Origin of the sequence: Aeromicrobium sp. UBA7512 (genome assembly GCF_002476985.1) — a bacterium.
GTDB lineage: Bacteria > Actinomycetota > Actinomycetes > Propionibacteriales > Nocardioidaceae > Aeromicrobium > Aeromicrobium phoceense.
The window spans coordinates 1-94,725 of the sequence record NZ_DLNK01000004.1 but is presented as its reverse complement, the minus strand read 5'-3'; the positions used below and the strand labels follow the sequence as shown (position 1 = coordinate 94,725).

Genomic DNA, 94,725 nt, shown 5'->3' with positions numbered 1-94,725 from the left:
ACTCGGCGAGTGGCGGGCGAAATTGCGCCACTCGCGGTTGGGGGGGCGGGGGAGTCAGGCGACGCGCGCGCGGGGGCCGGCGTCGGCGATGCGGTAGAGGCCCCACCCGATGCCGACGAGGCCGATCGCCTGCAGCGCCAGCGTCCCCGGCGACGTGGGCAGCGACTCCTGGAACAGCACCGATCCGAGCACGATCGACAGCAGCACGGAGGTCACGTTCAGCACGGGCATGGAGTGCGAGAGGCGCGACAACTGGTAGGCCCGCTGGTTGAGCGACATCGCCAGGAACGCGCACGACAGCAGCACCCAGGGCGACCAGGTGCCGAGGAACCCCGGGACGCCGTGCGTGCTGATCGCCTCGCCCACGACCTTCATGAGGCAGGCGGTGATGCCGAAGAGCATGCCGGCGGTCATCCCGAGCACGAACGCCGCCATGCCGCGCCGGGGCAGCTCGTTGGCCAGCCGGGTCACCACCAGCGCGATCGCCACGCCGGTGCCCGCCACCGCGAGCATCCAGGAGGTCGGCGCCGTCGCGCCCTCGTGGCTGGTGTCCGCGACCGAGACCACGGCGATCAGCGAGGCGATCGTGACGGTGACTCCCACGAGCTCGTTCCGGCTCGGCCACCGGCGGTCCAGCGACGATCGCACGACGACCGCGAGGACGACGCCCAGCAGGATGATCGGCTGGACGAGCGAGAGGGTGCCGAGGTTGAGCGCGACCGCGTGCAGCAGCCACGCCATCAGGCCGATGGTGCTGCCGGCGAGCCAGCGCGGGCTGCGCAGCAGCTGCAGCAGCACGAGCAGGGGGTGCGTGACGGTGAGGTGGACGCGTCCCGCGGCCAGGTGCTGGAAGGAGGTCGAGAACGCGAAGCCGAGCGCGGAGCACAGGGCGAACAGCGCGGCCAGCGTCGGGGACGGGGTCATGGGGTCACGACGGTCGGGACCGGCCTGGAGGAACGCATCCTGACGATTCTAACGATCCGTCTCCCGGCAGCCGACGCCGTGGGTGCCGGTGTCGACCCCTAACCTTGGGGTCATGAGGTTCGACTGCGCGACCGAACTCGACCGCGGCGTCGAGGCGGCTGTCTCGGCACTGCGCGACGGGGCGCTGGTGGTCCTGCCGACCGACACGGTCTACGGGATCGCGGCCGACGCCTTCGACCCCTCGGCCGTCGCCCGCCTGCTCGAGGCCAAGGGCCGCGGGCGCGACATGCCGCCGCCGGTCCTCATCGCCGACCCGGTCACCCTCGACGCGCTGGTGGCCGAGCGTCCCGCCGCGTGGCTGCAGACGATGCTCGCGGAACTCTGGCCCGGCCCGCTCACGGTCGTCTTCCGGGCTCAGCCGTCGCTCACCTGGGACCTGGGGGAGACCCACGGGACCGTCGCGGTCCGCGTCCCCGACGACGAGCGCACGCGTGCCGTGCTCCGCCAGTCCGGACCCAGTGCCGTCAGCAGCGCCAACCTGAGCGGGCAGCCGGCGGCCACCACGGTCGACGAGGCCGAGGCGATGCTCGGCGACTCCGTGCGGGTGTACCTCGACGGCGGACCGTCGGCCGGCTCCACGCCGTCCACGATCCTCGACGTCACCGGCCCGGTGCCGCGCGTGCTGCGCGAGGGCGCGATCGACCTGGCCACCCTCCACGGCTTCAACAACACGATCGAGCCCGCCGGCGGTGGAGCCGGTGCGTGAGTACCTCGTCATCTTCGGCGTCGCGATCGGCGTGGCCTACCTGCTGTCGTCGATCGCGCGGCAGACCGCCCAGCAGCTCGGCGCCGTCGCCCAGGTGCGCGACCGCGACGTGCACGCGATCCCCACGCCGTACTTCGGCGGGCCGGCGATGCTCGGCGGCCTCGTCGCGGCCTACCTGACCGCCACCCACCTGCCCTTCCTGTCCGGCGGCGACCCGTCGCTGTTCGCCGACGTCCGCGCCGTGCTGGTGGGCGCCTGCGTCATCTGCCTGGTGGGCATCATCGACGACATCTTCGAGCTCGACGCGCTGAGCAAGTTCGCCGGGCAGGTCCTGGCGGGCGTCATCACGGTCGCCATGGGCCTGCACTTCGTCTACCTGCCGCTGCCCAACACCTACCTCGGGCTCGACCAGGCCCAGGCGATGATCCTCACGGTCTTCCTCATCGTCGCCACGGCCAACGCCATGAACTTCGTCGACGGGCTGGACGGACTGGCCGCCGGCATGGCGGCCATCGGGTCGATCGCCTTCTTCGTCTACGCCTTCGTCCTGGCAGTGGAGAACGGCGAGACCCGCGCGGTCGCGGCGGCGATCCTGACCATCGCCCTCGCGGGCGCGTGCCTGGGAATCCTCCCGCACAACTTCTTCCCGGCCCGGATGTTCATCGGTGACTCGGGCTCGATGCTGCTGGGCTTCGTCCTGGCCTGCTCCTCGATCAGCCTCACCGGCCAGTTCCCGGCCACGAGCCTGTCCGAGGGCATCGGCGGCGCCGACTCGAGCCTGCTGCCGGCGGCGATCCTGCCGCTCGTCCTGCCGTTCGCGGTCCTCATGGTGCCGTTCCTGGACATGGGCCTGGCGGTGCTGCGCCGCACCCGAGCGGGCCGGTCGCCGTTCAGCCCCGACAAGATGCACATCCACCACCGGCTGCTCGAGATCGGGCACTCGCACCGGCGCGCCGTCCTGTTGATGTACGCCGCCGCGGCCCTGGTCGCCTTCGGCGTCGTGGCCATCGGACTGTTCAGCGGCTGGCAGCTCTTCGTGGTGATCGCACTGCTCACCGCCCTGGTGACCGCGGCGATCTTCCTCCTGCCCCGACTCGAGTCGAAGGTGTGGTCGTGAGCCCGCGTCGCTGGGCCCTGCGCGCCGGCCTGGCCACCATCGCGGTGTGCACGGTCGTGGCGGGCCTCGTGGTCGGCACCGAAGGCGTGGTGGGCGCCCTGATCGGCGGGGTCATCGTGCTGGGGTTCTTCGGTGCGACCCCCACCGTGCTCGGCCCGGTCGCCAAGGCGACGCCTGCGCTGTCCTTGATGTTCGCGATGATCTTCTTCCTCACCAAGGTCGTCGCCCTGTTCGCGCTCTTCGTGGTCCTGCGGCGTTCGGCCGGCGAGTCCGGTCCGATCGACGCCGAGTCGGTGTCGGTCACCGTGATCGCCACCACGATGGTGTGGCTCGGCGCCCGGGTCCTCGACGCCACCCGGGAGCGAACCCCGATCTACGACCTGCCCGAGCAGAAGCCCGCCGAACCGGGCGAAACGCCTCGGGACTGAACGTTCCGGGCGCTCGTACGGGGCGCCCGCGCGGGGCCGCGCCGACGAAGTGAAAAGTTTCACGACCTGCCTGCAGCGGCTGCAAACGTCCCTGATAGATTCGGGGTGCAATGAACGACGCACCCCCACCGCAGGACCCGTGGGTCGCCTTCGGTCGTGTGGCCGGGGGAGTGATCTTCTACGGTGGAGCAGGGTTCCTGCTCGACCGATGGTGGGACACGTCGTTCATGGTCGCCATCGGCGTGGTGGTGGGTGCCGCACTGGGCATCTACACCGTCGCGATGGCGCAACGCGAGAGCTGATCCGCGTGAACTGCCGACCGACGTCGGGGCCGACAGGGGCTCGACGCCACAGAAGGGTGATCGATTGTCCGCCGTGACGACCACCGTGCTGAACGCCGCCTCGGACTCCGAGGGCGGCTTCGCCGCTCCGGGACCTGGCAGCTTCGAACTCCCGCCGGTCTTCCACATCGGTGACCTCGGTGTCACGAAGCCGATGCTCCTGCTGGCGCTCTCCGTGCCGCTGATCGTGGGCTTCTTCTGGGCCGCGTCCAAGCGCCAGGCCGTCGTGCCGGGCCGCCTGCAGTTCGCCGGCGAGTACGTCTACGGGTTCGTGCGCAACGGCGTCGCTCGGGACTCGATCGGCTCGCACGACTTCCTCAAGTTCGTGCCCCTGCTCTTCACGCTGTTCACCTTCGTCCTGGTGAACAACTACTTCAGCCTCATCCCGTTCCTGCAGTTCCCGTCGTTCTCCCGGTTTGGCTTCGTCGTCCCGATCGCCCTGCTGGTGTGGGTCATCTACAACGGCGTCGGCATCGCCAAGCACGGCTTCGGCGGCTACCTGCGCCACGTCTGCATCCCCGGCGGCATCACCGGCCCGATCCTGGCGCTGATCATCCCGCTGGAGTTCCTCTCCACGATCCTGGTCCGCCCGGCCACGCTGGCACTGCGTCTCTTCGCCAACATGTTCGCCGGCCACCTGCTGCTGATCCTGTTCGCCACGGGCGCTGCCTACCTCATCCTCGACTCCGGCAACCCCTGGTACGCGCCGGTCGGCGTGCTGTCCTTCCTGATGGGCGTCGCCGTGAGCTTCCTCGAGCTGCTGGTGCTGTTCCTGCAGGCCTACGTCTTCACCCTGCTGTCCGCGATGTACATCGGCGGGGCACTCGCCGACGAGCACTGATCGTCGGTCACAACTCCATAACCCTCAGTTTTCGCTAACCGACGGCGCTCGTGCGTCGTCAACGAAAGGAAAAACCCGTGGATCTCGAAACCCTCGGCTCCCTGAACATGATCGGCTACGGCCTGGCGGCCGTGGGCCCCGGCATCGGCATCGGTCTGATCTTCGCCGCGTACATCAACGGCGTGGCCCGCCAGCCCGAGGCCCAGAGCCGCCTCCAGTCGATCGCGATCCTCGGCTTCGCCCTGGCCGAGGCTCTGGCCATCATCGGCATCGCGCTCGCCTTCGTCCTCTGACAACGTCAGGAACTGACTGATGTACTCCACGATTCTCGCCACGGCTGCCGAAGGCGAGGAGCACAACCCGCTGGTGCCGATCCTCTCTGAGGTCGTGCTGTCGCTGGTCGTCTTCGCGATTCTGTACTTCCTCGTGAGGAAGTACGTCGTTCCCAACTTCGAGAAGGCCTACGCCGAGCGCACGGCCGCGATCGAGGGCGGGATCGAGGAGGCGCAGTCGGCGCAGAAGGAAGCCCAGGCCGCGCTCGAGCAGTACACCGCGCAGCTGGCCGACGCCCGGCACGAGGCCGCCGCCATCCGTGAGGAGGCGCGCGAGCAGGGTGCCCAGATCGTCGTCGAGATGCGCGAGCAGGCTCAGGCCGAGTCCGCGCGCATCGTCTCGGCGGCGCAGGCCCAGATCGCTGCCGAGCGCCAGCAGGCGATCGCGCAGCTCAAGTCCGAGGTCGGCGGCATGGCCACCGAGCTCGCGGGCCGGATCGTCGGCGAGTCCCTCGCCGACACCGACGCGCAGCGTCGTTCCGTCCAGCGCTTCATCGACGAACTCGAGGGGTCGGCCAACTGATGCGTGGATCGTCTGCCAAGTCGCTCGACGACACCCTGACCGCGGTCGCCGCGGTCCCGGGTGCGTCGGCGGCCCAGGTCGGCGCCGAGCTCTTCGGCATCGTCTCGGCGCTCGACTCGGCCGTGGCCGCCCGACGCGTTCTGACCGATCCGTCGACCGAGGCCGAGGGCAAGCGCACGCTCGCCGCCGGCATCTTCGAGGGCAAGGTCGCCGCGGACACGCTCACGGTGCTCTCCAGCGCCGTCAGCGGTCGCTGGGCCGCGGGGCGTGACCTGACCGACGGTCTCGAGATCGCCGGCGTCGCGGCCTACACCCGCGCCGCCGACGAGGCCGGCCAGGGCGACATCCTGGAGAACGAGCTGTTCGAGGCCGGACGGGTCATCCACGACTCCGACGAGCTCCGACGGGTCGTCTCCGACCGGTCGGTCCCGGCCTCGGCCCGCACCACGTTGCTCCAGGACGTGTTCCGCGGCAAGGCCTCCGACTCGACCCTGGCCCTGCTCTCGCAGGCAGCGGTGGCTCGCACCGGTTCGTTCGAGCGGGTCCTGGAGGCGTTCAGCCGCCAGGTCGCCGCACGTGAGGACCGGCTCGTCGCCGTGGCTCGCGTCGCGTACGACCTCGACGACACCGAGCGTCAGCGACTCACCGATGCGCTCTCGCGGCGCTACGGACGGGAGATCCAGCTCAACACCGTGGTCGATCCGTCCGTCATCGGCGGCATCGCCGTCTCCGTGGGCGACGAGGTCGTCGACGCCACCATGTCCACCCGCCTCGAGGCCGCACGCCGGCGCATCGCAGGCTGACCAGAACGCACCGTTCGCACAAGAAGGCAGGCACACAGCATGACTGAACTCTCGATTCGTCCGGAGGAGATCCGCGACGCGTTGCAGAAGTTCGTGTCGGACTACACCCCGACGCAGGGCGAGGCCGAAGAGGTCGGCATCGTCGCGTCGGCGGCCGACGGCATCGCGCAGGTCGAGGGTCTTCCCTCAGCGATGGCCAACGAACTGCTCGAGTTCGAGGACGGCACCCTCGGTCTGGCGCTGAACCTCGACGTCCGCCAGATCGGCGTCGTCATCCTCGGTGACTTCGCCGGCATCGAAGAGGGCCAGAAGGTCAAGCGCACGGGCGAGGTTCTCTCGGTCCCCGTGGGCGAGGGCTACCTCGGACGCGTCGTCGACCCGCTCGGCAACCCGATCGACGGCCTCGGCGAGATCACCGGCATCGAGGAGCGTCGCGCCCTGGAGCTCCAGGCGCCGAACGTGATGCAGCGCAAGAGCGTCCACGAGCCCCTGATGACCGGCCTCAAGGCGATCGACTCGCTGACCCCGGTCGGCCGCGGCCAGCGCCAGCTGATCATCGGTGACCGCCAGACCGGCAAGACCGCCATCGCGATCGACACGATCATCAACCAGAAGGAGTTCTGGGAGTCGGGCGATCCGAGCAAGCAGGTCCGCTGCATCTACGTCGGCATCGGTCAGAAGGGCTCGACCATCGCCAGCGTGCGCGGCGCCCTCGAGGCGGCCGGCGCGCTGGAGTACACGACGATCGTCGCGTCCCCCGCATCGGACTCGGCCGGCTTCAAGTACCTGGCCCCGTACACCGGCTCGGCCATCGGCCAGCACTGGATGTACCAGAGCAAGCACGTCCTGATCATCTTCGACGACCTGTCGAAGCAGGCCGAGGCCTACCGCGCCGTGTCGCTGCTGCTGCGTCGCCCGCCGGGCCGCGAGGCCTACCCCGGCGACGTGTTCTACCTGCACTCGCGGCTGCTCGAGCGTTGCGCCAAGCTCAGCGACGACCTGGGCGCGGGCTCGATGACCGGCCTGCCGATCATCGAGACCAAGGCCAACGACGTGTCGGCGTACATCCCGACCAACGTCATCTCGATCACCGACGGTCAGATCTTCCTGCAGTCGGACCTGTTCAACGCCAACCAGCGTCCCGCGGTCGATGTCGGCATCTCGGTGTCGCGCGTCGGCGGCTCGGCGATGACCAAGGCGATGAAGGCCGTCACCGGCTCGCTCAAGGTCGAGCTCGCCCAGTACCGCGCCATGGAGGCGTTCGCGATGTTCGCGTCCGACCTCGATGCCGCGTCCAAGGCCCAGCTCGCCCGCGGCCAGCGCCTCATGGAGCTGTTCAAGCAGGCGCAGTACGACCCGTTCTCGATGGAGAAGCAGGTCGTCTCACTCTGGGCCGCCACCACCGGCAAGCTCGACGCCGTGCCGGTCTCGGACATCCACCGCTTCGAGGCCGAGTTCCAGGACTACGTCAAGCGTTCGCACCCCGGGGTGCTCGACGCGATCCGCGAGAGCGGCAAGTTCGAGGACTCCAGCGCCCAGGCTCTCGACGAGGCCTACGACTCGTTCCTCGACCAGTTCGAGACCGGCGACGGTGAGTCGATCAAGGCCGGGCACGAAGAGTTCGACGCCCTCGCCGACGAGGACGTCGAGCAGGAGCAGATCGTCCGACAGAAGCGAGGCTGACGATGGCAGTCTCACTCCGCGAGTACCGCGCGAAGATCAGGTCGACCCAGTCGACCAAGAAGATCACGCGTGCGATGGAGTTGATCGCCGCGTCGCGGATCATCAAGGCCCAGCAGGCCGCGGCCGCGGCCGCACCGTACGCGCGTGAACTCACGCGTGCGGTGTCGGCCCTGGCCACGTACTCCAACGTCAACCACGTGCTGACGACCGAGAACCCCGACGCCAAGCGCGCCGCGATTCTCGTCATCGCCAGCGACCGTGGTCTGGCGGGCGCGTACGCCTCGAGCGTGCTGAAGGAGACCGAGCAGCTCGCCGAGCGTCTGCGTGCCGAGGGCAAGGAGGTCACGTACTTCCTGGCCGGCCGCAAGGCGGAGTCGTACTTCAACTTCCGCCAGCGTCCGTTCGAGACCTCGTGGACCGGCTTCTCCGACAAGCCGACCTACGACGACGCCCGCACGATGGGCGATGCGCTGATCTCGCGCGGTGCCCAGCACGAGTCCGACGAGGACGAGGCGAGCGACGCGCCCGAGATCGACGAGCTCTTCGTGGTCTACACGCGGTTCAAGTCGATGCTGGTGCAGGAGCCGACGGCGATCCGCCTGTTCCCGCTCGAGATCGTCGAGGGTGAGGAGTCCCCGGAGGAGTCCGAGGTTCTTCCGCTCTACGAGTTCGAGCCCAGTGCGGCCGAGGTGCTCGAGGCGGTCCTGCCGAAGTACCTCTACAGCCGCATCTACTCCTGCCTGCTGCAGGCGGCGGCCTCCGAGCTCGCCGCGCGACAGAAGGCCATGAAGTCCGCGACCGACAACGCGCAGGACCTGATCGAGAAGTACACCCGACTGGCGAACCAGGCTCGCCAGGCCGGCATCACCCAAGAAATCAGCGAGATCGTGGGTGGCGCTAACGCGCTCGCCGAGGCCTCCCAGTCCGATTGAGGAAGAGACCATGACTGCAACCGTCGAAGAGACCACCAAGGACTCGGCCGCCGTGACCGGCCGCGTCGCCCGGGTCATCGGCCCGGTGCTCGACATCGAGTTCCCGGCCGACCAGATGCCCGAGATCTACAACGCCCTGCTGGTCGACACCGAGGTCGCCGGCACCAAGGAGACGCTGACCCTGGAGGTCGCGCAGCACATCGGCGACGGCATGGTCCGCGCGATCAGCCTGCGACCCACCGACGGCGTCGTCCGCGGCACCCCGGTCACCGACACCGGCGAGCCCATCTCGGTGCCCGTCGGCGACCAGACGCTCGGCAAGGTCTTCAACACCACCGGTCAGGTCATGAACCTGGCCGAGGGTGAGACCTGGGACGTCCAGGAGCGTTGGGGCATCCACCGCAAGGCGCCCGCGTTCGACCAGCTCGAGCCCAAGACCGAGATGTTCCAGACCGGCATCAAGGTCATCGACCTGCTGACGCCGTACGTCCTCGGCGGCAAGATCGGCCTGTTCGGTGGTGCCGGCGTCGGCAAGACCGTGCTGATCCAGGAGATGATCGCCCGCGTCGCCAAGGACCACGACGGCGTGTCGGTGTTCGCCGGTGTCGGCGAGCGCACCCGTGAGGGCAACGACCTCATCGTCGAGATGGAGGAGTCGGGCGTCCTCGACAAGGTGGCGCTGGTCTTCGGCCAGATGGACGAGCCGCCGGGAGCGCGTCTGCGCGTCGCCCTGTCGGCCCTGACCATGGCCGAGTACTTCCGCGACGTCCAGAAGCAGGACGTGCTGCTGTTCATCGACAACATCTTCCGGTTCACCCAGGCCGGCTCGGAGGTCTCGACCCTGCTGGGTCGCGTCCCCTCGGCCGTGGGCTACCAGCCCACGCTGGCCGACGAGATGGGCGTGCTGCAGGAGCGGATCACCTCGACGCGTGGTCACTCGATCACCTCGATGCAGGCGATCTACGTGCCCGCCGACGACTACACCGACCCGGCCCCGGCCACGACGTTCGCCCACCTGGACGCCACGACCGAGCTGAGCCGCGAGATCGCGTCGCTGGGCATCTACCCGGCCGTGGACCCGCTGACGTCGACGTCGCGCATCCTGGACCCCCGCTACATCGCCGCCGATCACTACGCGACGGCGAACCGGGTCAAGGGCATCCTGCAGCGCAACCAGGAGCTCCAGGACATCATCGCGATCCTCGGTGTCGACGAGCTCAGCGAGGAGGACAAGACGATCGTGTCCCGCGCGCGTCGTATCCAGCGCTTCCTCTCCCAGAACACCTACGTGGCCAAGCAGTTCACCGGCATCGAGGGCTCGACCGTCCCGCTCGACGAGACGATCGACGCCTTCACGAAGATCTGTGACGGCGACTACGACCACGTGGCGGAGCAGGCGTTCTTCATGTGCGGCGGTCTGGACGACGTCGACAAGAAGTGGGCCGACATCCAGAAGAACCTCTGAGGTCCGCTGACATGACACTGCAGATCGAGCTCGTCGCCGCAGACCGCGTCGTGTGGTCGGGTGAGGCCCGTGAGGTCATCGCCCGTACCGCCGAGGGCGACATCGGCGTGCTCACCGGCCATGCGCCGCTGCTGTCGCTGCTGGTGCCCGGTGTCGTCGAGATCTTCCCCGTCGAGGGCGACACCGTGCGTGCCGCCGTCGCCGAGGGGTTCATCTCGGTCGCCGCCGACCGCGTGTCGATCCTGTCCGAGGACACGTTCCTCGCCGACGAGGTCGACGAGTCGGCCACCCAGGCTGAGCTGGAGAAGGCCCGGTCGTCCGAGGACGATCTCGCCGTCCGCCGTGCCGAGGCGAAGCTGCGCCTCATCGGCAAGGCGTCCTGATGGTGATCGCGAGGCAGTGATCGATGCCGCTCTGGTTGTGGCTGGTCGACTCCCTCGCGATCATCGTCGTGCTGGGCCTGCTGTTCCTCGGCGGGCTCGTCGCTCGGCGGCGCTGGATCGCCCGCAAGGGCGTGACCTTCGAACTGAGCGTGAACCGTGGCGCCGAGCACTCAGCCTCCGGCTGGGTGCTCGGCGTCGCGGTCTATCGCGACGACGCCATCGACTGGTACCGCACCTTCTCGTTCTCGGCGCGTCCCCGACACCGGTTCGTCCGTGGGGGAGTGCTCATCGAGGGCCGCCGCCAGCCCGAAGGTGCCGAGGCGTACGCGCTGCACGACGGGCACATCGTGGTGCGCACCGAGAACGCCGAGGGGATCGAGCAGTTCGCGCTGAGCCCGAACTCGCTCACCGGGCTGCTCTCGTGGCTGGAGTCCTCGCCGCCCGGGCGCGGCGTCAACAACGTCCTGTGACCTGAACTGGTGCGGCGGACCTGGCCGTTTCGGTTGCCGAGCGCTCGCTTAACCCTCACACTGATGACATGAAGAAGCTCATCGCTGCAGTCCTCCTCGCCCTCGCTGTCGCCGCCGGTACGGTCGCGTCGCCCGCCCAGGCGGACGACACCTCCAGCATCAAGATCCGTGTTCAGGCGATCGACTGGATGTGAGCCGCTGAGGCCACACCTCTAGGGTGAACCCATGGTTCACCTCACGAAGATCTACACCCGAACAGGTGACGACGGCACCACCAACCTCGTCGACTTCAGCCGCACGTCGAAGAACGACGTGCGGCTGATCGTCTATGCCGACGTCGACGAGGCGAACAGCCAGATCGGTGTCGCGCTGGCCACGGGCGAGCTCGACGCCGACGTCACGGCGGTGCTGACGCACATCCAGAACGACCTGTTCGACCTGGGCTCCGACGTCGGCAACCCGATCGTCGCGGAGCCCAAGTACGTCCCGCTGCGGGTCGAGCCCGACTACGTCGAGCGGCTCGAGCAGTGGTGCGACCGCTTCAACGAGGTCACCCCGAAGCTGGACTCGTTCATCCTTCCCGGCGGCACTCTCGCCGCCGCCCACCTCCACGTGGCGCGCACCGTGACGCGTCGCGCCGAGCGTGCCGCCTGGCGCGCGATCGAGGAGCACGGCGACACAGTGAACGTGCTCGTGGCGAAGTACCTCAACCGGCTGAGCGACCTGCTGTTCATCCTCGGCCGCTACGCGAACCGCGAGCGCGGCGACGTGCTCTGGGTCCCCGGCGGCGATCGCTCCGGCGCCTGAGCCACGCCCGGGCGCGAACGCTGGGTGGACCGTCGTTCGCACGTCCGGGGCCAGCGGTACCCTTGCCGCATGTCAGTGCAGCCTGATCGCCCGTGGGTGATGCGAACCTACGCCGGCCACAGCTCCGCAGCCGAGTCCAACGCGCTCTACCGACGCAACCTGTCGAAGGGCCAGACCGGTCTCTCGGTCGCCTTCGACCTGCCGACGCAGACCGGCTACGACCCCGACCACGTCCTGTCGCGCGGCGAGGTCGGCAAGGTCGGCGTGCCGATCCCTCACCTGGGTGCGATGCGTCGTCTCTTCGAGGACATCCCGCTCTCGGAGATGAACACGTCGATGACCATCAACGCCACGGCCATGTGGCTGCTGGCGATGTACCAGGTGGCCGCCGAGGAGCAGGGTGTCGACGCGTCGGCCCTGGCCGGCACGACGCAGAACGACATCATCAAGGAGTACCTGTCGCGCGGAACCTACGTGTTCCCGCCCGAGGCCTCGCTGCGCCTGACCACCGACATGATCGCGTACACGGTCGCGAACATCCCGAAGTGGAACCCGCTGAACATCTGCAGCTACCACCTGCAGGAGGCCGGGGCCACGCCCGTGCAGGAGCTGGCCTTCGCGATGAGCACCGCGATCGCGGTCCTCGACGCGGTCAAGGACTCCGGCCAGGTGCCCGAAGACCAGTTCGAGCAGGTCGTGGGCCGCATCTCCTTCTTCGTGAACGCCGGCGTGCGCTTCGTCGAGGAGATGTGCAAGATGCGCGCGTTCGGCCGGCTGTGGGAGGAGATCACCCGCGACCGCTACGGCGTCACCGACCCGAAGATGCGCCGCTTCCGCTACGGCGTGCAGGTCAACTCCCTCGGCCTGACCGAGGCGCAGCCCGAGAACAACGTCCAGCGCATCGTCCTGGAGATGCTGGGCGTCACGCTCAGCAAGAACGCCCGCGCGCGTGCCGTGCAGCTGCCGGCATGGAATGAGGCGCTGGGCCTGCCGCGGCCGTGGGACCAGCAGTGGTCCCTGCGCCTGCAGCAGGTGCTGGCCTACGAGTCCGACCTGCTCGAGTACGGCGACATCTTCGACGGCTCGCACGTCGTCGAGGCCAAGGTCGACGAGCTGGTCGAGGGCGCGAAGGCCGAGATGGACCGTGTCCAGGCGATGGGTGGCGCCGTCGCCGCCGTCGTCTCGGGCTACATGAAGCAGGAGCTGGTCACCTCGCACGCGGAGCGCCGCGCGCGGATCGAGTCCGGCGAGATGAAGGTCGTGGGACTCAACAGCTTCGTCGAGACCGAGCCGTCGCCGCTGACGGCCGACCTCGACGCCGCCATCATGGTCGCCGACCCGAAGGCCGAGGCGAACGCGGTCGCCGACGTCCAGCAGTGGCGCAGCCAGCGCGACCAGGCCGCCGTCGACGCGGCCCTGGAGGCCGTGCAGCAGCAGGCCAAGACCGACGAGAACCTCATGGCCGCCACGCTCGACGCCGTGCGCGCCGGTGCCACCGTGGGCGAGTGGTCCGCGGCGCTGCGCGAGGTCTTCGGCGAGTACCGGGCGCCCACGGGCGTGGCAGGAGTGAGTGGCGTGGCCGAAGCCGGATCCGAACTGACCGCCGTGCGCGAGAAGGTGCGCGTGACCGGCGAGGAGCTGGGCGGACGCCTGCGCTTCCTCGTGGGCAAGCCGGGCCTCGACGGGCACTCCAACGGTGCCGAGCAGGTCGCCGTCCGAGCCCGCGACGCCGGCTTCGAGGTCATCTACCAGGGCATCCGGCTGACGCCCGAGCAGATCGTCGCCGCCGCGGTCGCCGAGGACGTCCACGTCGTGGGCCTGTCGATCCTGTCCGGCTCGCACATGGAGCTCGTGCCCGACGTCCAGAAGGGCCTGGCCGACGCCGGCCTGACGAACGTGCCGATCATCGTGGGCGGGATCATCCCCGACTCCGACGGCCGCAAGCTCGAGGCCGCGGGCATCGCCGCGGTCTTCACGCCGAAGGACTTCGGCATGACCGACATCATGTCGCGCGTCGTCGACGAGATCCGCAAGGCCAACGACCTGCCGGTCTGATCACGAGAGGACAGGCGCGCGAAGGCTCGCCTGTCCTTCGTGGCGACGGCGGGTCCGGACCAATAGGCTCGGCGTGATCGAAGCAGTCGAAGTGATCAGGCGGCCAACGGCTTGGTCTTGGTCTTGGAGGGTTTCGAGGACTTCTTCTTGTCCTTGTCCTTCTTCTTGACCTTGACCAGCTTGCGCTTCTTGACGGTGTATCCGTCGGGGAGGGTGCCTTCGGCCATCATGCGGATCGGGCAGCGCTTGCAGCGCGGCTTGCTCACGCAACACTTCTTCTTCGGCGGCTTCGGCACACCCACCACGGTACAGCGCGAAGGTTAGGCTGACCTAGCCAGAGGAGGAAACATGGCTTCCGAGCAGTTCGTGAAGGCCCTGCAGGATCAGATCGGTCACGAGTTCAGCGCGCACCAGCAGTACGTCGGCATCGCGACGTACTACGACGCGCTCACCATGCCGCAGATGGCCGCGCTGTTCTACGCGCAGGCCCTCGAGGAGCGCGACCACGCGATGATGATGGTCCAGTACCTGCTCGACCAGGACCAGCGCGTCGTGATTCCCGCCCTGGCCGCTCCGCGGATGGACTTCGCCGACGTCGTCGAGCCGGTCGCGGCGGCCCTGGAGCAGGAGAAGCGCGTGACCGCGCAGATCAACGAGCTCACCCGCCTGGCGCGCGAGGACAACGACTTCGCCTCCGACCAGTTCATGCAGTGGTTCATCAAGGAGCAGGTCGAGGAGGTCGCGAAGATGAGCGACCTGCTGGCCGTCGTCACCCGCTCGAAGGACGACTACGAGCGCATCGAGGACTGGATCGCGCGCGAGGAGACCGGCGAGGGCTCCGACCCCACCGCGCCGCCGATCGCGGGCGCCTGACGTCGTGAGGGTCGTCCGGGCGCTGCTGACGGTCGTCGCCGTGGCGCTGCTGCTGCTGGCGGCGACACCGTGGATCGACAGGATCGAGCCGTCCTGGCTCCCCGCGGTCCAGGCGCTGGGCCGGCTGTGGATCGTGCTCGCCGTCGTGGGCATCGTCCTCAGCCTGCTCACGCGGGCGTGGCTCGCCCTGGGCGCGAACGCCGTGGTGATCGCCGTGGCGCTCGTGACGATCCTCAATGTCAGCAACCGGCCGGCCTGCGACGCGGGGGAGTCCCGCCTGTCGGTGATGACCTTCAACGCGTTCTACGGTGAGGCCGACGTGGCCCAGCTGGCGGCCGCGGTGCAGCGCCATGACGTCGACGTCCTGGTCCTGGCCGAGGCGACCGAGCCGATGATCGCGGCGCTGTCGGCCACGGAGTCCGGCAGCCGCTTCACACACCGCACCGGGCAGACCGTCGAGGGCCGCGACACCGAGGGCACCGCGATCCTGTCGCGGTACCGCGCCACCCGGGTGGAGGTGCCGGCGGGCGAGGCCGACACCTTCCAGCAGCCCGCCCTGTCGGTCGACGTGGCCGGGACGCCCGTCCTGGTGCGCGCGGTGCACCCGAAGCCGCCCATCGAGCAGTGGCTCGAGGACTGGCGTGCGGGACTTCTCGAGCTGGGGGAGTGGCAGCGCGCGAACCGCGGCCGGCCGCTCGTGATGGCGGGCGACTTCAACGCCTCCTCGGCCCACGCCGCCTTCCGCGACGCCAAGCGCGGCATGTACGACACGGCGGGCCTGTGGCCCACGGCGACGTGGCCCAAGAACCGCGCCTACCCGCCGTTCGCCGACATCGACCACGTGCTCGTGCGCGGGCTGACCGTCCAGGGCAACGGCACCGAGGACATCAAGGGCAGCGACCACCGCGCCGTGTGGGCCGACCTGCGGGTCTGCACCCGCTAGCGCGCCTGATCTCGATACGCGTCTCGCTGCGCTCGCCTGCTACTCGATCACCGGTCGAGCAGCCCGCCCCAGCTCGGTAGCCGGTGGTCGAGTAGCTCGCCCTGGCTCGATCACCGGTCAGCAGGCCGCCCCGGCTCGGTAGCCGGTGGTCGAGTAGCTCGCGAGGGACGAGCGGCGTATCGAGACCACGTCCCCCGGAGGTCAGAACAGGCGCAGGCTCGGGTCGTCGAGTCCGCGCAGCTCGTCGTAGTCGACGACGACGCAGTCGATGCCGCGGTCCTTGGCCAAGGTGCGGGCCTGGGGCTTGATCTCCTGGGCGGCGAAGATGCCGCGCACGGGGCGCAGCTTGGGGTCGCGGTTCATCAGCTCGAGGTAGCGGGTCAGCTGCTCGACGCCGTCGATCTCGCCGCGGCGCTTGATCTCCACGGCGACCGAGGCGCCGGCGGCGTCGCGGCACAGCAGGTCGACCGGACCGATCGCCGTCATGTACTCGCGGCGCACGAGCGTCATGCCCTCCTCGAGGGCGACGGTGTGCTCGGCCAGCAGCTCCTGGAGGTGCTTCTCGACGCCGTCCTTCTGCAGGCCCGGGTCGACGCCCAGCTCGTGCTCGGAGTCGTGGATGACCTCCTCGAGCCGGATGCGCAGCGTGTCGTCGGTCTTCCTCGCGGTGACGGTCCACTCGGGCACGCCGTCCTCGGCGACTCCCTCGCGCAGCGTGCACGGCGGGCTCATCCAGTTGAGGGGCTTGTAGGAGCCTCCGTCGGCGTGCACCAGCACGGAGCCGTCGGACTTGACCATGATGACGCGCAGGGCCAGCGGCAGATGGGCCGTCAGGCGTCCGGCGTAGTCGACCTGGCAGCGGGCGACGACGATCCTCACAGGCGCTCGAGCATCCCGAGCTTGAAGTTGATGGTGTCGCCCGAGAGCTCGCCCTCGGTGGTCTCGCCGTCGTCACCGTCGAGGTAGACGATGCCGTCCTCGACCCGGTAGGCGCCGCGACGGAAGTCGACGTTGCCCTCGAAGTCCTCGGTGAACGTGCCGTCGGCCGCGAAGTGCACCGTCCAGTCGGCCTCGTCGGCGCGCCAGGAGCCCACGAGATCGGCCCGCGGATCCTGCGACGGAACGGTGGCGCTGGGCGTCGCCGAGGTCGGGTCGCTGGGCGTCGCGGGCTCCTCCTTGGCACACCCGGCCAGGCCGGTGAACAGGACGAGCGCGACGGCCGTCGCGGCGAGACGTGAGGACATGGGACTCCCATCGAGACATCGGTGCTGTCACGCTACCCTTTCACGAACGCTCGGCGGGAAGCAGCACCGGCGGGCCAAGCCTCCAAGGAGAATCTGATGGCAGAGATCGTCGATAGCATCACCGCCGACGACGAGAAGGGCCGCATCGCGCGGACCCTGCTCTTCCCGTACCTGAACCACGCCGCGACGATGTACGGCGACGGCTACGCGACGGCAGCCGACATCGATGCGGGCATGCGCTTCGGCTGCGGCTACCCGATCGGTCCGCTGGCCCTGATCGACGCACTCGGCGCGAAGACGGTCGTCGACGGTCTCTCCGAGCAGTTCGCCCAGACCGGTGACCCGCTGCACCGCCCGGCCCCCGCGCTGGTCGAGATCGCCGACTCCGGCGCCTCGTTCTCCGGCGAGGGCGCCGACGGCACCCCCGTGCCCGAGGTCAAGCGCCCCGTCGCCTCGGTCGGCGTCGTCGGCACCGGCACGATGGCCTCGGGCATCGCCCAGGTCTTCGCGCAGGCGGGCTACGACGTCGTCTACGTCGGTCGCTCGCAGGAGAAGCTCGACGGCGTCGTCGCCTACGTGACGAAGAACCTCGACCGCGCCCTCGCGCGCGGCAAGCTCGACGAGGCCGGCAAGGACGCCGTGCTCGGCCGTCTCACCGGAGCCACCGAGCGCGAGGCGCTCGCCGACGTCGACCTCGTCGTCGAGGCGATCGCCGAGGAGCTCGACATCAAGCTCCAGCTGTTCCGCGACCTCGACCGCATCTGCAAGCCGGGCGCGATCCTGGCCACCACCACCTCCTCGCTGTCGATCCGGGCGTGCGCCGACGCCACGGCTCGCCCGGCCGACGTCATCGGCATGCACTTCTTCAACCCCGCTCCGGTCATGAAGCTGGTCGAGGTCGTCACCACCGAGGTCACCGACCCCGACGTCGACGAGACGGTGCGCGCCCTGTGCCTGGCCACCGGCAAGCACCCCGTCTCGTGCGGCGACCGCGCGGGCTTCATCGTCAACGCGCTGCTGTTCCCCTACCTGAACGACGCCATCCTGCTGCAGGAGTCCGGTGCGGCCTCCATGGAGCAGATCGACGCCGCCATGAAGGAGACCAAGCTGCCGATGGGCCCGTTCGAGCTGCTCGACGTGGTCGGCAACGACGTCTCGCTGGCGATCCAGCAGACGCTCGTCGACACGTTCGGCCACGAGGGCTGGCAGCCCGCCGAGTCGCTGAAGAAGGTCGTCGCCGAGGGCCGGCTGGGCCGCAAGACCAAGGCCGGCTTCCACACCTACTGAGCAGCACCCGCACGCAGCTCGCGCATGGCCCCGATCGGTACGATCGGGGCCATGTCGCGTCGCAAGGCAGCCGCCGCCCGGGCCGCCCGTCGCGAGCCCCCGGCTCGGCGTGAGGAGCTGGTCCACCGCCGCGCCGGCGACTTCTGGCAGCGCTTCATCACCGGCGCCACGTCCTCGTCGGCGTACCGTTGTCCCGGCTGCGACCAGCTGATCCCGCCGTCGACCCCGCACTTCGTGGTGTGGCCCGACGTGCCGAGCCTGCTGGAGTCCGACGGGATCAACGAGCGCCGCCACTGGCACCAGCACTGCTGGCAGCGGCAGTCCTGACGGCCGCCCGTCGCCGCGTCACCGGCTCGGGCAGGATGGACGTGTGAAGATCACGGGATCGTCGGTGCTTCCCGCCCGACGCGAGGACATCGAGCTCACGACCGCCGACGGACTGACGCTGGTGGGGGAGCTGGCGCTGCCCGCCGATCGTGATCCCGTCGCCACGATGATCTGCCTGCACCCGCTGCCCACCCACGGCGGGATGATGGACAGCCACGTCTTCCGCAAGGCGTCCTACCGCCTGCCCGCCCTGGCCGACATCGCGGTGCTGCGGTTCAACACGCGGGGCACCGAGAGCGTGCGAGGACGCAGCGAGGGCGAGTTCGACCGGGCCGAGGGCGAGCGCTTCGACGTCGCCGCGGCGATCGAGTACGCCGAGTTCACCGAGCTGCCGAACGTGTGGATGGTCGGCTGGTCCTTCGGGACCGACCTGACCCTCATGTACGGGCTCGAGCCCGACGTGGCCGGCGCCATCCTGCTGTCGCCGCCCCTGCGGTTCAGCCGGCCCGAGCACCTCGAGGCGTGGGCAGCCGACGGCCGTCCGCTCACGGCGCTGGTCCCCGAGCTGGACGACTACCTCCGGCCCGCCGAGGCGCGCGAGCGCTTCGCTGCGGTCCCGCAGGCCGAGGTGATCGCCGTGGACGGCGCCAAGCACCTCTGGGTGGGCGACACCGAGCGCGTGCTCGACGAGATCGTGAGCCGCCTCAACCCGCAGGCCCAGGTGCCGCTTCCGCGCGAGTGGGACGGTCCGATGGAGCGTGCCGACTCCTCGGCCTACGCCGATCGCACCACGGCGGTGTTCAGGGACCAGCCGCGCTGAGGCCGTCGCGCGGTCCCAGGGTGGCCCGCACGATCCGGTGCAGTGCCCACTCGAGCGGCCCCCGGGAGAAGCGCAGGAACCACAGGCTCGCTGCGACGAAGGCGACCCCGAGCGTCCACAGGGCCAGAGCGCCCGAGCCGGACTCGAGCGCGGGGTCGACCTGGATCGCGGCCCAGTAGGCCACGATGTGGCCCACGTAGAGCGTCAGCGCCATGCGCCCGACCGACTCCAGGGGATACGTCAGTCCGCGCGCCTGCGGCGTGAGGGCGATCAGCAGGGCCAGCACGGCGACGCAGATCGCCAGGACGGACGCCGCCTCCACCGGGTTCTGCGAGCGGTGGTCCGACGTCAGGGTGGTCAGGACGAGGCTCTCGCGAGCGGCGGGGTCGGCGAGCGTGCGCTGCAGGAGATCGAGCATGAGCTGGTGCAGGAGGATGCCGGCCCCGAGGCCCACGAAGCCGACGGCGAGCAGGGTGGACCGGCCGATCCGCAGGCGGCCGAGGCCCAGCCCGACCAGCAGGAAGCCGGTCCACTGGATCGCGGGATAGGGCATGCCGACGAACAGCTCGCCGATCGGACTGGTGGTCAGCTCGGGCACCCGTTCCACGAGCCACGCGATGATCACGGGGCCGGCGATGCCGAGCAGCGAGCCGACGCCGATCAGCACCGGCACGGGCGCCCGCAGGAACGGCAGCGCCGCCACGAAGAACACGGCGTACGAGGCCAGGATGACGGCCACGGGGGTGCCGAGGGCGCTGAGGAAGGCGCCGAGTGCGGCCAGCACCGCGGCGCGCACGAAGATGGCCAGCCGGTCGTCGGCGAGGCGTTCGCCGGCGTGGGGTCGCGTCCCGCCGGTGGTGAGCGCCAGCGAGAACCCGGCCACCACGACGAACAGCACGGCGGCACGCCCGTCGCCCACGTGCCGCCAGGACGCAGCGACACCCGGATCGAAGTCGATCCGGGTGTCGAGGTGGGCGACCACCATGCCCACGAGCGCGAGTCCACGAGCGGCATCCAGCCCGCGGACTCGCGTCATGTCGGCGATCAGATGCCGCGGAAGCGGTTGATCTCCGTGAGGTACTTGGCGCGCTTCTCCTCGTCGGTGACGCCCAGGCCCTCCTCGGGCGCCAGCGTCAGCACGCCGACCTTGCCCTGGTGCTTGTTGTGGTGCACGTCGAGCGCGGCCTGGCCGGTGTCCTCGAGCTTGTACACCTTCGACACGGTCGGGTGGATGAGGCCCTTGTCGATGAGGCGGTTGGCCTCGTAGGCCTCGCGGTAGTTCGCGAAGTGCGAGCTCTTGATGTTCTTCAGGTTCATCCACAGGTACCGGTTGTCGTACTGGTGCATGTAGCCCGAGGTCGACGCGCAGGTGATGATCGTGCCGCCCTTGCGCGTGACGTAGACGCTGGCGCCGAAGGTCTCGCGGCCCGGGTGCTCGAACACGATGTCCGGGTCCTCGCCGCCGGTGAGCTCACGGATCTTCTTGCCGAAGCGCTGCCACTCCTTGGGGTCCTGGTTGTGCTCGTCCTTCCAGAACTTGTAGCCCTCGGCCGAACGGTCGATGATGTGCTCGGCGCCCAGCGAGCGCACGATCTCGGCCTTGTCGGGGCTGGAGACGACGCACACCGGGATGGCTCCGCCGTTGAGGGCCATCTGCGTGGCGTAGGAGCCCAGGCCGCCCGAGGCGCCCCAGATCAGCACGACGTCGCCCTGCTTCATGTTGGCGCCGTTCTTGCTCACCAGCTGGCGGTACGCGGTGGAGTTCACCAGGCCGGGCGAGGCCGCCTCCTCCCACGTCAGGTGCGCGGGCTTGGGCATGAGCTGGTTCGACTTCACGATGGCCAGCTCGGCCAGGCCGCCGAAGTTCGTCTCAAAGCCCCAGATGCGCTGCTGCGGGTCCATCATCGTGTCGTCGTGGCCGTCGGGGCTCTCGAGCTCGACCGACAGGCAGTGAGCGACGACCTCCTGGCCAGGCTTCCAGGCGTTGACGCCCGGGCCCGTGCGCAGCACGACGCCGGCGAGGTCGGAGCCGACCACGTGGTACGGCAGGTCGTGGCGCTTCGTGTACTCCGAGAGACGGCCGTAGCGCTCGAGGAACCCGAACGTCGAGACGGGCTCGAAGATCGAGGTCCACACCGTGTTGTAGTTGATCGCGCTGGCCATGACGGCGACGAGGGCCTCGCCCGGAGCCAGCTCCGGGAGGGGGACGTCGTCGAGGTGCAGGCTCTTGCGCGGGTCCTTGTCCCGGGTGGCCACGCCCTCGAACATGTTCTGCTCGTCCTTGTGGACGGTGATGCCCCGGTAGGTCTCGGGGAGCTCGAGGTTCTGGTACGTCTCTGCGGTGCGGTCGCCGGACATGATGGCGTCGAGGATGTGCTGCACGGGGGATCCTTCGCGTCGGTATTGCAGGTGGTCTGCGGTGATGTTACTGGCGGGAAACTTGTCCCGCGAGCCGGAGTGGGGTCGGGGTCCGCGAGCCGATCAGTGCGTGGCGGCGGACTCGACGAGCTCGACGAGGACGCCTCCGGCGTCCTTCGGGTGAACGAAGTTGACGCGACTGTCGGACGTGCCCCGCTTGGGGGTGTCGTACAGGAGGCGCACGCCGCGGTCGCGCAGGGTGGTCGAGACCGCGTCGATGTCGGTGACACGGTACGCCAACTGCTGCACGCCCGGTCCGTTGCGGTCCAGGTACTTGGCGATCGTGGACTCCTCGCTCAGCGGGGCCAGCAGCTGGATGCACGAGCCGGAGTCGCCGACGGCGAGCATCGCCTCGCGGACGCCCTGCTCCTCGTTGACCTCCTCGTGGATCGACTCGAGGCCGAACACGCGCGAGTAGAACTCGATGGCGTCGTCGAGGTCGTGCACGGCGATGCCGACGTGATCGATGGCGGTGAGCAGGTGGCCCGGAACGAGCGATTCGCTGGTCATGCCGGGCAGCCTAGTACGGGCTCTGCGGGCCCTGCGCGTGGACCGCTCCCGGGGTGACAATGGGGTATGGACACCACAGCGATCACCGAGATGACCGGAAACGAGCCGTGGGACTTCGTCGCCGACCACACGTTCGGGCGGCTGGCGCTGACGGTCCTGGGACAGCCTGAGATCTTCCCCGTCAACTACGCCCTGGCCGGGCGCCGCATCGCCTTCCGCACGGCCGAGGGCACCAAGCTCATGGGCGTCGTGCTGGACGGCCACGTCGCCTTCGAGGTCGACGAGGTCACGGCGGAGGGCGCCACGAGCGTCGTCCTGAAGGGCACCGCCCGCAAGATCGAGACCGAGGCGCAGGCGCAGGAGCTCGACCTGGCCGACCTGCACTCCTGGGTACCGACGCTCAAGTACAACCTCGTCGTCATCGACGTCAGCGAGATCAGCGGGCGCCGATTCCGCTTCGGGCCCGAGCCCGAGCTCACCCCCGTGATGTGAGGTGACCCACGTCCGGTCAGGCACTCCGTACCCATGGGTACAGTGACCCCAACGCACGCACCGAAGGAGCACGTTTCATGACCACTTCCGTCATCGTCGCCGGGGCACGGACCCCGATCGGCCGCCTGCAGGGCGGCCTCAAGACCCTGTCCGGCTCCGACCTGGGCGGCGTCGCGATCAAGGGCGCCCTCGACCGGGCCGGCATCAACGGCGACCAGGTCGACTACGTGATCATGGGCCAGGTCCTCGGAGCCGGAGCCGGGCAGGTTCCCGCCCGCCAGGCCGCGTTCAAGGGCGGCATTCCGCTGGACGTCCCCGCGATCACCATCAACAAGGTGTGCCTCTCGGGCATCAACGCGATCGCCCTGGCCGACCAGCTGATCCGCGCCGGCGAGTACGACATCGTCGTCGCCGGCGGCCAGGAGTCGATGACCCAGGCGCCCCACCTGCTGACGGGCTCGCGCGACGGTCACAAGTACGGCAAGGTCACGATGCTCGACCACATGGAGTACGACGGCCTGTGGGACGCGCTCACCGACCAGGCGATGGGCTCGCTCACCGAGCAGCGCAACGCCGCGACCGACACGCTGTCGCGTGAGGCCCAGGACACCTTCGGCGCGCGCTCGCACCAGCTCGCCGCCGCGGCGCAGAAGAACGGCGTGTTCGACGACGAGATCGTCCCCGTCGAGATCCCGCAGCGCAAGGGCGACCCGGTCGTCGTCAGCGCCGACGAGGGCGTCCGCGGCGACACCACGGCCGAGTCGCTCGGCCGCCTGCGTCCCGCGTTCTCCAAGGAGGGCACGATCACCGCGGGCACGGCCAGCCAGATCTCCGACGGCGCCTGCGCCGTGGTCGTCATGAGCAAGGCCAAGGCCGAGGAGCTGGGCCTGACGTGGCTCGCCGAGATCGGCGCCCACGGCAACGTCTCGGGCCCCGACTCCACGCTGCAGGAGCAGCCCGCCAACGCCATCGCGAAGGCGGCGCAGAAGGAGGGCATCGACGTCGCTGACATCGACCTGTTCGAGCTGAACGAGGCCTTCGCCGCGGTCGGCATCGTCTCGGCCGAGAAGCTCGGCGTGAGCGAGGACAAGGTCAACGTCAACGGCGGTGCCATCGCGCTCGGCCACCCGATCGGCATGAGCGGTGCGCGCATCGTCCTGCACCTCGCGCTGGAGCTCCAGCGTCGCGGTGGCGGCACCGGTGCGGCCGCGCTGTGTGGCGGCGGTGGCCAGGGCGATGCCCTGATCATCCGGGTCCCGCAGGCCTGATCGGCCCTCACCCGAATCTGCGGAGTTGAGTCCCAGGAACGTCGACGTCACCGACCTGGTCTCGCGGGCGCAAGCCGGCGAGGCCAGGTCGGTGGCGCGTCTGATCACCCTCGTCGAGACCGAGTCCGACCACCTGCGTGAGGTCAGCGCGGCGCTGGCCCCGCTCGTCGGCGGCGCCCACGTCGTCGGCCTCACCGGCTCGCCCGGCGTGGGCAAGTCGACCACCACGTCGGCCTTGGTCACCGAGCTGCGCGCCCGCGGCCGTCGCGTCGGCGTCCTCGCGGTCGATCCCACCTCGCCCTTCAGCGGGGGAGCGCTGCTGGGCGACCGCATCCGGATGCAGGACCACGCCACCGATCCCGACGTCTACATCCGGTCGATGGCCAGCCGGGGCCATCTCGGCGGCCTGTCGTGGGCCACGCCCCACGCCATCCGCGTCCTCGACGCGGCCGGCTGCGACGTGATTCTGCTCGAGACCGTCGGCGTCGGGCAGTCCGAGGTCGAGGTCGCCGGGCTGGCCGACACCACCGTCGTGCTGCTGGCGCCCGGCATGGGCGACGGCATCCAGGCCGCCAAGGCCGGGATCCTCGAGATCGGCGACATCTTCTGCATCAACAAGGCCGACCGGGACGGAGCCTCCACCACGCGCCGTGAGCTGCGCACCATGCTGTCGATGTCCGACCGCCAGGACGGCTGGAAGCGTCCGATCGACCTCACCGTGGCCACCGAGGGCACCGGAGTCCCGGAGCTGGTCGACCACCTGCAGGAGCATGCCTCCCACCTGCGTGCTTCCGGCCAGCTGGCGCGCCGGCGCACCGATCGACTGCGTCGCGAGATCCAGGCCATCGCCCTCGACCAGGTGCGGCGCCGCTTCGTCGTCGACGGGGGCGAGGAGCTCGACGCACTCGCCGCCCGCGCCTTCGCCGGCGACATCGACCCGTTCTCGGCCGCCGACACCCTGCTGGCCGAATCCGACGCGTAGAAGTCTTCCGCGCGGCGTCCCCGGTTCGGGCCCGCGATTCCGGTAGACATGTGCGCGTGGTGAAGAAGGCAGTGATCCTTTTCGTGGTGGGCTTCGGGCTCTACTACCTGTTCAGCACGCCTGAGGACGCCGCGACGGCCGTTCGGGGGGCCTTCGACGCAGCCATCGGCGCATTCGGACAGGTCGGGGTGTTCGTGTCCGAGCTCCTGTGAGGACCTCGTCATGACCGAGAGACCAGCGATCGAGACGGCGCCCCCGCCGGTCACGGCGCGATTCTGGCGACGCCTGCGCGAGCCGTTCCCCGATCCTGAGAACCACGTCGCGCTGAACCAGCGCCTCAATCCCCGCAGCGGCGAGCGGGTCCTGCAGATCGTGCCCAAGCACGTCGCCGTCTACTGGACCCTGCCCGCCGCCGCGCTGGCCTCCTTCGGCTGCCTCGTGGTCCTGCTGTTCCACTGGAACTCCGGTCCGGCCCAGGCGCTGTGGCTCGCGTCCCTCGTCGTCACGGCCGCGGCGGCCGTGCGCGCGTTCGTGGAGTGGCGCGATGTCTTCGTCGTCACGAACTGGCGGGTCGTCCGGCTTAGCGGGGTGCTGACCGCGCGGGTGGCGACGATGCCGATCAACCGCATCCTGGACATGACGATGACGCGCACGATGTGGGGCCGCGCCCTCGGCTACGGCCACTTCGTCTTCGAGTCGGCCGCGCAGGAGCAGGGACTGCGCGAGATCAAGTTCGTGCCGGACATCCTGGCGGTCGACCGTGAGATCAACAACGCCGTCAACCGTGAGAACCGCCGGCGTGAGCGGATGATGAGCGCGAGGTACGACAGGCCGCTGGACGGCGGGCCCGACGAGGGTGAACGGACCGAGCCGATCCGCGGCCTGTGACCGGGCTTCCTAGACTGTCGCCATGAGCTTCTCGCAGCCCGGTGCGTTCGACCTTTCCTCGCTGGCCACGCCGCGTCCCACGACCCCGTCCGGCGGGGGTGCTCCCGCTCCTGAGGGAGCGGTCTACGTCATCGACGTCACCGAGGCCGACTTCCAGCAGGTGGTCGAGTCCTCGATGCAGCACCTCGTCGTGCTGAGCGTCTGGTCGCCGCGCTCCCCGCAGAGCGTCGAGTTCAACGAGGTCCTCGCGCGGGCCACGTCCGCGTACGGCGGAGCGCTGCAGCTGGCGAAGGTCGACGCGGACACCAACCCCGGCATCGCCCAGGCGCTCCAGGTGCAGGCCGTGCCGTTCGTGGTGGGACTCGTGCAGGGCCGTCCCGTGCCGCTGTTCCAGGGCACGGTGGACGACGCCGAGGTGAAGCGGTTCTTCGACGAGCTCGTGAGGCTCGCGCAGCAGAACGGCCTGAACGGCCGTGCCCAGCCGTCCGGGGGCGCTCCCGTCGAGGCCCCCGACGAGCCCGAGGACGACCCGCGCTTCGCCGCCGCCGACGAGGCCTACTCCCGCGGCGACTTCGACGCCGCGATCGCCGAGTACGAGGCGCTGCTGGCGCAGACCCCCGGCGACACCGAGGTGGCCGAGCGGCTGGCGGCCACGAGGCTCTACGCGCGCGTGGCCGGCGCCGACCTGCAGCAGGCGCGGCAGGCCGCAGCCGACGCCCCGGACGACGTCGACGCCCAGCTGCTGGTGGCCGATCTCGACGTCACCGGCGGACACGTCGAGGACGCCTTCCTGCGACTCATCGAGCTCGTCAAGCGCACGGCGGAGGATGACCGCGACCGTGTCCGCGAGCACCTGCTCGAGCTGTTCACGGTGGTCGGTCTGGCCGATCCTCGCGTGGCGCTGGCCCGTCGCTCCCTGGCCGCCGCTCTCTTCTGAGCGGTCAGCGCGCCTGGTCGCGCACGGGGTCGGGCTGGCGCGGCGCCTCGCGGTAGGCGGGCAGCGGCGCGTCGGCGAGCGACTCGAGCAGCTCCGTGGTGGCCAGCGTGGCACGCTCGCGCACCGTGTCGAGGTCGCACCAGTGCACGGCCGCGATCTCGGTGCGCTGCAGGACCATCTGCTCGACCAGGTCGGCGTCGACGACGCCGAGGTCGAACACGAACAGGCACGCGTCGTCCCAGCGGCTCCACGCCGGGAGCCAGTTCATCGTCACGAGGCCCTCGACCTCGACCGTGATGCCGAGCTCCTCCTCCAGCTCGCGCACGAGGCCGGTCGCGGGGCTCTCGCCGACCTCGACCACGCCTCCCGGCAGGTCCCACTCGCGCTTGTACGTCAGCTCGCACAGCAGGACGCGCCCGTCGCGGTCGCGCAGGATGCCCTGACCGATGACGCGCTTGCGGGGGAGTCCGGCGTTGAGGATGGCGACGAAGCCGTCGCGGCTGAAGGCGGGCGGGTCGTCGACGATCCGCCCGAGCAGCACGAGGTCGGGCTCGCCCCCGGGCGACCGCGCGATGCCCTCGCGTCGCAGCCCCGCGATCGACGCGGCCCGCAGGCCGAGGGTGTCGTCGGCCGGCACCCTGGCCTCGATCCGGGTCCATCCCAAGTGGTCGAACGCGTACTCCACGCCGATCCGCAGGGCCCGGCTGGCCACCATGGCGCCGGGCCCGGACGAGAAGTTCCAGCGCATCGACCCCAGCTGGCGGCCGGCCTTGCCCGTGGCGCTCTGCAGGGCCACGGTGCCAATGCGGTCGCCGCCGTAGATGGCGGCGAAGCCGTGCAGGTCGTCGGCGCCGGAGGTGGGCTCCAGCACGAGGTCGTCGTCGCGCAGGGTGGGGGAGGAGTCGGCAGGCTCGGTCACCTGGCCGAGGCTACCGGCCGTCGTGATGGAATCGGGCCCATGACCGATCCGCGGATCCGCCCTGCCACCCCCGACGACGTCGCCGCGATGGTGCGCCTCGTCCACGACCTCGCGGCGTACGAGCGCGCTCCCGAGCAGTGCGTGCTGACCGAGCCGATGCTCCACGAGCGCCTCTTCGGCGAGCGGCCCGCACTGTTCGCGCACGTCGCCGAGGTGGACGGCGCGGTCGTCGGCCTGGCGGTGTGGTTCCTCAACTTCTCCACGTGGGACGGGGTGCACGGGATCTACCTCGAGGATCTCTTCGTCGACCCGGCGCACCGCGGCACCGGACTCGGTCACGCGCTGCTGGCCCGACTGGCGCAGGTGTGCGTCGAACGGGGCTACAGCCGCCTGCAGTGGCAGGTGCTCGACTGGAACACCCCGTCGATCGAGTTCTACGAGGCTCTCGGCGCCGTGGACCTGGCCGACTGGCGGACGTATCGCCTCGCGGGCGAGCCGCTCCGGGCCCTCGGCTCGCCGTCCTGACGCTGTCCTATGCTCGCCCCAACCCACACAGGAGGCTCCATCATGGCCGAATTCGTCCGACTCGAGGTGACCGACGGCGTCGGCACGATCCGCCTCGACCGGCCCAAGATGAACGCGCTCGACGCGCAGGTCCAGACCGAGCTGCTGGAGGCGGCGCGCGAGGCCGATCGCCGCGACGACGTCGCCGCGGTGGTGGTGTGGGGCGGCGAGCGGGTCTTCGCCGCGGGCGCGGACGTCAAGGAGATGGCCGACATGGGCTACCCCGAGATGTTCCGCCACGGACACCTGCTGCAGGAGTTCACGCGGGCCGTCGCCGCGATCGGCAAGCCGACGGTCTCGGCCATCACGGGATTCGCCCTCGGTGGCGGACTCGAGCTCGCGCTGGCCACCGACCTGCGGTTCTGCGCCGACGACGCCAAGCTCGGCCAGCCCGAGATCCTGCTCGGCATCATCCCCGGCGCGGGCGGCACCCAGCGCCTGGCCCGCCTGATCGGTCCCTCGAAGGCCAAGGACCTCATCTACACCGGCCGGTTCGTCGGTGCCGACGAGGCGCTCGCCCTCGGCCTCGTGGACGAGGTGCTGCCGGCCGCCGAGGTCCACGACCGGGCCGTGGCGTGGGCGTCGCAGTTCGTGGGCGGGCCGTCGATCGCACTGCGCACCGCGAAGGACGTCGTCGACCGCGGCCTCGAGGTCGACCTGCAGACGGGTCTGGAGATCGAGCGCGCTGGCTTCAGCGCGCTGTTCGCGACGCAGGACCAGGCCGACGGCATGCGCTCCTTCGTCGAGAACGGGCCCGGCAAGGCCACCTTCACCGGGAGGTGACCCATCCCACTGCCGCTGGGATGTCCGCCTTCGTTACCTTTCGGTAACATCAAAGTCAGGAAGGGTCGCCTCACCCGCGAATTGCTTCGCGTGGCAAGGTGGACCCGATAACTCGCGGGTGGTCAAACCGTCTCCCGCGCCCCGAATTCACAGGAGGGTCCTCGTGACCAAGATCGTTGTCGCTGTGAAGTACGTGCCGGACGCCACGGCGGACCGCACGTTCGACGCTGATAACACTGTCGATCGTGAGAACGTCGACGGGCTTCTGTCCGAGCTCGACGAGTACGCGGTCGAGCAGGCCCTGCAGGTCGTCGAGGCCGGTGACGGTGAGGTCACCGTCCTGACCGTCGGCCCCGCCGACGCCTCGGACGCGGTCCGCAAGGCCCTGCAGATGGGCGCCGACGCCGGCGTCCACGTCGAGGACGACGCCATCGCCGGATCCGACGCGTTCGCGACGTCGCTGGTCCTGGCCAAGGCCATCGAGAAGCTCGACTACGACATGGTGTTCTTCGGCATGGGCTCCACGGACGCCGGCATGGGCGTCGTTCCCACGCTGGTCGCCGAGCGCCTGGGCCTTCCGGCCATCACCTTCGCGTCGGAGATCTCGGTCGACGGCGACACGGTCAAGATCCGTCGTGACGGCGATGCCGCCACGCACCAGATCGAGGCCACCGGCAAGCTCGTCGTGTCGGTCACCGACCAGACGGGCGAGGCCCGCTACCCCTCCTTCAAGGGCATCATGGCCGCGAAGAAGAAGCCGGTCGAGGAGTGGAGCCTGGCTGATCTGGGCATCGACGCGGCCGAGGTCGGCCTCGACAACGCCTGGACCAAGGTCGAGTCCACGACCCCCCGCCCGCCGCGCACCGCCGGCGAGATCGTCACCGACGAGGGAGACGGCGGCACCAAGCTCGTCGAGTTCCTCGCGTCCAAGAAGTTCGTGTGAGTAGGAGCCTGAATCAATGAGTGAAGTTCTCGTTCTGATCGAAGCCCCCCAGGGCAAGGTCACGAAGCCCTCGCTGGAGCTCCTGACGATCGCCCGTCGCATCGGCGAGCCGTCGGCCGTCGTGTTCGGCGACGCGGACACCAGCGTCCTGACCGAGTACGGCGCGGAGAAGATCTACACCTACGCCGACAGCGCGTTCGAGGAGTACCTCGTGGCGCCCAAGGCCGAGGCCCTGGCCGCGCTGGTCGCCGACAAGGCGCCCGCCGCGGTGCTCGTGCCGTCGTCCTCGGAGGGCAAGGAGATCGCGGCCCGCGTCGCGCTCAAGTCCGACTCCGGCCTGATCACCGACGCCGTCGACGTCACCGTCGACGGTGGCTCGATCACCACCACCCAGATGGCGTTCGCCGGCAACTTCACCGTCGCCGCGCAGGTCACCAAGGGTGCTCCGGTCATCGCGGTCAAGCCGAACTCGGCCGCCCCGGAGGCCACCGCGGGTGCCGGTGCCGTCGAGGCCGTCTCGTTCGACGTCCCCGACTCGGCCAAGCAGGTCAAGATCGTGGCCTCGGAGCCGCGCGTCTCCACCGGTCGTCCCGAGCTGACCGAGGCCGCCATCGTGGTCTCCGGCGGCCGTGGCACCGGCGGCGACTTCACCGAGGTCGAGGCCCTGGCCGACGCCCTCGGTGCGGCTGTCGGCGCCTCGCGCGCCGCGGTGGACTCGGGCTGGAAGCCGCACACGTTCCAGGTCGGCCAGACCGGCAAGACCGTGTCGCCGCAGCTGTACGTCGCCAACGGCATCTCCGGTGCGATCCAGCACCGCGCCGGCATGCAGACGTCCAAGACGATCGTCGCGGTCAACAAGGACGAGGAGGCGCCGATCTTCGAGCTCGTCGACTTCGGCGTCGTCGGTGACCTCAAGTCGGTCCTGCCGCAGGCGACCGAGGAGATCAACAAGCGCAAGGGCTGATCCAGCCCCCGCTCGGCGGCCCCGCTCCCACCCGGGAGCGGGGCCGCCGTCGTTCCCTCCGGGCCCGTCCACGGGCTCGCGACGGGCTGCGACGTTTGGTTGCAGTTCGGTGAAGTCGGCCGCGCGGAGTGGGCTGGGACACCTTGCAGGTGATACCTATGAATCACGCGCGTACATTGCACGTTTTCACCACGTACGCCCTTCACAGGAGGAAATACATGCGAACTCGGCGTTCAGCCCTCGCAGGTGTCGCCCTCGCCGCAGTTGCCAGCCTCACCCTGGCGGCCTGCTCGAGTGGCGGCGACGACGACAACGGCGGTTCGGATTCGACCGATGCGGTCATCACCGCGTACAGCACCGAGCCCCAGAACCCGCTGGTCACGACCAACACGAACGAGGTCGGTGGCGGCAACATCATCGACCTGATCTACGCGGGCCTGGTCTCGTACAAGGCTGACGGCTCCCAGGAGCTCGAGGTCGCCGAGTCGATCGAGTCCGAGGACAACAAGGTCTGGACGATCAAGCTCAAGGACTGGCAGTTCACCGACGGCACTCCGGTCACGGCCGAGTCGTTCGTCAAGGCGTGGAACTACGGTGCCGCGGCTGAGAACGCCCAGCTCTCCTCCTACTTCTACTACCCCATCGAGGGCACCGACGACGAGGGCATCATCCTCGACAAGGGCACCGAGATGTCGGGTCTGAAGGTCGTCGACGAGAAGACCTTCGAGGTCACGCTCAAGAACCCCGAGGCGCTCTTCCCGCTGCGTCTGGGCTACTCGGCCTACTTCCCGCTGCCCGAGGCCGCGTTCGCCGACATGGCGGCGTTCGGCAAGGCTCCGATCGGCAACGGCCCCTACAAGCTCGACTCGTGGGAGAACAACGTCGAGGCCGTCATGTCCGTCAACGAGGACTACGACGGCAACCGCCCCGCCAAGAACGGCGGCGTGACGTTCAAGTTCTACACGAACCCGGACTCGGCCTACTCCGACGTCCAGGCGGGCAACCTCGACGTGCTCGACCAGGCTCCGCCGAGCGCCCTCACGACGTTCAAGACCGACGACTCGGTCCAGGCGTTCGAGGCGGCCGGCACGGTCAACAGCACGATCACGATCCCCGAGTCGCTGGAGCACTTCTCCGGTGAAGAGGGCAACCTGCGTCGCCAGGCCCTGAGCCGCGCGATCAACCGCAAGGAGATCACGGACAAGATCTTCGACGGCACGCGTTCGCCGGCGAAGGAGTTCAGCTCCGAGCTGATGCCCGAGTACACCGAGGACATCGAGGGTGCCGAGGTCCTGGAGTTCGACGCCGACGAGGCCAAGAAGCTCTGGTCCGAGGCCGACGCGATCGCTCCGTGGTCCGGCAAGTTCGTCATCGCTTACAACGGTGACGGCCCGGGCAACAAGGAGTGGGTCGAGGCGCTGACCAACCAGCTCAAGAACAACCTCGGCATCGATGCCCAGCCCAAGGCCTACGCCACGTTCGCCGAGCTGCGCACCAAGGTCACCGACCGCACGATCGGCACCGCGTTCCGTACCGGTTGGCAGCCCGACTACCCGTCGGTCTACAACTACCTCGGTCCGATCTTCGGCACGGGTGCCGGCTCGAACGACGGCGACTACTCCAACAAGGAGTTCGACAAGCTGCTGTCCGACGCGCTGAGCGCCGAGGGCGACGAGCAGGCCAAGCTGCTGGCTGACGCCCAGGGGATCCTCATGAAGGAGCTCCCGGCTCTCCCGCTCTGGAACACCAACGTCGCGGCTGTCGCGGCCACGGGTGTCGAGAACGTGGAGTTCAACTGGCAGAACAAGCCGGAATACCAGAACATCACCAAGTGATGCTTCGCTGATGTGGGGCGGCACCAACCCGGTGCCGCCCCACACTCATGACCGAAGGCGACCCGGCCGCGCGCTCGACCCGCGGGCCGAAGGTACGCTTAATCGATGCACGGGTCGACCCTCGTGCTGCGGAGGTTCCTAACTATGTGGTGGTACATCGGCCGGCGGATCCTGCAGGCCATCCCAGTCCTCCTGGGTTCCACGCTGCTCATCTACGCCATGGTCTTCGCCATGCCCGGCGACCCCATCGTGGCGCTGTTCGGCGAGAAGCCCGTCTCCGACGCGGTCCGGGCCGAGATCGAGCAGCAGTACAACCTCGACAAGCCGTTCCTGGTGCAGTGGCTGCTCTTCCTGGGCAACGCGGCGCAAGGAGACCTGGGCGTCTCGTTCTCGGGCCGCCCCGTCAGCGAGCTGCTCGCGGAGACCATCCCGGTCACGTTCAAGCTCGCGTTCATGGCGCTGATCATCGAGGGCGTCCTGGGCATCGCCGCCGGCTTCTACGCCGGCCTCAAGCGCGGCAAGCTCTTCGACTCCACGATGCTGGTGACCTCGCTGCTGGTCATCGCGGTCCCGATCTTCGTCTTCGGCTTCACGATGCAGCTGATCTTCGGCGTCAAGCTCGGCTGGGCCCCGGTCACGGTCGGCGGCGACGCCAGCTGGGACCGCCTCATCATCCCGGCGTTCGTCCTGGGGCTGGTGTCCTTCGCCTACGTGCTGCGCCTCACGCGCACCTCCGTGGTGGAGAACCTCACCGCCGACCACGTGCGCACCGCGCGAGCCAAGGGCCTCAACGACGGCCAGGTCAACCGGCGCCACGTGCTGCGCAACTCGCTGATCCCCGTCGTGACCTACCTCGGTGCCGACCTGGGCACCCTGATGGCCGGCGCCATCGTGACCGAGGGCATCTTCAACATCCCCGGTCTGGGCAACCTCGCCTTCCGCGCCATCCAGCAGAAGGAGGGCCCCACGATCGTCTCGGTCGTCACGGTGATGGTCCTCATCTACATCGTCATGAGCCTGATCGTCGATCTCCTCTATGCCTGGCTCGATCCGAGGATCCGTTATGCCTGAGTTCCCCATCGACCTCCCCCCGAAGACCCTGCCCGGCCAGGAGCGCTTCGTCGCTCCCGTCGAGGTGACGCCCTTGGCGGACACCGGTGCGTTCGACGAGTCCCGCAGCCCCGAGAGCCAGTGGAAGCAGGCGTGGAAGCGCCTGCGGAAGAACTGGATCTTCTGGGTCTCGGTCGTCATCTTGTTCTTCGTCACGATCGTCGTGCTGTTCCCGCAGCTGTTCACCGACATCGACCCCACGCGCGCCGACCTGAGCCGCAGCCTCGAGGGCCCCAGCGAGGGCCACATCGCCGGCTTCGACAAACAGGGCTACGACGTGTTCGCCCGCACCATCTACGGCGCCCGCGCCTCGGTGCTGGTGGGCTTCCTGTGCACGCTCGTGGTCACCATCCCCGGTGTGCTCTTCGGGGCGATGGCCGGCTTCTACGGCGGCCTGTCCGACACGTTCATCTCCCGCGTGGCCGACATCTTCTTCGCGATCCCGTTGCTGCTCGGTGCGCTGGTCGGCCTGTCGATCATCAACAACCTGTGGCCCGACCGCGGCTACTGGGGCTTCATCCTCACGGTGGTGTTCGCCCTGGCGGCGTTCGGCTGGCCGCAGGTGCTGCGCATCTCGCGCGGTGCCGTCCTGGAGGTCAAGAACCTCGAGTTCGTCGACGCGGCGCGCGCCATCGGGAAGACCCGCCGCGCCAACCTGTGGGGCCACGTGGTGCCGAACTCCCTGGCCCCGGTGATCGTGCTGGCGACCGTGTCGCTGGGCGTCTACATCGTGGCCGAGGCCACGCTGTCGTTCCTGGGCCTGGGCCTGCCGACCAGCATCGTCTCGTGGGGCAACGACATCTCCGCCGCGCAGAACCAGGTGCGCTCGGGCGAGCGGCTCGGCGTCATGTTCTGGCCCGCCTCGGCGCTGGCCCTGACGTCGCTGGGATTCATCCTGCTGGGCGACGCCGTGAGCGACGCCCTCGATCCGAAGTCGAGGAACCGCGAATGAACGCCACCCCGCTGCTCGAGGTCACCGACCTGCACGTCGCGTTCCGTCAGAACAAGGAGGACATCCCCGCCGTCCGCGGTGCGAACCTCACGGTCTACCCCGGTCAGACCGTCGCGATCGTGGGCGAGTCCGGATCGGGCAAGTCCACCACGGCTCACGCCATCATCGACCTGCTGCCGGGCACCGGCCGGGTCACGGGCGGGTCCATCCTCTTCGAGGGCAAGGACATCGCCCAGTCCAGCAAGAAGGACATCCTGGCCGTCCGCGGCTCGCGCATCGGCCTGGTGCCCCAGGACCCGATGAGCAACCTGAACCCGCTCGTCAAGGTGGGCAAGCAGATCGCCGAGGTCCTGGTGGCCAACGACGTGGTCAAGGGCAAGGACGTCGAGCGACGGGTCGTCGAGCTGCTCGAGGAGGCCGGCCTGCCCGACGCCGAGCAGCGCGCGCGCCAGTACCCGCACGAGTTCAGTGGCGGCATGCGCCAGCGCGCGCTCATCGCGATGGGCCTGGCCGCCCGGCCGAAGCTGCTCATCGCCGACGAGCCGACCAGCGCGCTCGACGTGACGGTGCAGAAGCAGATCCTGGACCACCTCGACCAGCTGACCGCCGATCTGGGCACCGCGGTGCTGCTGATCACGCACGACCTGGGCCTGGCCGCCGAGCGCGCCGACCACCTGGTCGTCATGTACAAGGGCCAGATCGTCGAGTCGGGTCCCGCGCTGGACATCCTGCAGGATCCGCAGCACCCCTACTCCAAGCGCCTCATCTCCAGCGCCCCGTCGCTGGCCTCGCAGCGGCTGCTGTCGCAGCAACGTGCCGAGGTGCGCGAGCAGGCGCAGGAGGTCGCCGAGGAGCTGGCCGGGGAGGTCGCCCAGCTCGAGTCGGAGTTCGGCGCGGGCTCCGACATCGTGCTCGAGGCCAAGAGCCTGCGGAAGGTGTTCAGCATCCCCGGCTCGGCCCCGTGGCGCAAGAACGAGTTCGTCGCCGTCGACGACGTCTCGTTCAAGCTGCCCCGCGGCACCACCACCGCCATCGTGGGCGAGTCCGGCTCGGGCAAGTCCACGGTCGCGCGCATGGTGCTCGACCTGCTGGAGCCCACGAGCGGCACCGTCGAGTTCGACGGGGTCGACATCTCGACCCTGCGCACCAAGAAGCAGCAGCTGGCCTTCCGCCGGCAGATGCAGCCGGTGTTCCAGAACCCGTACGCCTCCCTCGACCCGCAGTACACGATCTTCCGGGCGATCGAGGAGCCGCTGGGCACGCACGGCATGGGCTCGAAGGCCGAGCGCGAGGCGCGGGTCCGCGACCTGCTCGACAAGGTCTCGCTGCCGTGGAGCGTCTCGCAGCGGTTCCCCAACGAGCTCTCCGGCGGCCAGCGCCAGCGCGTCGCGATCGCGCGTGCCCTGGCGCTGCAGCCCGAGGTCGTGATCCTCGACGAGGCCGTCAGCGCGCTCGACGTGCTGGTCCAGGCGCAGATCCTGTCGCTGCTGGCCGACCTGCAGGCCGAGCTGGGCCTGTCGTACCTGTTCATCACCCACGACCTGGCGGTCGTGCGCCAGATCGCCGACGACGTGCTGGTGATGGAGCGCGGCAAGCTGGTCGAGCACGCCTCGGTCGACGAGGTCTACAGCAACCCCAAGCAGGCGTACACGCGCCGGCTGCTCGACGCGATCCCCGGTGGATCCATCGAGCTCTCGCGCTGACCGTGCGGACACCTCACCGCGGGTGGTGGGCCTGAGGGCCTACCACCCGCGGTGTCGTCTCCGATGTGGGGGTTCGTGTTGACTCCTTCGAACAGGTGTTCGATCATGGAGGGGTGAGTCTCGCCGTCCCTCCTGCCGCCCTGGTCGATGACCTGCGGGCCAAGATCGGCCGGATGCAGGGACGTCCGTCGGTGCTGTCGATGCCCACGCATCCGGCGCTGTCGGGGCTGCTGGCGCTGCAGCCCGGCGGCAGCTACGCGGTCGACTCCACCAGCCTGGCCCTGCTGCTGATGGCGGGCCCGTCCCGCGACGGCGCCTGGTGCGCGATGGCCGGCAGCGACCGGGTCGGCTTCGAAGCCGCGGCCGAGGTGGGGGTCGACCTCGATCGCACCGTGTGGGTGCCCGACGTGGGCACCGACCCGGCCTCGGTGCTGGGTGCGCTGGTCGACGCGGTCGGCGTGGTGATGGTCGACCGGGTCACACTGCCCGAGCGCGAGGTCGCCCGGCTGAGGGCCCGGCTGCACCGGCGCCAAGGCGTCCTCGTGGCCGTGGGGGACTGGCCGCGGGCCGATGCCCGGCTGCGCCTGCGCGACACGGTCTGGGCGGGGCCCCAGGACGGGCACGGGCACCTGGTGGCGCGCCAGGCCACCGTCGAGGTCGAGCGCGGAGGCCGTGTCACGGGCTCGCGCCGGCTGTGGTTCCCCAGCCGCGAGCTGCACGTCGCCCCGGTAGCCCTCGGCCGGTCGGCGGACCGTGACTCCCGCCTCGGGTCGTCGATGGAGCAGGTGGCGGGCTGATGCGCACGATGGTGGTGTGGGTGCCCGACTGGCCGGCGCTCGTGCACCAGGGCGAGCTGGCCGAGGCGGCGCGCGGCGGTGGCGAGCCCTCGCCCGCGCTGGCGGTGTTCGACAAGGGCGTGGTGCTGGCCTGCACGCCCGCGGCGCGCGCGCTCGGCGTGCGCCGGGGGATGCGTCGCCGCGACGCCCAGTCGCGCTGCCCCGACCTGGTGGTCTGCGACCACCGCCCCGAGGTGGACGCCCGCGCCTTCGAGCAGGTCGTCACCACGCTGGAGGAGCTCAGCCCCGGCGTGGCACCCCTGCGGCCGGGCCTGTGTGCGCTGTCGGTGCCCGAGCGGTACTACGGCGGCGAGCCCGAGGCGGTCGCGGTGATGGCCGAGCACCTCGTCGGGCTCGGGGTGTGGGACGTGCGCTTCGGCATCGCCGACGGCGTCTTCGTCGCCGAGCTGGCCGCACGCCGGGCCCCGGCGCAGGACAGCGTGATCGTGGCGCCCGGTGGCAACGTCGACTTCCTGCGCGACCTGCCCGTGGAGGTGCTGGAGGTGCCGGCTCCCGCGGGCCCGGCCGCGCCCGGACTCGACCTCGTCACGGTGCTGCGCCGGCTGGGGATCCGCCGGGTGGGGGAGTTCGCGGCCCTGCCCGCTCCCGACGTGCTGGCCCGCTTTGGCGCCCACGGGGCCCTGATGCACCGCTGGTCCCGGGGCGAGGAGGTGCGCCGCATCTCGCGGCGGACCCCGCCGCCCGAGCTGGTGGCGTCGGTGGGCTTCGAGCCGGCGCTGGAGCGCGCCGATGCGGTGGTCTTCAGCGCCCGCCAGACCGTGGAGGACTTCGTCCGCCGGCTCGACGCGGCGGGCCTGGTCTGCTCCACCCTGCGGATCGAGGTGGACGCCGAGGTGGCGGGGGAGCCCCAGGTGTCCAGCCGGCTGTGGCGCCATCCCCGGTGGTTCGGGTCGGTCGACGTGCTCGACCGCGTCCGGTGGCAGCTGTCGGCCGCCCCTCCCGGCGGGCCCGTCGTGGCGGTGCGCTGCGTCCCGGTGGAGGTCGAACCCCTCGGGAAGCATGCCGAGAGCCTGTTCGGGGGCGGGCCCGACGACCAGGTGGAGCGGTCGGTGGCGCGGGTCCAGGCGCTGGTGGGCCCCGAGGGGGTCCGCTCGGTCGGGGTGCAGGGCGGCCGGGGACCGTCCGACCGCCGGCTGTCGGCCGCGTGGGGCGAGCGTCCCGTCGCCCAGCGGCCCCGCGACCGGCCGTGGCCGGGCAGCGTGCCGCCGCCGGCGCCGGCCACGGTGTTCGCCGAGCCCGCGCCCGCACAGGTGGTGGGCGCCGAGGGGATGCCGGTCAGCGTCAGCGGGCGCGGAGCGCTGTCCGGGCGTCCGGCGCGCTTCCGGGCCGGCGTCGACGCCGCCTGGCAGCCCGTGGCGGCCTGGGCCGGGCCGTGGCCGGTCGACGAGCACTGGTGGGACGAGGCCGCCGCCCGGCGCGTGGCCCGCTTCCAGGTCGTCGGCGTCGACGGCAGCGCCTGGCTCATGGTCGTCGAGAACGGCCACTGGTGGACCGAGGCCCGCTATGACTGAGCCGACCGGAGCGCTGGCAGTGACGTTGGCGGGGTCGACACGCCGTGAGGGCCCCCGCGAACGTCACTGCCAGCGGTTCGGGAGGTCCTGATGGGCTGGAACAACCCTGACATCTCGTGGCGTGAGCTGGAGGCGCGGCTGTCGGGCCGGTGGCGCGACCCCGCGCAGCCGCTGCCCGACGGGGGTGACGGTCCGGCATTCTCGCGCAAGCGTGGGGCCTACCAGGCCCCCGAGGTGCCCGCCGCGCCCGATGCGGTGGTCCCGTACGCCGAGCTGCACTGCCACAGCAACCACAGCTTCCTCGACGGGGCGAGCCACCCCGAGGAGCTCGTGCGCGAAGCGGTGCACCTGGGGCTGTCGGCCCTCGCGCTCACCGACCACGACGGCTTCAGCGGCGCGGCCCGGTTCGCCGAGGCGGCCCAGCTGCACGGCCTCCGCACGGTCTACGGCGCCGAGCTGTCCCTGGGTCTGCCCGGTCCGCAGAACGGCGTCCCCGATCCCGAGGGCGACCACCTGCTGGTGCTGGCGCGCGGCGTGCAGGGCTACCACGCGCTGGCCTCGGCGATCACCGAGGCGAACCTCGCGGGCGACGAGAAAGGCAGGCCGGTCTACGACCTGACCGAGCTCGCCGAGCGGGGCCGCGACCACTGGGTCGTGCTCACCGGGTGCCGCAAGGGCTGGGTCCGGCGCGAGGGCATCGCGGGCCTGCACCGGCTCGTCGACCTGTTCGGGGGCGAGCACGTGGTCGTCGAGCTGACCGACCACGGCGGCCCCGGCGACGGACCCGCCAACGACGCGCTGGCCGGGTGGGCCGCCGACCTCGGCCTGCCCACCGTCGCCACCGGGAACGTCCACGCGGCTCGGCCCGCCGACGCCCGGCTGGCCCAGGCCTTCGCCGCGGTCCGGGCGCGTCGCAGCCTGGCCGAGCTCGACGGCTGGCTCGCCCCGCCGGCCTTCCTGCGCTCCGGTGCCGAGATGGCCCAGCGGTTCGCGCGGTGGCCCGGGGCGGTGGCCCGCTCGGTCGAGATCGCCGACGCGTGTGCCTTCGACCTGCGCAAGGCCTCGCCGCGGCTGCCGAAGCAGCAGGTGCCCCCGGGGCACACGCCGATGACGTGGCTGCGCGAGCTCGTGCGTCGCGGCGCCGACCGCCTCTACGCCGCCGACCGCGACACCGCCGAGGCCCGGCTCCAGCGCGAGCTGGCGGTCATCGAGGAGAAGGACTTCGCCGGGTACTTCCTCATCGTCCACGACATCGTGGCGTTCGCCCGCAGCCGCGGGATCCTGTGCCAGGGCCGGGGCTCGGCGGCCAACTCCGCGGTCTGCTACGCCCTCGAGATCACGGCGGTCGACTCGATCAAGTACGGCCTGCCCTTCGAGCGCTTCCTGTCGGCCACCCGCGACGAGGAGCCCGACATCGACGTGGACTTCGACTCCGACCGGCGCGAGGAGGTGATCCAGTGGGTCTACGACAAGTACGGCCGCCGCAACGCCGCCCAGGTCTGCAACGTCATCAGCTACCGGCCCAAGTCGGCCGTGCGCGACATGGCCCGGGCCCTAGGCCACTCGGTGGGCCAGCAGGACGCCTGGAGCAAGCGGATCGACTCGTGGTCGTCCGTCCGCACCGACGCGCCCGAGCAGGAGGCCGACGCGATCCCCGAGCCGGTGGTGCGCCTGGCCGAGCAGGCGATGAAGTCCCCGCGCCACCTGGGCATCCACTCCGGCGGCATGGTGCTCACCGAGCGCCCCGTCGGCGAGGTCGTCCCGATCGAGCGCGCCCGGATGGAGGGCCGCACCGTGCTGCAGTGGGACAAGGACGACTGCGCCTACATGGGCCTGGTCAAGTTCGACCTGCTCGGGCTGGGGATGCTCGGCGCCATCCAGCACACCTTCGACATCGTCGCCGAGCGCGTCGGCGAGCGGTGGAGCCTGGCCACGATGCCCAAGGAGGAGCAGGGCGTCTACGACATGCTGTGCCGGGCCGACTCGATCGGGGTGTTCCAGGTCGAGAGCCGGGCCCAGATCGGCACCCTGCCGCGACTGCGCCCGCGCCGGTTCTACGAGCTGGTCATCGAGATCGCGCTGATCCGCCCGGGCCCGATCCAGGGCGGCGCCGTGCACCCCTACATCCGGCGCAAGCTCGGCGAGGAGCCGATCACCTACCCGCACCCGGTGCTCGAGCCCGTGCTGGAGCGCACGCTGGGGGTCCCGCTGTTCCAGGAGCAGCTCATGCAGATCGCGATGGTGCTCGGCGGCTGCACCGGCGACGAGGCCGACCTGCTGCGCCGGGCCATGGGGTCCAAGCGGGGGATCGAGAAGATCGACCGTCTCCGCGACCAGCTGTACCGGGGGATGGCCGAGAAGGGGATCACCGGCGACCTCGCCGACGACATCTACGGGCGGATCCAGGCGTTCGCGAACTTCGGGTTCGCCGAGAGCCACGCGATCAGCTTCGCGCTGCTGGTCTACGCCAGCAGCTGGCTCAAGCTGCACCACCCGGCGGCGTTCCTGGCCGGACTGCTGCGCGCCCAGCCGATGGGGTTCTACTCGCCGCAGTCGCTCGTGGCCGACGCGCGACGCCACGGGGTCGAGGTCCGCCGTCCCGACATCGTGCGGTCGGGCGTCCACGCCGACCTCGAGCCGCTCAGCGACCCGACCGGTCCCACCGGCCGCGCGTCGTGTGCGCACCCCGACCAGCCGCCGGTGGGGGAGTTCGACCCCTCCGCCGCGCCCGACTTCGCCGAGCACCGGCGCGACGGTCACCACGCGGTGCGCCTCGGGCTGACCTCGGTGCAGGGGATCGGCTCGGCCGACGCCGAGCGGATCGTGGCCGCGCGCCAGGAGCGCCCCTTCGCCGACATGGCCGACGTGGTGCGGCGGTGCGGTCTCAGCCGGGCCCAGCAGGAGCAGCTGGCCACCGCCGGCGCCTTCGACGACTTCGGCCTCACCCGGCGCCAGGCGATCTGGAACGCGGGCTACACCGACGGCCAGGACAAGCTGCCCGGCACGGCCATCGTGGCGCCGCCGCCGATGCTGCCGGGGATGAGCGACGTCGAGCTGACGCTCGCCGATCTCGAGTCGACGAAGATCTCGCCGAGCGAGCACCCGTTCGCGCACCTGCGCGCCATGCTCGACGCGGCGGGAATCCTGGCCGTGAGCTCCTTGGCCGATCACGAATCGGACCGAAGGATCAAGGTGGCAGGACTGATCACCCACCGCCAGCGGCCGTACACCGCCGGAGGTGTCACGTTCCTCAACCTCGAGGACGAGACCGGGATGCTCAACGTGGTGGTGTTCGACGCCGTGTGGCAGCGGCACCGCACCGTGGCGCGGTCCAGCGCCGCCGTGGTGATCCGGGGCCGCCTCGAGCACCAGCAGGGCGCGGTCAACCTCGTCGCCGAGACCCTCGAGCGGCTGATCGACCCGGCGGTGCCGAGCGGCCACCGGTCCCGCGACTATCGCTGAGCGCTCGCCTAGGGTCGGGTCCATGGAGATCCGCAGACTGACCGAGGACGACCGCGACGCGCTGGTCGCCGTGCGACTTCCGGCATTCGGGACATCGACGCTGGGCGGCGACCGGGTCGAGCACCCGGCGTACGAGCGCTGGGGGCTGTTCGTCGACGGGCGGCTCGCGGCCACCACCACGCGCAAGCCGTACGCCTCGTGGTTCGGAGGGCGCGAGGTGCCGACGTGCGGCGTCGGCGGCGTCGCGATCGCGCCGGAGTTCCGCGGCCGTGGGCTGCTGCGTCCGCTGATGGAGCGCCTGCACGACGACGCCCGCTCGCAGGGGGACGTCATCGCCACGCTGTTCGCCAGCGCCCCCGGGATCTACGCGAGCCTGGGGTACCGGACGGTCGGCGCGATGGACACGATCGAGGTCGACGCGCCCACCCTGCACCGGTTCGAGCGGCGGCACGAGCTGAGACGGGCGACCACGGACGACGTGCCGACGCTCCAGCGGATCTACGCCGAGTGGGCCGGTCGCCACGACGGTCCGCTCACCCGCACGTCGGTGGAGTTCGACCACGACGCGTGGCTGGACGACGCCACGGGAGTCACCCTGGCGCTCGACGAGGGCGGTCGTGCCGTCGCGTACGGCGCCTGGAACCGGTCCGCGGGGGTCGGCGGGGACGCCCACGTCGAGGTCGAGGACCTCGTGTGGACCGACGGCGCGGCGCGCGACTCGCTGCTGTGGATGTTCGGCACCTTCTCGAGCGTGACCCCGACGATCCGCTTCGACACCTCGGGCACCGAGCTGACGGACGTCCTGCCCGAGCACCGCGTGCGCGAGCACCGTCCCTACGACCTGCTCGTCCTGCAGCCCGAGGCGTTCGAGCCGCCGTCGGGCCCGGTGCTCATCCGCGACTACTTCTGACCCGGGCCCGTCGTCTCGATACGCCGGCTCGTTCCTCGCCGTGATACTTGACCACCGGCTTTCGTTCCTCGCTGTTCTGCTCGACCACCGGCGATCGAGTAGCGGGCGAGCGCAGCGAGACTGGGGGCACCTCCCGCTTGCGGGGGAGTTTCGAGATCATCGGACGACCACGACTCGGGACTTAGGGTTGACATGACCATAACTACCCCTTAGTGTCGCATTGACCCTAAGGAGGTGGGTGTGATGGAGCAACGCATCGAGCTGGCCGTGTCCACGGTGATCTTCGCGCTGCGCCCGCACCCCACCACGGGGCGCGACACGCTGTGGCTGCCGCTGGTCAAGCGCATCCGCGAGCCGTTCCTCGGCCAGTGGGCGCTGCCCGGTGGCCCTCTCAAGCCGGCCGAGGACCTCGTCACGTCGGCGCGCACCACCCTGCGCCGCACCACCGGGCTCGAGCCGTCGTACCTCGAGCAGCTCTACAGCTTCGGCGGCATCGACCGCTCGCCCGACCGGGTCGTCTCGATCGTCTACTGGGCGCTCGTGCGGCCCGACGAGGACGCGCGGGCGATCGACGGCGAGAACGTGGAGTGGTTCGTCGCCGACGAGGTTCCCGCCCTGGCCTTCGACCACAACGCGATCGTCACGTACGCGCTCGACCGCCTGCGCGCCAAGATCGCCTACTCCGACATCGCGCACGCGTTCACGGGCGAGGAGTTCACGATCGCCCAGCTGCGCGAGGTGCACGAGGCCGTCCGCCAGGTTCGCCTCGATCCCGCCAACTTCCGCCGTCAGGCACTCGCCCACCCGCGCATCGTCGCCACGGGCCGTCACGTCACCGGCACCAGCCACCGGCCGCCGGCGCTCTACCGACTGGAGACAGCATGACCCTCTCGATCAACGACCTCATCGTCACGGCGCCCGGCGACACGTGCGACGCCGAGCTGGCGAAGCAGCCGTGGGAGTTCGACCGGTTCCCGGGCTACGGTCCGGGCGCGTCGGAGGACGACGTCATCCCGGCTCCGGTCACCCGCCCGGGCCAGCTGCCCGCGGCGTACCAACGCATGCCGGAGGCCGAGCTGCACGCCCGCATCCGTGCCGCCAAGGAGACCCTGGGCGACCGCCTGGTCATCCTCGGGCACTTCTACCAGCGCGACGAGGTCGTTCAGTACGCCGACTTCGTGGGCGACTCCTTCCAGCTGGCCAACGCGGCGCTGACCCGCCCCGACGCCGAGGCGATCGTCTTCTGCGGCGTGCACTTCATGGCCGAGACGGCCGACATCCTGGCCCGTCCCGAGCAGCGCGTCATCCTGCCGAACCTCGCGGCGGGCTGCTCGATGGCCGACATGGCTGACGAGGAGTCGGTCGAGGCCGCCTGGGAGGCGCTGACCGAGTTCTACGGCGACGACGACACCGTCCCGGTCACGTACATGAACTCGTCGGCCGCGCTCAAGGCGTTCTGCGGCCGCCACGGCGGGATCGTGTGCACCTCGTCCAACGCCTCCACCGTGCTGGAGTGGGCCTTCGAGCAGGGCCGCCGCGTGCTGTTCTTCCCCGACCAGCACCTCGGCCGCAACACCGGCAAGGCCATGGGCGTGCCGCTGGAGCAGATGCCGATGATCAACCCGCGCCGTCCCGGTCTCGGGGTGGAGGAGGACGTCCTGCGCGACGCCCGCGTGCTGCTGTGGCCGGGGTTCTGCTCGGTGCACAAGCGCTTCACCGTGGCCCAGATCGAGCAGGCCCGCGCCCAGCACCCGGGCGTCCGCGTGATCGTCCACCCCGAGAGCCCCATGGCCGTGGTCGACGCCGCCGACGCCGCCGGGTCGACCGACGCGATCAGGAAGTTCGTCGCCGCGGCGCCCTCCGGCTCGGTCATCGCGATCGGCACCGAGATCAACCTCGTCAACCGGCTGGCGGCCGAGCACCCCGACAAGACGGTCTTCTGCCTCGACCCGGTCGTGTGCCCCTGCTCGACGATGTACCGGATCCACCCGGGCTACCTCGCGTGGGTCCTCGACGGCCTGGTCGAGGGCGAGGTCCGCAACGAGATCGTGGTGACCGACGACGTCGCCGTCCACGCCAAGGTCGCGCTCGAGCGGATGCTCGCCGCCCTCCCGAAGGCCGACTGACATGACGCACGTCGTCGTCGTGGGCAGCGGCGTCGCGGGACTGACCACGGCGCTCGAGCTCGTCTCCCGTCCGGGCGTCGAGGTGACGCTCGTGGCCAAGGCTCGGCTCGACCAGTCCAACACCGCCGTCGCCCAGGGTGGCGTGGCGGTGGTGACCTCGCCCGAGGACACCGTCGCGTCCCACGTCGCCGACACGCTCGTCGCCGGGGCCGGCCTGTGCGAGGAGGACGCGGTGGAGGTGCTGTGCGCCGACGGGCCCTCCGCGGTGGCCGCGCTCATCCGGCGCGGTGTGCCGTTCGACCGGGCCGGCGGGAAGCTGGCCCTCGGGCTCGAGGCCGCGCACTCCCACGAGCGGATCCTGCACTCCGGCGGCGACGCCACCGGTGCGGCGATCGCCTCCGCCCTCATCGCCCGGCTCGCCGACTCACCGGTCGCCGTCCGTGAGAACGCCACGGTCGTCGACGTCGTGGTCGAGTCCGGCCGCGCCACCGGCGTGCGCCTCCTCGGCGGCGAGTTCCTGGCCGCCGACGCCGTGGTCCTGGCCACCGGAGGCGCGGGGCAGCTGTTCCCGTGCACCACCAACCCCGCCGTCGCGACGGCCGACGGCGTGGCGATCGCCCTCCGCGCTGGTGCCGTGGTCGCCGACCTCGAGTTCCACCAGTTCCACCCCACGTCGCTGGCCACCCCGGGGAACCACCTGGTGTCCGAGGCGGTGCGTGGCGAGGGCGCGGTCCTCGTCGACGCCACGGGCCACCGCTTCATGACCGACGTGCACCCCGACGCCGAGCTGGCGCCGCGCGACGTGGTGGCCCGGGGGATCGCCGAGCAGATGCAGCGTCAGGGCGGGGCCCCCGTGCGGCTCGACGCCACGCGGCTGGGTGCACGGTTCCTGGCCGAGCGCTTCCCGACGATCGACGCCGTCGTGCGGTCGCAGGGCCTCGACTGGTCGCGCGACCCGATCGAGGTCACGCCTGCCGCGCACTACGTCATGGGAGGCGTGCGCACCGACGTCTGGGGCCGCACCAGCGTCCCCGGCCTGTACGCCGTGGGCGAGGTCGCGTGCAGCGGACTGCACGGCGCCAACCGGCTGGCGTCGAACTCGCTGCTCGAGGGCGCGGTCTACGGCAGCCGCGTCGGCGAGGCGATCCTCGGTCGCGCCGAGGTGCAGTCGGCCTTCGGCGGCGCGTGGGCCGAGCCGATCGAGCTGGACGTCGAACCGGGCGACGAGGCGTTCGGGCGCACCGATCTCCAGCAGCTCATGTGGGACTCGGCCGGGCTGTCGCGCGACCGTGCCGGCCTCGCTGACGCGGCCGCGGTGCTGGCGGACTGGGCGCCGCCGGCGCCGATCGACGCCAAGTCCGCCGAGGACGCGAACCTGTGGTGGGTGGCCCGCGCGGTGGTCGCCAGCGCCCTGGCCCGCGAGGAGTCGCGCGGGGGGCACTTCCGCCGCGACTTCCCCGGGGCGGAGCCCGGTGAGGCGCGCCACTCCACGCTCGTGGCGGTGCGCCATGCTTGAGCGCCGCCAGATCCTGCGCGTCGTCGAGGCCGCCCTCGACGAGGACGCCCCGCACGGCGACCTCACCTCCGAGGTCTTCGTCCCGCGCGACGCCACCGCGACTGCCGACCTCGTGGCCCGCGAGCCGGGTGTCTTCGCCGGCGGCGAGGTCGTCGAGGTCGCGATGACCGCCCTGGACCCTCGGGCGGAGGTCACGCTTCACCTCCGGGACGGGGCGCGCTTCGCCGCCGGCGACCGCCTGGCCACGGTGCGCGGCAACGCGCGCGCCGTGCTGCGCGGCGAGCGCATCGCGCTGAACCTCGTGCAGCGAATGTGTGGCATCGCCACGCTCACCGCCGCCTACGTGGAGACCGCGGGACCCGGTGTGCGCGTGGTCGACACCCGCAAGACCACGCCGGGCCTGCGCGCGCTCGAGCGCCACGCCGTGCGGTGCGGCGGCGGCCACAACCACCGCTTCAGCCTGTCAGACGCCGTCATGGCCAAGGACAACCACCTGGCGCTCGTCGACGACGTCACGGCCGCCATCCGCGCGGCCCGCGAGCAGCTGCCGCACACCACCCACCTCGAGGTCGAGGTCGACCGGCTCGACCAGATCGAGCCCGTGCTGGCCGGGGGAGTGGACACGATCATGCTCGACAACTTCGCGCTCGACGACCTGCGCCGTGGGGTGGAGCTGGTGGCCGGTCGGGCTCTCGTCGAGGCCTCGGGCGGCGTCGACCTCAGCACGATCGCGGAGATCGCGAAGACGGGCGTCGACGTCATCAGCGTCGGGGCGCTGACGCACTCGGTCAGCAACCTCGACCTCGGCCTGGACGTGCGGCTCTCGTGATCTACCTCGACCACGCCGCCACGTCGCCGGTGCGCCGCGAGGTGCTGGAGGCGATGTGGCCGTTCCTGACCCGCGACTTCGGCAACCCGGCCAGTCACCACGAGGTCGGGGCCACCGCGCGCCGGGCTCTCGACGACGCGCGCCGTCGCGTGGCCACGGTGCTCGGGGCCCGGTCCGGTGAGGTCACGTTCTGCAGTGGCGGCACGGAGTCCGACAACACGGCCATCAAGGGCATCGCCCTGGCCGACCCGCGCGGACGTCACGTCGTGGTCAGCGCCGTGGAGCACCCGGCAGTGCTGGAGTCCGCCGCCTGGCTCGGCCGGCTCGGGTTCGAGGTCACGGCGCTGCCCGTGGACGCCGACGGGCTCGTCGATCCGGATCATCTCGGCGCGGCCCTGCGCGACGACACCACCCTCGTGAGCATCCAGTACGCGAACAACGAGGTCGGCACCGTCCAGCCCATCGCCGCGCTGTCGGCCGTCGCCGCCGAGCGGGGCGTCCCGTTCCACACCGACGCGGTGCAGGCGGCCGGCTGGCTCGACCTCGACGCGCGCGCCCTCGGCGTCACCGCGGTGAGCCTCAGCGGGCACAAGCTCGGCACGCCCAAGGGCGTCGGGGTGCTGTGGGTCGACCGGCGCCAGGCGTGGGAGCCGCTCGTGCACGGCGGTGCGCAGCAGGACGGCCGGCGCTCCGGCACCGAGGACGTCGCCGGCGCCGTCGGCATCGCCACCGCGCTCGAGCTCGGCCACGGCGATCCGGTGGAGGTCGCCGCGCGACGGGATCGCTTCGTCGCGCTGGTGGAGGAGCTCGTCCCGGGCGCGGAGCTCACCGGCCACCGCGAGCACCGCCTGCCGGGTCACGCGTCGTTCGTCCTCACCCAGTCACCCCGTAGCGGCGAGTCGATCCTGGTCGACCTCGACGCGCGGGGAATCGTCACCTCGAGCGGCTCGGCGTGTGCCGCCGGCAGCGACGAGCCCAGCCATGTGCTCACGGCGATGGGTCACGACCGCGAGACCGCCCAGACCGCGGTGCGCTTCACGTTCGACGCCTCGGTGGACGACGAGGCGCTCCAGACCGCGGCCGAGGAGTTCGCTCAGGTGGCGAAGGCCTGACTCAGCCCTGCCCGACTCAGCCCTGGGCGCGCTGCACGGCCTGCGGCAGCAGCTCGGCCGCGGAGACCGACGGCTCGCCCTCGCCGACGTGGTCGACGGTGACCACGACGGCCGTGTCGTCGTCGGCCGGGGCGTAGACGCGCTCGGTGGTCTGCGGGCCCTCGGACGTGTCCTGGACTGTGCGGAACCCGATGGCGCCGTCGGGCAGGCCCTCGATGCGCTCGAAGCTCCCGTTCGGGATCTCCGCGGTCAGGCACTCGGTGATGGCCGCGTCGACCTGGTCGATCGTGGGGTCGATCGTGGTCTGGTTCTGCGCGGGTCCCTGCAGCGACGACCTGACCTGGTCGCCGTCGGCGAGGACGTAGAGGGCGCTGACGTCGTCGGAGTCGGTGATCGTGAGGTTGTACTCGCCCTCCATCGCGGCGCAGTTGGTCCGCGTGAGGACCGATCGGTCGTCGGTGGTGACCTTCTCGACCTCGGGCAGGTCCTCGCGCTGAAGCAGCGTGGCGGGCACGTCGTCGCGGTCGGTGCCGCCCTCGGGCTCCTCGTCGGCGCAGCCCACCAGGAGGGCGGCGGCCGCGACGGCGCCGATCAGCAGTCGTCGCACCGTCACTCGCCCGCCGGCCCGTAGTACTCGAGGAACTCGTCCCGGTAGGGGCCCTCGAGGTCGTTGTTCGACGCGTAGGAGCTGACGCCCGACATCGCGGACTGGGCGTAGCTGGACATCTCGTCGGCCGGGATGTCGCCGGCGTTGATGAGCCGCCCGTTCTCGAAGAAGCTGTCGGGCACCTCGTCGCGGGGGATGACGCCGGACTCGACCAGAGCGAGGTAGGCCTGGATCTTGACCCGGTTCGTGCCGGCCGCGGCACGGTCGTTGGCGTTGTCCGTGGCAGCCGCACCCTCGGAGGTGAAGGCGTCGCCGCCGGCGTCCTTGCCCAGGTCGACCGCCTGGCTGTAGCCGAAGTCGATCAGCTTGCTGCCCCAGTCGCCGACGACGTCGGCCCCGGGCAGCGGGACCATGCCCGCGGCGTCGCCGACGAGGTCGATGAAGGCCTGGCGCTGGGCGTCGCGGCTCTCGGCGCCCTCGATCTCGACCTGGCCCACGGAGTACTCGGCGAAGCCCTGGAGGGCGGCCGAGCGCTGGAGGACGTCGCGCAGCTGCATGCGCAGGTCGGGATCGTCGGGGTTGGCCTCGAGCGCCGCGGCGATGTTGTTGACCTGCGTCTGCTGGTAGGCGCCCGTGCCCTCGGCGATGCTCTGCATGCCGTCGGGCGTGCCCAACGCCACCTGCATGAGGGAGTCGAGGTCGTCGCTGAACAGGATCGGGTAGTGCTCGAACGTGCCCAGGTTGTCGATCGTGAGGCTCTTGGAGCCGCCGTCGCCGTCCTCGTTCGGGAAGCGCAGCGCGGTGTCGACCGCCGGCATGTAGAACTTCAGCAGGTCGGCGATGTGCGGCGACGCGGCCTTGGCGTCCTCGGGGTTGAAGCCGTCGCTGTTCGCCACCTGGTCGAGGAAGCGCGAGACCAGGCCGGTGGTGGCCTCGGCATCGCTGGTGAGGTTGGCCTCGGAGGTGCCGATGCCCTCGACGGCGTGCGAGATGCCGCCGTAGCCGTCGGCCTTCCACTCGCGGTCGTTGAAGTAGTAGGTCTGGCGGTTCCAGCCGTCCTCGGTGGGCTCGGTGAAGAAGGTCAGGCCGGCCTCGGGGTTCTCCCCGAAGTTGTGCATGATCGCGGCCATCGGGTCGTCGTACCAGCCGTCGTACTCGTCCTTCGTCGGCAGCGGACCGTGACCGTTGTGGTTGTACCAGTCCTGCGCGGTGAGCGGGCCGTCCTGCGCCATGCGCTCGAACCCGTCGAGCGTGCGCGCCGCGCCGAGCAGGAAGTCGTCGTCGTAGGTGGTGTCCTGCATGAGGTACGTGAGGATGTTGGCGCCGTTCATCCCCATGCCGTACTCCTCGGAGAAGGCCTGCTGCTCCTCGTCGGTGAGCAGGGGAGCGCAGCTGTACCGCACGATCTCCTCGCCGAACGACTCGGCGGGGAAGCCGGGCGCGTTGGAGGCGGTGGACAGGCCGGTGCGGAACTCCTCGGCCAGCGAGGTGTACTTCTCGGGGTCGGCGACGCCGCCATAGCCCATCGCCGAGGAGATGTTCGCCATGAAGCCGACGGTGCCGTCGGGCCCGAGCTCGGTGAACATCGCCGCCATGACGTCGGGATCCTCGTTCCACGTCTCCAGCAGGCCGGCGATGTGGTCGAGGTCCTCCTCGTCGGAGTTGGCATCGATGTCGGCGGCCGCCGAGGCGAGCTCCTGGCCGAGCATCTCCTTGACGCTGGAGAGCGTGTCGCTGGTGACGGAGTAGGTGGCCGAGCCGGTGCCCTCGCGGTCGAGCAGGATCGCGAGGTCGCGCCGGGTGGTGAGGTCCTCGAGGTGGTCGTCCAGCCAACGGGTCTTCTTGCCCAGGGAGCTGTCGGACAGGCTCGGCAGGCCGATCGGGGAGGCGGATCGCGCGACGGCGGCCTGCGACTGGACCTCGGTGGAGAGGTCCTGCATCGCGGTGATCGCCGCGCCGATCTCGTCGATCTTGATCGTGACGGTGGTCATGAGGGCCTCTCAGTACATGCTCTGCATGCGCCACTGGCGGGGCCAGTTGTTGCCGCGCCAGTCGTTCTCGGGCACCTTGTCGGGCTCGGAGCCGATGCGGGCCTGGATCGTGGAGACGGCGTCGTCGAAGGCCTCGGGGATGCCGGTGCACTGCTCCTTGAGCTCGGCGATCCAGGAGTCGGCCTCGGTGCAGACCCAGCCGCCGTTGGCGAGCGGGTTCGCGATCGCGTCGAGCGGTGACCCGTAACCGGAGTAGACGTTGTTCCCGCACGTCGTCACGGTGGTCTTCGCCGACTGCAGCGTGTTGCGGAACAGGTTCGGCTCGGTCTTGTCCTCGGTGTCTTCAGGTGTCATCGTTTCCCCCGGCGATGGTTGCTTCGGCGTGGCCCAGCGTAGCGCCGATCGCCGACGCCGTCAGCCCGACGTGGTCACAACGGGCTATGGCCAATGGTCGGGTAGGGCTGCCATCGGGCGATCTGTCCGATACGCTCGTGGCCAGCATCCTGGTCCCTGCGTTCGAATAAATCGGGGGACGAACTCACGAAGGAGACAAACCCATGGTGCAAGCTCGGATCGAAGATCTCTACGCGCTGTACAACACGCTCAACAAGTCGATGCAGGAAACGGACACGATGATCACCAACGTGGACTCGTCCCTGAATCAGGCGAACGAGGAGTGGCAGTCCACCGGCGCCAAGGAGTTCAACGAGGCCTGGATCCAGTTCAAGCAGGCGCTGACGCAGCTGTGCCAGGCGTTCTCGAACGCCGGAACCGACGTCGCCTTCCAGCACAACAAGTTCGCCGAGGGCGCGAAGGAAGCCGATCAGCACCCCGTGCTGACGCCCCTTCAGTCGCCTCGCTGACCTGACCTCGACGCCCGGCTCCCTCGTGGGGCCGGGCGTCTCGGTTCGTGCCGAAGGAGTTCCATGCGCCAGACCCTCGCCGGTGCTGCCCTCGTGCTGACGCTCGGCCTGACCGCCGCGTGCGGCAGTGACGACAGCGACCCCGCGGACCCGAAGCCCAGTGCCTCGGCCACGACCTCCGCGCCCACCACGGAGGCGGCGTGGTCCGCCGACGTCAAGCCGCAGCGACCCGCGGACGAGCAGTCCGAGGCCGGCGCGCTGGCGTTCGCCGAGTTCGCCGCCGACACGGTCTTCTACATGATGGCCACCTCGGACGTGCCCGCCCTGACCGAGATCGCCGAGCTCGGCGCCTGCGAGACCTGCCGTGAGTGGGCCGACAACCACGACAACGGCAAGATCAACAAGCAGTCGATCCTGTCGGGCCCGGTCACCTACGAGTTGGCCGAGAAGCCCGTGATCAACGACGATGTCTTCTACCAGGTGAAACTGGCCATGGACGTGCCGGCGGGCAAGTCCGTGGTCACCACCGACGGCGAGAAGAAGACGACGAGAATCGACGCGGCCAAGGCACTGCCCTTCACGGCCGATCTTCAGTGGAAGGACGACCAATGGGTGCTGCTGCGCTACCAACTGGGCTGACCTCGTTCGCGCGCCGCGTCGGTGCGCTCCTGTCCGCCACGGTCCTGCTCGCAGGCCTCGTGGCAGCGCTCCAACTGTCCACCGCTGCGCCCGCGGCGGCCGACGACTGCCCCGGTGGATGGGGCGGCGAGGCCGGCTCCGGCGGCGTCGACGTCTGCGGCTCCGAGGGCGGCGAGCAGGGCAACCCGGGCAATGGGGGAGGCGGCGGTGGTGGCGCCATCAGCGTGCCCGTGCCGTGGACGCAGCGCGTCTACGTTCCCTACTGCAGCATCAACTCCGTGACCGCCACCGGTCGGGGCGTGGATGATTACGAGACGATCGCCGACGTCGCGTGCACGGGCTTCTCCTCAGGGTGCCCCGAAGGAGATTTCCGGTACTGGGCCTTCGAACGCCGGATGGGCGCCGACAACCTCGCCATCGACGAGCAGTTCTCCCGAGGGGGCGTCGCCTGTCGCGGCTCGGACGACCCCGACGAGAGCCAGCCCCCGACGATCACCACCGAGGACATCATGGAACGAGCCCTGGCTCTCGCGCCGACGCCCACGTTCGTGATCGAGCCGGCCGAGCGGTCCTACGTCAACATCCCGACGAACTTCGCCGCGGAGGCGCAGGCCACCACCGTCACTGTCGACATCCTCGGCCTCCAGATCCCGGTGGAGTTCACCCCGGGCACGGTGTCCTGGTCGTTCGGTGACGGTCGCTCGGGCAGCGGCGTCGGCATCGAGGGCGCCTCGGTCGGCCAGTCTGGCGCGGTCGAGCACGCCTACGCCCGTTCGGGTGCGTTCGACGTGTCCGTGTCGGTCGCGTACGACGTTCGCATCACGACGCCCGCCGGCACGATCGACCTGCCGGCCCCGATCGACCGAACCTCGGCCCCGCAGAACCTCGAGGTCGGCGAGATCCAGTCGGTCGTCACCGAGGTCGACTGACCCTCGCGGACTCAGGTCCGCGAGGGATCAGATCCGCACGACGGGGCAGGTCAGCGTGCGGGTGATGCCCGGCACGCGCTGGATCTGCGAGACCACCAAGGTGCCGAGCTCGTCGACCGAGGGGCCCTCGGCCCGCACGATGACGTCGTAGGGACCGGTGACGTCCTCCGACAGCGCGACCCCCTCGATCTGGGCGATCGCGGCGGCGACGTCGGCGGCCTTGCCGACCTCGGTCTGCACGAGGATGTAGGCGTGAACGGCCATCGGGGAACCTGCTTTCTTTCGGCCCGGGACACGCTATCGCAGTCGCCTCGGTCCGACGCGGTCGGCTGAGACAATGACCCTGTGAGCGAGCAGACGATTGCGGAACTGGGCGAGTTCGGGCTGATCGACCTCGTCAGGGGGCGACTCGGCACCAGCGACTACGTGCTGGTGGGTCCGGGGGACGACGCCGCGCACATCGCCACGGCCGACGGCACCTACGTGACCGCGACCGACATCCTCGTCGAGGGACGCCACTTCCGCCGCGACTGGTCCACCGCCGCCGACATCGGGCGCAAGGCCGTCGCCGCGAACCTCTCCGACATCAACGCCATGGGTGGCGTGGCCACGGCCCTGCTGGTCGCCTTCGCGGCACCGGGCGACCTGCCGGTCTCCTGGGTCGCCGACCTCGTCAAGGGGATGGTCGAGGAGTGCGACAAGGTCGGCGCCAAGATCGTCGGCGGCGACATGTCGGCCGCCGAGCAGGTCATCCTGTCGATCACCGCCCTCGGCGATGCCGAGCGTCCGGTCACCCGCGCGGGCGCGAAGCCCGGCGACCAGGTCGCCTACGCCGGCACCCTCGGGCTCGCCTCGGCCGGGTACGGCGCGCTGAGCCGCGGCTTCCGGTCGCCCAAGGCGGCCGTCGACGAGCACCGCGCACCCCACCCTCCGTACGCGGCGGGTCCCGCGGCCGCCGCCGCCGGTGCGACCTCGATGATCGACATCAGCGACGGGCTGCTGGCCGACCTCGGCCACGTGGCGCGCGCGAGCAAGGTCGCCATCGACCTCGACCCTGCCGCCTTCACGGTCCTCGACGCCGTGCAGACGGTGGCGGGAGCGCTCGGCGGCGTCGACCCGCTCACGTTCGTGCTGACCGGCGGCGACGACTACGCGCTGGCCGCCACCTTCGCGGCCGGGGCGACCCTGCCCGACGGCTGGACGAAGATCGGCACGGTCGGCGCAGGGGAGGGCGTCACCGTGGCCGGCGCCCCGTACGAGGGCGGCACCGGCCACAAGCACTGGACCTGAGTGCTTGAAGCCGAGGGGTGACCTGAGGCGTCAGTCCTGGATCCGTGCGAACGGCGACGCCGCCTCCAGCTCGAAGGCGAGCTCGAGCAGCGTGCGCTCGTCGCCGTGGTCGGCCGAGAAGTGCAGGCCCAGCGGCAGGTCGTTCGAGGTACGACCCAACGGCAGGCTGATCGCCGGGCCGCCCGAGGCGTTGTTGAGAGGTGTGTACGCCACGTAGGTGCGCAGGCGCTCGAACGCCTCCGTGAACTCGACGCCCGGGTCGAGCCAGCCCAGCTCGGGCGTGGCGTGTCCGAGCGTGGGGCTCAGGACGACGTCCCAGTCCGCGAAGATCTCGCTGTACGACTGCGCCGACCGCTTGAGCGCCCTGATCGCGCCCGGGGTGCGCCAGAAGCTGCGGATGAACGCCTGGGCCAGGCCGCGGGTGAACGGATCGACCTTGCTGCGGTCGAAGTCGCGGGAGACGACGAATCGGCCGGCGTAGTCCAGGGAGAAGGCGATCGTGCGCCAGTACTGGACGAAGTGGCGCTCGAAGGCCGCGTCGACGGGGATCGGCATCTCGACAACCACGTGCCCCAGGGAGGCGACGAGCTCGGCGACTCGGCGCAGCTCGCGCGCGCTGTCGGCGTCGAGCGGCACGCCGTTGAGCGTCTCGGTCACGAGGCCGACCCGCAGCCGGCGCGCCGAGGGACCCTCGACCAGGCCGACCCGCGGAAGGCGGGGGACCGGGCGGTACCTCTCGGCGGCGGCCAGGAACACGGCGGTGTCACGCACGCTGCGCGTGAGGACGCCGTTCGCCACGATGTCGAGCGGGGCGTCCTTCATCTCCTTGGCCGGGGCCAGGCGGTTGCGCGTGGTCTTGAGGCCCACGAGCCCGCACGCCGCGGCGGGGATCCGGATGGAGCCGCCGCCGTCGTTGCCGTGGGCGATCGGCACGGCGCCCGCGGCGACGAGGGCCGCCGAGCCACCCGACGAGGCGCCGGAGGAGTAGGCCGGGTTCCACGGGTTGCGGGTCGGCTCGCGGTCGACGAACTCGGTGGAGGCGGTCAGGCCGAAGGCCGGAAGGGTGGTGGCGCCGACGACGGTGACGCCGGTGGAGAGGAACTGCTCGGTGAACTCCTCGTGGGACTCCGCCGGCTCGGGCGGCACCGCCGCGGAGCCCTGCTGGGTGGGCAGGCCCTTGTAGTCGGTGTTGTTCTTGATGAGGCTCGGCACGCCGGCGAGGGGTCCGCCGTCTCCGGAGACGTCCTCGGCGCGGATCGTGGCCCGGGCCCGGTCGTCGTGGCTGATCCCGTTGAGGACCGGATTCACCCGGTCGATGCGGGCGAGGGCGGCCTCGAGGACCTCGGTGCGGCTGGCCTCGCCCGAGGCGATGAGCTGCGCCACGGCGACGGCGTCGTGATCGGCGAGGACGTCGTCGGTGAAGGCGTGGATTCGGGTCACTCCGCGAGGATAGACCGACGCGGGGTGCGGCGCCGACGATGCGCGAGGGCCGGGCAGAAACGAACAACGGCGGCCCGAGGGCCGCCGTTGTTCACGAAAGATCTGAGCGTCTCAGCGCGAGACCTTGCCGGCCTTCAGGCAACCGGTGCAGACGTTGAGCCGCTTCGGGGTGCCCTCGACGACGGCGCGGACGCGCTGGATGTTCGGATCGAAACGACGCTTGGTGCGTCGGTGCGAGTGGGACACGTTGTGGCCGAAGCCCGGTCCCTTGCCGCACACATCGCAGACGGCTGCCACGGCGACCACTCCTGAACTCGTTCGGGGGAAAAATACAACCTCTCGAGCATACCTGACGCGACACGACCAGCGCGAATCGAGTCCGGCGTCGGCCCGATAGTCTCGACCCATGGCCCTGCGGATCGACACCGAGCGCTTCGACGCGTGGGCCCGGCTGTGCACCGAGATGCTGGCCGTCGCGCGGGACGAGATCGACGCCATGAACGTCTTCCCGGTCCCCGACAGCGACACCGGCACGAACGCCTACTTCACCTTCGTCTCCGGCGTCGAGGCCATCGACGCGCTGCCGGCCGAGCGGTCGTCGGTCGACGTCATGCGCGCCTTCGCCGAGGGCCTGCTGATCGGAGCGAGGGGCAACTGCGGCACGATCCTGGCCGAGCTGGTGCTCGGCAGCTTGCGCGTCCTGCGCGAGTGCCTCGACGGACTCAGCTCCCACGACATCGCCGACGCGCTCGAGGCCGCCTCCACGGCCGCCTACGCCGCGGTGGGCCGCCCGCAGGAGGGCACGATCCTCACGGTGGCGGCGTCGGCGGCGCGGGCGGCGCGCGAGGCCGCGTCCACGGAGGACGACCCGCGGCGCGTGTTCGACGTGGCCGCCGGGGCGGCCCGCGAGGCGCTCGCGCTCACGCCCACGCAGTTCGAGAGGCTCGCGCGGGCTGGGGTCGTCGACGCCGGCGGTCGCGCGCTCGTGGTCGTGCTCGACTCCGTCGCCTTCGCGCTCACCGGCCGCGCGCCCACGCCGCGGTCCGCGACCGTCCCGGTGCCGATCGTCGAGCCCGGGTCCGACCTCGGCGAGGACGGGCCCTCGTACGAGGTGATGTACCTGCTGCGCACCGCCGACGACCGGATCCCCGGACTCCGCGACGCGCTCGAGCCGCTCGGCGACTCGCTGGTCGTGATCGGTGGCGAGGGGCTGTGGAACGTGCACGTGCACGTCGACGACGTGGGCGCGGCGATCGAGGCCGGCATCGCGGCCGGCTCGCCGTTCCGCATCTCCGTCACGCACTTCGCCGAGCAGATGGCCCGTCCCGTCGCGCCGGCGGGCGGTCGCGTGATCATCAGCGCGGTCACCGGTCCCGGCCTGGCCGAGCTCACCGAGCGGGCGGGTGGCACCGCGCTGCACTTCTCGCCCGGCTCGTCCCTCACGGTCGCCCAGGTCGCGGACGCCATCGCCGACAGCGGCGCCGACGAGGTGATCCTCCTGCCCAACCGCGCCGGTCACATCGCGATGTTCGAGGCGGCCGCATCCGCGGCACGTGACGCCGGCGCCCGGGTCGCCGTGCTGCCCACCACCGTGCAGGTCCAGGCGCTCACGGCCCTCGCGGTCCACGATCCGGGCCGTCCCTTCGACGTGGTGGTCGTGGCGATGTCGAACGCCGCGGGCGCCACCCGGCACGGTGCCGTCACGATCGCCGTCGAGGACGGCATCACGATGGCGGGCCCGTGCTCGGCCGGTGACGTGCTCGGCGTGGTCAACGGCGACTTCGCGATCATCGGGTCCTCGCAGGTCGACGTCGCGTTCGAGGTGCTGCAGCGCCTCGATCTCGCGACCGCCGAGATGGTCACCCTCGTCACCGGACGCGACTGCGACCCCGCCACGAGCGAGCGGATCGCCGCGCGGGTCCAGCAGGAGGCGCCGCACGTCGACGTCGAGACGATCGACGGCGACCAGGGCACCTACCCGCTCTTCCTGGCGGTGGAATGACCGCGATCGACTTCGACACCCGCCTGTCCAAGGTGGTGGGGGACTCGGCCAAGAAGCTGGAGAAGGCGTTTGGCCACCGCACCGTCGGCGACCTGCTGCGCCACTTCCCGCGCCGGTACATCGACCTGGAGCACCCGGACTCGTTCAACGAGCTCGAGGAGGGCCAGGTCGTCGCGTTCGTCGCCACGGTGCTGGACGTCAAGAAACTCTCGTTCCGCAGCAACCCGCGCAAGTTCCGCGTCGTGGTGACCCTGTCGGACGGCAAAGCCACGATGGAGGCGGTGTTCTTCAACCAGTACGTCGTCTCCAAGACGCCCGTCGGCAGCCAGCAGCTGCTGTCGGGCGAGGTCTCGGTCTACCAGGGACGGCTGCAGCTGGCGTCGCCCCACATGCGCGAGCTGCCCGAGGGCAAGACCCTCGCCGACCTCGGTCGCGGCGGCGGCGCCCTGCCGATCTATCCCGCGGGCGGTGGGCTCACCACGTGGGACGTCGAGCGAGCCGTCCAGGTGGCGCTCGACGTCGTCGACGTCTTCCCCGAGCCGATCCCCGAGCAGGTCCGCAGCGAGCGCGGCCTGCTCGACGCCCCCACGGCCTATGAGTACATCCACCGCCCGCGCAAGCGCGCCGACTGGGTGTTCGCCCAGACCCGGCTGCGCTTCGAGGAGGCCTTCGAGGTCCAGGCGGTCTTCGCGCGCCGCCGCACCGACTCGCAGCAGCGGCGTGCACTCGCGCGGCCCGGTCGCGGCGACGGGATCCGGGTGGCGTTCGAGCAGCGGCTGCCGTTCCAGCTCACGGCGGGCCAGGCGCAGGTGGCGGGGGAGATCGACCAGGACCTGGCCGACACGCACCCGATGCACCGGCTCCTGCAGGGTGAGGTCGGCTCGGGCAAGACGATCGTCGCCCTGCTCGCCATGCTCCAGGTCGTCGACTCCGGGGGACAGGCCGCGCTGCTGGCGCCCACCGAGGTGCTGGCCACCCAGCACCACCGCAGCATCGAGCGGATGCTCGGCGACCTCGCGAAGGGCGGCATGCTCGGCGGCGCCGACGAGGCCACGCGCGTGCGCCTGCTCACCGGCTCGATGGGGGCGAAGGCCCGCCAGCAGGCACTCCTCGACATCGTGTCGGGCGAGGCCGGGATCGTCGTGGGCACCCACGCGCTGCTGGAGGAGACGGTGAAGTTCGCCGACCTCGGACTCGTGGTGATCGACGAGCAGCACCGCTTCGGCGTCGAGCAGCGCTCGGCGCTCTCCGACCGGGCGGCCGCGGCCGACGGCGTGAGCCCCCACGTCCTCGTCATGACCGCCACGCCCATTCCGCGCACGATCGCGATGACCGTGTTCGGCGACCTCGAGGTCTCCACGCTGCGCGAGCTGCCCGCGGGCCGCCAGCCGATCCAGAGCAACGTCGTGCCCGTGGCGGAGCAGCCCACGTGGCTCGAGCGCGCGTGGCAACGCGTGCACGAGGAGGTCGCGCGCGGGCGCCAGGCCTACGTCGTGGTCTCGCGGATCGGCGAGGCCGTCGCGGAGGACGACGTCGAGCCGCCCGAGGACGACGACGAGGAGCAGAAGCGGCCCACGGTCGGCCTCGTCGAGCTGGCCGAGGCGCTCGAGCAGGGGCCCCTCGCCGGCCTGCGGGTCGGCCGCCTGCACGGTCGCATGGCCGCCGACGAGAAGGACGCGGTGATGTCGGCCTTCGCCGCGGGCGACGTCGACGTCCTCGTGGCCACGACCGTGGTGGAGGTGGGCGTCGACGTCCCCAACGCCACGATGATGATCGTGATGGACGCCGACCGCTTCGGCGTCTCGCAGCTGCACCAGCTGCGTGGCCGGGTGGGCCGTGGCTCCGAGCCGGGGCTGTGCCTGCTAGTCACGGGGTCGCCCGCCGGCACCCCGGCCCGCGAGCGCCTCGCCGCCGTGGCCGCCAGCACCGATGGCTTCGAGCTCTCGAAGCTCGACGTCGAGCTGCGTCGCGAGGGCGACGTGCTGGGTGCGCGCCAGTCCGGTGTCCGGTCGAGCCTGCGGCTGCTGTCGGTCGTGCGCGACGAGCAGGTCATCGCCGACGCGCGCGACGCCGCCGTGGCCGCGCTGGCATCGGGCGACGTGCCGCCCGACCTCGAGGCGTCGATCCGCCGGCTCGAGGAGTCCGAGCGCGCCGACTACCTGGAGCGGGCATGAGCGAGCACCAGCGGCGGATCGGTGGGCTGGCCGCATGACGCGGATCATCGCCGGGCGGTGGGGAGGCCGCCGCATCACGACGCCAGCGGGCGACGGCACCCGCCCCACCTCCGACCGCGTGCGCGAGTCGGTGTTCGCCTCCCTGAACTCGCTGCTGGGCGGCTTCGACGGACTCCGGGTCCTCGACCTGTTCGCCGGCTCGGGGGCGCTCGGGCTCGAGTGCGTCTCGCGCGGGGCCGCGCACGCCGACCTCGTCGAGTCCGACGCGCGCGCCGCGCGCACGATCCAGCGCAACGTCACCGAGCTGGGCGCGTCGGCGCGCGTGCACCGCGTCACGGCCCAGCGCTACGTGGCTGCGAACAGCGGCCCGTGGGATCTCGTGTTCCTCGATCCTCCGTACGCCGTGCCCACCGAGGAGGTGGCGTCGATCGTCGCCGCGCTGCGCCCCTCCCTGGTGGAGGACGCCGTCGTGGTGGTCGAGCGCTCGAGCCGCGACGAGTTCACGTGGCCCGAGGGGTTCGACGCGCTGCGGGACAAGTCCTACGGCGAGACGCGCCTTTGGTACGGTCACTGACATGACGCGCGTGGTGTGCCCCGGCTCCTTCGACCCCATCACGAACGGCCATCTCGACATCATCGAGCGAGCCTCGTTCCTGTTCGACGAGGTCGTCGTGGTCGTGCTGGTGAACGAGAGCAAGGCGGGGCTCTTCCCGATCGAGCGCCGCATCGAGCTGATCGCGGAGGCGACCTCCGAGCTGGAGAACGTCACGCTCGACTCCTACGCCGGACTGCTCGTCGACTACTGCGCGCAGAACGACGTCCAGGCCATCGTCAAGGGCCTGCGCGCCGTCTCGGACTTCGACTACGAGCTCCAGATGGCCCAGATGAACGGGAACCTGACGGGGATCGACACGGTCTTCATCCCCACCTCGCCGGACTACACGTTCATCGCGTCAAGCCTGGTCAAGGAGGTCGCGCGCCACGGCGGCGACGTCAACGGCCTTGTGCCCAAGCACGTGATGAACGCCCTCGACGCGGCCTTCGGGCACTGACCCCCTGACCCGTCACTGCACGGGCGACCGAGGCTCCCAGCCGCGCCCGAGGTGACTCCCTCTCCGGACCGCGGCGTTCCCGAACCGCGCGGCGACGCGATCGAGGGTCTGGTCGAGCACGGGATCGGCCTCGTCGTCGAGCGGCAGCACGAGCTGGGCGCCGTGGTCGTCGAGTCCCGACAGCGCGACGCCCACCAGCGTGATGCCGTCCCGCTCGATGTCGGCCCGGCGCGACGCCAGCAGGGCGCGGGCGACCTCGGAGATCACCGAGGTGCTCTCGGTGGGCCGGGGGAGCGTGCGCGAGGACGTGGAGCGACGGAAGTCACCGAACCGCAGCCGGATCGTGACGGTCGCGGCGGTCCGGCCCGCCCGGCGCATGCGGCGTCCGACCTTGTCGCACAGCGCGAGCAGCGCGAGGTCGGCCTCGGCGAACGAGGCACGGCCCAGCGCGTGCTGCGCCCCGATCGACCGGCGTGAGGGGCCGGGCTCGACCCGGCGGGCGTCGTGCCCGTTCGCGAGCGCGTGGAGGTGGTGACCCGCGGCGCGCCCGACGATCGCGGACAGCTCGCCGGGGGTCAGCCGCGCGACGTCCGCCACCGTGCGCAGGCGGGCGGCGTGCAGCTTCGCCGCGGTGATGTCGCCCACGCCCCACAGCCGCTCGACGGGCAGTGCGTGCAGGAACTCCAGCTCGCCGTCGACCGGTACGACCAGCAGCCCATCGGGCTTGGCGAGCGTGCTGGCGACCTTGGCGAGGTAGGGAGTGCGGGCGAGGCCCACGGAGATCGGCAGACCCGTCTCGTCCTGCACCCGGCGCCGCAGCTCGCGTGCGATCGGCAGGGCGGGCCCCCGGAGTCGGCGCAGCCCGGAGACGTCGAGGAACGCCTCGTCGATCGACAGCCCACGGACGAGGGGAGTGGTGTCGCGGAAGATCGCGAAGACGGCCTTGCTGGCCGCGACGTAGGCGTCGAAGCGCGGGGGCACGACCACCGCCTCGGGGCACAGCCGCAGCGCCTGGCGGCCGCCCATGGCCGTGCGCACGCCCCGCGCCCGGGCCTCGTAGGAGCCCGACAGGACGACCCCACCGCCGACGATCACCGGGCGCCCGCGCAGGGAGGGGTCGTCGCGCTGCTCCACCGACGCGTAGAACGCGTCGAGGTCGGCGTGGAGGATCGACCCGAACCGGTCCTCGTCCTTGGCCTCCATGGGGCCAGCGTCCCACCCGGGACCGACGCTTCCGGTGTCGCTTCTCCCGGCCGGTCGGCCATGATGAGGAGGTGACCGACACCGATTCGCCTCCCCGAGGCGCGGCGAGGTAGGATTGACGCTGGCCCGTTTGCTGGCCGTGGTTCTTCGGTGCACTCGATGAGGGGTTTGACGTGGCTTCCCGACCGTTCGTGTTCGACACCCAGGTGTTGGGACGTCGACCCGGTACGGAGAAGTCGTACGATCTCGTCCTCGAGGCACCTGCGGACCTCGGTCTTCCGGTCTTCGGTGTTCCCGAGGGCTCGCCCATCGGTCTGGAGCTTCGGCTCGAGGCAGTGATGGACGGTGTTCTCGCCACCGGAACCGCCTCGGTCCACGCCGTCGGCGAGTGTGTGCGCTGCTTGAGGGACGTCGAAGAGGACTTCGACTGCGACTTCCAGGAGCTCTACCTCTACGAGGACGCGGGCGAGGACGAACTGGCCCTCGAGGACGAGTATCTGGACCTCGAGCCCGTCCTGCGGGACGCGGTGGTGCTCGCACTGCCGCACAACCCGTTGTGTGATCCGGACTGTCCGGGACTGTGCCCCGAGTGTGGGGCCCGGCTCGCGGACGATCCCGACCACACACACGGTGACGCGATCGACCCGAGATGGTCGGCGCTGACCCACCTGACCGAACGACCTGAGGAGTAACCGTGGCCGTCCCGAAGCGGAAGATGTCGCGCAGCAACACCCGGCACCGCCGTTCTGCGTGGAAGACGACGGCTGTCGCCACCGTCGACTGCGCGAACCCGGCATGCAACGGCAAGGTGATTTCCCACCGTGCCTGCGCCGAGTGCGGCCAGTACGGCGCGCGCGGTGAGCGTCGTCAGGTCCTCTGACCTGCACGACGTGCCCGAGCTCGCGGCACTGAGTGAGACGCTCGGGGTCCCTGATCTGGACCCCGAGCTCCTCACGCATGCCCTGACTCACCGGTCGTACTCCTACGAGAACGGCCAGATCCCGAACAACGAGCGCCTGGAGTTCCTCGGCGACTCGGTGCTCGGCCTCGTGGTCACCGAGACCCTGTTCCGTGGCCACCCCGACCTGCCCGAGGGCCAGCTGGCGAAGCTGCGCGCGGCGGTCGTCAGCGCGAAGGCCCTGGCGGAGGTCGCGCGCACCCTCGGCCTCGGCGACCACCTGCGTCTCGGTCGTGGCGAGGAGGCCTCGGGCGGCCGGAACAAGCCCTCGATCCTCTCCGACGCCATGGAGGCCGTGCTCGGCGCGGTCTTCGTCGAGTTCGGCATCGAGCGCGCCGCCGACGTCATCCACGCGATCTTCGACCCGGTGATCGCCGACGCCGCCCAGATGGGTGCCGGCCTCGACTGGAAGACCTCGCTGCAGGAGATCTCGGCGCTGCACGGACTCGGCGTGCCCGCCTACGTCCTCGAGGGCACCGGCCCCGATCACGACAAGACGTTCACCGCCTCCGTCGTGCTGGGCGCCGAGCGCTTCGACGGCGGCACCGGCCGCTCCAAGAAGGACGCCGAGCAGATGGTCGCCGAGATCGCGTGGCGTGCCATAAGCGAGCGTGCCGCCGCGACCGCCCCAGCCCCGAACCCCGACGGTGCCCGAGCTTCCTGAGGTCGAGGTCGTCCGGCGCGGCCTGGACGACCACGTGGTCGGGCGCACGATCACCGCGGTGGAGGTGCTCGACTCGCGCTCCGTGCGCCGCCACGGCCCCGGCCCCTCCGACTTCGTCGCCCGCCTCGTCGCCCGGCGGGTCGAGTCGGCCCACCGCCGCGGCAAGTACCTGTGGCTGGCGCTCGACGACGGCTCCAGCATCCTGACCCACCTCGGGATGAGCGGTCAGGCCCTCATCTCCGATCCCGACGCCCCGCCGCCGCGTCACCTGCGTATCACCTTCGACCTCGACGACGGACGTCAGCTGCGCTTCGCCGACCAGCGGATCTTCGGGGGCATGTCGGTCAGCGAGACCGATCCGCCCACCGAGATCGCCCACATCGCGCTCGACCCGCTGGATCCCGCGTTCGACGACGCGGCGTTCGTCGCCCGCCTGCGCCGCCGCCAGACCGGAGTGAAGCGCGCTCTGCTCGACCAGGGGCTGGTCTCCGGGGTGGGCAACATCTACGCCGACGAGGCGCTGTGGCGCACCCGCCTGCACTACGCGCGCAACACCAAGGGGCTGCGGATCGCCGAGGCCACCGAGTTGATCGGCCACGTGCGCGACGTGATGACGATGGCGCTCGAGCAGGGCGGCACGTCGTTCGACGCGCTGTACGTGAACGTCAACGGGCAGAGCGGCTACTTCGACCGCTCGTTGAACGCCTACGGCCAGGAGGGGCGGCCCTGCGACCGCTGCGGCGACCTCATCGTGCGCGAGCCGTTCATGAACCGCTCGTCCTACCGCTGCCCCACGTGCCAGCCGCGGCCCCGCAATGGTCGCTGGTGAGTCCCGGGATGCGCGCGGCTCGCTAGGGTGACCGCGTGGACCGGTACGGGAGCGAGGCGCGCGAGCGGGTCGTGCCCGAGCCGGCGAAGCGCTCGGGACGCACCTCCTTCGAGCGCGATAGGGCGCGGATCCTGCACTCCTCCGCACTGCGGCGCCTGGCTGGCAAGACCCAGGTGATGGGCGCCGGCACCGACGACTTCGTCCGCAACCGGCTGACCCACTCGCTCGAGGTCGCCCAGGTGGCGCGCGAGCTGGGCAAGAGCCTCGGCTGCGACCCCGAGATCGTCGACTCCGCCGCGCTGTCGCACGACCTGGGGCACCCGCCGTTCGGGCACAACGGCGAGACGGCGCTCAACGAGGTCGCCGCGTCGATCGGGGGCTTCGAGGGCAACGCCCAGACGCTGCGGATCCTGTCGCGCCTCGAGGCCAAGACCTTCGACGCCCGGGGCCGCAGCGTGGGCCTCAACCTGACCCGCGCGACGTTGTCGTCGTGCGTGAAGTACCCGTGGCGTCGCGGCGAGCGGGACACCCCGAAGTTCGGCGTCTACGAGGACGACCTGCGCGTGTTCGAGTGGCTGGACATGAAGGGCCGGCTGACGATGGAGGCGCAGGTCATGGACCTGTCGGACGACATCGCCTACTCGGTCCACGACGTGGAGGACGGGGTCGTCGGGAACTGGTTCAGCCTCGTCGGCGACCTGGACACGCCGGGCTCCTGGCGCGTGGCGCGTGACTGGTACGACGCGAGCGCCACCGACGACCGACTCGACGCGGCGCTGGAGCGGCTGCGGGCACTGCCCGAGTGGCCGGTGTCGGCGTTCACGGCCGACCGGTCGTCCCAAGCGGTCCTCAAGAGCCTGACCAGCGCCCTCATCGGCCGGTTCGCCGGCGCCGCGTACGAGGCCACCGTGGAGCAGTGGGGGACCGGCCCGCTCGTCCGGTACGAGGGCGAGCTCGAGGTGCCGCGCGACACCCTCGACGAGATCAACGTGCTCAAGTCGCTGGCGGCGCACCACGTGATGCGGGCCGACCCGCGCGTGCGCGACCTCGCGCAGCAGCGCGACCTGCTGCACGGGCTCGTGGCCCACCTGCGACTCAAGGGCGAGGGCGAGCTGGAGCCGGAGTTCGCCACCGACTTCCGGGCCGCCGCGGACGACGCCCAGCGCCTGCGCGTGATCGTCGACCAGGTGGCCAGCCTCACCGATGCCTCGGCGCACGCGTGGGCGCGCCGGCTGCTGGGCTGACCCCGGCGGCCGGGACGCCCGTATCCAGATCGGGCGTGGGTCGCAGCACCTAGGATGACCTCATGGCGCGCATCAAGGACGAGGACATCCAACTCGTCCGTGAGCGGGTCCGCATCGACGAGGTCGTCGAGCAGTACGTCACGCTGAAGAACGCGGGCGGCGGAGCCCGCAAGGGACTGTGCCCGTTCCACGACGAGAAGAGTCCGTCGTTCAACGTCCGCCCGGCCCAAGGCTTCTACCACTGCTTCGGTTGCTCGGCGGGTGGCGATGCCATCAAGTTCCTCATGGAGATCGAGGGCCTGTCCTTCGCGGAGTCGGTCGAGCGGCTGGCCGACAAGTACGGCATCCAGCTGCGCTACGAGGAGACCGGCGCCCCCACCGGGCCGCGGCGCGATCCCGGCCAGCGCCAGCGTCTCCTGCTGGCCCACAAGGCCGCCGAGAGGTTCTACGCCGAGCAGCTGATGTCCTCGGCCGAGGCGGCCCCCGGGCGCCGCCTCCTCACCGATCGTGGCTTCGACCAGGCCGCGGCCGAGGTCTTCGGCATGGGCTGGGCGCCCAGGTCGGGGGAGGCGCTCGTCACGCACCTGAAGGCCAAGGGCTTCGCCGAGGACGAGCTCGTCGTCGGCGGGCTCGCCCGGCGATCGGCCCGCGGCCTCTACGACGCGTTCCAGGGCCGCCTGCTGTGGCCCATCAAGGAGATCTCGGGCGAGGTGATCGGCTTCGGCGCCCGGCGGATGTTCGACGACGACTTCATGAAGGGCAAGTACGTCAACACGTCCGAGACCCCCATCTACAAGAAGACGCAGGTCCTCTACGGGATCGACCTGGCCCGCGACCCGATCCGCAAGGAGAGTCAAGCCGTCGTCGTCGAGGGGTACACCGACGTGATGGCGTGCCACCAGGCCGGCGTGCTCACCGCGGTGGCCACGTGCGGCACGGCGTTCGGCGAGGGTCACGCCCGGGTGCTGCGGCGCCTCATGCTCGACCACGACGCCTTCCACGGGGAGGTGATCTTCACGTTCGACGGCGACGAGGCCGGCCAGCGGGCCGCGCTGAAGGCCTTCGAGGGCGACCAGGAGTTCGTCGGCCAGACCTACGCCGCGGTGGAGGAGCGGGGCATGGACCCGTGCGACCTGCGGCTCGCCGACGGCGACGCGGCGGTGCGCGACCTCATCGGCGCGCGCATCCCGCTCTACCGCTTCGTGCTGGACAACACGCTCGAGCGGTACGACCTCGACCGGGGCGACCAGCGCATCGACGCCGTGCGCGAGGCAGTGCGCCTGGCCTCGGCGGTGCGCGACACCTCCAAGGTCGACGAGTTCCTGCGCGAGATCGCCAACCGGGCCGGGGTCGACATCGACCTCGTGCACTCCGAGCACCGCAAGGCGGCCGGCCAGAAGCCCGCCGCCGCCCGCGCCCCGCGCGGTCCCGCCGTGCCCGAGCCGCCGCGACCCGAGCCGACGGTGTTCGCCAGCTTCGGCGCGCCCCAGTTCGGCGACGAGCGCGAGGCGCTCAAGGCGCTCGCGCAGTACCCCCACGTGGCCCGCACGGTCGCTGCCGACCTCACCGACGATGACTTCGTGCATCCCGTGGCTCGCGAGATCTGGCGTCACATGGTGGCGCAGGGGCTGCCCGAGCAGGCTGACTCCGGATGGCTGCCGGCGGTGGCCGACTCGCTGCCCGGCGACGACCTGCGCCGCGTGCTCGGCGTCGCGGCCGTCGAGCCGATGCACGCCTCCGAACAGGGTGCGGTCTCGGTGGTGCCCGCCGTCCTCGCTCGCCTCCAGGAGCTCTCGCTCGCCCGGCAGATCAGCGACGTGAAGTCGCGCCTGCAGCGCACCGAGCCCACCGCGCCGGAGTACGCCGAGGTGTTCGGTCGGCTGGTCGAGCTCGAGCAGCGTCGCCGCAGCCTGCGCGAGCGCGCCCTCGGCGCCATGGCTCCCTGAGCACCTGAACCGCGCGCGCCGCCGCGCCGATCCTTCGCGAGTGGCGCAGCTTCGCCCGCCACTCGCCGAGTGGCGGGCAACTTTGCGCCACTCGGCGTCGGGGGAGCGGGCGGGTCAGGGGTTCCAAGGCGTCGCGGGCGCGCCGGCCTTGTGGGTGAGCGGTGCGTCGTCCACAGCGCGGCGCGCGCCCCTGTCGCGGGGGCGGGCCGACCGGGAGGTTGGGGTGGTGTCGCCCTTCGTGCTCCATGCCCTGGCCCAGGTCCCGATCCCCGCGGACGCCGAACGGATGCTGGCGCGCGCCGCCGCGGGCGGTGACCGCGCCGCGCGCGATGAGCTGATCTGCGCCGGACTGCGCAACGTCGCCCTGCACGCGCTGCGGCTGGGGCACCGGGGCGAGCGGCTCGACGAGGCCGTGGCGGCCGGGGCCGAGGCCCTCATCCTGGCCGTCGACCGCTTCGATCCCGACCGCGGCACGCGCCTGTCGACGTACGCGTGGAGCTGGATCGCGCGGGCCATGACGCCCGACCGCGAGGCGCCCGCGGTCGAGCATCGCACCAGGTCCGTGAGCGACAGCGACCTGCTCGACGAACTGCCCGAGCACCTCGCCGCGGTGGCCGGCTTGCGGTACGGACTGCTGTGCGAGGACGGCGTCGGGCTCACCATCGACGAGGTCGCCGAGCACCTCGGACTGACGCGCTGGCAGGTCCGCGATCGAGAGGGGAGGGCCCTTTCGCATCTGCGCGGACGACTTGCTAGAGTTGGTCGCCGTGCTCCTCTTGGGGAGCCGATCCCCCGTAGCTCAATTGGCAGAGCATTCGACTGTTAATCGAAGGGTTATTGGTTCGAGTCCAATCGGGGGAGCGCGCGAGGCCCGGTTCTCACTCTGATACGAGCGAGAACCGGGCCTTCTTCCTTGTCCGGGCGGGCGAACTTGTACGCTCGTACGGCGACGGGGAGGTAGCTCAGCCGGTCAGAGCAGAGGACTCATAATCCTTGGGTCGTGGGTTCGAGCCCCACCCTCCCTACCATGGTTCGACACGGCGCCGCCGTCAGTCGCCCTTCACGTTGACGATCTGGCGAAGGGTGTGCCGGATCTCGACCAGATCCTTGGCATCCTCCATCACCACGTCGATGTCCTTGTAGGCCGCGGGGATCTCGTCGATGAACGCATCGGTGTCGCGGTACTCGATGCCGACCATCGCGGTCCTGAGGTCTTCTGCGGTGAACGTCTTGCGCGCCTTGGACCGCGAGTACTCACGGCCGGCACCGTGCGGGCTGCTGTTGAGTGACAGCGCGTTGCCCTTGCCGACGACGACGTAGGAGCGCGTTCCCATGGAGCCGGGGATGAGCCCGGGCGTTCCCTCGGACGCGTCGATCGCGCCCTTGCGGCTCAACCAGACCTCCTTGCCCCAGTGCTGTTCCTTCGTCGTGTAGTTGTGGTGGCAGTTGATCTCCTCCAGGCGCTCCAGCTCGGCGAACGAGCCGTGGGCGCTGCTCGCGCCCAGCCAGTCGTCGAACGAGGCGACCACGCGATCCATCATCTCCTCGCGGTTCAGCAGGGCGAACTCCTGCGCCCACCGAAGCTCGCTGATGTACGCCCAGAACTCCTCCGTGCCTTCGACGAGGTAGGCCAGGTCGGGATGAGGTAGGTCGATCCACCACTTCCGACATAGGTCCTGAGCCACCTTGATGTGGTGCTGGGCGATCTTGTTGCCGACACCACGCGAGCCCGAGTGCAGGAACAGCCAGACCGTGTCGTCCTCGTCGAGGCTGACCTCGATGAAGTGGTTGCCAGAGCCGAGGGTGCCCAGCTGCATGTCCCAGTTCGTGGCGAAGTGTCCCTTGCCGCTCAGGCCGATCTCGTCGGCCTTCTGGCCGAGTGCGTTGACCCGATCCTCGGTGTGCTTGCCGAAGTGCTCGGTGTTGTAGTTGCCGGCGGACAGCGGGATGGCCCGCTCGATGCGCTCACGCAGGCCCCGGAGCGGGATGCCCGCGATGTCGCTGGAGCGGAACTGTGTACGGACGGCGATCATGCCGCATCCGATGTCGACGCCGACCGCCGCGGGAATGATCGCGCCCAGCGTCGGGATCACGCTGCCCACCGTCGCGCCCTTGCCGAGGTGGGCGTCGGGCATGAGGGCGAGGTGCGGATGGATGAACGGCATCCTGCTCGTCATCTCGGCCTGCGCGCGCGTCTCCTCTTCGAGGATGGACGCCCAGTTCATGAATCGCTTGCTGATCCGCTCCACGGTGATCTCCCTCTTGGTCCCGAGCAAGCGTAGCCATGGTGCAGCGTTCACGGTGGTGCGCGGCGCACCGCGCTCGGCGGGCGGCTCACCGAACGCCGGGCGCTGCTGCCTTCGGGCTGAGCGGCACGCCAAGATGGGCGCATGACGCGTGAAGCCGCCCTGTTCGACCTGGACGGCACCTTGTGCGACACGTCGGGCATCGACCACCTCGTGACCGGTGAGGATGCGGACTACCGGGCGTTCCACGCGGCCTCGGCCGGATGCCCGCCGCGCTCCGACGTCCTGGAGGCCCTCAAGGACGCGCGGGCCAGGGGACTGGCGATCGTGCTGTGGACCGGCCGGGAGTTCGTCTGGCGCGACCTGACGCTCGACTGGCTCGACCTCCACGGCATCGCCCACGACGGGCTCTACATGCGCTGGGCAGCCGACTACCGGCCCGCCACGGTCGTCAAGACCGCGCTGCTGGCTGACGTCGAGGACGACGGACTGCGCATCGTGGAGGCCTGGGAGGACGACGCCGCCATCGTCGCGCTGCTGCGCGAGGCGGGGGTGCCGACGGTCCACGAGGTCGGGGGAGCGGCCTCGTGAACGCGATTCGGCGCCCAGTCCTTGTCGCGGACCCCCGCATGGGCCACAATGGAGCCAGGTATCACCCGAGATCGCTGGGGAAGGCGCACCTAGGGAGGTACCGATGAACACGGTGAATACGGTCCGATCCGGCACCCCACTGACGCGGGGTGTCCTTTTCGTGCACTCTTCGCCCTCGGCGTTGTGCGCCCACATCGAGTGGGCGGCGGCCGGAGTTCTGGGCGGCAAGGTCGATCTGGCCTGGACGCCCCAGCCTGCCGAGCCCGGAACCCACCGCGCCGAGCTGTCGTGGCAGGCCGCTGCCGGCACCGCCGCGTCCCTCGCCTCCGTGCTGCGCGGCTGGGACCTCCTGCGCTTCGAGATCACCGAGGAGCCCACCGCCACGAGCGAGGGAGCCCGCTACTCGTTCACGCCGAGGCTCGGCATCTTCCACGCCATGACCGGGCTCCACGGCGACGTGCTCATCCCCGAGGACCGGATCAAGGCGTTCCGCGTCAAGGCCGCCCAGGGCGACATCTCGATGGACGAGGCGCTCGACGGGCTGCTGGGCGTCAAGTGGGACGCCGAGCTCGAGCCGTTCCGTCAGGCCGGCGAGGGTGCGCCGGTCCGCTGGCTGCACCAGGTGATCTGAGGCTCGTTCAGCCGATCGTGACGGTGATGTCGGGCGTGGAGTCGCCCGACGACTTGTCGGTGACCCGGAACTTCCGCTCGCCGGTGCGCGACGTGTAGATCTTCGTCTCGAACCGGCCGCCGTCGCCGGCCGCGACGGTGACGGGGAAGTCGTCCCACGGGCCGTCGCCGTCCTTGACCTGGATCTGCAGCTGGGCGCCCTTGTCGGCGGTGGGCAGGACGCCCACGATGTCGAAGCGCTCGCCCGGGGCAGCGCGGTTGCCGGCAACCGGCGTCAGCTTGGGCTTGGGGCCCTCGTCCTCCGCTTCCGGCTCCGGCGTGGGTGTCGGCGTGGGGGTGGGCGTCGTCGTCGGCTCGCTGGTGGGCGCCGCCAGGGGAGGCAGGTCGGCCGACGTGACGCCGGTGGCGGTCAGGCCGCCCGCCGCGAAGAGTCCGATCCCGACGCCGAGGGCCACGCCGATGAGTGCGAGCCAGCCGAAGGCGCGCGCAGCGGGATGGCGCAGGTCGGGTCGAGACGTCACCCCCGAAGTCTACGGGGCTTCTACGAGAAACCGGCGACGCCCTGACCTAGGATGAACAGATGGTGCTGCCCCCGGAGCGCGGAGCGGTGGACGACGTCGACTACGTCGTGGTCCACGGTTACCGCCGCGCCTACCGGATGCGCGGCTCGGGCCCGCCGCTGCTGCTGCTGCACGGCATGGCGTGCGACTCCACCACGTGGTTCCCCGTCATGGACCAGCTGGCCGAGCACTTCACGGTCATCGCCCCCGACCTGCTGGGCCACGGCGAGTCCGACAAGCCCAATGCCGACTACTCGCTGGGCGGATTCGCGAACGGCATGCGCGACCTGCTGACGATCCTGGGCATCGACAAGGTGACGGTGGCCGGGCACAGCTTCGGCGGCGGCGTGGCGATGCAGTTCGCCTACCAGTTCCCCGAGCGCACCGAGCGCGTCGTGCTCGTCTCCAGCGGGGGACTGGGACCGGAGGTCACGCCGCTCATCCGCGCCCTCACCCTGCCGGGCGTGGGCCTCGGGATGCGCCTGGCCACGCTGAAGCCGTGGCGTGCTGGCGTCGCCGGCACGATGCGCGCCCTGTCCCGCGTTCCCGCCGCCCGCGACCTCGACGAGGTCGCCGCGATCTACGAGCGTCTGGCCGACCCCGCCACCACGCTGGCGATCCGTCGCCTGACGCGGACGGTCCTGGACTGGGACGGCCAGTTCGTCACGATGGCCGACCGCGCCTACCTGACCCGCCTGATGCCGCTGCTCGTCGTGTGGGGGCGCAACGACCGCGTCATCCCCGTCGAGCACGCCCAGCGCCTGCCGCTGCTGGAGAACTCGCACGTGCACGTGTTCGAGGACTCCGGGCACTTCCCGCACAAGGACCACCCCGACGAGTTCGCGCGCGTCGTGATCGACTTCTGCCGGGTCCAGGCGCCGGCCCAGTACCACCGCGGCAAGTGGCGCGCGCTGCTGCGGCGCGGCGATCAGGCCGGGTTGGCCAGCGTGTCGCTCTCCGACGGACGCGAGTCGCCCTCCGCCGTGAGCTGAAGCTTGTGGTGCCGCTGGTGCCAGAACCCGTTGCCCGTCGCCCACCCCGCGAGCGCCACCGAGATCCAGCCGATGAAGGCGCCGGCGACGTCGTCGGCGATGAAGTGCCAGCCGAAGTAGATCGTGGCGATGACGGTGAGCACGAAGTAGACCCACGCGGTGATCTGCAGGTAGCGCGGCTGGTCGGTGCGCTGGAAGAACAGCACCGCGGTCAGGGTGACCGAGACGTGCAGCGAGGCGAACGCCCCGATGCCCCAGATGGGGGCCTGCGTGGGGTTCTCGTAGTTCTGCGCCGCGTTCACGAACAGCGAGTACTGCAGCTGCGTGACACCCGTGGTGGGCAGGTCGTCGAACAGGGTGGCGGCGGAGTAGGCCGGGCCGAGCGAGGGGAAGACGTAGTACGCCGCCGCGCCCAGCACCCAGTTAAGCGACAGGGCCGTGGCGTACCAGGCGCCGAGCGAGAAGTCCTTGTTGAGCACCAGGAAGGCGGCCAGCGTGACCGGGATCAGCGGCAGGTAGCTGACGTAGACCGTGGCCAGGATCTGGGCGGCGAAGCCGGTGCCCAGGACGCTGTGCAGGATGTCCGCCGGGTGGTTGCCGAACATCAGCCAGTAGTCCCAGCGCGACAGCATGGTGTCGAAGTTGACGCCCTCGCGCACCGTGGGCAGGAAGCCCTTGATGTTCCGGTAGCTGACGTAGCAGATGTAGAACGTCAACAGGCCCGTGGCGATGTGGAACACCCGGTTCCACGACCACTCGTCGCGAACGATGTCCTTGACGCCGCGCCAGAAGTGACGCACGCCGGCGCGCCGCAACGCCATGGGCACGATGCCCAGGGCGAAGAACGCCAGTCCCATGACGGGCAGGCGCACGTACGCGGGGCCGAGGAAGCCCTCGGGGTCCTTCAGAGCGATGCCCAGACGGGCCGACATGACGATCGCCGTGATGCCGATGGCGGCCGCCAGGGCGACGCCGAAGGTGTACGGCCACGCGCGCAGCACGCCCCACCATCGTCCGAACATGCGGATCAGTCTACGGCGCGCTCGCTGAGAGCATCCTGAGGTGTCGGCCCGTCCGGGTCAGGCGGGGCTGCCCTCCTGCTTGACCCCTGCAACGGCAGTGGGATCGTCGATCCGCAGCGAGTCGAACGCCTCCTGGGCGACCTTCGGGTCGATGCGACCCTCACGACCGAGCGACGCCAGCACCGCCACCACGATCGACTCGGCGTCGATCTGGAAGTAGCGGCGAGCACCCGCGCGGGTGTCGGCGAAGCCGAACCCGTCGGCACCGAGCGACATCCACGAGCCGGGGATCCAGCGCGAGATCTGGTCGGGCACGGCCCGCATGTAGTCACTCACCGCGATGGTGGGTCCGCCCTCGCCCAGCTTGGTGGCGATCCACGGGGCGCGCGGCTCCTCGCCCAGGTGGTTGAAGTTCCACCGCTCGGCCGACTCCGCGTCGCGGGCCAGCTCGTTCCACGACGTGACGGACCAGACCTCGGCGGCGACGCCGTACTCCTCGGCCAGCGTGGCCTGCGCCTGGAGCGCCCACGGCACCGAGACGCCCGACGCCAGGATGCGGGCGGGGGAGTCGCCCTCGACCGGGGACGCGGCGTAGCGGTAGGCGCCCTTGAGGATGCCCTCGACGTCGACGCCCTCGGGCTCGGCCGGCTGGTTGATCGGCTCGTTGTAGACCGTCAGGTAGTAGATGACGTCCTCGCCGAAGCCGCTGGCCTCGTTCTCGCCGTCGCCGTACATCCGGCGCAGGCCGTCGCGCACGATGTGGGCGATCTCGAAGGCGTAGGCCGGGTCGTAGTGGACCACCGCGGGGTTCGTGCGGGCGATCAGCGGCGAGTGCCCGTCGGCGTGCTGCAGGCCCTCGCCGGTGAGCGTGGTGCGACCGGCGGTGGCGCCCAGGAGGAAGCCCCGGGACAGCTGGTCGGCCATGGCCCAGAACGAGTCACCGGTGCGCTGGAACCCGAACATCGAGTAGAAGAGGTAGACCGGGATCATCGGCTCGCCGTGCGTGGCGTAGGCGCTGCCCGCGGCGATCGCCGAGGCGGCGGCGCCGGCCTCGCTGATCCCCTCGTGCAGCAGCTGACCCTTCTCGCTCTCCTTGTACGCCAGCAGCAGCTTGCGGTCGACCGACTCGTACGTCTGGCCGTGCGGGCTGTAGATCTTCGCCGACGGGAACATCGAGTCCATGCCGAACGTGCGGTACTCGTCGGGCGCGATCGGCACGATGCGCTGACCGATCTGCTTGTCCTTCATCAGCTCGCGCAGCAGTCGCACGAACGCCATCGTCGTGGCGATCTGCTGCTTGCCCGAGCCCTTGCGCAGGTCGGCGTAGGCGTCGTCCTGCGGCAGGTCGAGCGGCTTCGCCTTCACGATGCGCGAGGGCAGCGAGCCGCCCAGCTCACGACGCCGCTCGAGCATGTAGCGGATGTCCTCGTGGTCGGCGCCGGGGTGGTAGTACGGCGCGCCCTCGGGGGAGTCGATCTGCTCGTCGGTGATCGGGATGCGCAGACGGTCGCGGAAGGTCTTCAGGTCCTCGTTCGTCAGCTTCTTCATCTGGTGCGTGGCGTTGCGCGCCATGAACGACTCGAGCAGCCAGCCCTTGATCGTGTGCGCGAGGATGACCGTCGGCTGGCCCTTGTGCTTCGTGGCCGACTCGAACGCGGCGTAGACCTTGCGGTAGTCGTGGCCACCGCGCGCCAGCTTCTCGATGTCCTCGTCCGACAGGTGCTCGACGATCTTCGCCAGCTCGGGGTCGGGGCCGAAGAAGTGCTCGCGGTTGTAGGCGCCCGTCTCGATCGAGAGGGTCTGGAACTCGCCGTCGGGCACGCGGTTCATCTGGTTGACCAGGGCGCCGGTGGTGTCGCGCGTGAGCAGGTCGTCCCACTCGCGCCCCCACACCACCTTGATGACGTTCCAGCCGGCACCCAGGAAGAACGACTCCAGCTCCTGCATGACCTTGCCGTTGCCGCGGACCGGGCCGTCGAGCTGCTGGAGGTTGCAGTTGACGACGAACGTGAGGTTGTCGAGCTGCTCGCGCGCGGCCAGGCCGATCGCACCGAGCGACTCGGGCTCGCCCATCTCGCCGTCGCCCAGGAACGTCCAGACGTGCTGGTCGCTGGTGTCCTTGATGCCGCGGTTCTGCAGGTAGCGGTTGAACCGCGCCTGGTAGATCGAGTTTATCGCCGCGAGGCCCATCGAGACCGTGGGGAACTCCCAGTAGTCGCTCATCAGCCGCGGGTGGGGGTAGGACGGAAGACCCTTGCCCTCGCCCTGCGACTTCTCCTGGCGGAAGTTGTTGAGCGCCGACTCGTCGAAGCGGCCCTCGAGGAACGAGCGCGCGTAGATGCCCGGGGCCGCGTGGCCCTGGTAGTAGATGTGGTCGCCGCCGCCGGGGTGGTCCTTGCCCTTGAAGAAGTGGTTGAAGCCGACCTCGTAGAGGCTCGCCGCCGACTGGTACGTGGCGATGTGGCCGCCGACGCCGAGGCCGGGGCGGTTGGCGCGCGACACCATCACCGCGGCGTTCCAGCGGATGTAGGAGCGGATGCGCCGCTCGATGTCCTCGTCGCCGGGGAAGTCGGGCTCCCGCTCGGGCGGGATGGTGTTGATGAAGTCGGTGCTGCGCAGCGCAGGCATGCCGACGGCTCGCTCGCGGGAGCGCTCGAGCATGCGCAGCATGACGTAGCGCGCGCGGTCGCGTCCGCGTTCGTCGACCATCTGGTCGAGCGAGCTGAGCCAGTCCTGAGTCTCGTCGGGATCGACGTCGGGCAGCTGCGTGGGCATGCCCCCGTGGATGATGGGGCGGTCGGGGCCGGATGAGGCCATGGTGCACTCCCTGGGGTGTCGGGATGGACCCTTCCATCAAACCACCCGGAGTTCGCTAGTGTGAGTCCGGCAAGCAACCGATAGGCCTTACTGAGCAGTAGGGCAGAAGGAGGTGCGGTGGACGCGGGGAAGCTGGGCTTCGAACCTGACTCCGTCATCCAGGAGCTCGGCTGGGACGAGGACACCGACGAGGAATTGCGGTCGGCGATCGAGTCCCACACGGGCAACGAACTGGTGGACGGCGATGTCGGCGAGGTCGTCGACGGCGTGATCCTGTGGTGGCGCGAGGACGACGGCGACCTGACGGACGCACTCGTCGACGCGACGCAGGACGTCGCCGAGGGGGGATCCGTGTGGCTGCTGACCCCCAAGGTCGGCCGGGACGGACACGTCTCCGGCGCTGACATCGGTGAGGCTGCCCCCATCGCGGGTCTGTCGATCACCACCACCTCCGCTGTCGGTCCGAACTGGGTCGCCACCAAACTCTCGACGCACAAGCGATGAGCGCGCTCGTCGAGGTCGGCTCTGCCGCACCGGACTTCACACTCAAGAACCAGCACGGCGAGGACGTCTCGCTGTCGGGGCTGCGTGGCCGGAACGTGGTCGTCGTCTTCTACCCGTTCGCCTTCAGCGGCATCTGCACCGGCGAGCTGTGCGAGATTCGCGACAACCTGGCCATCTTCAACGATGCCGACGCCGAGGTGCTGGCCATCTCGTGCGACCCGATGTTCGCCTTGCGGGCGTGGGCGGACCAGGACGGCTACGACTTCAGCCTGCTGAGCGACTTCTGGCCGCACGGCGCGGTGGCGAAGTCCTACGGCATCTTCGAGGAGGGTCCCGGCGCCGCCGCGCGGGGCACCTACCTCATCGATCGCGAGGGCATCGTGCGCTGGAAGGTCGAGAACGGACTCGGTCAGGCCCGTGATCTCTCTGCGTACCGTGAGGCACTTGCGTCACACGGCTGAGTTCTGAGCAAATTTTCAGGGCGTAACGCGGGGAAATCACTCACGTCGGCCATGGGGATCTGGTTTGATAGGACTACCGCGCCGCCGGGGACCCGAGACCCCGGCGGCGCGGCTTTTCTGTGCATGGGCTCGGCATGGGGTCGTTGCGTTACCGTTCTCGTGCACTCGACACGTGCAGACGGGGCGAATAGCTCAGTTGGTCAGAGCATCCGGTTTACACCCGGAAGGTCGGGGGTTCGAGCCCCTCTTCGCCCACTTGTGACGGCGGTTCCGCCTCGTTCTGTGTGACCTCCGTGCGACGTACGCTTGCGGTATGAGCGCCAGCAGTTGGGGGCCCGCCCTCAGGGGTCGATCGGCGGCTGTCTCACTGGCGCTCCTCGCGGCTCTCGCGCTCACGGCGTGCTCGACTGGCGGGCAGGATCCCGCCTCCCACGGCATGGACCACGGCTCGTCGGCGCGCGACGCAGACGTGAACCACGCGGACGTCATGTTCACGACGATGATGATCCCGCACCACGAGCAGGCGATGGAGATGAGCGACGTGGTCCTGGCGAAGGACGCGATCGATCCCCGGGTCGCGGCCCTGGCGGAGCGGATCAAGCAGGCGCAGGGCCCGGAGATCGCGCAGATGGAGCAGTGGCTCGAGGAGTGGGACGCCGACATGCGCGGGATGGACGGCGGTGGTCACGACTCGGGGATGATGGACGCCGGCGACATGGCCGCGTTGGAGGACGCGGAGGGCGAGGCCGCGATGCGCTTGTTCCTGGAGCAGATGATCGAGCACCACGAGGGTGCGGTCGACATGGCGAAGGCCGAGGTCGCGAACGGCCGCAATGCCGACGTCGTGGGTCTGGCCCGCGCGATCATCGCGAGCCAGACCGCCGAGATCCAGGAGATGAAAGGTCTGCTGGACGGTCGGTGACCGCGCTGGCGTGGCCCGGAGGTCGACGCGAGGCCGTCGCCGGTGGCACAGTCGCGGCATGACGCTGCAGGACGCGCTCGCGGACCGGGTGCGACGCGTGCTCGCGCACCGCCAGACGCGCGAGGTGTCCATGTTCGGTGGCCTGTCGTTCATGGTCGACGAGTCCCTCACGGTCGCCGCGCGCGGTGACGGGAGCCTCCTCGTCCGGGTCGAGCCCGCCACGTACGGCGACCTGTTGGGACGTGAGGGCGCTGGACCCGCGCGGATGCGCAACGGGCGCGAGATGGGTGACCGGTGGCTCGCGGTCGCACCCGATGCCTTGGTCGAGGACGACGCCCTGGCCTTCTGGGTCCACACCGGCCTAGCCGCTCGTCCACAGTGAAGGAGCGAGATGCAGCGCTTGTCGGAGCCGCCTGACACGATCGGGGCATGAAGACGATCGCGACGACCACCGCCGACGAGGCCCTCGAGCGCCTGCGCGCGCTCACGGGCCGGCCCGATGCGCGCTTCCACGAGGGCCAGCTCGAGGCGATCGCCGCGCTCGTCGACCAGCAGCGGCGGGCGCTCGTCGTCCAGCGCACCGGCTGGGGCAAGTCGGCGGTCTACTTCGTCGCCACGGCGCTGCTGCGCTCGCGCGGTGCCGGTCCCACCGTCCTGGTCTCGCCGCTGCTGGCCCTCATGCGCGACCAGGTGGCCGCTGCCGAGCGCGCCGGGGTGCGGGCCGCGGCGATCAACTCCGCCACGGTAGAGGAGTGGGACGACATCGAGGCGCGCCTGGCGGCCGACACGATCGACGTCCTGCTGGTCTCCCCGGAGCGCCTGAACAATCCCACGTTCCGCGAGCAGCAGCTGCCCCGACTGCTCGACCGGATGGGCCTGCTCGTCGTCGACGAGGCGCACTGCATCTCCGACTGGGGCCACGACTTCCGCCCCGACTACCGGCGGCTCGCGCACGTCATCGAGTCGCTCGGGCCCCAGGTCCCCGTGCTGGCCACCACCGCCACCGCGAACGCCCGCGTCGTGGCCGACGTCGCCGATCAGCTCGGGGGCGACGTGCTCACGCTGCGCGGCTCGCTGGCCCGCGACTCGCTGCGGCTCGGCTCGCTCACCCTGCCCTCGGCGAAGCAGCGGCTGGGCTGGCTCGTGGCGCACCTAGGCGACCTCACGGGCAGCGGGATCATCTACGCGCTCACCGTGTCGGCCGCCGAGGACACCGCGCGGCTGCTGCGTGAGGCGGACTTCGAGGTGCGCGCCTACACCGGTCGCACCGACCCCTCCGAGCGCGAGGAGCTCGAGCAGGCCCTAAAGGAGAACCGCGTGAAGGCCCTCGTGGCCACCAGCGCGCTGGGGATGGGGTTCGACAAGCCCGACCTCGGCTTCGTCGTGCACCTGGGGGCTCCGTCGTCGCCCGTGGCGTACTACCAGCAGGTCGGCCGAGCCGGACGCGCCACGGATCGCGCCGACGTGCTGCTCCTGCCCGGCCCCGAGGACCGCGACATCTGGCGCTACTTCGCGACCGCCTCGATGCCCGACCCCGAGCGCGCCGACCGGGTCATCTCCCAGCTGGGCTCCGAGCCGATCTCCACGCCGGCGCTCGAGGCGCTCGTCGACATCAAGCGCACCCAGCTCGAGCTGCTGCTCAAGGTCCTCGACGTCGACGGCGCCGTGCGCAAGGTGCGCGGGGGGTGGATCGCCACGGGGCAGCCGTGGGTGTACGACGCCGAGCGGTACGAGCGCATCGCGGCGGCGCGAGAGCACGAGCAGCAGGCGATGCTGACGTACGAGCGCGGGCAGACCTGTCGAATGGAGCTGCTGCAGCGCGATCTCGACGACCCGTCCGCCACCGCGTGCGGTCGTTGCGACGTGTGCACCGCTGCCTGGTACCCGACCGACGTGCCGGAGGCCACGGTCGGACGCGCCACCGAGGCGCTCGACCGGGTGGGCGTGCCGATCGAGCCGCGGGGCCAGTGGCCCACGGGCGCCGACCGGCGCGGGGTTGAGGTCAAGGGCCGGATCGCGGCCGAGGAGCGGGCCGAGACCGGTCGGGTGATCGCCCGACTCTCCGACCTCGGCTGGGGCGGCACCCTGCGCGAGCTGTTCGCCGCGGGTGCTCCCGACCGCGAGATCCCCGAGCCACTGGTCGGCGCGGCCGTCCGTGCCCTGCGGGACTGGCCGTGGGAGCAGCGCCCGGTCGCGGTCGTCGCGATGCCCTCGGTCACCCGGCCCACGCTCGTCGCCTCCACCGCCGAGACCATCTCCCGACTCGGCCGAATGCCACTGCTGGGCACCCTCGACCTCGATCCTCACATTCCGCGTGCCGAGACCGGGGGCAACAGCGCCTTCCGGCTCGCCTCGGTGTGGGGCCGGTTCAGCGTGGGTTCCGAGCTCGCTTCCGCCCTGCGGGACGCTCCGGGGCCGGTGCTCCTCGTCGACGACCTCGTCGACAGCCGGTGGACGATCACGGTGGCCGCGCGCGAGCTGCGCCGAGCCGGCGCCACGGCGGTGCTGCCGTTCGCGCTCGCCACGGTGGCCTGACCGGGCAGGGTGTGCTGGCATGGGTGACATGACGACGCGCGGGACCGGACGGTGGCGACGAGCGATCAGCGGGCTGTTCCCGCTCTGGGCGTGGCTGTTCCTGGCGTCCGTGGTGGCCGGGTTCGTCCTCGACGTCCCGATCGGGGTCACCAGCCTCGCCGTCCTGGTGTTCTTCGCGCTGTGCCTGGTCCGGCCGGCGCGTCAGGACGACCGTGAGCCCGTCGTGGTCGACAGCCCCGTGCGCGGCACGTGGACGGTGGTGCACAGCCCCGCGTCGTCGGTGCCGAGCCACGGCGTCCGCGGCTACGGCCAGTCCCACGCGATCGACATCATCCACCCGCGACCCGAGGACACCGAGCCCTCGTACCCCCTCTTCGGCGGCTTCGAGCGGCCCGAGTCGTTCAGCTCCTTCGGTGAGCCCATCCATGCCGTCGCCGGCGGCACCGTCGTGACGGTCCTCGACACCCGGCGCGACCACCTCTCGCGCACCTCGTGGCTCGCGTTCGCCTACATGATGGTGATCGACGGGCTGCGCGACCTCGGGGGAGCGGCGGCCGTCGTCGGCAACCACGTCGTGATCGACCACGGCGAAGGCGTGTACTCGCTCTCCGCGCACGTCCGGAAGGGCACCGCGGCGGTGGCGGTCGGTGATCACGTCGTCGCCGGACAGGTGCTCGGTGAGGTCGGCAACTCCGGCAACACCTCCGAGCCGCACCTGCACGTGCAGCTGATGGACCACGCGGCGCCGCTGCGGGCGGCGGGCCTGCCGATGCGATTCAGCGGCATCAAGCAGCCCGAGGGCGCGGTCGACCGCGGGTGGACGAAGAAGGAGCCCGAGGCGGGGATCGAGCCGGGGATGCCCGCCAACTTCCAGGTCTTCGAGGCCTGACGGACGGGCGTGACAGACTCGCCCCATGCCTTCGCTGCGTGACGTGATCGCCGTTCTCGACGGTCTCTACGACCCCCGCTGGGCCGACGACTGGGATGCCGTGGGCACCGTCGTCGGTGACCCGAGCGCGGAGGTCTCCTCGATCCTGTTCGCGGTCGACCCGGTGCAGGCGGTCGTCGACGAGGCGGTCGAGCTGGGGGCCCAGCTCGTGGTCACCCATCACCCGCTCTTCCTCAAGGGCACCTCCTCGGTGGCAGCGACCACGCCGAAGGGCCGGGTCGTGCACACGCTCATCTCTCACGGGATCGGGCTGCACACGTGTCACACGAACGCCGACTGCGCGCCGCGTGGCGTCAGCGAGTCCATGGCGTCGACGCTGGGCCTGACCGACCTGCGACCGCTCGAGGTCGACCTCGAACCGCCGATGGACAAGTGGGTCGTGTTCGTCCCGCGCGACGACGCCGACCGCGTCGTCGCGGCGATGCACGAGGCCGGCGCCGGGAGCATGGGCGACTACGACCGGGCCCAGTTCCAGAGCCCGGGTCGCGGTTCGTTCCGGCCGCTCGAGGGCGCCGATCCGGCGATCGGGTCCATCGGCGAGGTCGAGTGGGTCGACGAGGTCCGCGTGGAGCTCGTCGCCGACCAGTCGATCCGCGAGGAGGTGCGCTCGGCGATGCTCGCCACGCACCCGTACGAGGAGGTGGCCTACGACCTCTGGCCCCTCGCCGCGCGGCCCAGCGAGCGCGGCTCCGGGCGCATCGGGCGCCTGCGCGAGCCGATGACGCTCAGCGCGTTCGCGGAGCACGTGCGTGGCTGCCTGCCGGCGCACGCGGGCGCCACCCGGGTCGCCGGCGACCTCGATCGCATCATCGAGACCGTCGCGGTATGCGGGGGCTCGGGCGACTTCCTGCTCGGCACGGCCGACGCCGCCGGGGCCGACGCCTACGTCACCTCCGACCTGCGCCACCACCCCGTCAGCGAGCACCTCCAGCGCGCCGGTGCGTGCGCCGTGATCGACGTGCCCCACTGGGCCGCCGAGTGGACCTGGCTGCCCACCGTGGCGGCGGCGGTGCGCGAGGAGTTGGGCGATACGGTGAAGACCCACGTCTCCACGATCGGCACCGATCCCTGGAGCCGGACGTTGTCATGAGGAGTCGCACGTGAAGGCTGAACCGGTCGCCCAGCAGGCGTTGCTGGACCTGCAGGAGAAGGACTCGGCGCTGGCGCAGCTGACGCACCGCCGCAACACCCTGCCCGAGCACGCCGAGATCGCGGCCGTCGACGCCCGGATCCGCGAGATCGACGCCCGTCGGATCGAGGCGCAGACGCGGGTCGCCGACCTCGAGCGCGCGCAGGCCAAGGCCGACACCGAGGTGGAGCAGGTCAAGGCCCGCCGCACCCGTGACGAGGAGCGGATGGCCTCGGGCGCCATCTCGAACCCGAAGGACCTGTCGAGCATGCAGAGCGAGCTCGAGGCGCTGGCGCGCCGGATCTCCACGCTCGAGGACGAGGAGCTCGAGGTCATGGAGCAGCTGGAGACCGCCCAGGCGGAGCTGTCCCGGGCGCTCGCCGAGCTCGAGGCCGAGAACGCCACCCGCGACACCCTCGTCGCCGCGCGCGACGAGAAGGTCGCGGCGATCGACGCCGAGGCCGCCGAGGCCTCGGCCGGTCGCGAGAAGGTCCGTCCGCAGGTGCCCGACGACCTCTTCACCCTCTACGCGAAGCTCGCCGGGAGCCATGGCGGTCTGGGGGCGGCGGCCCTGCGGGCTCGTCGCTGCCAGGGCTGTCACCTCGAGCTCAACGGCGCCGACGTGCGCGAGCTGCTCGCCGAGCCGGCCGACACCGTCCTGCGCTGCCCCGAGTGCAGCCGCATCCTGGTGCGCACCGAGCCCGGCGCCTGATGGGCTGGGTGGCCGAGGCCGACGGAGGATCGCGCGGGAACCCCGGACCTGCCGCCTACGGGTCGGCACTGCTGAAGGACGGCGCTCTCGTCGCCGACCGCGGCGAGACGATCGGGATCGCGACGAACAACGTGGCCGAGTACCGCGGCCTCATCGGTGCGCTGGAGCTCGCGCTCGAGCACGCCGGTGGTGAGCCGCTCGAGGTCCGCATGGACTCCAAGCTCGTCATCGAGCAGATGGCCGGCCGCTGGAAGATCAAGCACCCCGACATGAAGCCGCTCGCGATGCGCGCGCAGGCGATCGTGCGCGAACTCGGTCCGGTCACCTGGACGTGGGTGCCTCGCGCAAAGAACGCTCGCGCCGACGCGCTGGCCAACGCCGCGCTCGACGCCGAGAAGGCCGGCCGGTCGGGCCTCGTGTCGTCCTTCGACTCCTCCGAGCCGGTGCAGCTCGCCGACGAGCCGCCGGAGCCGCCCGCGCTGTTCACCGAGCCGCGCGACGCCGCCCCGCTCGACGCGAAGGCCAGGAAGCCGCAGGTCGGATGGCGCGGTTCGATGCAGGGCGACCCGACCACCGTCATCCTGCTGCGCCACGGCGTCACCGCCCACACGCAGCGCAAGCTGTTCAGCGGCACGGGCGGCGAGGACCTGCCGCTCGTCGACGAGGGCGTCGAGCAGGCGCGCCGCGCCGCGGCGTGGATCGCCGAGCGTGGGGGAGCCGACGCGATCGTGGCGTCCCCCCTGCAGCGCACTCGGCAGACGGCCGCCCAGGTGGCCGAGCGGCTCGGCCTGCCGGTCGAGATCGAGGAGGGCTTCGCCGAGGCCGGCTTCGGCGAGTGGGACGGCTTCTCGTTCGGCGACATCATGAAGCGCTGGCCGCAGGAGCTGGACTCGTGGCTCGCGTCCACGGCCGTCGCGCCCCCGGGAGGCGAGTCCTTCGACGCCGTCGCCACGCGCGTCGAGGCGGCGCGCGACCGGCTGCTCCAGCGTCACGCGGGGCGGACGGTCGTCGTGGCCAGCCACGTCACGCCCATCAAGCTGATGGTGCGGCTCGCGCTCGGCTCGGACATGGGCGTCATCCACCGGATGGAGCTCGCGCCGGCCTCGATCACCACGATCACGTGGTGGCCCGACGGCACGCCGAGCCTGCGGAACTTCTCCGTCACTCCCTGATCTCGATACGACGTCTCGCTGCGCTCGCCGTCACTCGATCACCAGCCCGGTGATCGAGTAGCTCGGCGAGGTACGAGCCGGCGTATCGAGATGACGCCGGCGGGTCAGCGCAGGATGACGTCGAGCCGCGTGGGGCCGGAGGCCTCGACCGTCCAGCCGAGGTCGCGCAGGGCGTCGGCGAGCGTGTCGGCGTCCTTGGCCTCGACGTCCTCGGCCAGCACCTGGCGGACGATCCGGCCCTTCGTGGCCTTGTTGCTGTGGCTGACGATCGACCGCTTCCCATCCGACTCGGTCAGCACGCGCATCGTCACCGAGCCGGTGGGCGCCTGGCCCAGCGCGACGTAGGTGCCGGACCTCAGGTCGAGCACCAGCTGACCCTCGGCGAGCTCGGTCAGCGCCCGGGGCACCACGGGCTTCCAGCGACTGGCGACGGTGCCGAGTCGCGGCAGCGTCACCGACCCGCTCAGCCGGTAGGCCGGGATGCGGTCGTGCGGACGCACCAGGCCGAACAGCGCCGAGGCGATCGCCACGCTGTCACGACCGCGCTCCTGCGCCCGGTCGTCGAGGTGCGCCCAGCCGAGCTCGGAGTAGAGGACGCCGGTGTAGACCTCGATCGCGGGCGCGGTGGGCTCCTCGTGCAGTCGCGTGTTCCGCGCGATGTCCTCGGCCTGCGTCGGTCCGAGGCCGAGGATCTCCGCGGCGCGCTTCGTCGAGCTGATCCGGACGAGCGCGTTCAGCAGCTGCTCACGGGTGCGGGTCAGTCTGGGGGAGGAGAGGGTGCCCAGGTCCAGCGCGGGACCGGTCTCGGGACGGGTCTTTCCCTCCGAGGGAGGCAGCACGATCAGCACGTCGCGACCCTATGTCAGCCGAGCAGCAGCCAGATGCCGAGGGCGGCGAACAGCAGCGCGGCCACGGCGTGAACGGCCCGTACCGGCAGCACCTTGAGGATCTGCTTGCCGAGAAGCACCGCGAGGGTGATCGAGACGACCATGCCGATCGTGCTGCCGATCCAGACCCAGAACCACGAGTACTGCGTGGCCAGGGTCATCGTGGCGAACATCGTCTTGTCGCCGAGCTCGGCCAGCGCGAACGCCAGTCCCACGGTGACCAGGGCACGCCCGCTGTGGGGGACGACGCGGATCTCCTCCTCGTGCTCCTCCCCGCGCAGGGACCAGGCGGTGATCGCGGCGAAGACGAGGAAGACGACGCCGGCCACCACCTGCAGGACGTGCTCCGGGATGACGTTCCCGAGTGCTTCGCCCACCAGCGCCGAGGCGAGGTTGATGAGCGCGCAGGCGATCCCCATCCCGAGGATCACCGTGCGGGCGCGGTAGCGCGTGGCGAACGTCATCGCCATCAGCTGGCTCTTGTCGCCGAGCTCGGCGACGAACACCAGCGCTGCCGCGATGAACACTGCTTCCATGACAAAGGCTCCTCGTCCACCCGGACGAGGAGCCTTGGGATACGACGAGCCTCGACCGGGCTCGTGTACACGAATCCGGTCGAAAGTCTCGTCCGCCAGATCACTCTGGCCCGCTGCACCGGAGACCGAGGTCTCAGTGTGTCGACGCAGCGATTGGGGACTACTCCCTTTCGATGCCCCCAGCCTACCGGGGCGGCGGTGATCCCCGTACCGGGGGCATAGGATGGATGCGCGAATGAGTCGGCCGGGCGGCCGCGGCGCCTCCGGGCGTCGAGGAAAGTCCGGACTCCGAAGAGCACGGTGGTGGCCAACAGCCACCCACGGTGACGTGCGGGACAGTGCCACAGAGAACAGACCGCCAGCGGCCACCTCCGGGTGGTGCGGGTAAGGGTGAAACGGTGAGGTAAGAGCTCACCAGCGCGGCGGGTGACCGTCGCGGCTAGGTAAACCCCACCGGGAGCAAGACCAAGTAGGCCCTCCGGGGCCGTGCCACAGGGCTGCTCGTCCGACGTGGCAGGTAGGTCGCACCGAGGTGTCCAGCAATGGGCATCCCAGATGGATGGCCGCCCCTGTTTCGACAGGACAGAATCCGGCTTACAGGCCGGCTCATTCGCACCCCGCCCCTGCGCGAGCCCGCGGGCGCCGCCGCCGTGGATCGGGCACGATGAGCCCATGGCGTACTTCTACTGCTTGAAGCACAAGACCGTCGAGGGCGACGAGGGGTGCAAGGCGTCCGATCGCCTCGGCCCCTACGAGTCGGAGGCGGAGGCCTCGCGTGCGCTGGAGACCGCGCACGAGAAGTCGAAGGCGTGGGACGAGGACCCGAAGTGGAACGACGACGCTCCACCGGCCGGCTCACCTGAGTGACGCCTCCCGATCGGCTCGGCCGCGCCGGCTGGCCGGTCGCCTGGGTCCTCCTGGCGCTGCCGCTGATGTGGTGGACGGTCGGGCTCCTCTCCGACGGTTGGCTCCCGCACGGTGACACGGCCGTGGCCGCCGTGCGGATCCACGACGTGTTCGGGCCGCACACGCCCCTGCTGGGCATGCCCTCGACCGGCGGACAGATCGTCGAGGGCGCGCACGCCCACCACCCCGGCCCGATGCAGTTCCAGCTGCTGGCCCCGCTCTGCGCGCTGAGCGGCTTCGCTCCCTGGGCGCTGGTCGTGGGGTCGTTCCTGCTGCTGACCGGGCTCCTGGGCCTCGCCCTCGCCGCGGCCTCACGGGCCGCCGGGCGCCGCGGCTGGCTCACCGTCGCGGTGGTCCACCTCGCCATGATCGTGGGTGTCGGCGCCGCCCTCGTCACCCCGTGGAATCCGTGGGTTGCCATGTTCGCGCTGGGCGCCTCGGTCTCGGCCGCCTGGGCCGTCCTGACCGGTCACGGCCGCTGGTGGCCGGTCTTCGTCGTCGTGATCTCGCTGGCGGCGCAGTCCCAGCTCGCGATCGCTCCGCTCGCCCTCGTGCTGGGACTGGTCACGCTCGGCGTCTCGATCGCGCTGTGGAGGAGGGGACGCCTCGAGGTCACGCGGGGAACCCTCGTGCTCGCCCTCGTGCTGGGGCTGGCCTGCTGGGCCGCTCCGCTCGTGGAGGTGGTGCGGAACGAGCCGGACAACCTCGACCTGCTGGCGCGCATCGCCGGGTCCGGCGGCGGACTGCTGCCCGCCGTCCTGCTCGCCGCAGTCATCGGAGGGCTGCTGTGGTGGACCCGGCGGCGGCGCACGGGCCTGACCTCGGGCGATCCCTCGAGCCTGGTGACGTGGCTGTGGATCGGCACGCTCGTGCTGCTGGCCTCGGCGACGAGGGCGGGGGAGGGCCGCGGCTTCTACGTCGTCTACGGCGCCGCCGTCCCGCTCACTCTCCTCGCGTGGCCGGTGGTCGGCTGGGCGCTCCGGTCACGGCACCGACGTGCGCTCGGCGGGGTCGCTGTGGCCTGCGCACTCCTGGCCCTGGCGTTCCTGCCGCAGAACATGGCCGACACCGCTCAGGGGGACAGCCGTCGTGCCGCGCCGGTGATCCGGGCGGCGCAGGCGATGGCGGGGACGGTCGACGGCCCCATCGTGGTCGAGACCAAGGGCGGGCTGGCCTGGCTCGACATCGGCCCGGGCGTCTACGCGGCGCTGCTGGCCGATGGCCACGACGTGTACTTCGATGCGCGGGTCGACGGCGAGCGCGAGGACGACTTCCGCGATCCGCGGCAGGCGGAGGGTCCGGTGCGCCGGCTCACCGTGCACAGTCATCCGGGAACGGCCGATCCGCCGCCAGAGGGCGCGGTGGTCGACCGGATCGAGCTGCTGCAGCCGGCGGGAGCCACCGTCGTGCCGGGTGCCGAGCGGTACGTCGACCTCGTGCTCGAGGAGCGCTGAGCGTCAGGCCTGCGAGGCGCGGTACCCGGCAGCCTGGGCCGCGGACTCCGTCGCGAAGCACTCCTCGGGCTTGGTCACGTCGTAGTAGCGGCCGCTCGGGAGGTGGTAGATCATCGAGTTCGCGTTGCCCTTGATGGGGTGGCTGCTCGGGCAGTCGTAGGCCGAGACGGGCGGGACCCCGCCACCGGGCTTCGTCCGCTTCTTCTTTTTCTTGCCGCTCTCCGCCTTGCCCTTCGCGGGCAGGTCGACCATCGTGCGGGCGTCCCCGCACCGGGCGAGCCGACGGCTCAGCACCCGGTGCTCCGCCCGGTCCACCGTCAGGTTCCAGCGGTACTTCACGGCCACCCAGCGGGCGACGTACGTGCAGGTGCGGTGCCGCGGCAGCCAGCTCGCGGGATCGTGATCGGACTTGGACTGGTTGGAGTGGCTCGAGACGGCCAGCAGCGAGTGCCGGTAGGAGGTGTCGTTGGCGAAGCCGCGGCGCCGGTTGGTGCTCCACGTGGAGGCGCCCGAGCGCCACGCCTCGGCGAGCGCCACGCGGTGGTCGATCTGGAGTCCGCGCGGCTTCGTGATGGTGCGGCCCGTGTACTCGTTGACCCAGAGACCGCGCTTCACGCGGCACCACCGGTCCTTGGAGACCTTCTTGCGGGACTCGGCGATCAGCACCGTCTCGCGCACGTTGCACTCGCCCTTGCGCATCGTCCAGTGGTCGAACGCGTCACGGTCGTAGGTGCCGCGGTTCTTCTCCTGGGCCACCCGCAGTTTCTTGAGCAGCTTCACTGCGGCCACCTTGCGGGGGCCGGCCTCCGCCGGCGGCGAGGTGAGGGCGAGCGTGCCCAGCGCCAGCGCCAGGGCGAGCAGGATCGAAGGGAGACGGCGGGGCACGCTCCCGACGGTAGGCAGTCACCTCGGCCCCGTCCGGCGATTCAGTCACATTGGTCCCATCGGGCCATGGCGCTCGGGTAGCGCAGCGATGAGGTCGTCATCGTGAGCAAGGCCGCACACCCTGCATGCGTCTCGCGTGTGCGGCGTGTGGGCGCAGCCCGTAGCGTCGAGGACATGACGGTTCCCACGCTCACGCTCAACAACGGTGTCCAGATCCCGCAGTTCGGCTACGGCACCTGGCAGGTCCCGCCGGAGACGGCCCAGGACCGGGTGACCGAGGCGCTCGACCTCGGCTACCGCCACATCGACACGGCCCAGATGTACGGCAACGAGGCCGGCGTCGGTGCGGCGATCGCCGCGTCCGGCCTGGCCCGCGACGAGGTCTTCGTCACCACGAAGCTCAACAACAACCGGCACGACCCGGCCGTCGTCGCCGGCTCCCTCGACGAGTCGCTGGAGAAGCTCCAGCTCGACCGGGTCGACCTCTTCCTCATCCACTGGCCGCTGCCGACCACCGACATCGACTTCGTCGACACGTGGCGCGCGATGGAGGAGGTCTACTCCGCCGGCAAGGCGCGCGCGATCGGCGTCTCCAACTTCCAGCCCTCGCACCTGCGCCGCGTCGTGCAGGAGGGCACGGTCGTCCCGGCCGTCAACCAGGTCGAGATCCACCCCTACTTCACGCAGGACGACCTGCGCGCGGTCAACGCCGAGCACGGTGTCGCGACCGAGGCCTGGTCGCCCCTCGCGCAGGGCCAGGTGTTCGACGACTCCGCCCTGCAGGCCATCGCGGCCAGCACCGGGCGCAGCGTCTCGCAGGTGGTGCTGCGCTGGCACCTGCAGCGCGGCGACATCGTCTTCCCGAAGGCCTCGTCGGTGGACCGGCTGAAGCAGAACTTCGACGTCTTCGACTTCGAGCTCTCGCCCGCCGACATGGGCGCCATCTCCGCCCTCGACGCCGGGCGACGCATCGGGCCCGACCCGGACACGATGAGCTGGATCCCGAAGGACTGAGGGGGACCTCCCCGCGGCTCAGCTCTCGAACGAGTGCTCGGCCGCGGGGAAGGATCCGTCGGCGACCTCGCTCTGGAACTGGTCGACGGCCCCGCTGATCACGCTGCGCAGGTCGGCGTACTTCTTGACGAAGCGCGGCGCACGACCCGAGCGCAGGCCCAGCATGTCCTGCCAGACGAGCACCTGCGCGTCGCAGCCCGCGCCGGCGCCGATGCCGACCGTGGGGATCTGCAGCTTCGAGGTCACCTCGGTGGCGACGGGGGCCGGGACCATCTCCATCACGACGGCGAAGGCACCGGCCTCCTGGACCGCCAGCGCGTCGTCGATGAGCTTCTGGCTCGCGTCGCCGCGGCCCTGCACGCGGTAGCCGCCGAGGTTGTGCTCGGACTGCGGCGTGAAGCCGATGTGCGCCATGACGGGGATGCCGCCCTCGGTGAGCTTGCGGATCTGCGGCGCCATCTCCGCGCCGCCCTCGAGCTTGACGGCGTGTGCCAGCCCCTCCTTCATGAAGCGGACGCTCGTGTCGTAGGCCTGCTCGGGCGAGCGCTGGTACGACCCGAACGGCAGGTCGGCGACGACGAGCGAGCGCTGGACCGAGCGCGTGACCGCCTTGACCAGCACGAGCAGCTCGTCGACCGTGACGGGCAGCGAGGACTCGTAGCCGTAGACGTTGTTCGCGGCCGAGTCGCCGACGAGCAGCACCGGCACGCCGGCCTCGTCGAAGAGCTGGGCGGTGTACTGGTCGTAGCTGGTGAGCATCGCCCACCGGTGACCCTCGGACTTCCACTTCGCCAGGTGGTGCGTGCGGACCTTGCGCACGTCGGGCGAGGCGGTGGGACGGGAACCGTACGGTGCGGGCTCTTCAGTCATGCAGCACAGGGTAGTCCCCAGCGAGGAGCCGCTCGGGGCCCGTAGACTGCTCGCGACCTCGAACCCGCTTTGCCGCAAGGAACCCGTGTCGACCTCGCCCGCCTCGATCCCCACGCGGATCGGCCGACGCCTCGGCCTGCGCGAGCACCGGTGGTTCTGGACGGTCTTCGCCGTGCTGCTCCTTCCGATCGTCGTCTGGTACGTCGCCCGGCTCGGCGAGGGCTGGCTGCCCCAGGGCGACGACGCGATGATCGCCATCCGTGCCCATGACGCCTGGTCGGGTCACTGGCCGCTCGTGGGCATGCGCTCGACCAGCGACCAGACCGTCGAGGGCGTCTACGCCTACCACCCCGGGCCGCTCGAGTTCTACGTGATCGGGCTGCCGTACCTGCTGTCCGGCTGGCACGTCTGGGGCCTGCTGCTGGGCTGTGCTCTCGTGACGGCAGCGTTCGTCGGGGTGTCGCTCTGGTCGGGCTACCGCGCGGCGGGCCGCCCCGGACTGCTCGCGATGGCCGGCGCGACGATCACGCTCTACGGGCTGTTCGGGTCGGTGCTCGTCCTGCCCTGGAACCCGTGGCCCACCGTCTTCGGGCTGCTCGCCAGCCTCGCCGTGGCGTGGCGGATGCTGCTGGGGCACCGGGGCCTGTGGCCGTTGTTCATGGTGTGCGTCAGCTGGACGGGACAGGCCCACCTCGGCGTCACGCCGATCGTCGGCCTGCTGGGCGTGTGGATGCTGCTCCTGACGATCCGGCGCTGGTGGCGGGGGTTCCGCAGCAGGCCCGGCGAGGTCGGGCGCACCCTCCTGGTCGCGTTCGTCTGCTGGCTCGGCCCGATCGTCGAGGCCCTCACGTACTCGCCGAACAACATCGGGGAGATCGCCGCCCTCACCACCGCGGAGAAGACGCAGGACACCTCCGTCGCCGACTCCTGGATCCACGTGACCCACATGGTGTTCCCCTGGCTGCGCCAGTGGCGCGACACCGAGCAGGTGACATACCCGGCCGTCGCCCTGCTGGTCGCCGGCGTGGTGGCGGTGGCCTGGCGTTCCCGCGACCGCCGTCGCCGGCGCCGCATCGACCGCGACGTCGACATCGCCACGAGCGCCGTGGTGGTCGGGCTTTTCGCGGTGGCGGCCACCTTCTGGGCGGGCACACGGACCGGCGGCGACCTGCGCATCGTGTACCTCGACTTCACGATGGCCGGGCCGGTCTTCTTCACCGCGGCCCTCGCCCTGTGGGCGTTCCACCGCGTCCGACTGCGGCTCGAGCGCCGTGGCGCCGACGCCGACCGGATCCGCCGATTCACCGTCCTGGCCGCCGCGGGAGGGGTCCTGCTGCCGGTCCTGGGCACCCTCGCCGGGTCGGCCTCGGTCCGCACCTTCGTCGAGGCGGGCGACGAGGTCAACGTCGAGCAGGCGCGGCTGGTGCTCGACGAGGTGGTCCCCGCCCTGCGCGAGACCCCGTACGCCGACCTGCCGGTCGAGGTCGAGGGCGTCGGCTTCACGGCGTGGGGGAGTGTCGGGCCCGCCCTGTCGCACCGGCTCGTGGTGGACGGCCGGCCGGTGTATTACGAGTCGTGGTGGCCGAAGTCGGCCGACGACGACCACCGCCGCCCCCGCGACATCGAGGGGCCCCGCGTGGTCGTGCGGCTCGAGGAGCGCGCCGGCGGGGCTTCGTGGGAGGAGCCCGCGGAGCCCGTGGACGAGACCCTCACGTTCCCGCTGCTGACCGACGAGGACGGCGGCGAGATCCGCGTGCTCCTGTCGGTGCGCGACGACTGAGCGCGGCTACAGGCTCTCGCGCCAGCGGTTCGTGATCGGCACCCTTCGGTCGCGACCGAAGTTGCGCTTGCTGACCTTCGGGCCCGGCGGGTACTGGCGACGCTTGTACTCCGCCCGGTCGACGAGGGTGATGACCTTCTCCACCACGACGGGGTCGAATCCCTCGGCGACGACGTCGGCCGAGCCGAGGTCACGCTCGACGTAGGCGTCGAGGATGCCGTCGAGCACGGGGTACGGCGGGGGGGTGTCGGGGGCGCGCCGGCCGGGGGGCGGCCCGGCCGGCGGGGCCTTCCGGATCGCGGTCGGGGGGGGGGGGGGGGGCCGGGCCCTCGGCCCGGCCCCGGCGGTTGGGCCCCTCCCGGGCC

Annotated in this window: 100 protein-coding genes, 3 tRNA genes and 1 other RNA gene; 80 read left to right on the top strand and 24 right to left on the bottom strand. The window is 70.8% G+C overall.

Features of this window, described 5'->3' with window-relative positions; genetic code table 11:
- Window positions 1-54 precede the first annotated feature (54 nt).
- The gene (locus tag B2363_RS06120; RefSeq protein ID WP_286929138.1) at window positions 55-924 is read right to left on the bottom strand and encodes a DMT family transporter; all 870 of its coding nucleotides are present in this window, start codon (window positions 922-924) and stop codon (window positions 55-57) included.
- Between the two features lie 112 nt (window positions 925-1,036).
- On the opposite strand from B2363_RS06120, the gene B2363_RS06115 reads away from it, so the two are divergent.
- The 16 genes from B2363_RS06115 (at window position 1,037) to B2363_RS06040 (ending at window position 13,870) form a co-directional block, all read left to right on the top strand.
- Window positions 1,037-1,690 (top strand): L-threonylcarbamoyladenylate synthase, encoded by a 654-nt coding sequence (locus B2363_RS06115; protein WP_286929137.1) that lies wholly within the window; start codon window positions 1,037-1,039, stop codon window positions 1,688-1,690.
- Complete coding sequence (locus B2363_RS06110; protein ID WP_181756573.1) at window positions 1,683-2,807, top strand: MraY family glycosyltransferase; 1,125 nt, start codon at window positions 1,683-1,685, stop codon at window positions 2,805-2,807. Before B2363_RS06115 ends, B2363_RS06110 begins: the two co-directional genes overlap by 8 nt.
- The gene (locus B2363_RS06105; RefSeq protein ID WP_181756574.1) at window positions 2,804-3,235 is read left to right on the top strand and encodes a hypothetical protein; all 432 of its coding nucleotides are present in this window, start codon (window positions 2,804-2,806) and stop codon (window positions 3,233-3,235) included. Before B2363_RS06110 ends, B2363_RS06105 begins: the two co-directional genes overlap by 4 nt.
- A gap of 110 nt (window positions 3,236-3,345) precedes the next feature.
- The gene (locus B2363_RS06100; protein WP_153303013.1) at window positions 3,346-3,537 is read left to right on the top strand and encodes a hypothetical protein; all 192 of its coding nucleotides are present in this window, start codon (window positions 3,346-3,348) and stop codon (window positions 3,535-3,537) included.
- Between the two features lie 73 nt (window positions 3,538-3,610).
- Window positions 3,611-4,417, top strand: a complete 807-nt coding sequence (gene atpB / locus B2363_RS06095) for a F0F1 ATP synthase subunit A (RefSeq protein ID WP_181756575.1) — start codon at window positions 3,611-3,613, stop codon at window positions 4,415-4,417.
- A gap of 107 nt (window positions 4,418-4,524) precedes the next feature.
- Window positions 4,525-4,710: an ATP synthase F0 subunit C gene (gene atpE / locus B2363_RS06090; RefSeq protein ID WP_049798293.1), complete on the top strand. Its 186-nt coding sequence runs from the start codon at window positions 4,525-4,527 to the stop codon at window positions 4,708-4,710.
- Between the two features lie 19 nt (window positions 4,711-4,729).
- Window positions 4,730-5,272, top strand: a complete 543-nt coding sequence (locus tag B2363_RS06085; RefSeq protein WP_181756576.1) for a F0F1 ATP synthase subunit B — start codon at window positions 4,730-4,732, stop codon at window positions 5,270-5,272.
- On the top strand, window positions 5,272-6,075 hold the full coding sequence (locus tag B2363_RS06080; protein ID WP_286929135.1) for a F0F1 ATP synthase subunit delta: 804 nt from the start codon (window positions 5,272-5,274) through the stop codon (window positions 6,073-6,075). Before B2363_RS06085 ends, B2363_RS06080 begins: the two co-directional genes overlap by 1 nt.
- 39 nt (window positions 6,076-6,114) lie before the next feature.
- On the top strand, window positions 6,115-7,758 hold the full coding sequence (atpA, locus tag B2363_RS06075; protein ID WP_181756578.1) for a F0F1 ATP synthase subunit alpha: 1,644 nt from the start codon (window positions 6,115-6,117) through the stop codon (window positions 7,756-7,758).
- 2 nt (window positions 7,759-7,760) lie between these two features.
- A complete protein-coding gene (locus B2363_RS06070; RefSeq protein WP_078700523.1) occupies window positions 7,761-8,690 on the top strand; it encodes a F0F1 ATP synthase subunit gamma in 930 nt (309 codons plus the stop codon).
- On the top strand, window positions 8,686-10,155 hold the full coding sequence (atpD, locus tag B2363_RS06065; protein WP_286929187.1) for a F0F1 ATP synthase subunit beta: 1,470 nt from the start codon (window positions 8,686-8,688) through the stop codon (window positions 10,153-10,155). The genes B2363_RS06070 and atpD overlap by 5 nt, the downstream gene beginning before the upstream one ends.
- Window positions 10,156-10,166: 11 nt before the next feature.
- A complete protein-coding gene (locus tag B2363_RS06060; RefSeq protein ID WP_181756580.1) occupies window positions 10,167-10,538 on the top strand; it encodes a F0F1 ATP synthase subunit epsilon in 372 nt (123 codons plus the stop codon).
- A gap of 23 nt (window positions 10,539-10,561) precedes the next feature.
- The gene (locus B2363_RS06055) at window positions 10,562-11,008 is read left to right on the top strand and encodes a DUF2550 domain-containing protein (RefSeq protein WP_181756581.1); all 447 of its coding nucleotides are present in this window, start codon (window positions 10,562-10,564) and stop codon (window positions 11,006-11,008) included.
- 68 nt (window positions 11,009-11,076) lie between these two features.
- Window positions 11,077-11,202 carry a hypothetical protein gene (locus B2363_RS06050; RefSeq protein ID WP_269456861.1) on the top strand — a complete coding sequence of 42 codons (126 nt, stop codon included), beginning with the start codon at window positions 11,077-11,079 and terminating at the stop codon, window positions 11,200-11,202.
- A 31-nt stretch (window positions 11,203-11,233) separates the two neighbouring features.
- Entirely contained in the window at window positions 11,234-11,815 is a 582-nt protein-coding gene (locus B2363_RS06045; RefSeq protein ID WP_181756582.1) for a cob(I)yrinic acid a,c-diamide adenosyltransferase, read from the top strand.
- Between the two features lie 69 nt (window positions 11,816-11,884).
- On the top strand, window positions 11,885-13,870 hold the full coding sequence (locus B2363_RS06040) for a protein meaA (RefSeq protein WP_286929130.1): 1,986 nt from the start codon (window positions 11,885-11,887) through the stop codon (window positions 13,868-13,870).
- A gap of 95 nt (window positions 13,871-13,965) precedes the next feature.
- Here the strand turns inward: B2363_RS06040 and B2363_RS06035 are convergent, their stop codons facing one another.
- Window positions 13,966-14,136, bottom strand: a complete 171-nt coding sequence (locus B2363_RS06035; protein WP_286929128.1) for a hypothetical protein — start codon at window positions 14,134-14,136, stop codon at window positions 13,966-13,968.
- Between the two features lie 82 nt (window positions 14,137-14,218).
- Between B2363_RS06035 and B2363_RS06030 the strand changes: the two genes are divergently transcribed.
- Together B2363_RS06030 and B2363_RS06025 are read left to right on the top strand one after the other, a co-directional pair.
- Window positions 14,219-14,743 (top strand): ferritin, encoded by a 525-nt coding sequence (locus B2363_RS06030; protein ID WP_181756584.1) that lies wholly within the window; start codon window positions 14,219-14,221, stop codon window positions 14,741-14,743.
- 4 nt (window positions 14,744-14,747) lie between these two features.
- Window positions 14,748-15,686, top strand: a complete 939-nt coding sequence (locus B2363_RS06025; RefSeq protein ID WP_286929127.1) for an endonuclease/exonuclease/phosphatase family protein — start codon at window positions 14,748-14,750, stop codon at window positions 15,684-15,686.
- A 201-nt stretch (window positions 15,687-15,887) separates the two neighbouring features.
- On the opposite strand, the gene nucS is transcribed toward B2363_RS06025, so the two are convergent.
- On the bottom strand, window positions 15,888-16,565 hold the full coding sequence (gene nucS, locus B2363_RS06020; protein ID WP_181756586.1) for an endonuclease NucS: 678 nt from the start codon (window positions 16,563-16,565) through the stop codon (window positions 15,888-15,890).
- Complete coding sequence (locus B2363_RS06015; RefSeq protein WP_181756587.1) at window positions 16,562-16,930, bottom strand: hypothetical protein; 369 nt, start codon at window positions 16,928-16,930, stop codon at window positions 16,562-16,564. Before B2363_RS06015 ends, nucS begins: the two co-directional genes overlap by 4 nt.
- Window positions 16,931-17,026: 96 nt before the next feature.
- Here B2363_RS06015 and B2363_RS06010 point away from each other — a divergent pair, with 96 nt between their 5' ends.
- Genes B2363_RS06010 through B2363_RS06000 form a run of 3 tightly spaced genes read left to right on the top strand, consistent with a single transcriptional unit; the run spans window position 17,027 to window position 19,364 of the window.
- Entirely contained in the window at window positions 17,027-18,217 is a 1,191-nt protein-coding gene (locus B2363_RS06010) for a 3-hydroxyacyl-CoA dehydrogenase NAD-binding domain-containing protein (protein WP_286929125.1), read from the top strand.
- Window positions 18,218-18,268: 51 nt separating this feature from the next.
- Entirely contained in the window at window positions 18,269-18,544 is a 276-nt protein-coding gene (locus tag B2363_RS06005) for a hypothetical protein (protein WP_153303015.1), read from the top strand.
- Between the two features lie 43 nt (window positions 18,545-18,587).
- The gene (locus B2363_RS06000) at window positions 18,588-19,364 is read left to right on the top strand and encodes an alpha/beta hydrolase (protein WP_286929123.1); all 777 of its coding nucleotides are present in this window, start codon (window positions 18,588-18,590) and stop codon (window positions 19,362-19,364) included.
- Here the strand turns inward: B2363_RS06000 and B2363_RS05995 are convergent.
- From B2363_RS05995 to mce, 3 genes are all read right to left on the bottom strand, one after another.
- Window positions 19,345-20,400, bottom strand: coding sequence for a DUF418 domain-containing protein (locus tag B2363_RS05995; RefSeq protein ID WP_286929121.1), 1,056 nt, complete (start codon window positions 20,398-20,400; stop codon window positions 19,345-19,347). The genes B2363_RS06000 and B2363_RS05995 overlap by 20 nt on opposite strands.
- 8 nt (window positions 20,401-20,408) lie before the next feature.
- Window positions 20,409-21,746: a crotonyl-CoA carboxylase/reductase gene (gene ccrA, locus B2363_RS05990; protein WP_286929119.1), complete on the bottom strand. Its 1,338-nt coding sequence runs from the start codon at window positions 21,744-21,746 to the stop codon at window positions 20,409-20,411.
- Between the two features lie 99 nt (window positions 21,747-21,845).
- Entirely contained in the window at window positions 21,846-22,292 is a 447-nt protein-coding gene (gene mce / locus B2363_RS05985; RefSeq protein WP_286929117.1) for a methylmalonyl-CoA epimerase, read from the bottom strand.
- 66 nt (window positions 22,293-22,358) lie between these two features.
- On the opposite strand from mce, the gene B2363_RS05980 reads away from it, so the two are divergent.
- From B2363_RS05980 to B2363_RS05955, 6 genes are all read left to right on the top strand, one after another.
- Window positions 22,359-22,784 (top strand): pyridoxamine 5'-phosphate oxidase family protein, encoded by a 426-nt coding sequence (locus B2363_RS05980; RefSeq protein WP_181756592.1) that lies wholly within the window; start codon window positions 22,359-22,361, stop codon window positions 22,782-22,784.
- 77 nt (window positions 22,785-22,861) lie between these two features.
- Window positions 22,862-24,052: an acetyl-CoA C-acetyltransferase gene (locus B2363_RS05975; protein ID WP_286929115.1), complete on the top strand. Its 1,191-nt coding sequence runs from the start codon at window positions 22,862-22,864 to the stop codon at window positions 24,050-24,052.
- 25 nt (window positions 24,053-24,077) lie between these two features.
- Complete coding sequence (gene meaB, locus B2363_RS05970) at window positions 24,078-25,034, top strand: methylmalonyl Co-A mutase-associated GTPase MeaB (RefSeq protein WP_286929114.1); 957 nt, start codon at window positions 24,078-24,080, stop codon at window positions 25,032-25,034.
- A 56-nt stretch (window positions 25,035-25,090) separates the two neighbouring features.
- Window positions 25,091-25,246, top strand: a complete 156-nt coding sequence (locus B2363_RS05965) for a hypothetical protein (protein ID WP_181756595.1) — start codon at window positions 25,091-25,093, stop codon at window positions 25,244-25,246.
- A gap of 10 nt (window positions 25,247-25,256) precedes the next feature.
- Complete coding sequence (locus tag B2363_RS05960) at window positions 25,257-25,922, top strand: PH domain-containing protein (RefSeq protein WP_286929111.1); 666 nt, start codon at window positions 25,257-25,259, stop codon at window positions 25,920-25,922.
- A 22-nt stretch (window positions 25,923-25,944) separates the two neighbouring features.
- Window positions 25,945-26,859 carry a tetratricopeptide repeat protein gene (locus tag B2363_RS05955; protein ID WP_286929109.1) on the top strand — a complete coding sequence of 305 codons (915 nt, stop codon included), beginning with the start codon at window positions 25,945-25,947 and terminating at the stop codon, window positions 26,857-26,859.
- A 4-nt stretch (window positions 26,860-26,863) separates the two neighbouring features.
- Here B2363_RS05955 and B2363_RS05950 read toward each other — a convergent pair whose 3' ends face one another.
- A complete protein-coding gene (locus B2363_RS05950) occupies window positions 26,864-27,778 on the bottom strand; it encodes an NUDIX hydrolase (RefSeq protein ID WP_286929108.1) in 915 nt (304 codons plus the stop codon).
- Between the two features lie 39 nt (window positions 27,779-27,817).
- Here B2363_RS05950 and B2363_RS05945 point away from each other — a divergent pair, with 39 nt between their 5' ends.
- From B2363_RS05945 to B2363_RS05865, 17 genes are all read left to right on the top strand, one after another.
- On the top strand, window positions 27,818-28,303 hold the full coding sequence (locus B2363_RS05945; RefSeq protein ID WP_286929107.1) for a GNAT family N-acetyltransferase: 486 nt from the start codon (window positions 27,818-27,820) through the stop codon (window positions 28,301-28,303).
- A 42-nt stretch (window positions 28,304-28,345) separates the two neighbouring features.
- Complete coding sequence (locus tag B2363_RS05940) at window positions 28,346-29,125, top strand: enoyl-CoA hydratase/isomerase family protein (protein ID WP_286929105.1); 780 nt, start codon at window positions 28,346-28,348, stop codon at window positions 29,123-29,125.
- A gap of 163 nt (window positions 29,126-29,288) precedes the next feature.
- On the top strand, window positions 29,289-30,068 hold the full coding sequence (locus B2363_RS05935; protein ID WP_078700548.1) for an electron transfer flavoprotein subunit beta/FixA family protein: 780 nt from the start codon (window positions 29,289-29,291) through the stop codon (window positions 30,066-30,068).
- A 16-nt stretch (window positions 30,069-30,084) separates the two neighbouring features.
- Window positions 30,085-31,032 carry an electron transfer flavoprotein subunit alpha/FixB family protein gene (locus B2363_RS05930; RefSeq protein ID WP_286929104.1) on the top strand — a complete coding sequence of 316 codons (948 nt, stop codon included), beginning with the start codon at window positions 30,085-30,087 and terminating at the stop codon, window positions 31,030-31,032.
- A 218-nt stretch (window positions 31,033-31,250) separates the two neighbouring features.
- Window positions 31,251-32,867 carry a peptide ABC transporter substrate-binding protein gene (locus B2363_RS05925; RefSeq protein WP_181756599.1) on the top strand — a complete coding sequence of 539 codons (1,617 nt, stop codon included), beginning with the start codon at window positions 31,251-31,253 and terminating at the stop codon, window positions 32,865-32,867.
- Window positions 32,868-33,011: 144 nt separating this feature from the next.
- Window positions 33,012-33,938, top strand: coding sequence for an ABC transporter permease (locus tag B2363_RS05920; RefSeq protein WP_286929186.1), 927 nt, complete (start codon window positions 33,012-33,014; stop codon window positions 33,936-33,938).
- Window positions 33,931-34,929 carry an ABC transporter permease gene (locus tag B2363_RS05915; RefSeq protein WP_181756600.1) on the top strand — a complete coding sequence of 333 codons (999 nt, stop codon included), beginning with the start codon at window positions 33,931-33,933 and terminating at the stop codon, window positions 34,927-34,929. Before B2363_RS05920 ends, B2363_RS05915 begins: the two co-directional genes overlap by 8 nt.
- Window positions 34,926-36,632, top strand: coding sequence for a dipeptide ABC transporter ATP-binding protein (locus tag B2363_RS05910; RefSeq protein ID WP_286929101.1), 1,707 nt, complete (start codon window positions 34,926-34,928; stop codon window positions 36,630-36,632). The genes B2363_RS05915 and B2363_RS05910 overlap by 4 nt, the downstream gene beginning before the upstream one ends.
- Window positions 36,633-36,745: 113 nt before the next feature.
- On the top strand, window positions 36,746-37,429 hold the full coding sequence (locus B2363_RS05905) for a hypothetical protein (protein WP_286929100.1): 684 nt from the start codon (window positions 36,746-36,748) through the stop codon (window positions 37,427-37,429).
- Window positions 37,429-39,000 carry a DNA polymerase Y family protein gene (locus tag B2363_RS05900; RefSeq protein WP_286929099.1) on the top strand — a complete coding sequence of 524 codons (1,572 nt, stop codon included), beginning with the start codon at window positions 37,429-37,431 and terminating at the stop codon, window positions 38,998-39,000. The genes B2363_RS05905 and B2363_RS05900 overlap by 1 nt, the downstream gene beginning before the upstream one ends.
- 90 nt (window positions 39,001-39,090) lie before the next feature.
- A complete protein-coding gene (locus B2363_RS05895; RefSeq protein ID WP_286929097.1) occupies window positions 39,091-42,462 on the top strand; it encodes an error-prone DNA polymerase in 3,372 nt (1,123 codons plus the stop codon).
- 22 nt (window positions 42,463-42,484) lie between these two features.
- Window positions 42,485-43,372, top strand: a complete 888-nt coding sequence (locus tag B2363_RS05890) for a GNAT family N-acetyltransferase (RefSeq protein WP_286929096.1) — start codon at window positions 42,485-42,487, stop codon at window positions 43,370-43,372.
- 243 nt (window positions 43,373-43,615) lie between these two features.
- Complete coding sequence (locus B2363_RS05885; RefSeq protein WP_286929094.1) at window positions 43,616-44,257, top strand: NUDIX hydrolase; 642 nt, start codon at window positions 43,616-43,618, stop codon at window positions 44,255-44,257.
- Entirely contained in the window at window positions 44,254-45,498 is a 1,245-nt protein-coding gene (gene nadA / locus B2363_RS05880; RefSeq protein WP_286929092.1) for a quinolinate synthase NadA, read from the top strand. Before B2363_RS05885 ends, nadA begins: the two co-directional genes overlap by 4 nt.
- Before the next feature lies 1 nt (window position 45,499).
- Window positions 45,500-47,014: an L-aspartate oxidase gene (nadB, locus tag B2363_RS05875; protein ID WP_286929091.1), complete on the top strand. Its 1,515-nt coding sequence runs from the start codon at window positions 45,500-45,502 to the stop codon at window positions 47,012-47,014.
- Window positions 47,007-47,843 carry a carboxylating nicotinate-nucleotide diphosphorylase gene (nadC, locus tag B2363_RS05870; protein ID WP_286929090.1) on the top strand — a complete coding sequence of 279 codons (837 nt, stop codon included), beginning with the start codon at window positions 47,007-47,009 and terminating at the stop codon, window positions 47,841-47,843. Before nadB ends, nadC begins: the two co-directional genes overlap by 8 nt.
- Window positions 47,840-48,955, top strand: coding sequence for a cysteine desulfurase family protein (locus tag B2363_RS05865; RefSeq protein WP_286929088.1), 1,116 nt, complete (start codon window positions 47,840-47,842; stop codon window positions 48,953-48,955). The genes nadC and B2363_RS05865 overlap by 4 nt, the downstream gene beginning before the upstream one ends.
- Window positions 48,956-48,971: 16 nt before the next feature.
- Here B2363_RS05865 and B2363_RS05860 read toward each other — a convergent pair whose 3' ends face one another.
- Genes B2363_RS05860 through B2363_RS05850 form a run of 3 tightly spaced genes read right to left on the bottom strand, consistent with a single transcriptional unit; the run spans window position 48,972 to window position 51,907 of the window.
- Entirely contained in the window at window positions 48,972-49,562 is a 591-nt protein-coding gene (locus B2363_RS05860) for a hypothetical protein (RefSeq protein WP_286929087.1), read from the bottom strand.
- A gap of 2 nt (window positions 49,563-49,564) precedes the next feature.
- Window positions 49,565-51,553 carry a DUF6571 family protein gene (locus B2363_RS05855; protein ID WP_286929086.1) on the bottom strand — a complete coding sequence of 663 codons (1,989 nt, stop codon included), beginning with the start codon at window positions 51,551-51,553 and terminating at the stop codon, window positions 49,565-49,567.
- Between the two features lie 9 nt (window positions 51,554-51,562).
- Window positions 51,563-51,907, bottom strand: coding sequence for a hypothetical protein (locus B2363_RS05850; RefSeq protein WP_181756613.1), 345 nt, complete (start codon window positions 51,905-51,907; stop codon window positions 51,563-51,565).
- A gap of 203 nt (window positions 51,908-52,110) precedes the next feature.
- On the opposite strand from B2363_RS05850, the gene B2363_RS05845 reads away from it, so the two are divergent.
- From B2363_RS05845 to B2363_RS05835, 3 genes are all read left to right on the top strand, one after another.
- The gene (locus B2363_RS05845; protein ID WP_181756614.1) at window positions 52,111-52,416 is read left to right on the top strand and encodes a WXG100 family type VII secretion target; all 306 of its coding nucleotides are present in this window, start codon (window positions 52,111-52,113) and stop codon (window positions 52,414-52,416) included.
- A gap of 63 nt (window positions 52,417-52,479) precedes the next feature.
- Complete coding sequence (locus tag B2363_RS05840; RefSeq protein ID WP_181756615.1) at window positions 52,480-53,055, top strand: DUF6318 family protein; 576 nt, start codon at window positions 52,480-52,482, stop codon at window positions 53,053-53,055.
- On the top strand, window positions 53,025-53,984 hold the full coding sequence (locus B2363_RS05835; protein WP_286929082.1) for a hypothetical protein: 960 nt from the start codon (window positions 53,025-53,027) through the stop codon (window positions 53,982-53,984). The genes B2363_RS05840 and B2363_RS05835 overlap by 31 nt, the downstream gene beginning before the upstream one ends.
- A gap of 27 nt (window positions 53,985-54,011) precedes the next feature.
- On the opposite strand, the gene B2363_RS05830 is transcribed toward B2363_RS05835, so the two are convergent.
- Entirely contained in the window at window positions 54,012-54,248 is a 237-nt protein-coding gene (locus B2363_RS05830; RefSeq protein ID WP_181756617.1) for an Lrp/AsnC ligand binding domain-containing protein, read from the bottom strand.
- Between the two features lie 81 nt (window positions 54,249-54,329).
- On the opposite strand from B2363_RS05830, the gene B2363_RS05825 reads away from it, so the two are divergent.
- The gene (locus B2363_RS05825; protein ID WP_286929080.1) at window positions 54,330-55,274 is read left to right on the top strand and encodes a thiamine-phosphate kinase; all 945 of its coding nucleotides are present in this window, start codon (window positions 54,330-54,332) and stop codon (window positions 55,272-55,274) included.
- Between the two features lie 30 nt (window positions 55,275-55,304).
- Here B2363_RS05825 and B2363_RS05820 read toward each other — a convergent pair whose 3' ends face one another.
- Window positions 55,305-56,714 (bottom strand): amidase, encoded by a 1,410-nt coding sequence (locus tag B2363_RS05820; RefSeq protein ID WP_286929079.1) that lies wholly within the window; start codon window positions 56,712-56,714, stop codon window positions 55,305-55,307.
- 111 nt (window positions 56,715-56,825) lie between these two features.
- Window positions 56,826-57,011, bottom strand: coding sequence for a 50S ribosomal protein L28 (gene rpmB / locus B2363_RS05815; RefSeq protein ID WP_078701430.1), 186 nt, complete (start codon window positions 57,009-57,011; stop codon window positions 56,826-56,828).
- A gap of 109 nt (window positions 57,012-57,120) precedes the next feature.
- Here rpmB and B2363_RS05810 point away from each other — a divergent pair, with 109 nt between their 5' ends.
- Genes B2363_RS05810 through coaD form a run of 4 tightly spaced genes read left to right on the top strand, consistent with a single transcriptional unit; the run spans window position 57,121 to window position 61,942 of the window.
- A complete protein-coding gene (locus B2363_RS05810; protein ID WP_286929077.1) occupies window positions 57,121-58,716 on the top strand; it encodes a DAK2 domain-containing protein in 1,596 nt (531 codons plus the stop codon).
- Window positions 58,713-60,890, top strand: coding sequence for an ATP-dependent DNA helicase RecG (locus tag B2363_RS05805; protein WP_286929076.1), 2,178 nt, complete (start codon window positions 58,713-58,715; stop codon window positions 60,888-60,890). The genes B2363_RS05810 and B2363_RS05805 overlap by 4 nt, the downstream gene beginning before the upstream one ends.
- A gap of 34 nt (window positions 60,891-60,924) precedes the next feature.
- Window positions 60,925-61,464: a 16S rRNA (guanine(966)-N(2))-methyltransferase RsmD gene (gene rsmD, locus B2363_RS05800; RefSeq protein ID WP_286929075.1), complete on the top strand. Its 540-nt coding sequence runs from the start codon at window positions 60,925-60,927 to the stop codon at window positions 61,462-61,464.
- Between the two features lies 1 nt (window position 61,465).
- Window positions 61,466-61,942 (top strand): pantetheine-phosphate adenylyltransferase, encoded by a 477-nt coding sequence (gene coaD, locus B2363_RS05795; RefSeq protein WP_181756623.1) that lies wholly within the window; start codon window positions 61,466-61,468, stop codon window positions 61,940-61,942.
- Between the two features lie 12 nt (window positions 61,943-61,954).
- Here coaD and dinB read toward each other — a convergent pair whose 3' ends face one another.
- Window positions 61,955-63,145, bottom strand: coding sequence for a DNA polymerase IV (gene dinB, locus B2363_RS05790; protein ID WP_286929074.1), 1,191 nt, complete (start codon window positions 63,143-63,145; stop codon window positions 61,955-61,957).
- Between the two features lie 173 nt (window positions 63,146-63,318).
- Between dinB and B2363_RS05785 the strand changes: the two genes are divergently transcribed.
- The 9 genes from B2363_RS05785 to B2363_RS05750 all read left to right on the top strand — a co-directional run bounded on the left by B2363_RS05785 (window position 63,319) and on the right by B2363_RS05750 (window position 69,814).
- The gene (locus B2363_RS05785) at window positions 63,319-63,837 is read left to right on the top strand and encodes a YceD family protein (RefSeq protein WP_286929072.1); all 519 of its coding nucleotides are present in this window, start codon (window positions 63,319-63,321) and stop codon (window positions 63,835-63,837) included.
- Between the two features lie 2 nt (window positions 63,838-63,839).
- Window positions 63,840-64,025, top strand: coding sequence for a 50S ribosomal protein L32 (gene rpmF / locus B2363_RS05780; protein ID WP_078700579.1), 186 nt, complete (start codon window positions 63,840-63,842; stop codon window positions 64,023-64,025).
- The gene (gene rnc / locus B2363_RS05775; RefSeq protein ID WP_286929070.1) at window positions 64,003-64,767 is read left to right on the top strand and encodes a ribonuclease III; all 765 of its coding nucleotides are present in this window, start codon (window positions 64,003-64,005) and stop codon (window positions 64,765-64,767) included. Before rpmF ends, rnc begins: the two co-directional genes overlap by 23 nt.
- A complete protein-coding gene (gene mutM / locus B2363_RS05770; protein WP_286929068.1) occupies window positions 64,751-65,596 on the top strand; it encodes a bifunctional DNA-formamidopyrimidine glycosylase/DNA-(apurinic or apyrimidinic site) lyase in 846 nt (281 codons plus the stop codon). Before rnc ends, mutM begins: the two co-directional genes overlap by 17 nt.
- A 35-nt stretch (window positions 65,597-65,631) precedes the next feature.
- Entirely contained in the window at window positions 65,632-66,840 is a 1,209-nt protein-coding gene (locus B2363_RS05765) for a deoxyguanosinetriphosphate triphosphohydrolase (RefSeq protein ID WP_286929067.1), read from the top strand.
- Window positions 66,841-66,902: 62 nt separating this feature from the next.
- Entirely contained in the window at window positions 66,903-68,786 is a 1,884-nt protein-coding gene (gene dnaG / locus B2363_RS05760) for a DNA primase (RefSeq protein WP_286929066.1), read from the top strand.
- 286 nt (window positions 68,787-69,072) lie between these two features.
- The gene (locus B2363_RS16280) at window positions 69,073-69,612 is read left to right on the top strand and encodes a sigma-70 family RNA polymerase sigma factor (RefSeq protein WP_376785953.1); all 540 of its coding nucleotides are present in this window, start codon (window positions 69,073-69,075) and stop codon (window positions 69,610-69,612) included.
- Window positions 69,575-69,647: transfer RNA gene (locus tag B2363_RS05755), tRNA-Asn, on the top strand. Before B2363_RS16280 ends, B2363_RS05755 begins: the two co-directional genes overlap by 38 nt.
- A 90-nt stretch (window positions 69,648-69,737) precedes the next feature.
- Window positions 69,738-69,814: transfer RNA gene (locus B2363_RS05750), tRNA-Met, on the top strand.
- A 21-nt stretch (window positions 69,815-69,835) separates the two neighbouring features.
- On the opposite strand, the gene B2363_RS05745 is transcribed toward B2363_RS05750, so the two are convergent.
- On the bottom strand, window positions 69,836-70,951 hold the full coding sequence (locus B2363_RS05745) for an RtcB family protein (RefSeq protein WP_286929065.1): 1,116 nt from the start codon (window positions 70,949-70,951) through the stop codon (window positions 69,836-69,838).
- Between B2363_RS05745 and B2363_RS05740 the strand changes: the two genes are divergently transcribed.
- From B2363_RS05740 to B2363_RS05730, 3 genes are all read left to right on the top strand, one after another.
- Window positions 70,941-71,180, top strand: a complete 240-nt coding sequence (locus B2363_RS05740) for a hypothetical protein (RefSeq protein ID WP_286929064.1) — start codon at window positions 70,941-70,943, stop codon at window positions 71,178-71,180. The genes B2363_RS05745 and B2363_RS05740 overlap by 11 nt on opposite strands.
- Window positions 71,177-71,623 carry an HAD family acid phosphatase gene (locus B2363_RS05735; protein ID WP_286929063.1) on the top strand — a complete coding sequence of 149 codons (447 nt, stop codon included), beginning with the start codon at window positions 71,177-71,179 and terminating at the stop codon, window positions 71,621-71,623. The genes B2363_RS05740 and B2363_RS05735 overlap by 4 nt, the downstream gene beginning before the upstream one ends.
- Before the next feature lie 103 nt (window positions 71,624-71,726).
- Window positions 71,727-72,254 carry a DUF3145 domain-containing protein gene (locus tag B2363_RS05730; RefSeq protein WP_286929061.1) on the top strand — a complete coding sequence of 176 codons (528 nt, stop codon included), beginning with the start codon at window positions 71,727-71,729 and terminating at the stop codon, window positions 72,252-72,254.
- 7 nt (window positions 72,255-72,261) lie between these two features.
- On the opposite strand, the gene B2363_RS05725 is transcribed toward B2363_RS05730, so the two are convergent.
- Window positions 72,262-72,774 (bottom strand): hypothetical protein, encoded by a 513-nt coding sequence (locus B2363_RS05725; RefSeq protein WP_286929060.1) that lies wholly within the window; start codon window positions 72,772-72,774, stop codon window positions 72,262-72,264.
- A gap of 59 nt (window positions 72,775-72,833) precedes the next feature.
- Here B2363_RS05725 and B2363_RS05720 point away from each other — a divergent pair, with 59 nt between their 5' ends.
- Window positions 72,834-73,805, top strand: a complete 972-nt coding sequence (locus B2363_RS05720) for an alpha/beta fold hydrolase (protein WP_286929059.1) — start codon at window positions 72,834-72,836, stop codon at window positions 73,803-73,805.
- On the opposite strand, the gene B2363_RS05715 is transcribed toward B2363_RS05720, so the two are convergent.
- Together B2363_RS05715 and aceE are read right to left on the bottom strand one after the other, a co-directional pair.
- Window positions 73,742-74,827 (bottom strand): phosphatase PAP2 family protein, encoded by a 1,086-nt coding sequence (locus B2363_RS05715; protein WP_286929057.1) that lies wholly within the window; start codon window positions 74,825-74,827, stop codon window positions 73,742-73,744. The two genes, B2363_RS05720 and B2363_RS05715, sit on opposite strands and share 64 nt — an antisense overlap.
- A gap of 57 nt (window positions 74,828-74,884) precedes the next feature.
- A complete protein-coding gene (gene aceE / locus B2363_RS05710) occupies window positions 74,885-77,644 on the bottom strand; it encodes a pyruvate dehydrogenase (acetyl-transferring), homodimeric type (RefSeq protein ID WP_286929056.1) in 2,760 nt (919 codons plus the stop codon).
- A gap of 117 nt (window positions 77,645-77,761) precedes the next feature.
- On the opposite strand from aceE, the gene B2363_RS05705 reads away from it, so the two are divergent.
- From B2363_RS05705 to B2363_RS05660, 10 genes are all read left to right on the top strand, one after another.
- Complete coding sequence (locus B2363_RS05705; RefSeq protein ID WP_181756636.1) at window positions 77,762-78,148, top strand: DUF3052 domain-containing protein; 387 nt, start codon at window positions 77,762-77,764, stop codon at window positions 78,146-78,148.
- Window positions 78,145-78,609, top strand: a complete 465-nt coding sequence (locus tag B2363_RS05700) for a peroxiredoxin (protein ID WP_286929055.1) — start codon at window positions 78,145-78,147, stop codon at window positions 78,607-78,609. Before B2363_RS05705 ends, B2363_RS05700 begins: the two co-directional genes overlap by 4 nt.
- Window positions 78,610-78,790: 181 nt before the next feature.
- Window positions 78,791-78,864: transfer RNA gene (locus B2363_RS05695), tRNA-Val, on the top strand.
- A 58-nt stretch (window positions 78,865-78,922) separates the two neighbouring features.
- The gene (locus B2363_RS05690) at window positions 78,923-79,531 is read left to right on the top strand and encodes a DUF305 domain-containing protein (protein WP_286929053.1); all 609 of its coding nucleotides are present in this window, start codon (window positions 78,923-78,925) and stop codon (window positions 79,529-79,531) included.
- Between the two features lie 58 nt (window positions 79,532-79,589).
- Window positions 79,590-79,913, top strand: a complete 324-nt coding sequence (locus B2363_RS05685) for a TfoX/Sxy family protein (protein WP_286929052.1) — start codon at window positions 79,590-79,592, stop codon at window positions 79,911-79,913.
- Window positions 79,914-79,960: 47 nt separating this feature from the next.
- Window positions 79,961-82,066: a RecQ family ATP-dependent DNA helicase gene (locus B2363_RS05680; RefSeq protein ID WP_286929051.1), complete on the top strand. Its 2,106-nt coding sequence runs from the start codon at window positions 79,961-79,963 to the stop codon at window positions 82,064-82,066.
- A 28-nt stretch (window positions 82,067-82,094) separates the two neighbouring features.
- A complete protein-coding gene (locus tag B2363_RS05675) occupies window positions 82,095-82,955 on the top strand; it encodes a M23 family metallopeptidase (RefSeq protein WP_286929050.1) in 861 nt (286 codons plus the stop codon).
- Between the two features lie 25 nt (window positions 82,956-82,980).
- A complete protein-coding gene (locus B2363_RS05670; protein ID WP_286929048.1) occupies window positions 82,981-84,105 on the top strand; it encodes a Nif3-like dinuclear metal center hexameric protein in 1,125 nt (374 codons plus the stop codon).
- A gap of 10 nt (window positions 84,106-84,115) precedes the next feature.
- The gene (locus B2363_RS05665) at window positions 84,116-84,856 is read left to right on the top strand and encodes a zinc ribbon domain-containing protein (protein WP_181756643.1); all 741 of its coding nucleotides are present in this window, start codon (window positions 84,116-84,118) and stop codon (window positions 84,854-84,856) included.
- Window positions 84,817-86,028: a bifunctional RNase H/acid phosphatase gene (locus B2363_RS05660; protein ID WP_286929047.1), complete on the top strand. Its 1,212-nt coding sequence runs from the start codon at window positions 84,817-84,819 to the stop codon at window positions 86,026-86,028. The genes B2363_RS05665 and B2363_RS05660 overlap by 40 nt, the downstream gene beginning before the upstream one ends.
- Before the next feature lie 104 nt (window positions 86,029-86,132).
- On the opposite strand, the gene B2363_RS05655 is transcribed toward B2363_RS05660, so the two are convergent.
- Window positions 86,133-86,876 carry a YaaA family protein gene (locus B2363_RS05655; protein WP_286929046.1) on the bottom strand — a complete coding sequence of 248 codons (744 nt, stop codon included), beginning with the start codon at window positions 86,874-86,876 and terminating at the stop codon, window positions 86,133-86,135.
- A 14-nt stretch (window positions 86,877-86,890) separates the two neighbouring features.
- Complete coding sequence (locus B2363_RS05650) at window positions 86,891-87,451, bottom strand: TMEM165/GDT1 family protein (RefSeq protein WP_181756645.1); 561 nt, start codon at window positions 87,449-87,451, stop codon at window positions 86,891-86,893.
- 236 nt (window positions 87,452-87,687) lie between these two features.
- Between B2363_RS05650 and rnpB the strand changes: the two genes are divergently transcribed.
- The 3 genes from rnpB (at window position 87,688) to B2363_RS05635 (ending at window position 89,811) form a co-directional block, all read left to right on the top strand.
- Window positions 87,688-88,064, top strand: an RNA gene (rnpB, locus tag B2363_RS05645) — RNase P RNA component class A.
- 59 nt (window positions 88,065-88,123) lie between these two features.
- The gene (locus B2363_RS05640) at window positions 88,124-88,318 is read left to right on the top strand and encodes a hypothetical protein (RefSeq protein ID WP_286929042.1); all 195 of its coding nucleotides are present in this window, start codon (window positions 88,124-88,126) and stop codon (window positions 88,316-88,318) included.
- On the top strand, window positions 88,315-89,811 hold the full coding sequence (locus tag B2363_RS05635; protein ID WP_286929041.1) for a hypothetical protein: 1,497 nt from the start codon (window positions 88,315-88,317) through the stop codon (window positions 89,809-89,811). The genes B2363_RS05640 and B2363_RS05635 overlap by 4 nt, the downstream gene beginning before the upstream one ends.
- A gap of 3 nt (window positions 89,812-89,814) precedes the next feature.
- Here B2363_RS05635 and B2363_RS05630 read toward each other — a convergent pair whose 3' ends face one another.
- The gene (locus tag B2363_RS05630; RefSeq protein ID WP_286929040.1) at window positions 89,815-90,696 is read right to left on the bottom strand and encodes a GmrSD restriction endonuclease domain-containing protein; all 882 of its coding nucleotides are present in this window, start codon (window positions 90,694-90,696) and stop codon (window positions 89,815-89,817) included.
- Between the two features lie 174 nt (window positions 90,697-90,870).
- Here B2363_RS05630 and B2363_RS05625 point away from each other — a divergent pair, with 174 nt between their 5' ends.
- Window positions 90,871-91,710 (top strand): aldo/keto reductase, encoded by an 840-nt coding sequence (locus B2363_RS05625; RefSeq protein WP_286929039.1) that lies wholly within the window; start codon window positions 90,871-90,873, stop codon window positions 91,708-91,710.
- Between the two features lie 18 nt (window positions 91,711-91,728).
- Here B2363_RS05625 and panB read toward each other — a convergent pair whose 3' ends face one another.
- Window positions 91,729-92,580, bottom strand: coding sequence for a 3-methyl-2-oxobutanoate hydroxymethyltransferase (panB, locus tag B2363_RS05620; protein ID WP_286929037.1), 852 nt, complete (start codon window positions 92,578-92,580; stop codon window positions 91,729-91,731).
- A gap of 85 nt (window positions 92,581-92,665) precedes the next feature.
- Between panB and B2363_RS05615 the strand changes: the two genes are divergently transcribed.
- Complete coding sequence (locus B2363_RS05615; protein WP_286929036.1) at window positions 92,666-94,360, top strand: hypothetical protein; 1,695 nt, start codon at window positions 92,666-92,668, stop codon at window positions 94,358-94,360.
- Window positions 94,361-94,366: 6 nt separating this feature from the next.
- Here B2363_RS05615 and B2363_RS05610 read toward each other — a convergent pair whose 3' ends face one another.
- Window positions 94,367-94,657, bottom strand: coding sequence for a hypothetical protein (locus tag B2363_RS05610; RefSeq protein ID WP_286929184.1), 291 nt, complete (start codon window positions 94,655-94,657; stop codon window positions 94,367-94,369).
- Window positions 94,658-94,725: the final 68 nt, after the last annotated feature.

Coding starts and splice junctions, on each gene's coding strand:
- B2363_RS06120 (WP_286929138.1), bottom strand. CDS start 924: ATGACCCCGTCCCCGACGCTGGCCGCGCTGTTCGCCCTGTGCTCCGCG.
- B2363_RS06115 (WP_286929137.1), top strand. CDS start 1,037: ATGAGGTTCGACTGCGCGACCGAACTCGACCGCGGCGTCGAGGCGGCT.
- B2363_RS06100 (WP_153303013.1), top strand. CDS start 3,346: ATGAACGACGCACCCCCACCGCAGGACCCGTGGGTCGCCTTCGGTCGT.
- atpE (WP_049798293.1), top strand. CDS start 4,525: ATGATCGGCTACGGCCTGGCGGCCGTGGGCCCCGGCATCGGCATCGGT.
- B2363_RS06085 (WP_181756576.1), top strand. CDS start 4,730: ATGTACTCCACGATTCTCGCCACGGCTGCCGAAGGCGAGGAGCACAAC.
- B2363_RS06080 (WP_286929135.1), top strand. CDS start 5,272: ATGCGTGGATCGTCTGCCAAGTCGCTCGACGACACCCTGACCGCGGTC.
- atpA (WP_181756578.1), top strand. CDS start 6,115: ATGACTGAACTCTCGATTCGTCCGGAGGAGATCCGCGACGCGTTGCAG.
- B2363_RS06070 (WP_078700523.1), top strand. CDS start 7,761: ATGGCAGTCTCACTCCGCGAGTACCGCGCGAAGATCAGGTCGACCCAG.
- B2363_RS06060 (WP_181756580.1), top strand. CDS start 10,167: ATGACACTGCAGATCGAGCTCGTCGCCGCAGACCGCGTCGTGTGGTCG.
- B2363_RS06055 (WP_181756581.1), top strand. CDS start 10,562: ATGCCGCTCTGGTTGTGGCTGGTCGACTCCCTCGCGATCATCGTCGTG.
- B2363_RS06050 (WP_269456861.1), top strand. CDS start 11,077: ATGAAGAAGCTCATCGCTGCAGTCCTCCTCGCCCTCGCTGTCGCCGCC.
- B2363_RS06045 (WP_181756582.1), top strand. CDS start 11,234: ATGGTTCACCTCACGAAGATCTACACCCGAACAGGTGACGACGGCACC.
- B2363_RS06040 (WP_286929130.1), top strand. CDS start 11,885: ATGTCAGTGCAGCCTGATCGCCCGTGGGTGATGCGAACCTACGCCGGC.
- B2363_RS06030 (WP_181756584.1), top strand. CDS start 14,219: ATGGCTTCCGAGCAGTTCGTGAAGGCCCTGCAGGATCAGATCGGTCAC.
- B2363_RS06015 (WP_181756587.1), bottom strand. CDS start 16,930: ATGTCCTCACGTCTCGCCGCGACGGCCGTCGCGCTCGTCCTGTTCACC.
- B2363_RS06010 (WP_286929125.1), top strand. CDS start 17,027: ATGGCAGAGATCGTCGATAGCATCACCGCCGACGACGAGAAGGGCCGC.
- B2363_RS06005 (WP_153303015.1), top strand. CDS start 18,269: ATGTCGCGTCGCAAGGCAGCCGCCGCCCGGGCCGCCCGTCGCGAGCCC.
- B2363_RS05995 (WP_286929121.1), bottom strand. CDS start 20,400: ATGACGCGAGTCCGCGGGCTGGATGCCGCTCGTGGACTCGCGCTCGTG.
- mce (WP_286929117.1), bottom strand. CDS start 22,292: ATGACCAGCGAATCGCTCGTTCCGGGCCACCTGCTCACCGCCATCGAT.
- B2363_RS05980 (WP_181756592.1), top strand. CDS start 22,359: ATGGACACCACAGCGATCACCGAGATGACCGGAAACGAGCCGTGGGAC.
- B2363_RS05975 (WP_286929115.1), top strand. CDS start 22,862: ATGACCACTTCCGTCATCGTCGCCGGGGCACGGACCCCGATCGGCCGC.
- B2363_RS05960 (WP_286929111.1), top strand. CDS start 25,257: ATGACCGAGAGACCAGCGATCGAGACGGCGCCCCCGCCGGTCACGGCG.
- B2363_RS05955 (WP_286929109.1), top strand. CDS start 25,945: ATGAGCTTCTCGCAGCCCGGTGCGTTCGACCTTTCCTCGCTGGCCACG.
- B2363_RS05945 (WP_286929107.1), top strand. CDS start 27,818: ATGACCGATCCGCGGATCCGCCCTGCCACCCCCGACGACGTCGCCGCG.
- B2363_RS05940 (WP_286929105.1), top strand. CDS start 28,346: ATGGCCGAATTCGTCCGACTCGAGGTGACCGACGGCGTCGGCACGATC.
- B2363_RS05930 (WP_286929104.1), top strand. CDS start 30,085: ATGAGTGAAGTTCTCGTTCTGATCGAAGCCCCCCAGGGCAAGGTCACG.
- B2363_RS05925 (WP_181756599.1), top strand. CDS start 31,251: ATGCGAACTCGGCGTTCAGCCCTCGCAGGTGTCGCCCTCGCCGCAGTT.
- B2363_RS05920 (WP_286929186.1), top strand. CDS start 33,012: ATGTGGTGGTACATCGGCCGGCGGATCCTGCAGGCCATCCCAGTCCTC.
- B2363_RS05915 (WP_181756600.1), top strand. CDS start 33,931: ATGCCTGAGTTCCCCATCGACCTCCCCCCGAAGACCCTGCCCGGCCAG.
- B2363_RS05910 (WP_286929101.1), top strand. CDS start 34,926: ATGAACGCCACCCCGCTGCTCGAGGTCACCGACCTGCACGTCGCGTTC.
- B2363_RS05900 (WP_286929099.1), top strand. CDS start 37,429: ATGCGCACGATGGTGGTGTGGGTGCCCGACTGGCCGGCGCTCGTGCAC.
- B2363_RS05895 (WP_286929097.1), top strand. CDS start 39,091: ATGGGCTGGAACAACCCTGACATCTCGTGGCGTGAGCTGGAGGCGCGG.
- B2363_RS05890 (WP_286929096.1), top strand. CDS start 42,485: ATGGAGATCCGCAGACTGACCGAGGACGACCGCGACGCGCTGGTCGCC.
- B2363_RS05885 (WP_286929094.1), top strand. CDS start 43,616: ATGGAGCAACGCATCGAGCTGGCCGTGTCCACGGTGATCTTCGCGCTG.
- nadA (WP_286929092.1), top strand. CDS start 44,254: ATGACCCTCTCGATCAACGACCTCATCGTCACGGCGCCCGGCGACACG.
- nadB (WP_286929091.1), top strand. CDS start 45,500: ATGACGCACGTCGTCGTCGTGGGCAGCGGCGTCGCGGGACTGACCACG.
- nadC (WP_286929090.1), top strand. CDS start 47,007: ATGCTTGAGCGCCGCCAGATCCTGCGCGTCGTCGAGGCCGCCCTCGAC.
- B2363_RS05855 (WP_286929086.1), bottom strand. CDS start 51,553: ATGACCACCGTCACGATCAAGATCGACGAGATCGGCGCGGCGATCACC.
- B2363_RS05850 (WP_181756613.1), bottom strand. CDS start 51,907: ATGACACCTGAAGACACCGAGGACAAGACCGAGCCGAACCTGTTCCGC.
- B2363_RS05845 (WP_181756614.1), top strand. CDS start 52,111: ATGGTGCAAGCTCGGATCGAAGATCTCTACGCGCTGTACAACACGCTC.
- B2363_RS05840 (WP_181756615.1), top strand. CDS start 52,480: ATGCGCCAGACCCTCGCCGGTGCTGCCCTCGTGCTGACGCTCGGCCTG.
- B2363_RS05835 (WP_286929082.1), top strand. CDS start 53,025: ATGGGTGCTGCTGCGCTACCAACTGGGCTGACCTCGTTCGCGCGCCGC.
- B2363_RS05830 (WP_181756617.1), bottom strand. CDS start 54,248: ATGGCCGTTCACGCCTACATCCTCGTGCAGACCGAGGTCGGCAAGGCC.
- B2363_RS05810 (WP_286929077.1), top strand. CDS start 57,121: ATGGCCCTGCGGATCGACACCGAGCGCTTCGACGCGTGGGCCCGGCTG.
- B2363_RS05805 (WP_286929076.1), top strand. CDS start 58,713: ATGACCGCGATCGACTTCGACACCCGCCTGTCCAAGGTGGTGGGGGAC.
- rsmD (WP_286929075.1), top strand. CDS start 60,925: ATGACGCGGATCATCGCCGGGCGGTGGGGAGGCCGCCGCATCACGACG.
- coaD (WP_181756623.1), top strand. CDS start 61,466: ATGACGCGCGTGGTGTGCCCCGGCTCCTTCGACCCCATCACGAACGGC.
- dinB (WP_286929074.1), bottom strand. CDS start 63,145: ATGGAGGCCAAGGACGAGGACCGGTTCGGGTCGATCCTCCACGCCGAC.
- dnaG (WP_286929066.1), top strand. CDS start 66,903: ATGGCGCGCATCAAGGACGAGGACATCCAACTCGTCCGTGAGCGGGTC.
- B2363_RS16280 (WP_376785953.1), top strand. CDS start 69,073: ATGCTGGCGCGCGCCGCCGCGGGCGGTGACCGCGCCGCGCGCGATGAG.
- B2363_RS05740 (WP_286929064.1), top strand. CDS start 70,941: ATGAACGGCATCCTGCTCGTCATCTCGGCCTGCGCGCGCGTCTCCTCT.
- B2363_RS05745 (WP_286929065.1), bottom strand. CDS start 70,951: ATGCCGTTCATCCATCCGCACCTCGCCCTCATGCCCGACGCCCACCTC.
- B2363_RS05735 (WP_286929063.1), top strand. CDS start 71,177: ATGACGCGTGAAGCCGCCCTGTTCGACCTGGACGGCACCTTGTGCGAC.
- B2363_RS05730 (WP_286929061.1), top strand. CDS start 71,727: ATGAACACGGTGAATACGGTCCGATCCGGCACCCCACTGACGCGGGGT.
- B2363_RS05720 (WP_286929059.1), top strand. CDS start 72,834: ATGGTGCTGCCCCCGGAGCGCGGAGCGGTGGACGACGTCGACTACGTC.
- B2363_RS05715 (WP_286929057.1), bottom strand. CDS start 74,827: ATGTTCGGACGATGGTGGGGCGTGCTGCGCGCGTGGCCGTACACCTTC.
- aceE (WP_286929056.1), bottom strand. CDS start 77,644: ATGGCCTCATCCGGCCCCGACCGCCCCATCATCCACGGGGGCATGCCC.
- B2363_RS05700 (WP_286929055.1), top strand. CDS start 78,145: ATGAGCGCGCTCGTCGAGGTCGGCTCTGCCGCACCGGACTTCACACTC.
- B2363_RS05690 (WP_286929053.1), top strand. CDS start 78,923: ATGAGCGCCAGCAGTTGGGGGCCCGCCCTCAGGGGTCGATCGGCGGCT.
- B2363_RS05685 (WP_286929052.1), top strand. CDS start 79,590: ATGACGCTGCAGGACGCGCTCGCGGACCGGGTGCGACGCGTGCTCGCG.
- B2363_RS05680 (WP_286929051.1), top strand. CDS start 79,961: ATGAAGACGATCGCGACGACCACCGCCGACGAGGCCCTCGAGCGCCTG.
- B2363_RS05675 (WP_286929050.1), top strand. CDS start 82,095: ATGACGACGCGCGGGACCGGACGGTGGCGACGAGCGATCAGCGGGCTG.
- B2363_RS05670 (WP_286929048.1), top strand. CDS start 82,981: ATGCCTTCGCTGCGTGACGTGATCGCCGTTCTCGACGGTCTCTACGAC.
- B2363_RS05650 (WP_181756645.1), bottom strand. CDS start 87,451: ATGGAAGCAGTGTTCATCGCGGCAGCGCTGGTGTTCGTCGCCGAGCTC.
- B2363_RS05640 (WP_286929042.1), top strand. CDS start 88,124: ATGGCGTACTTCTACTGCTTGAAGCACAAGACCGTCGAGGGCGACGAG.
- B2363_RS05625 (WP_286929039.1), top strand. CDS start 90,871: ATGACGGTTCCCACGCTCACGCTCAACAACGGTGTCCAGATCCCGCAG.
- panB (WP_286929037.1), bottom strand. CDS start 92,580: ATGACTGAAGAGCCCGCACCGTACGGTTCCCGTCCCACCGCCTCGCCC.